Source organism: uncultured Granulicatella sp., from assembly GCF_963515095.1.
In the GTDB taxonomy this organism is placed as follows: Bacteria; Bacillota; Bacilli; order Lactobacillales; family Aerococcaceae; genus Granulicatella.
Map to the genome: position 1 here is coordinate 1 of NZ_CAUPXD010000004.1, position 87,476 is coordinate 87,476.

General features: G+C 33.3%; 83 protein-coding genes, 1 tRNA gene, 1 pseudogene and 1 riboswitch. Of the genes and pseudogenes, 12 read left to right on the forward strand and 73 right to left on the reverse strand.

Annotation, left to right across the window (positions count from 1 at the left end; genetic code table 11):
• The coding region (locus RWL86_RS01775) for a hypothetical protein (protein ID WP_314076892.1) at window positions 1-391 on the forward strand (391 nt) is incomplete at its 5' end.
• Here RWL86_RS01775 and RWL86_RS01780 read toward each other — a convergent pair.
• Genes RWL86_RS01780 through glyQ form a run of 8 tightly spaced genes read right to left on the reverse strand, consistent with a single transcriptional unit; the run spans window position 357 to window position 11,113 of the window.
• On the reverse strand, window positions 357-884 hold the full coding sequence (locus tag RWL86_RS01780; protein WP_006702792.1) for an adenine phosphoribosyltransferase: 528 nt from the start codon (window positions 882-884) through the stop codon (window positions 357-359). The genes RWL86_RS01775 and RWL86_RS01780 overlap by 35 nt on opposite strands.
• A gap of 2 nt (window positions 885-886) precedes the next feature.
• Window positions 887-3,202, reverse strand: coding sequence for a single-stranded-DNA-specific exonuclease RecJ (recJ, locus tag RWL86_RS01785; RefSeq protein WP_314076893.1), 2,316 nt, complete (start codon window positions 3,200-3,202; stop codon window positions 887-889).
• A 17-nt stretch (window positions 3,203-3,219) separates the two neighbouring features.
• On the reverse strand, window positions 3,220-4,020 hold the full coding sequence (locus RWL86_RS01790) for an SDR family oxidoreductase (RefSeq protein ID WP_314076894.1): 801 nt from the start codon (window positions 4,018-4,020) through the stop codon (window positions 3,220-3,222).
• A gap of 1 nt (window position 4,021) precedes the next feature.
• Window positions 4,022-4,948, reverse strand: a complete 927-nt coding sequence (gene rnz / locus RWL86_RS01795) for a ribonuclease Z (protein ID WP_314076895.1) — start codon at window positions 4,946-4,948, stop codon at window positions 4,022-4,024.
• Between the two features lie 8 nt (window positions 4,949-4,956).
• Window positions 4,957-6,777 (reverse strand): acyltransferase family protein, encoded by a 1,821-nt coding sequence (locus RWL86_RS01800; RefSeq protein WP_314076896.1) that lies wholly within the window; start codon window positions 6,775-6,777, stop codon window positions 4,957-4,959.
• Window positions 6,778-6,785: 8 nt separating this feature from the next.
• On the reverse strand, window positions 6,786-8,093 hold the full coding sequence (obgE, locus tag RWL86_RS01805; protein ID WP_314076897.1) for a GTPase ObgE: 1,308 nt from the start codon (window positions 8,091-8,093) through the stop codon (window positions 6,786-6,788).
• A gap of 30 nt (window positions 8,094-8,123) precedes the next feature.
• On the reverse strand, window positions 8,124-10,199 hold the full coding sequence (gene glyS, locus RWL86_RS01810) for a glycine--tRNA ligase subunit beta (protein WP_314076898.1): 2,076 nt from the start codon (window positions 10,197-10,199) through the stop codon (window positions 8,124-8,126).
• Between the two features lie 32 nt (window positions 10,200-10,231).
• The gene (gene glyQ / locus RWL86_RS01815) at window positions 10,232-11,113 is read right to left on the reverse strand and encodes a glycine--tRNA ligase subunit alpha (protein WP_040507500.1); all 882 of its coding nucleotides are present in this window, start codon (window positions 11,111-11,113) and stop codon (window positions 10,232-10,234) included.
• A 399-nt stretch (window positions 11,114-11,512) separates the two neighbouring features.
• Here glyQ and RWL86_RS01820 point away from each other — a divergent pair, with 399 nt between their 5' ends.
• Window positions 11,513-12,067 carry a DNA-3-methyladenine glycosylase I gene (locus RWL86_RS01820; protein WP_314076899.1) on the forward strand — a complete coding sequence of 185 codons (555 nt, stop codon included), beginning with the start codon at window positions 11,513-11,515 and terminating at the stop codon, window positions 12,065-12,067.
• Between the two features lie 36 nt (window positions 12,068-12,103).
• Here RWL86_RS01820 and nrdF read toward each other — a convergent pair whose 3' ends face one another.
• Window positions 12,104-13,114, reverse strand: coding sequence for a class 1b ribonucleoside-diphosphate reductase subunit beta (gene nrdF / locus RWL86_RS01825; RefSeq protein ID WP_314076900.1), 1,011 nt, complete (start codon window positions 13,112-13,114; stop codon window positions 12,104-12,106).
• A 20-nt stretch (window positions 13,115-13,134) separates the two neighbouring features.
• Complete coding sequence (gene nrdE / locus RWL86_RS01830; RefSeq protein WP_314076901.1) at window positions 13,135-15,312, reverse strand: class 1b ribonucleoside-diphosphate reductase subunit alpha; 2,178 nt, start codon at window positions 15,310-15,312, stop codon at window positions 13,135-13,137.
• Between the two features lie 302 nt (window positions 15,313-15,614).
• On the opposite strand from nrdE, the gene RWL86_RS01835 reads away from it, so the two are divergent.
• Window positions 15,615-16,046 carry a BlaI/MecI/CopY family transcriptional regulator gene (locus tag RWL86_RS01835; RefSeq protein WP_314076902.1) on the forward strand — a complete coding sequence of 144 codons (432 nt, stop codon included), beginning with the start codon at window positions 15,615-15,617 and terminating at the stop codon, window positions 16,044-16,046.
• Window positions 16,047-16,086: 40 nt separating this feature from the next.
• Here RWL86_RS01835 and RWL86_RS01840 read toward each other — a convergent pair whose 3' ends face one another.
• The 38 genes from RWL86_RS01840 to RWL86_RS02025 form a co-directional block, all read right to left on the reverse strand.
• The gene (locus RWL86_RS01840) at window positions 16,087-17,598 is read right to left on the reverse strand and encodes a GH25 family lysozyme (protein WP_314076903.1); all 1,512 of its coding nucleotides are present in this window, start codon (window positions 17,596-17,598) and stop codon (window positions 16,087-16,089) included.
• Between the two features lie 177 nt (window positions 17,599-17,775).
• Window positions 17,776-20,700, reverse strand: coding sequence for an insulinase family protein (locus tag RWL86_RS01845; protein WP_314076904.1), 2,925 nt, complete (start codon window positions 20,698-20,700; stop codon window positions 17,776-17,778).
• A gap of 604 nt (window positions 20,701-21,304) precedes the next feature.
• Entirely contained in the window at window positions 21,305-21,844 is a 540-nt protein-coding gene (locus RWL86_RS01850) for an ECF transporter S component (protein WP_314076905.1), read from the reverse strand.
• A gap of 9 nt (window positions 21,845-21,853) precedes the next feature.
• The gene (gene murB / locus RWL86_RS01855) at window positions 21,854-22,756 is read right to left on the reverse strand and encodes a UDP-N-acetylmuramate dehydrogenase (protein WP_314076906.1); all 903 of its coding nucleotides are present in this window, start codon (window positions 22,754-22,756) and stop codon (window positions 21,854-21,856) included.
• 38 nt (window positions 22,757-22,794) lie between these two features.
• The gene (locus RWL86_RS01860) at window positions 22,795-23,736 is read right to left on the reverse strand and encodes a Gfo/Idh/MocA family oxidoreductase (RefSeq protein WP_314076907.1); all 942 of its coding nucleotides are present in this window, start codon (window positions 23,734-23,736) and stop codon (window positions 22,795-22,797) included.
• A gap of 18 nt (window positions 23,737-23,754) precedes the next feature.
• The gene (locus tag RWL86_RS01865; protein WP_314076908.1) at window positions 23,755-24,456 is read right to left on the reverse strand and encodes a 5'-methylthioadenosine/adenosylhomocysteine nucleosidase; all 702 of its coding nucleotides are present in this window, start codon (window positions 24,454-24,456) and stop codon (window positions 23,755-23,757) included.
• 3 nt (window positions 24,457-24,459) lie between these two features.
• Entirely contained in the window at window positions 24,460-24,987 is a 528-nt protein-coding gene (locus tag RWL86_RS01870) for a GNAT family protein (protein ID WP_314076909.1), read from the reverse strand.
• Window positions 24,971-25,456, reverse strand: a complete 486-nt coding sequence (gene tsaE, locus RWL86_RS01875; protein ID WP_314076910.1) for a tRNA (adenosine(37)-N6)-threonylcarbamoyltransferase complex ATPase subunit type 1 TsaE — start codon at window positions 25,454-25,456, stop codon at window positions 24,971-24,973. The genes RWL86_RS01870 and tsaE overlap by 17 nt, the downstream gene beginning before the upstream one ends.
• 153 nt (window positions 25,457-25,609) lie before the next feature.
• Entirely contained in the window at window positions 25,610-26,335 is a 726-nt protein-coding gene (locus tag RWL86_RS01880; protein ID WP_314076911.1) for a pseudouridine synthase, read from the reverse strand.
• A gap of 18 nt (window positions 26,336-26,353) precedes the next feature.
• Entirely contained in the window at window positions 26,354-26,962 is a 609-nt protein-coding gene (gene scpB / locus RWL86_RS01885; protein ID WP_314076912.1) for an SMC-Scp complex subunit ScpB, read from the reverse strand.
• Window positions 26,955-27,707, reverse strand: coding sequence for a segregation/condensation protein A (locus tag RWL86_RS01890; protein ID WP_314076913.1), 753 nt, complete (start codon window positions 27,705-27,707; stop codon window positions 26,955-26,957). The genes scpB and RWL86_RS01890 overlap by 8 nt, the downstream gene beginning before the upstream one ends.
• A gap of 20 nt (window positions 27,708-27,727) precedes the next feature.
• Entirely contained in the window at window positions 27,728-28,543 is an 816-nt protein-coding gene (locus RWL86_RS01895) for a purine-nucleoside phosphorylase (protein ID WP_314076914.1), read from the reverse strand.
• Between the two features lie 83 nt (window positions 28,544-28,626).
• Complete coding sequence (gene deoB, locus RWL86_RS01900) at window positions 28,627-29,796, reverse strand: phosphopentomutase (protein ID WP_314076915.1); 1,170 nt, start codon at window positions 29,794-29,796, stop codon at window positions 28,627-28,629.
• 27 nt (window positions 29,797-29,823) lie between these two features.
• The gene (gene xerD, locus RWL86_RS01905; RefSeq protein ID WP_314076916.1) at window positions 29,824-30,717 is read right to left on the reverse strand and encodes a site-specific tyrosine recombinase XerD; all 894 of its coding nucleotides are present in this window, start codon (window positions 30,715-30,717) and stop codon (window positions 29,824-29,826) included.
• On the reverse strand, window positions 30,707-31,150 hold the full coding sequence (locus RWL86_RS01910) for a Fur family transcriptional regulator (protein WP_314076965.1): 444 nt from the start codon (window positions 31,148-31,150) through the stop codon (window positions 30,707-30,709). Before RWL86_RS01910 ends, xerD begins: the two co-directional genes overlap by 11 nt.
• Window positions 31,151-31,183: 33 nt before the next feature.
• Entirely contained in the window at window positions 31,184-32,047 is an 864-nt protein-coding gene (locus RWL86_RS01915; RefSeq protein ID WP_314076917.1) for a S1-like domain-containing RNA-binding protein, read from the reverse strand.
• A gap of 288 nt (window positions 32,048-32,335) precedes the next feature.
• Window positions 32,336-33,850, reverse strand: a complete 1,515-nt coding sequence (locus tag RWL86_RS01920; protein ID WP_314076918.1) for a BCCT family transporter — start codon at window positions 33,848-33,850, stop codon at window positions 32,336-32,338.
• 1 nt (window position 33,851) lies between these two features.
• Window positions 33,852-34,586: a phosphocholine cytidylyltransferase family protein gene (locus tag RWL86_RS01925; RefSeq protein ID WP_314076919.1), complete on the reverse strand. Its 735-nt coding sequence runs from the start codon at window positions 34,584-34,586 to the stop codon at window positions 33,852-33,854.
• Window positions 34,587-34,599: 13 nt separating this feature from the next.
• A complete protein-coding gene (locus tag RWL86_RS01930) occupies window positions 34,600-36,345 on the reverse strand; it encodes a phosphotransferase (protein WP_314076920.1) in 1,746 nt (581 codons plus the stop codon).
• Window positions 36,346-36,609: 264 nt separating this feature from the next.
• A complete protein-coding gene (locus tag RWL86_RS01935; RefSeq protein WP_314076921.1) occupies window positions 36,610-36,864 on the reverse strand; it encodes a hypothetical protein in 255 nt (84 codons plus the stop codon).
• 120 nt (window positions 36,865-36,984) lie between these two features.
• Window positions 36,985-37,058: transfer RNA gene (locus RWL86_RS01940), tRNA-Arg, on the reverse strand.
• 63 nt (window positions 37,059-37,121) lie between these two features.
• Window positions 37,122-38,426, reverse strand: coding sequence for a serine hydrolase (locus tag RWL86_RS01945; RefSeq protein WP_314076922.1), 1,305 nt, complete (start codon window positions 38,424-38,426; stop codon window positions 37,122-37,124).
• Between the two features lie 163 nt (window positions 38,427-38,589).
• Entirely contained in the window at window positions 38,590-39,069 is a 480-nt protein-coding gene (greA, locus tag RWL86_RS01950; protein WP_314076923.1) for a transcription elongation factor GreA, read from the reverse strand.
• A gap of 100 nt (window positions 39,070-39,169) precedes the next feature.
• Window positions 39,170-39,799 carry a uridine kinase gene (gene udk, locus RWL86_RS01955; protein ID WP_314076924.1) on the reverse strand — a complete coding sequence of 210 codons (630 nt, stop codon included), beginning with the start codon at window positions 39,797-39,799 and terminating at the stop codon, window positions 39,170-39,172.
• A gap of 3 nt (window positions 39,800-39,802) precedes the next feature.
• Entirely contained in the window at window positions 39,803-40,981 is a 1,179-nt protein-coding gene (gene mltG / locus RWL86_RS01960) for an endolytic transglycosylase MltG (RefSeq protein ID WP_399534276.1), read from the reverse strand.
• A gap of 505 nt (window positions 40,982-41,486) precedes the next feature.
• Window positions 41,487-41,783 carry a DUF1292 domain-containing protein gene (locus RWL86_RS01965; RefSeq protein ID WP_314076926.1) on the reverse strand — a complete coding sequence of 99 codons (297 nt, stop codon included), beginning with the start codon at window positions 41,781-41,783 and terminating at the stop codon, window positions 41,487-41,489.
• Between the two features lie 15 nt (window positions 41,784-41,798).
• Entirely contained in the window at window positions 41,799-42,221 is a 423-nt protein-coding gene (gene ruvX / locus RWL86_RS01970) for a Holliday junction resolvase RuvX (protein WP_227931530.1), read from the reverse strand.
• Window positions 42,221-42,487 (reverse strand): IreB family regulatory phosphoprotein, encoded by a 267-nt coding sequence (locus RWL86_RS01975; protein ID WP_006702831.1) that lies wholly within the window; start codon window positions 42,485-42,487, stop codon window positions 42,221-42,223. The genes ruvX and RWL86_RS01975 overlap by 1 nt, the downstream gene beginning before the upstream one ends.
• Before the next feature lie 134 nt (window positions 42,488-42,621).
• The gene (gene alaS / locus RWL86_RS01980) at window positions 42,622-45,267 is read right to left on the reverse strand and encodes an alanine--tRNA ligase (protein ID WP_314076927.1); all 2,646 of its coding nucleotides are present in this window, start codon (window positions 45,265-45,267) and stop codon (window positions 42,622-42,624) included.
• A gap of 388 nt (window positions 45,268-45,655) precedes the next feature.
• Complete coding sequence (locus RWL86_RS01985) at window positions 45,656-46,105, reverse strand: type II toxin-antitoxin system HicB family antitoxin (protein WP_314076928.1); 450 nt, start codon at window positions 46,103-46,105, stop codon at window positions 45,656-45,658.
• Window positions 46,106-46,141: 36 nt separating this feature from the next.
• Window positions 46,142-46,321, reverse strand: a complete 180-nt coding sequence (locus RWL86_RS01990; protein WP_314076929.1) for a type II toxin-antitoxin system HicA family toxin — start codon at window positions 46,319-46,321, stop codon at window positions 46,142-46,144.
• Between the two features lie 302 nt (window positions 46,322-46,623).
• Window positions 46,624-47,079, reverse strand: a complete 456-nt coding sequence (locus tag RWL86_RS01995; protein WP_314076930.1) for an 8-oxo-dGTP diphosphatase — start codon at window positions 47,077-47,079, stop codon at window positions 46,624-46,626.
• Window positions 47,080-47,250: 171 nt separating this feature from the next.
• Window positions 47,251-47,685 carry a peptide-methionine (R)-S-oxide reductase MsrB gene (gene msrB / locus RWL86_RS02000; protein WP_314076931.1) on the reverse strand — a complete coding sequence of 145 codons (435 nt, stop codon included), beginning with the start codon at window positions 47,683-47,685 and terminating at the stop codon, window positions 47,251-47,253.
• Window positions 47,686-47,696: 11 nt separating this feature from the next.
• Window positions 47,697-49,685, reverse strand: coding sequence for a DNA mismatch repair endonuclease MutL (gene mutL / locus RWL86_RS02005; protein ID WP_314076932.1), 1,989 nt, complete (start codon window positions 49,683-49,685; stop codon window positions 47,697-47,699).
• 4 nt (window positions 49,686-49,689) lie between these two features.
• On the reverse strand, window positions 49,690-52,308 hold the full coding sequence (gene mutS, locus RWL86_RS02010) for a DNA mismatch repair protein MutS (protein WP_314076933.1): 2,619 nt from the start codon (window positions 52,306-52,308) through the stop codon (window positions 49,690-49,692).
• A gap of 21 nt (window positions 52,309-52,329) precedes the next feature.
• Window positions 52,330-53,127 (reverse strand): TIGR00282 family metallophosphoesterase, encoded by a 798-nt coding sequence (locus RWL86_RS02015; protein ID WP_314076934.1) that lies wholly within the window; start codon window positions 53,125-53,127, stop codon window positions 52,330-52,332.
• Window positions 53,128-53,269: 142 nt separating this feature from the next.
• Window positions 53,270-53,599 carry an AzlD domain-containing protein gene (locus RWL86_RS02020; RefSeq protein ID WP_314076935.1) on the reverse strand — a complete coding sequence of 110 codons (330 nt, stop codon included), beginning with the start codon at window positions 53,597-53,599 and terminating at the stop codon, window positions 53,270-53,272.
• Window positions 53,596-54,300, reverse strand: a complete 705-nt coding sequence (locus tag RWL86_RS02025; protein ID WP_314076936.1) for an AzlC family ABC transporter permease — start codon at window positions 54,298-54,300, stop codon at window positions 53,596-53,598. Before RWL86_RS02025 ends, RWL86_RS02020 begins: the two co-directional genes overlap by 4 nt.
• Window positions 54,301-54,878: 578 nt before the next feature.
• On the opposite strand from RWL86_RS02025, the gene RWL86_RS02030 reads away from it, so the two are divergent.
• Window positions 54,879-54,983, forward strand: coding sequence for a putative holin-like toxin (locus RWL86_RS02030; RefSeq protein WP_314076937.1), 105 nt, complete (start codon window positions 54,879-54,881; stop codon window positions 54,981-54,983).
• Window positions 54,984-55,524: 541 nt separating this feature from the next.
• On the opposite strand, the gene RWL86_RS02035 is transcribed toward RWL86_RS02030, so the two are convergent.
• The 5 genes from RWL86_RS02035 to RWL86_RS02055 all read right to left on the reverse strand — a co-directional run bounded on the left by RWL86_RS02035 (window position 55,525) and on the right by RWL86_RS02055 (window position 59,833).
• Window positions 55,525-55,845: a DUF4143 domain-containing protein gene (locus RWL86_RS02035; RefSeq protein WP_314076938.1), complete on the reverse strand. Its 321-nt coding sequence runs from the start codon at window positions 55,843-55,845 to the stop codon at window positions 55,525-55,527.
• Between the two features lie 333 nt (window positions 55,846-56,178).
• Window positions 56,179-56,412 carry a hypothetical protein gene (locus RWL86_RS02040; protein WP_314076939.1) on the reverse strand — a complete coding sequence of 78 codons (234 nt, stop codon included), beginning with the start codon at window positions 56,410-56,412 and terminating at the stop codon, window positions 56,179-56,181.
• A 12-nt stretch (window positions 56,413-56,424) separates the two neighbouring features.
• On the reverse strand, window positions 56,425-57,336 hold the full coding sequence (locus tag RWL86_RS02045) for an Rpn family recombination-promoting nuclease/putative transposase (RefSeq protein ID WP_314076940.1): 912 nt from the start codon (window positions 57,334-57,336) through the stop codon (window positions 56,425-56,427).
• A 195-nt stretch (window positions 57,337-57,531) separates the two neighbouring features.
• Window positions 57,532-59,529 (reverse strand): transketolase, encoded by a 1,998-nt coding sequence (gene tkt / locus RWL86_RS02050; protein ID WP_314076941.1) that lies wholly within the window; start codon window positions 59,527-59,529, stop codon window positions 57,532-57,534.
• Between the two features lie 55 nt (window positions 59,530-59,584).
• On the reverse strand, window positions 59,585-59,833 hold the full coding sequence (locus RWL86_RS02055; RefSeq protein ID WP_314076942.1) for a DUF896 family protein: 249 nt from the start codon (window positions 59,831-59,833) through the stop codon (window positions 59,585-59,587).
• A gap of 148 nt (window positions 59,834-59,981) precedes the next feature.
• On the opposite strand from RWL86_RS02055, the gene lexA reads away from it, so the two are divergent.
• On the forward strand, window positions 59,982-60,605 hold the full coding sequence (gene lexA / locus RWL86_RS02060; RefSeq protein ID WP_314076943.1) for a transcriptional repressor LexA: 624 nt from the start codon (window positions 59,982-59,984) through the stop codon (window positions 60,603-60,605).
• Window positions 60,606-61,339: 734 nt separating this feature from the next.
• Here the strand turns inward: lexA and pyk are convergent.
• The 3 genes and pseudogenes from pyk to RWL86_RS02075 all read right to left on the reverse strand — a co-directional run.
• Window positions 61,340-62,749 (reverse strand): annotated as a pseudogene (gene pyk / locus RWL86_RS02065) (pyruvate kinase); the annotation flags it as partial.
• 15 nt (window positions 62,750-62,764) lie between these two features.
• Window positions 62,765-63,730, reverse strand: a complete 966-nt coding sequence (gene pfkA, locus RWL86_RS02070) for a 6-phosphofructokinase (RefSeq protein ID WP_314076944.1) — start codon at window positions 63,728-63,730, stop codon at window positions 62,765-62,767.
• 105 nt (window positions 63,731-63,835) lie between these two features.
• Window positions 63,836-67,174, reverse strand: a complete 3,339-nt coding sequence (locus tag RWL86_RS02075; protein WP_314076945.1) for a DNA polymerase III subunit alpha — start codon at window positions 67,172-67,174, stop codon at window positions 63,836-63,838.
• Window positions 67,175-67,342: 168 nt separating this feature from the next.
• On the opposite strand from RWL86_RS02075, the gene RWL86_RS02080 reads away from it, so the two are divergent.
• Window positions 67,343-67,537, forward strand: coding sequence for a YjzD family protein (locus tag RWL86_RS02080; protein ID WP_314076946.1), 195 nt, complete (start codon window positions 67,343-67,345; stop codon window positions 67,535-67,537).
• 216 nt (window positions 67,538-67,753) lie between these two features.
• Here the strand turns inward: RWL86_RS02080 and gndA are convergent, their stop codons facing one another.
• A complete protein-coding gene (gene gndA / locus RWL86_RS02085; RefSeq protein WP_314076947.1) occupies window positions 67,754-69,187 on the reverse strand; it encodes an NADP-dependent phosphogluconate dehydrogenase in 1,434 nt (477 codons plus the stop codon).
• 167 nt (window positions 69,188-69,354) lie between these two features.
• Here gndA and RWL86_RS02090 point away from each other — a divergent pair, with 167 nt between their 5' ends.
• A complete protein-coding gene (locus RWL86_RS02090) occupies window positions 69,355-69,498 on the forward strand; it encodes a DUF4044 domain-containing protein (RefSeq protein ID WP_020991322.1) in 144 nt (47 codons plus the stop codon).
• Between the two features lie 42 nt (window positions 69,499-69,540).
• Here RWL86_RS02090 and metK read toward each other — a convergent pair whose 3' ends face one another.
• Window positions 69,541-70,710, reverse strand: coding sequence for a methionine adenosyltransferase (gene metK, locus RWL86_RS02095; protein ID WP_314076948.1), 1,170 nt, complete (start codon window positions 70,708-70,710; stop codon window positions 69,541-69,543).
• Window positions 70,708-70,784, reverse strand: a riboswitch (SMK box riboswitch). Its footprint overlaps the gene before it by 3 nt.
• Before the next feature lie 164 nt (window positions 70,785-70,948).
• Between metK and RWL86_RS02100 the strand changes: the two genes are divergently transcribed.
• Window positions 70,949-71,773 (forward strand): hypothetical protein, encoded by an 825-nt coding sequence (locus tag RWL86_RS02100; protein WP_314076949.1) that lies wholly within the window; start codon window positions 70,949-70,951, stop codon window positions 71,771-71,773.
• Window positions 71,774-71,883: 110 nt separating this feature from the next.
• On the forward strand, window positions 71,884-72,147 hold the full coding sequence (locus RWL86_RS02105) for an NINE protein (protein WP_314076950.1): 264 nt from the start codon (window positions 71,884-71,886) through the stop codon (window positions 72,145-72,147).
• Window positions 72,148-72,197: 50 nt separating this feature from the next.
• On the opposite strand, the gene rplS is transcribed toward RWL86_RS02105, so the two are convergent.
• The 5 genes from rplS to rpsP all read right to left on the reverse strand — a co-directional run bounded on the left by rplS (window position 72,198) and on the right by rpsP (window position 74,772).
• The gene (gene rplS / locus RWL86_RS02110) at window positions 72,198-72,545 is read right to left on the reverse strand and encodes a 50S ribosomal protein L19 (protein WP_006702870.1); all 348 of its coding nucleotides are present in this window, start codon (window positions 72,543-72,545) and stop codon (window positions 72,198-72,200) included.
• Window positions 72,546-72,810: 265 nt separating this feature from the next.
• Window positions 72,811-73,557, reverse strand: coding sequence for a tRNA (guanosine(37)-N1)-methyltransferase TrmD (gene trmD / locus RWL86_RS02115; protein WP_314076966.1), 747 nt, complete (start codon window positions 73,555-73,557; stop codon window positions 72,811-72,813).
• A gap of 1 nt (window position 73,558) precedes the next feature.
• A complete protein-coding gene (rimM, locus tag RWL86_RS02120) occupies window positions 73,559-74,074 on the reverse strand; it encodes a ribosome maturation factor RimM (protein WP_314076951.1) in 516 nt (171 codons plus the stop codon).
• Between the two features lie 139 nt (window positions 74,075-74,213).
• A complete protein-coding gene (locus RWL86_RS02125; protein ID WP_006702873.1) occupies window positions 74,214-74,459 on the reverse strand; it encodes a KH domain-containing protein in 246 nt (81 codons plus the stop codon).
• Window positions 74,460-74,499: 40 nt separating this feature from the next.
• The gene (gene rpsP, locus RWL86_RS02130) at window positions 74,500-74,772 is read right to left on the reverse strand and encodes a 30S ribosomal protein S16 (protein WP_006702874.1); all 273 of its coding nucleotides are present in this window, start codon (window positions 74,770-74,772) and stop codon (window positions 74,500-74,502) included.
• 212 nt (window positions 74,773-74,984) lie between these two features.
• Here rpsP and RWL86_RS02135 point away from each other — a divergent pair, with 212 nt between their 5' ends.
• Window positions 74,985-77,510 carry a transglycosylase domain-containing protein gene (locus RWL86_RS02135; protein ID WP_314076952.1) on the forward strand — a complete coding sequence of 842 codons (2,526 nt, stop codon included), beginning with the start codon at window positions 74,985-74,987 and terminating at the stop codon, window positions 77,508-77,510.
• Between the two features lie 41 nt (window positions 77,511-77,551).
• Here the strand turns inward: RWL86_RS02135 and ccpA are convergent, their stop codons facing one another.
• Window positions 77,552-78,553: a catabolite control protein A gene (gene ccpA / locus RWL86_RS02140; protein ID WP_314076953.1), complete on the reverse strand. Its 1,002-nt coding sequence runs from the start codon at window positions 78,551-78,553 to the stop codon at window positions 77,552-77,554.
• 187 nt (window positions 78,554-78,740) lie between these two features.
• On the opposite strand from ccpA, the gene RWL86_RS02145 reads away from it, so the two are divergent.
• Window positions 78,741-79,853: a Xaa-Pro peptidase family protein gene (locus RWL86_RS02145; RefSeq protein ID WP_314076954.1), complete on the forward strand. Its 1,113-nt coding sequence runs from the start codon at window positions 78,741-78,743 to the stop codon at window positions 79,851-79,853.
• 130 nt (window positions 79,854-79,983) lie between these two features.
• Here the strand turns inward: RWL86_RS02145 and RWL86_RS02150 are convergent, their stop codons facing one another.
• Both RWL86_RS02150 and RWL86_RS02155 read right to left on the reverse strand, forming a co-directional pair.
• Window positions 79,984-80,379 carry a YtxH domain-containing protein gene (locus RWL86_RS02150; RefSeq protein WP_314076955.1) on the reverse strand — a complete coding sequence of 132 codons (396 nt, stop codon included), beginning with the start codon at window positions 80,377-80,379 and terminating at the stop codon, window positions 79,984-79,986.
• Window positions 80,380-80,397: 18 nt separating this feature from the next.
• Window positions 80,398-80,793, reverse strand: a complete 396-nt coding sequence (locus RWL86_RS02155; RefSeq protein WP_314076956.1) for a DUF948 domain-containing protein — start codon at window positions 80,791-80,793, stop codon at window positions 80,398-80,400.
• A gap of 143 nt (window positions 80,794-80,936) precedes the next feature.
• On the opposite strand from RWL86_RS02155, the gene RWL86_RS02160 reads away from it, so the two are divergent.
• Complete coding sequence (locus RWL86_RS02160; protein ID WP_314076957.1) at window positions 80,937-81,803, forward strand: mechanosensitive ion channel family protein; 867 nt, start codon at window positions 80,937-80,939, stop codon at window positions 81,801-81,803.
• 35 nt (window positions 81,804-81,838) lie between these two features.
• Here RWL86_RS02160 and cbpB read toward each other — a convergent pair whose 3' ends face one another.
• The 7 genes from cbpB to RWL86_RS02195 all read right to left on the reverse strand — a co-directional run bounded on the left by cbpB (window position 81,839) and on the right by RWL86_RS02195 (window position 87,072).
• Complete coding sequence (gene cbpB, locus RWL86_RS02165) at window positions 81,839-82,303, reverse strand: cyclic-di-AMP-binding protein CbpB (protein WP_314076958.1); 465 nt, start codon at window positions 82,301-82,303, stop codon at window positions 81,839-81,841.
• The gene (locus tag RWL86_RS02170) at window positions 82,296-82,844 is read right to left on the reverse strand and encodes a metallophosphoesterase (protein ID WP_314076959.1); all 549 of its coding nucleotides are present in this window, start codon (window positions 82,842-82,844) and stop codon (window positions 82,296-82,298) included. Before RWL86_RS02170 ends, cbpB begins: the two co-directional genes overlap by 8 nt.
• Window positions 82,845-82,855: 11 nt before the next feature.
• Complete coding sequence (gene racE / locus RWL86_RS02175) at window positions 82,856-84,292, reverse strand: glutamate racemase (RefSeq protein ID WP_314076960.1); 1,437 nt, start codon at window positions 84,290-84,292, stop codon at window positions 82,856-82,858.
• 133 nt (window positions 84,293-84,425) lie between these two features.
• Window positions 84,426-85,139, reverse strand: coding sequence for a hypothetical protein (locus RWL86_RS02180; RefSeq protein ID WP_314076961.1), 714 nt, complete (start codon window positions 85,137-85,139; stop codon window positions 84,426-84,428).
• Between the two features lie 11 nt (window positions 85,140-85,150).
• The gene (locus RWL86_RS02185) at window positions 85,151-85,834 is read right to left on the reverse strand and encodes a hypothetical protein (protein WP_314076962.1); all 684 of its coding nucleotides are present in this window, start codon (window positions 85,832-85,834) and stop codon (window positions 85,151-85,153) included.
• 1 nt (window position 85,835) lies between these two features.
• Window positions 85,836-86,690 (reverse strand): ABC transporter ATP-binding protein, encoded by an 855-nt coding sequence (locus RWL86_RS02190; RefSeq protein WP_314076963.1) that lies wholly within the window; start codon window positions 86,688-86,690, stop codon window positions 85,836-85,838.
• Window positions 86,691-86,703: 13 nt separating this feature from the next.
• On the reverse strand, window positions 86,704-87,072 hold the full coding sequence (locus RWL86_RS02195) for a GntR family transcriptional regulator (RefSeq protein WP_314076964.1): 369 nt from the start codon (window positions 87,070-87,072) through the stop codon (window positions 86,704-86,706).
• Window positions 87,073-87,476: the final 404 nt, after the last annotated feature.

Consider the following 87,476-nt stretch of genomic DNA (forward strand, 5'->3'; position numbering starts at 1 on the left):
TTTAAAAAAATTTTTAATCGTCAATAAATTTTTTTTTTTTAATCCTATTATTTTTTTTAAACATTTGGGTTTTTCAAAAAATCCTGAAGGTGATCAAATTGATTCACCAACAGGATTTGTCGAACAACCTACAATAGTCCATGAGAGAAATCCTCCTTTGATTTTTGCTTTTAGTCGACTGAATCATAACTTGGATTTCTCTTTTTTGCATGTAAAAAATCCTATCGGTGATTTCTCACCAACAGGATTTGTCAAACAACCAATAAAAAAGACTTTTCTGATTAGTTCATTTATGAGAATCCAAAAGGATATCCCCGCTAATTCAGAAAAGTCTATTTCTATTTTTATTTTTCTAATTATCTCTCATCTTCAGTATATTCCATCAATGTAAAGATGTCATATCCTTCGATTTTTTCACGGCCTTTTAAGTCTGTTAATTCCACTAAAAATGCTAAACCAACTACTTCTCCGCCTAATTTTTCAACTAATTTTGCACAAGCATCCATAGTTCCACCTGTCGCTAATAAGTCATCACAAATTAATACTTTTTGTCCTGGTTTTACAGCGTCTTTATGTAAATGTAATTCAGCAGTACCGTATTCTAAATCATATTCAACAGAAACTGTTTCACGAGGTAATTTACCTTTTTTACGAGCAGGAGCAAACCCAATTCCTAATTCATAGGCAACAGGACATCCAACGATAAATCCACGAGCTTCGGGACCAACAATCATGTCAGCTCCTCTACTTTTTGCATAATCTACGATTTGTTGTGTCGCATATTGGTATGCTTTCCCATCTGCCATTAAAGGTGAAATATCTCTAAAAATAATACCTTCTTTAGGGTAGTTTGGTACACTTGCAATGTAATTTTTCAAATTCATTTTTATTCCTCCATATTTGTCAGCCAATTTGTTAATTCAGAAAATTGACTATAGATAAATACTCTTTCGAGCCAAAGTTCTTCTTGCAATTGTTTCATTAAAGTTGACTGCATTAAATCCATAGATGTGGAATCTGGATTTAATTTTAAACAGCCGTCTTCTATTATAACAAATTTTAATTCAAAAAACACTTTTAAAATTACTTTAAATTGATCTAAAGGAATTTTTAAATAAGTGGCTAATTCTCCTGTTTTTTCATTATAGGGTACATTTGAATGTGTTTTTAAATATTGATAAACAGCCACAAATCGTTCCCTAGTTGGGATTCCCATTGTCATAATAGATTTAGGTGTATACGCAATAATATACATTTTTTGCGTATACAAATGTTTACGAAATTCTTGAATGACTTCTTTAGATTGCGGACAATCAAATACTACAATCGATTCAAAATCTGCTTGTTTTTCTTCTTTTATCCATTCTTCCATTGAAAAGACTTTAGAACTTGTATCAATTCTTTCACTTACTAATGGTTTTAGAGCATCTCTTTCAACTAAATAAGCTGCCTTCTTCACTGATAGATGTTCCGGTCGAATTTTATTTGTGCGCCAATCAAAAATTAACGCATCTTTAACAGCGATATCTTTTAACATTAATTGAGGCAAGCGATTTTGTTGCCATTCATTGATTTCTAAAGTTCCAATGACTTCAACCTCTGCTTGAAGATTTAAGCTATCCGCCCATTCTCCTTTATTAAAAATTAAAGCCTGTAACTGATTCTGTTCAGAATTCAACGTTAATTTTAAATGCTGCTGTTGAGCTCCAATCTTTTGTTTTTGACCTACTATTACGGAACTAATTTTAAAAATCGGTTCAGCATTATTCGTTCCATAAGGTTTTAATGCTTGAAGAGAATCGATAAATTCTACATTTACTTGAGAAAGTGATAATGCTTCTTCAATATTAATCACTTTTTCTTCTTCAAATAATTCAGGATGTTGTTTCGCATACGTCTCGATAGCTTCCATAAATCCTGGTAGCATCACTGTTTCTACACTGAGTCCAGCAGCCATATGATGTCCACCAAATTTAGCCAAAGTGTCTTGACAAGCCGATAGTGCATCATAGAGATTAAACTGTGCGCAAGATCTTGCAGAACCTTTAGCCATTAATCCATCTGATTGAATTCCTAAAACAATCGTCGGTTTTTGTAATTGTTCGACGATTCGACTTGCAACAATTCCTAGCACACCTTCATGCCAATTAGATTGAGCTAATACTAACACTTTTTGATTCATTTGTGCTTTAGCTAATTCCAATGCTTCTTTTGTAATATCATCTACAATTTGTTTTCTCTTAGCATTTTCTTGTTGCATTAAAGTTACAACTTCTTGGGCGACTTCATCATCAAAAGTCGTAAATAAAGCAACACCTGGAGTCGCATCTCCTAATCTTCCAAGAGCATTTAAACAAGGTCCTATTTGAAACCCTATTGTTTTCTCATCTATTAAACCAGGAGTTAATTGTAACGCTTGAAATAAATAACTTAATCCAATTCTCTCTGTTTGATTTAATTGTTGTAAACCTAATTTTACTAAACTACGATTTTCATCTGTTAAACTAACTAGATCCGCAATTGTTCCAATACAGGCAATTTCAGCTAATTCAACAGGAAGTTCTCCTAATAAGGCATGTGCTAATTTAAAAGCAACTCCTGCCCCAGATAAATCTCCAAATGGATATTCACCATCTGGATGGCGAGGATGAATCACTGCATAAGCTTTAGGGAGAACAGGAGGAATCTCATGGTGATCTGTTACAATAACATCACATTGTTGACCCATTGCCCATTCAACACTTTCATGAGCAGCAATTCCACAGTCAACCGTTATAATTAAAGATACTCCTTTTTCAAGATACTCTTCAAAAACACGAGTATTCGGACCATATCCATCTATAAAACGATTCGGCAAGTAATATTCTACTTGTGCACCCATCATTTCTAATGTTTCGTATAATACCGCTGTACTAGTAATACCATCAGCATCATAGTCCCCGAATATTAAAATACTTTCATCCGTTTCAATCGCTTGTTGAATCCGTTGAATCGCTTTTTCCATATCATACATTAAATATGGATCATGCCATAATGTCGGTGAAGATGATAGAAATTCTTGAATTTGTTCCTCAGTTTGATATCCTCTTCTCCTACAAATTTGAATCAATAAAGGAGAAAGTCCTAATGCTTTCGCAATTTCTTTAGAGCTTTCCTCTATTGCTTTATTGACCAAATCCCATTTAGCATTTGCAAAAGACATCCTATCACCTCCAGAACTTATTTTTTATTAAATAATTTTAAAATACTAAAGTCTCCAATTTTTGGGAAACAAAAGTTTAATTTTGCTGCAAGATTCATACTATACGGTACATTCACTTCTCTTTTTTGAAGTTTCATTCCTCGAACAATTTTTCTAGCAACTTCCTCACTTGTTAAAACATACCTAGACACACTTGCTAAATATTTTCCTGTTGGTTCTGCTTTTTCAAAAAATTGAGTCGCAATTGGTCCAGGATTAACCGTCATTACATGAATGCCTTGTTCTTTTAATTCTAATCGTAAAGCATTGGAATAACCTAACACTCCAAATTTTGAAGCTGAATAAACCGAAGTTTTTGGAGTTGCTGTTTTCCCTGCTTGAGAAGCAATTTGTACAAACATTCCTGATTTTTTCTGAATTAATTTAGGAAGATATTGTTGAGTGATTTGAATTAAAGTGTATAAATTCAATTGTAACATTTCTTCAATTTCTTCTTTTGATAAATCAACGGCTTGTTTTAAATAGCCTCTACCTGCATTATTAATGACAATATCGACATCAATGGATTGAATTTTTTCTAATAGTAATTCTACTTCAACTGCATTCGATAAATCACAGGCATAGTAATAAACTGGTTGATTCGTCCATTGTTGGCAATTGTTGGCTACTTGTTTTAAAACTTCCTCACGTCTTGCCACTAATATTAAACCAGCTTGTTGTTTGGCACATTCATAAGCTAATTGTTCGCCTAAGCCTCCACTAGCTCCTGTAATCAATACCATTTTCCCATTTATTGAAAACTGTTCACGTTTTACCATATTAATTTCTTCCAATCGTAAATGTATCAAAATCTTTGACTACTTTTGTTTGCGGGAATACTTTACGAGCTTCCTGTTCTAATTGACTCACTTGATGCCCTAAATAACGCGCACTAATATGAGTTAAATATAATTGTTGAACATTCGCTTCTAAAGCAATCGTTGCCGCTTGTTTACTTGTTGAATGGAAATGTTGACGAGCAGTTTTTTCTTTATCCGCTTCATAAGTTGCTTCATGAACGAGAACATTTGCATTTTGTGCTAAAGCAATCGTTTTAGGAGTAAATCTTGTATCTCCACAAATGACTACGATACGTCCTTTAATATCTTCACTGACATATTCTTTTCCATCAATCACACGACCATCTTCTAATGTGACCACTTCCCCACGTTTCAAGCGACCAAAAACAGGCCCAAACGGCACTCCTAGCGCTTTTAATTCATCAGCTTTTAATTCACCAATTTGGTCAGCTTCTGTGATTCGAAATCCATAAGAAGGAATGCCATGTTCTAACTTCATCGCTTCTACTTTAAATTGTTGATCCGAAAATAATACTCCATCCTCTTCAAATTCAATAACTTTCAATGGATAGCTAAGTTTAGAATATGAAACTGAAATACTTGCATCAATAAAACGTTTAATACCTTTTGGTCCATAAACGGTTAATTCATCTTCTCCACCTTGGAATGAGCGACTCGTTAATAAACCTGGTAAGCCAAAAATATGATCTCCATGAAGATGCGTAATAAATATTTTTTTTATTTTTCCTGGTCGAATAGTTGTGTTTAAAATTTGTTGTTGCGTTGCTTCTCCACAATCAAATAACCAGATTTCATTTCTTTCATCTAATAGTTTCAAAGCGATTGACGAAACATTTCTCATTTTGGCTGGAACTCCAGCACCTGTACCTAAAAATTGTAATTCCATAATGGCTCCTAACTACCTCTTAATGTTTGATAAATCATTTTAGCAATCCACAAACCTTGTTGATGTGCCCCAGTTGTATTCACGATAGACGCTTTTTCATAGAACCAATCTGGATGCGTACTTGATTCTGTTTTCCAATCAATATAATAAACATTTGAATACTTCTCAGCCAAATTATTCGAAATTTGATTAATTTCACGTTGCCATGTACGATTAATCGTATTTGACACTAAGAAGATTTGTTTATCCATACCAATATTTTTCAAAACAGCATCTAATTGTCCTTTAGTATAAGCTCCATTACTTCCAACCATTAATACAATGATATCTCCCAATTGTTTTTGTTGTTTCAATTGGTCAATCATTCCACCGAGTTCATACACTTGAAGATCTCGATTGGCACTAATCACGGCATTTGGATATAATGTTGGAATTTCTTGAGCCATCGCTAATAACATCGTATCACCAATAAAAGTAATAGAAGTATTCGAACTAAAAACCGTTTCTTCTCGACTCAGTCCTTGAATATTATTAATTGTTTTAACGATTTTTTTATCAGTATTTCGAGTATTTTTTGATAAAGATTCACTAGTTAATAATACTTCTTGTAAAGCTGATTCTTGAGCAGATAATCTTGGACTTGCTTGAATAAATCCAATTACTAAAATCATGATAATTGAAAAATGATACACTATTTTTACTGTTTTACGTGTTGAGTGACTCCACTGTGATGTTAATCGTTGCATTACTTTAGTGAATTTTCCTCTTTCAAATAATTGATACCAAAGTTCTCCTAAAATAACTAATAACACAATTTCTACCATTCTATGTAAAACGGGGGTAGAACTTGTATCTCCAATCTTAGCTTGGTATAAAACCGATAATGGTAAGTACCATAAATAATAAGAAAGACTTCTTCTACCGATAACCGTTAAAGGTTTTAAACGGAAGAATAAAGAGGTCACTGATTTAGGATGTAAAGAAATCATCAATAAAACAGCCACAATAATATCAAAAATAAACATGCCGCCTCTAAATGTAATAGAGCTATGTTCTTTCAGTGTAAACAAGAATAGAACTAATAATACAATTGGTACAAAACGAATCACTGACTCATAACGATATTTTTGCTTGTATTCTCCATAAAATTTTTGAATCGGAAATACTAACGCTACAACTGCTCCCATTAAAACAGAAAAAGCTCGTGTATCCGTTCCAAAGAAAATTCTTAAGAAATGGGCATTTGAAAAATCTTTCGTCATCATTAATAATACGGAAGCCACTAACAATACAATGACAATCTTTTGTAACACTTGATGTTTTTTAATCATCACACTTAAAAATACAAATAAAATTGGCCACAATAAATAATATTGAACTGCTAATGACATATACCATAAATGAGAAAATGGCGATTGCGTTAATACCGTTATCGCATGATCATTTTCCTGAATAATTTGCCACCAGTTATTCATAAAGAATAAATTGGAAACCATCGTACTTCTTAAATTCACTAAAAGTTCCCTTTGAAATAACAGTAAATAGAAAATTACTGCTACTATCATCGCAAAAGTTGGGACAATAATTCGTTTTAATCTTTTCGTTAAAAATGATTTTAATGGTACTTTTCCATTTTTCATTAAAGAATCCATTAGACTAGCAGTCATAAAATAGCCTGATAATAGTAAAAAGATATTTAAGCCTAGAAATCCACCTGGAATACGGTAAGCCATCATTTGATGGCCTACTATACTCATAATCGCAATGGCTCTTAAACCATCAAAAGCTGCGATATAATCTCGTTTTTCAATTTCAGTTCTATCAATCATGACATCACCTAATCGACAAATTCAAAAACAAACTTACGAATTCGAACCATGTCTCCATTTTCAGCACCTTGACTACGTAAAGCAGCATCAACACCCATTCCACGTAATTGACGTGAAAAACGCATCACAGATTCATCATGTTCCATATTCGTCATTAAGAATAATTTTTCTAATTTATCTCCATATAATACCCATGTACCATCAGGATCTCTTGTAATATCAAATGGACGTTCTTCTTCCAACCCATAAACCATATGCGTTTGAGCTTCTTGTACTTCATCTAACGGGAAGAATTCTGTTTCTTCTAGTATTTCTGCTGTTCTTGCTAGTAGTGCTTGTAAGCCATCTTTACGATAAGCAGAAATCGGGAAAATTTCAGGCATTTCTTGACCATCTGGTAAGTTTTCTTGTAAATCTTTTTTAAATTGTTCTAATAATTCTTCAGACTGTGGTTGATCCATTTTATTTGCCACAATAATCATTGGACGTTCTAGTAATCTTAAATGATAAGAACCTAGTTCTTGCATAATCACTTGATAATCTTCATAAGGATTTCTTCCTTCCATTGAAGCCATATCAATAACATGCAGTAATACCTTTGTACGTTCAATATGTTTTAAGAAATGGATTCCTAAACCAACACCCATATGAGCTCCTTCGATTAATCCAGGAAGATCGGCTACAACAAATTGTTCACCGTTTGGAGCTTGTGTCATCCCTAATTGTGGATTTAAAGTTGTAAAATGATAATCCGCAATTTTTGGTTTTGCACTAGAAATCACCGACAATAAAGTTGATTTTCCTACAGATGGGAATCCAACTAAACCAACATCTGCTAATACTTTTAATTCTAATTCAATTTCAAATTCTTCTCCTGGTTCTCCATTTTCAGCAATATCTGGAGCAGGATTTTTATGAGTAGCAAAGCGAATATTTCCACGGCCTCCACGACCACCCTTTGCTACTACTACTTCTTGATCTACTTCTACTAGGTCTGCAATCAATTCTTTTGTTTGAGCATTACGAACAATCGTTCCAGCAGGTACTTTAACAATTAAGTCATCTGCTCCACGACCATACATACTTTTACTCATCCCATTTTCACCAGGTTTTGCCTTAAAATGACGTTTGTGACGGAAATCTAATAACGTTCTAAGTCCTGAATCGACTTTAAAAATGACACTACCGCCTCGTCCGCCATCTCCACCAGCAGGACCTCCATCTGGGACGTATTTTTCTCTTCTAAATGCTACCATACCGTTACCACCGTCTCCGGCTTTCACCCATATCGTCGCACGATCATAAAAAACTGCCATTAGGATTCTCTCCTTTCATATTTTTAGTGACTATTTAACAATTAACTCTGTGAAGTCAGCAAACTCTAAAATCATTAGTGCTAATTCACGTAAGAAACGTAAACGATTTGTACGAATTTCTTCATTATCGACCATGACCATATTTTCATTAAAGAATTCATGAATTTTTGGAGTAATCGATGCAAATGCAGCAAATTTTTCTTGAGCTGAATAGTTCTCGAAGTCTTTTCTTAAAGTAGCAATTGATTCTACTAATTGACGTTCACTTTCTGTCTCAACTTTATCTAATGAGTATTCTGAAGAATGACGAGCTTCTGCAAATCCTTTTGCACTAATATTAATCACTCGGTTTAATGCTTCAGTAATATCTTTGATTGCCGCATTAGATACTTCTTTTTCTAACACAGCTACAGCTTTCATTTGTTCTGGTACACTCTTAGAGTTAGAATTCAATACCGCTTCAATAATATCATGACGTTTTGTTACTGTGGTCATTCTTTGAGCAAGTCTTTCACGAATAAATCCTAAAATAAATGCTTGAACATCTTCTTTCTTATCCACTAAGAATGATGCATAATCCAATGCTAATAAGGTTTTAGCGAAATCATCAATGTCTAAGTGCCATTCGAACGCTTCTAAAATTTGTACTAATCCCATTACTTGACGACGTAATGCATAAGGGTCATTTGATCCTGTTGGTAACATACCTGCTGCTGTAAAGCTTAAGAATGTATCTAATTTATCTGCAATCGCTAATAATGCACCTGGAACTGATGAAGGTAATTCAGCATCTGCACTAATTGGCATGTAATGTTCACGAATCGCTCTAGCTACTTCTGGAGTTTCTCCATAATTTTTCGCATAAATTTCACCCATAATTCCTTGTAATTCTGGGAATTCACCAACCATATTCGTTACTAAGTCAAATTTATAAATTTCAGCTGCACGTTGAGCTGTTTCAACATCTTTTGCATCTAAGTTTAATTCATTTGCAATACGTCCAACTAATAATTGAACACGATTCATTTTTTCAGTCATTGAGCCAATTTTAGCATGGAAGTTTAATGTTTCTAATTTCTTCAAGAATGCTGTCATTGGAACTTTTTTATCTTCTTCATAGAAGAATAAAGCATCTTCTAGACGAGCTGTTAATACTTTTTGATTTCCTTTTGCCACATTTTCAATCATGTAGTCATTTCCGTTACGAGCAGAAATGAAGTAAGGTTGTAATTCACCTTGAGCATTGTACACTACGAAATAACGTTGATGTTCTTTCATAGAAGTGACTAATACTGGTTCTGGAACGACTAAATATTTTTCATCAAATGTTCCAGCAAATGCTGTTGGATATTCTAAAATAGAACTTACTTCTTCTAATAATTCTTCATCAATTGGAACTGTCCAAGCATTTTTAGCCGCTAATGCTTCAATTTGTTTACGAACTAATGCTTTTCTTTCATCTTGATTTACAATTACAAATTGTTCCGCTAAAGCTTTTTCATATTGTTCTGGGCTAGCAATCTCAGTATCTTTTCCTAAGAAACGATGTCCTCTTGAAACTCGTCCAGCTTTTACATCTAATACTTGAATTTCTTCAATGACTTCTTCTCCGTATAAAGCAACAATCCAGTGAATTGGACGTAAATATTCAAACGTATGAGCAGCCCAACGCATTGTAACTGGGAATTTCATATCAGTAATAACTGAAGATAATTTCTTAACAACTTCTTTTGTAGATTTACCTTCTAATAATTGTTTCACGTGAATATATTCCACATCTTTAATAGTTTCTACATAAATATCGTCTGTTGTTAAACCTTTTCCACGAACAAATCCTTCAGCAGCTTTTGTCCATGCTCCATCTTTTTGTGCAATTGCTAGAGATGGACCTTTAAAAATTTCAACACGATCTTCTTGCTCTTCTTCTAATCCATTTACACGAACAGCTAATCTTCTTGGTGTTGCAAAAGCTTCTACAGATTCAAATGCTAAGTTTTCTTGTTTGAAAAAGTCTTCTACACGAGTTGCTAATTGTTCTGAACTTGTACGAACATATTGCGCTGGTAATTCTTCTAAACCAATTTCTAATAATAATGATTTTGTCATAATTGTCCTCCTAATGTTACTAATCTATCCTATTAGTCTTTCAATAATGGGAATCCTAACGATTCTCTTTCAGCTACGAATGTTTTAGCAATGGTACGTGCCATTTTACGAATACGACCTAAAAATCCTGCACGGTCTGTCGCAGAAATAATGCCACGTGCATCCATTAAGTTAAAGGCATGAGAGCATTTTAATACACAGTCATAAGCTGGGTGAACAAGACCTTTTTCCATTAGGATTGTTGCTTCTTTTTCATATTCAGTAAATAATTGCATTAATAATTCAGGATTACTTTCTTCAAATGCATATTTAGAATGTTCAAATTCTGGTTGTTTGAAAATATCTCCATATTTTACATCACCAGTCCAGACTAAATCATAAACACTTTCTACTTCTTGGATATAAGAAGCTAAACGTTCTAATCCATAAGTAATTTCACTTGTTACTGGATGACATTCTAATCCCCCTACTTGTTGGAAGTAAGTAAACTGAGTGACTTCCATTCCATCTAACCATACTTCCCATCCAAGACCAGCACAGCCTAATGATGGATTTTCCCAGTTATCTTCAACGAAACGAATATCATGTTCTAATGGGTCAATCCCTAATGCAATTAAACTTCCAATATATAACTCTTGAATGTTTTCAGGAGATGGTTTCATCACAACTTGGAATTGGTGATGTTGGAATAAACGGTTTGGATTTTCACCATAACGACCATCAGCTGGACGACGAGATGGTTCTACATAGGCAGCATTCCATGGTTCTGGTCCAATCGCACGTAAAAAAGTATATGGACTCATTGTTCCAGCACCTTTTTCAGTATCATAAGCTTGTAATAATAAACAGCCTTGATTTGACCAATAATTTTGTAATGTTAAAATAATTTCTTGTACTGTTAATTTTTTTGACATAGTATTCCTACTTTCTATAATTTTTATGACAGGATAAAATTCATCTTGAATCTCTTATTGTAAAACGAAGTCTTTCCTCCTTTTCCCTATAAAAAAATCCCTATGTACACTAAAAAAGCATACATAGGGACGATTCATCGCGGTTCCACCCTAATTTCTTAGAAAACTCTAAGCTTCATTTGCTATTGACTCCAATGCGCCACAATTCATTCTCTATCAAACGGCTTCCACCTATCCCGTTCTCTCTATCCATATTTAGAATGATTGTTTCATTTTCCACGTCATATTTACTGCATTAATATTACTGATTTTTCCTTCAAAAGTCAAGTTATATCAATCATTTGTTAGCTTTTACCACTTCATCATGATATAATTTTCCCATTATTAAAGGAGGAGAATTTGATGCGTTGTGCTTGGGCAACTATTTCTGTACTAGACCAAAAATATCATGATGAAGAATGGGGAGTTCCTTGCTTTGATGATCAAAAACTATTTGAGATTTTGACTTTAGAAGTGATGCAAGCTGGACTCAGTTGGTCGACCATTTTGAAAAAACGAGAAGGTTTCAGAGAAGCTTTTGAACAATTTGAAATCTATAAAGTTAGTCAATTTACAAAAAACGATGTAGAACACTTACTCCAAAATCCTAACATCATTCGTCATCGTCAAAAGATTGAAGCCACTATTCAAAATGCGAAAATTATTTTGCAATTACAAATTCAATACGGAAGTTTTCATGAATTTTTATGGAATAAGTTTAACTACACTCCAATCATCAATCACTGGGAAACGATGGAAGAAGTACCATCTTCTACTCCACTTACCGATCAATTATGTAAAGAATTTAAAAAACTTGGATTCAAGTTTATCGGACCAACTACCCTCTATTCATTTTTACAAGCATCTGGCATCATCAATGATCACCTTGATTCTTGTCCATTCAAACACAAATAAAGACTTTTATGCGGTGCATAAAAGTCTTTATTTTAATTACATCCATTTAGAATAATCGTCATCATCCATGGCTTCTACTGTTCCAAGTAAATAACCATTCCCTACTTGAGAGAAGAAGTCATGGTTACTTGTACCTGTTGAAATACCATTCATCACAATTGGATCCACATCTTCAGCTGTATCTGGGAATAATGGATCAAAGCCTAAATTTTGTAAAGCCTTATTCGCATTATAACGAATGAATACTTTTACTTTTTCAGTCCAACCAACTTGATCATAAATTGATTGTGTATACTTCACTTCATTTTGATACAATTCTAAACATAATTGATAAACCCACATTTTAAGAGTTTCTTGTTCTTCTAAAGGTAATTCATTATATCCTTGTTGGAATTTATAGCCTGTATAAGTTCCATGAACTGATTCATCACGAATAATTAATTTAATAATTTCCGCTACATTGGCTAATTTATTGTTTCCTAAATAATACAATGGTGTAAAGAATCCACTATAGAATAAAAATGTTTCTAACATCGTTGAAGCAACTTTCATTTTTAGTGCATCTCTACTTTGATAAATTTCATTAATTTTTTGAGCTTTATACTGTAAAAACTCATTATTATTTGTCCACTCAAATATATCTTCGATTTCAGCTTTTGTATGTAAAGTACTGAAAATCGTTGAATAACTTTTCGCATGAACAGATTCCATAAATTGAATATTATTCCATACTGCTTCTTCATGTTGTGTACGAACATAGTCTTTCATCAGACTTGCACCTTCTTCAGATTGCAATGTATCTAATAAAGTCAATCCTCCAAATACTTTCCCTACAACATCTTTTTCAGCTGGGGATAATGTTCTCCAGTCATCTAAGTCATTTGAAACAGGAATACGAGTATCTAACCAAAATTGCTCGGTTAACTTTTCCCATGTCATTTTATCAATCATATCTTCTACTTGGTTCCAGTCAATCGCTTTATAATAAGCTACTGGGGCAGAAGCATTTTGTGACAAAATTTCATTAAAATATCGTTTCTCACTCATGATAAGTCTCCTTTTTTGAATTAAATACTACAACTTTCGCAACCATTACTTCCAATTTCATCATTATTTTCTGTAAATGTACGAACATAATAAATTGATTTGATTCCTTTATTCCAAGCATAGTTTCTTAAAATATTTAAATCCCTTGTTGTCATTTTTCTTGTACGTCCATTTTTCCATTCATATAAACCTTCTGGTAATTCAGAACGCATGAATAATGTTAAACTCATTCCTTGGTCAATATGTTTTTGAGCTGCTGCATATACATCAATTACTTTACGCATATCAATATCATAAGCTGATTTATAATATGGTAATGTTTCATTTGATAAGAATGGTGCTGGATAATATGTTTTACCAGTTTTCTTCTCTTGACGCTCCTCAATTAAACGAGTAATTGGATGCAAGCTTGCACTTGTTTCATTTACATAGCTGATTGAGCCTGTTGGAGCAATTGCTAAACGATTTTGGTGATATAGTCCATCTTCCATTACATCTGCTTTTAATTGTTTCCAATCTTCTGCCGTTGGAATTGGTAAGTTTGCAAAAATTTCTTTTACTTTTTCAGATTTAATTTCTACATCTGATTCTGTATAAGCATCGAAATAAGTCCCTGATGCATAGGCAGATTTTTCAAAGCCATCAAATGTTACGCCACGTTCTTTCGCAATTTTATGACTTGCTTTTAATGTATAGAAATTCAATAGACGGAAGTATAAATCTGTTACTTCAATCGATTCAGGCGAACCATATTCCATTTGATTTAGCGCAAAGAATGTATGTAATCCCATTGCTCCTAAACCAATTGTATGAGCTTTTTGGTTTCCATTTTTAACGGTTGGAACTGCATCAATACTTGAATGATCTGTGACAAATGTTAATGCACGAACCGCCACTTCAATCGAGCGTTCAAAATCAGGTGATTGCATTAAATTAACAATATTTGTAGAACCTAAATTACAGCTAATATCTGTTCCAAGTACTTCATATTCTTGTCCATTATTAATGACCGAAGGACTTTGTACTTGTAAAATTTCTGAACATAAGTTACTCATAATGATTTTTCCATCAATTGGATTTGCTTTGTTCACTGTATCAATATTTACGATATATGGATAACCAGATTCTTGTTGTAATTTACTAATTTCTTGTTCTAAATCACGCGCACGTAATTTTGATTTACGAATTTCTGGATTATTGACCATATTTTCATACTCTTTTGTAATATCGACATAAGAGAAAGGAACACCATAAATACGTTCCACATCATATGGACTAAATAAATACATCATATCATCATTCTTAATTAACTCGTAAAACTTATCTGGAACTACTAGCCCTAATGATAATGTTTTAACACGAATTTTTTCATCCGCATTTTCTTTTTTAGTCGACAAGAATGATACGATATCTGGGTGGAAAACATTTAAATAAACGGCTCCTGCACCATTACGTTGTCCTAATTGGTTTGAATAACTGAAACTATCTTCTAATAATTTCATAATTGGAACAACCCCGCTAGAAGCATTTTCAATTTTCTTAATTGGGTCTCCAGCTGCACGAACGTTAGATAAACTTACTCCAACTCCCCCACCAATTCTAGATAATTGTAAAGCAGAGTTAATCGTACGACCAATACTATTCATGTCATCCGTTGTTTGAATTAAGAAACAAGACACTAATTCACCACGACGTTTTCTTCCGGCATTTAAAAATGTTGGTGTTGCTGGTTGATAACGTTGATGAATCATTTCTTCAGCTAAGTCTCTAGCTAATTGTTCATCTCCATCTGCTAAAAATAAAGCATTAAAAACGATACGATCTTCAAATCTTTCTAAATAACGTTCGCCATCATTTGTTTTTAAAGCATACTGCTTATAAAACTTAAAGGCTGACATAAATGAACGAAAACGGAATTTTTTCTTATAAATTTCTTGCATTAAGCTTTTTACAAATTCACGGTCATATTTATTTAAAAACTCTTCTTCTAAATAATCATGTTCAATTAAATAATCTAATTTTTCATCTAATGTATAGAAAAACACCGTGTTTGGATTAACATGTTCTAAGAAAAATGCACGTACTGCTTCTTTATCCTTATGTAAAGGAATTTTCCCATCAACCGGACGGTTCAATTCATTATTTAATGAAAAATATGTTACTTCTTGAGATTTACTAATTAATTTTGGACTATCCAAGTTCGCTCACCTTTTCCTTTATTAAAATTGCATCATTCCAATAGAAAAATTCCATCTATAATAGTCTTTAGGTTAACCTTTATTAAAAATCTGTAAACAACTATCTAAAACTACTTTTTCTATTTTTCATACTTTATCATTATAGCTACTTTCTCCTCTTATATCAACCTATAAATTCTACATTTAGTATTCTATAAAATTATTAGCACAAAATATAGTAATAAAGTTTAATTTCTATCAATATATTGACAAAGAGATTTTTCAGATTTACACTTATCAATATCAAAGAAAGGAGAAGAAAAATGACACTTTCTCATACCATTAGCGCATCAGAAAGACAAGTTCTTCGAGTAATTTGGGCAAACCCAAAATGCACGAGTAGTTTTATCATTGAAGCATTATCTACAAATTTCAACTGGCAAGCTGCCACAATTAAAACTCTTATCAATCGACTGTTGAAAAAGGAATTTATTATCCCAACTTCAAAACGACCTTATCAGTATGTCGCAACTTTAACAGAAGAAGAATTATTAGATTTAGAATGCAGTGACTTATTAAGTCACGTTTGTCAAAAAAAACAAGGCGAATTATTATCAATCCTCATTCAAAAAGCTCAATTAACCAAACAGGACACTCATCAATTACAGAAATTATTACAAGAAAAAGAAATAAATGCTCCTGAACGTCTAGCTTGTACTTGTATACCAGGTCAATGTCGTTGTTGTCATCACTAAAAAGCCTAACCACCATTTAAGGTAGTTAGGCTTTCTTTTTTTAATACCAAACGCTAACGTCTACTCGACCGCTAATTCCTTTTAAGTATTCACTTGAAGTATATTGCCAACCTTTTGAACCTGAATAATAAGGATTATTCCAATCTAATGCATCTGTATATGCAGCCACCCAGTCCACATATTTTAAAATATCTGGATGGTTTAAACGGGTTTGTAATAAATTTCTGTAACTATAAACTCTTACATTCGTATAGCCAGCTTTATGCATTGTATCCATGTATTTATTCACAATTTTCACCCATGTTTTTGTATCTTTAGGTGCAGCTTTTGCTTTATTTACATACTCCCAATTTTCAACATCATAATAAATTGGATAACTTGGTTGAATATGGTATTTTTCCATTAATTTAATCGTATGTTTTGCTTCTAATTCTGCGTCTGTTTCATTTTCTGCGTACGTATATAAATATACTCCATAAGGAATTCCTAGACGGTTTAATTCTTTAATATTATATGCTAATTGTTTATCTTCATCATATGCATAATAACCTAGACGAACAATTACTCCATCAATGCCATTTTCACGAATAACACTACTCCAGTCTTGGATTTTTCCATTATGTTCACTGACATCAATGACTTTTTTCGCATCACTTCCGCCCACTTGTTCTTGACGGCGATTTAAGAAATAACGTTGGCCATTTTTTTGTACCCAACCCCATTCTAATCGTTCTTGCTTTTGGATTTCACCAGTATCTGAGAAGATATATTTCGTATCTCCAACCGTTACAACTCCTGTTGCCATTACGCCGGATTCACCTAAATAATAATTGCCTGCCCATTCTTTTTCAGCTCTAGCACCATTCGCTTTGAAGTAATACCATTTTCCATCAATTTGAGCCCATTGACTGCGAGCATATTTTCCATCAGCATTTAAATAGAACATTGCATTATATTGTGGATCAAATAACCATTCTTTTGCCATCATAGCTCCTTCACCGTTGACAAAATAATCACTGACCCATTGACGAGTTGCTAAGTAACCACCTGATAGTAAGTAATACCATTTATTTCCATCTTGAATCCATTCTTTATCAGCATATTTCCCATCCGCTTTCAAATAGAAATAAGAATTATATTGATTATCATAAATCCATTCTTTTTTCGCCATGGCACCACTTGGATTTAAATAGTAATTCCCTTTCCATTCACTCTTAGCCATATAGCCCCATTCTTTGAAATAGTACCATTTGCCACCAATTTCTAACCATTGATTTTCAGCGTAATTTCCATCTGCTCTCAAATAAAAATAAGACTTATAAGTTTCATCATAAATGAAAGAACCAACAACTTTTTTACCGTCTTTATCTACATAAGAACGATCAATCCATGAAGAAGTTGCTTTTGATCCATCTTCTTTTATAAAATATTGTTGTCCATTAATCGTTTGCCATCCTTTACCTTGCGCAGACTTTTCTTCTTGAGCGCCTACCGTTGGTAAAGTGAATAATACTAACGCAGATAATGATAATGCGATATTTCTTAATTTCATTTACTGTAAATCTCCTTTTTCTTAAACTCTCACTTTGCCATTGTATAATTAAACGCATAAAAACTCAAACAAAATCCTAAAATATCCCCCCCTCATAATTGTTCAAAAAAATAAAAGAGGAACTTCTACTAAATAGAAAATTCCTCTTTTAACGATACATGAACTTAACTGAAACAATTAGTCATTGAATAACGAACGGATTGTTTTGAAAATTTCTTTATTTTGTTCAATTTTCACATCATTACCCACTACTACAAAGGCATTTTGAGCTAATACTTTTTCCATTGTTGGAGCAAATGAACGAACTTTTTCAGGTGTTACATTTAAAACTTCATCACGAGTCTTTTGAACAAGTTCATTTGTCACATGAGTAAAGTAACGAGTAAAGGCAATATTTCCTTTTTGATTTGCAGAAAGTGGACGATCAATACTGCTAAATGTTCCAATGAGATTTTTCTCAAATTCTTCTTTTGATGGATTGTAATTTTCTAAATATTGAACTTGTCCATCATAAGTTTTTAGAGTTTCCACTAAGTTTGGATCACGATAGGATACAGCAGCTACTTCACCTTTTCCACCAATCACACTCATTCCACCGTAAGCTCCACCTTTGACACGAACCGTATTCCATAAATAATCTAACCCTAAAACAGTTTGTAAGAATGCATTTGACCCTTCAAATGGAACACCTAGTAATGTTTGATTGTAACCTTTTGCTACATATTGAATTTCTTGAGCAGTTTTAAATCCTTCATTCAATACTTCAACAGGAGTTGTAAATGGTTGTGGTGTCACTACTTCTTGTGATAGATGTTGGAAGAATGATTGAGATAAAGTTTTAAATTGTTCAAAATCTTCTTTACTTCCAACAAATGTTGCAGTTACTCCATGAATGTTCAAGATTTGACGAAGTACAGCCTTTAATTGTTGACTAAAGCTCTCTTTTCTTTCATCATAATGTTTCACTAAATCAGAAATATAATCATAGTAATCAATACCTTCTAATGCTTGGGCATATTTTGCTCCTTCTGAATAGTAAGATTCTAATCGACGTACTGCAATGGTATGCGAAGCATAATTCATATGCATTTCTAAATTCGCTTTTGTATTTAATAACAGTTCTTTAATCTTATCATAATCTTCCAAGTTTGAACGGAAGACAATTTCTTCCACCAATTCAATTAATTTTGGTAAATATTGAGATAAGGCTTTTCCTGAAACTGTGAAGAATGGATAATACACATTTTTCGCAATATCTTCTGTCATGACAAAAGCATTTGTTGAAATTCCACCGGTATAGAAATCCATCTCTGTATTTAAATCTTCATCAGCAAAATGTTTTGTACTAATTTCACCTAATAATTCAGTGACAAAAGCAGCTACCGGAATTTCTTCTGTTTTAATTCCTCTCATGTCGAAGAAATATTTCGCATATGAAATTCCTGCTGTGAAGTCTTCATAATGTAAGAAAGTCGGTGTATCGTTTCCTTCTTCAACGGTTAATGGATATTGAGTTGCTTTCTTTTGAATATCATCAATGGATAGTGTCGGAATTTTTGCTAAATCTTCTGGTTTATCAGGAGATTCTTGTCTTTCGATTAATTTTTTAGTCGTTTCAACTAATTGATCTAACTCTTCTTCACTTAGACTTGCTTTATACTCTGCTAATTTTCTAGCTAATTCTGCTTCTTTTTCTTCTAATAAACCTGGTTCTGGTTTTAGGGTAATGATTGCAGCATGAGTATTGTCTAATAAATATTTTTGAATAATATTTTCGAAATATCCATCTTCAACTTTAGCTTGAATGGCATCTAAATGTTGTTGGTATTCAAATGATACATATGGACTTCCATCATATAACCAACTTGTTAAAGCATTCATTCCATACATAACACCTTTTGGTGTACTACCTTCCAAAGCTGTTAATTCTTTATAACGGAAAGCTGTTTTATTTAAAGCAGCTTGAATCGCTTTTCTAGAAATTCCTTCTTTCACTAAACGTTGTAATTCCTGTTGAATAATTTGAACAAATTGTTCTTTTTTATCAGCATCTGTATCTTTTAAAACTACTTCAAATGTTGGAGAATACGTATAAGCAGAATATCCACCCATAACATCACTACCAATATTCGCTTTTAATAAAGCTTTCTTCAATGGTGCGGTATTACTACCTAATAGCAATTCATCTAAAATACTTAAAGCAATTCCTTCTTCTCCATCAGTACTCGTTCCTGTAGCCCAAGCATATTCTAACAATGTTTTATTCTCAGTTGAGTCGCCTTTAGAAACAGAATACGTACTTGTTAGTTCTTTAACACTTGTAAATGGTTCTTGTTGGTATCCTATAAATGGAACTTCTTTTGCTTCAAAAGCATCAAAGTATTCTGATAATTGTTCCATTGCTTTTGATAAATCTAAATTTCCATATAAAGTTACTCGAGCATTACTTGGGTGATAATACGTTTGATGGAAATCAATGAATTTTTCTTGTGTTAGTGTTGGAATTGAAGCTGGCATTCCTCCAGAAACATGTTTATAAAATGTGTCAGGGAATAATGTTGGTTCAACTAGACGGTTTAATTCTGATTCTGGTTGAGAAAATGCTCCCTTCATTTCGTTATAAACAACGCCTTTATACGTTAATTCATCTTCTTTATTTTCTAAATGATAATGCCATCCTTCTTGCATTAAAATTTGTGGGTTTGATAAAAGATTTGGATAAAATACTGCATCTAAATATACGTCCATTAAATTTTCGAAATCTTTTTGATTTCTTGAAGCTACTGGATACATTGTTTTATCAGAGAATGTCCATGCGTTTAAAAATGTTTGTAGGGATCCTTTTAATAATTCTACGAATGGTTCTTTTGTTGGGTATTTTTTTGATCCGTTTAATACGGAGTGTTCGATAATATGCGCAATTCCGTTGTCATCATATGGTGGTGTACGGAATGCGATGGAGAATGCTTTGTTGTCATCATCTGTTTTTAAGTACATGACTTGAGCGCCTGTTTTGTCATGTTTGTATAAATAGTAATCGCAACGGATATCTGGTAATGGTTTTTGTTCTACGAGTGTAAAACTGTTAAATTCTTTTGTCATCAAATGACCTCCATTTCTAAATTGAATCTGCTTGTCTTTTATTCAATCACGATTTCTAACAATAAGCAAGAGAAAATCATTGGAACGTAAAAGTTTTGGGCGTAGAAAAAAGAAATAAAAAATAATTTTTGATGTAGCTAGGACGCCAGCAGACCTTGCGGTCTCATGGCTAAAATTTGAGCCTTGGTCTCAAATTTTCCTTTGTGATAGAATCGCTATCCAGCGATTCTATCACCTCAGCTATAAAAAATTATTTTTTATTTCTTTATTAATGTTATTTACTTTTCTTACGCATCATATAAAAACAGAAATCAAATTTTGATGTTTTATCGTAAGTTCTCCTTTATGATATAAACGCAATTACCATTCCTATCATTTCAGCTACCAAATGTTCACTACGTAAAAAATAAAGAATACAAAAAAGTTTCCTTTTTAGCTTGAGTGATAGAAATACTGGGAAGTATTTCTATCACTGTTGGAAAATTTGAGACCTTAGGCTCAAATTTTAGCCATGAGATTCGCTCTGCGAAGCTGCTGGCGTCTTAGCTAATTAGGAAACTTTTTTGGATTCTTTATTTACTTAGAATTATTTGAAAAGTATTCTTTAATTCTTTTTCACACGATTCGCAATTAATTTAAACAAAGCTGTTGCGAAAATGGCAATCAAAATTGAATTAATCATACTAAAAATCCAACCATTAATAAAAACAACTGCCGTAGAAGCTTGATAGAAAAAGACCTCTAACGTCGGCAAAATCAAACCAAAAATAATCACATTCGCAACCACTTGAATCACATTAAAACGCAAAGCATCATGACGAGAAAAAGTACCCGCTAAAAATGACTTACGACGAATGCCTAAACCAAAAACATATCCAAGCATCCCTACAGAAATCGCAATCGCAATCCATTGCTCTGTCGTTCCTAATAACAAATCAATTAAAATCGTTGAAATACCAACAACTGCAGCAAATAACGAACCTGCCAAACCAGCCACAATCGCTAGTAAAATATAAAAGAAGTTAATCTCCACTCCTTCAAAAATAGGTAATGTAATTCCTACATAGTGATAACTAAGAACTAAAACAATTAATGAAACGATATGAAGAAGACCTGTTTTTATGAATTTATTTTCTTTCATCATTTTTCACCTCTATTTTGACTCTTCACCAATAATTTTTACTTCTGGTTCAAGTGCTACTTGGAATTGTTCAAATACAACTTCTTGAACATGTTGAATCACCGCTAAATAATCCGTTGCTGTAGCATGATCAATATTTACAATAAAACCTGCATGTTTTTTAGACACTTGAGCACCACCAATTTGGAATCCTTGAAGCCCTGCATCTTGGATTAATTTCCCAGTAAAATGACCTTCTGGGCGTTTAAACACACTTCCACAAGAAGGATATTCTAATGGCTGTTTACTTTCACGTAAATGAGTTAATTCTTCCATTTTTACTTGAATCGATTCCTTTTTCCCTGGACTTAGATTAAAGCAAACATCAATCACTAAATCTCCACTTTCTTGTAGGGCGCTATGACGATATGAAAACTTTAATTCTTCATTCGTTAAACGTTTGATTTCGCCTGTACGAGTGACAACATCTACAAATTCTACTACTTCACAAACTTCTCCGCCATAAGCACCTGCATTCATATACATGGCTCCCCCAACACTTCCTGGGATACCACATGCGAATTCTAATCCTGTTAACGAATGTTCTAATGCACATCTTGTCACTTCAATTAAAGACACACCAGCTTCTGCTAAAATTTTATTTCCTATTACTTTCATAGCAGTCATTTCATTTAATAAAATAACCGCTCCTTTAATGCCACCATCTCTAACAATAACATTACTCGCATTTCCTAGTACTGTAATAGGAATTTGTTTTTCTTGTAAAGCTTTAATAATTTTGGCAGTTTCATGTTTATCTTTTGGGAAAATTAAACATTCAGCTTCCCCACCTGTTTTAGTAAAAGTATATTTTTTTAAAGGTTCATGGAAGCATACTTTTACTTCTGGAAATTGCTCTTTCCACCAATCTTTCATCTTATTCTCTCCTATTATGCAATATCTTTTTAATGATACTATTCATCAGTTTCTACGTCAAATGATAAAAAGCCTTCAGATGCTTTTGCATGTGCTAATCTCTCACAAATAAAATGACTTAATAAACTAGAAATAGGAGTAACTGGATTATCACCCTGAGTTTGAACAGTAATAATAAAGGAATGAACAATACTTTCAAACCCTCTCTTATATAAAGTTGAATCCCATGATGAAAAATGATCTTTAATTTCTTCTCCACCTTGATAAATGGTTAAGTCTGTTAAATTTTGTAATGAAAAAGTACCCGTTTCAGCTTGAACTTCAATTCTTTCAAGATTAGCTCCAGATTCTGTATTCATCATCACAATGGCTGATTGTTCCTCATTTTCTAAATAAATTGTGCATTGTTCAATAACGCCACGATTTTTCTTATAATAAAATGACCCACGTTTTGGTTTTTCATCCATTAAAAATAATGCTGTATCTAAAGGATGAATAAACACATCAAAAATACGTGTACGATTATCAAAACTTGGAATCGTACAATTCTTTTCTGTTATGATTCTCTTCTTATGAGGGACATTTTTTAATTCGACTACTTTTGGAGCAAAACGTCGATTAAATCCAGCTGTTAAGAAAGTTTGATTTTCTTTTGCTAATCGGTATAATTCAAGCGTTTCTTCATAACTAGGAGCAATCGGTTTATCTAAATAAACAGGGATTCCTTTTTCTAAAAATTGCTTTGCAACTTCAACATGAGCCTTTGTCGAAACATGAATCATGACCCCATCTAAATCAAACTGTAATAACTCCTCTACACTACTACATGGAATACAACGCCCTAATAATTTTGATTCTCGGTGTAAAACTTCTACATTTCTAGTACACATATACCATTTCACATTACCAATTGAACGCATTACTGGTAAATAGGCTTTTTGTGCAATCGCACCAATTCCAACTACTCCAATATTTAACACGAGAACTCCCCCTAATCATTAATCTTCTTTTAAATGATGTAATAATTGATGAACAATCAACGCTGATTTACGACCTGCTTCAACAATAAATGTATCAAAATCAACTGCTGATGTCCCTTTTTGTGGCATATCCGAGATTGCTCTGACAACAATGACTGGAGTTTGTAATGCATAACACGCTTGTGCAATAGAAGCTCCTTCCATTTCAGTTGCTAAAGCATCTGGGAAATGTTTTAAAATTAATAATCGTTGATCTTCACGGTGAATAAAACTATCTGCTGAAACGACTAATCCTTTAAAAACAGATAAATTCAATTCAGATTGAATTTCTTCAATGACATTATCTTCAATCAGTTGAGCTTGGAAGCGTTCAGGCATCCCTGGCATTTGTCCATATTCATATTGAAAAGCTGTTACATCTGCATCACTGTACGCTAATTCTGTAGCAACCACAATATCTCCAATATTCATTTCTGTTCCAAATCCACCCGCTGATCCTGTATTAATGACTAGGGTCACGTTAAAATGGTGAATTAATAAAGCAGCTGTTACACTAGACATTACTTTACCAATACCAGATTGCACTAATACAATAGATACGCCATTTAAACTTCCTTCTAAAAATGTCCATCCTGCAATTTTTACTTCCTGTTCAATTGTCATTTCTTCAGATAGAAGACGTTTTTCCTCTTCCATCGCTGCAATAATTCCGACTTTCATATATTACTCCTTTTCTACGAAATAGGCCATTTGAATGACATCATAATATTGACCATTTACTTTCATTTCTTTTTCTTCAATTGCTACTACTTCAAATCCAAACTTTTTATATAAAGCAATCGCTGCAACATTTTCTTTAACAACTGCTAATTTAATTTTTTCAAGAGGTGAATAGTCTTTTGCCCATGATAATAATTCTTCCATTAAGGCACTTCCTAATCCTTGACCCCAATATTCCTTTAAAATACTAATACCTAATTCACCCACATGTTGAAATTTTTCTTTAGAATTTCCTCCAATTGAGGCAACTGCAATAATTTCTTGTCCTAATTTAGCAAGTAGCATCATTTGATTATCACTTTCTAAAACAGATTGAATATATAACTCTTCTTGTTGAATACTTAACTCTAATCCTTCTTCACCAAAACTTAAAAAATTCGTTTCTTTTCCAACTTTTTTTGTATATTCAATTAAGGCTTCCGCATCTTCTACTGATACAACTTCAATTTCTAATTCAACTTTCTCTTTCATTTATCCACCAACTCTCGAATTGATTCAACCATTTTTCATATTCTTCTCCTATAGCATCAAGTGTAATGCTTCGAGTAGTGAGAGAAGTTTGTTCGATAGAAATAATTAATCGATTCATAGGTAATTCTTCTTCAATAAAATTTGCCCATTCAACCATTACGACACCTTCACGATGAAAATACTCCTCTAAACCAATTTCACTTGCTCCTCCACTTTCTTCAATACGATACATATCCATATGAAATAAAGGCAAGCGACCTTTTGTATACTCACGTATTAAAGTATAGGTTGGACTTTTAATGACACGTGTAATGTCTAATCCTAAAGCGAATCCTTTTGTAAAAGTCGTTTTACCAGCTCCTAAATCTCCTGATAAAATAATTGTACTGTTAGCAAATGCACCTTTTGCTAATAATTCTCCTATTTTCATTGTTTCTTCTTGTGATGTCGTTTGAATTGTGATCGTCATATTTTTCCTCATTTCAGTGAAAATTCCTCAAAAACATTATAACATAATTCAGTGATTGATTAGTATGAAAAACAAAAATGACTTTACCTAGTAGTTTGCCCATAACCAGTAAAAACTGGCTACAGGCATTCATAACTACTTCAGAAAAGTCAATTAAATCTCATTTTTTGCTAAACGAACTAATTTTTGAACTTCAAATGCACGAAGTTCACGATAATCTCCCGGTCTTAAATTTTCTAATGTTAAAAATCCGAATTCTTCACGTTTTAATTTTTGAACGGGTAATTCTACCGCTTCAAACATTTTCTTCACTTGGTGATTCCAACCTTCGTGAATCGTTAAAGAAACAATTCCTGTATTTTTTTCAGTATCAACGGATAAAATTCTGGCAACTGCTTTAGAAGTTTTCTTGCCATCAATCCAAATACCTCTTTCTAATTGTCTCATATAGCGTGGTGTTGGAACACCTTTTACTTTAGCAATATATTTCTTTTCAACATGATGTTTTGGATGGGTCATTAAATTCGCAAATTCTCCATCATTCGTTAATAAAATTAATCCTGTTGTATCATAGTCTAATCTTCCTACAGGATAGACACGTTGAGGGATATCTTTAAAATAATCACTAATAACGGTACGCCCTCTATCATCTGTTACACTTGATAATACAGATTTTGGTTTATAAAACATAAAATAAACAGGCTCTTCTTTATAAATCGGAATGCCATCTACTTCAATTTTATCCGATTGAGACACTTTATATCCCAATTCTCTCACAACTGCGCCATTTACTTTAACACGACCTTCTTCAATAAAGGCTTCGCATTTTCTACGAGATGCTATTCCGGCATGTGCCATGACTTTTTGTAATCTTTCCACTAGATACTCCTTCTTCCCTTACGAAATGGTTCCTTCTTCTTGATGCATTTGTTCTAATTCTGCAAACAAGTCTTCATTATTTTTAAATAATTGCTTACTTTCTTCTTGATTTAATTCTAGTAATGATTCAACATCTGGCAATTGATCCAATGTTTCTAATCCGAAATAATCCATAAAATAAGTAGTCGTACGATATAATTTTGGACGACCTGGACTATCCATTCGACCTGCTTCTTCAATTAAATCTCTTAACAATAATTTCTGAATCGCTCCACTACATTGAACTCCACGTATACTTTCTACTTCTAATCTAGTAATCGGCTGTTTATAAGCAATAATCGCCAATGTTTCAAGAGCTGCACTAGATAATTGAGAAGAAAATGGAGAAACAGCATATTTTTCAAGATAGGGTTTTAACGATGCTTTCGTCACAAATTTATATCGTTGCGCCGTTAAAATCAATTCTAAGCCACTTGTTTCATCTTTTAATTGTTCCATTAATTCTTCCAATAATTGACGAACTGCCGTTTTATCAATGCCAACGACATAACTAATTTCTTCTAGTGTTAAGCCATCATCTCCTGCTACAAATAATAAAGCTTGAGTTGCTGCTAAATAATTATTCACTAAATGCACCACCTTTATCGCAAGTTTCTAAAACAATATCTTCATAAGGAACATGTTGTACCAAACGAATTTTATGTTCTCTTACTAATTGTAACATCGCCAAAAATGTTGTTACAATGGCATGACGATGAAACGAAGGAAAACATTTATCAAATCGAATACTTTTTTGAGGATTTTCTTGAATTTTTGTTAAAATCGAATCCATCATTTCCTCTACTGTATGTGTTTCATGTTGAATATTTGCTTGTAGAGGCATTTTATCAAGATTTCTTCTTGCAATTTTCTTTAATGCATTCCATAAATCTTGAGTCGTTACTTGACCTTCTTGTAATGGAATAATTTCTTGAAGAGCAGATAAATCACTTGCTTCTTTTCCATAATGCATCCCTCTTTGGACAGAAAGTTCTTCTAATTTTTTGGCACCTTCTTGGAATTGCTTATATTCCATTAATTTTTCAACTAACTCATCCCTAGGATCTTCTTCTACCTCAACTTCATCAATTTCTACTTTTGGTTTCGGTAAAAGCATTCTTGCTTTAATTTCTAATAAAGTTGCTGCCATTAATAAATACTCGCTAGCTACTTCTAATTCCATTTCTTGCATGGAATGAATATAGGATAAATATTGATGCGTTAATTCCACCATTGGAATGTTATAAATATCAATTTTCATCTCTTTAATTAAATGTAATAACAAATCCATTGGGCCTTCAAATTCCCCAATTCGTAGCGTTAACGCATCCACTTTCTCTACTCCTATTCTAATTAATAAATTTCAATAACTTTACGAACTAAACCTTTGAATGATTCTTTTACACGTTGAGTTGTTTCTACTACTTCCTCATGGTTTAAGTTTGCTTGTAATCCAGCTGCTAAGTTTGTAATACAAGAAATACCAATCACTTTAATTCCTGAATGATTCGCAATAATGACTTCAGGAACCGTTGACATACCAACTGCATCTCCACCTAATACTTGTACCATACGAACTTCCGCTGGTGTTTCATAAGTCGGACCAGATAATCCTGTATAAACTCCTTCTTGTAATTGAACTCCAACTTCTTTAGCTGCTTTACGAACAACTTCTTGTCCATAGACATGATAAGCATGTGACATATCAGGGAAACGAGGTCCAAAGCGGTCATCATTTGCTCCAATTAATGGATTTGTTCCTGTAATGTTAATATGGTCTGTAATTAACATTAAGTCCCCTGGTTTGAAGTTTGCATTGCTTCCTCCAGCTGAATTTGTCACAATCATTGTTTCAACTTCTAATAATTTCATTAAACGAATTGGGAACGTAACTGTTTCCATTGGATATCCTTCATAAAAATGAAAACGTCCATCCATAATTAAAACTTTTTTACCTGATAATTCGCCGTATACTAAACGACCAGCGTGACCTACTACTGTAGATACTGGGAAGTTTGGAATATCTTTGTAATCGAAGATAACTGGATTTTCAACTTCCGTTGCTAATTCTCCTAGTCCAGATCCTAAAATTAGTCCAAAATCAATACTTTGAACTCCATTACTTTGTAAAAATTGTTTTGTTTCTAATAATTGATCATATAAAGCCATGCTACTCTGTCCTCTCTTTTTTTAGATGATTTAAAAAAGAAGTGGAAATCCAATAATGGAACTCATTGAATTTCCACAATTTATTATTGTAATTCACTTAAGAAGCTTTGGCCGTTTCCTGTTGAAGATACGCCAAAGTTTTCAGAAATTGTTTCAGCAATATCTGAGAAATGTCCTTGAGTTAAACGTGTTGGATGTTGAAGAGATTTGCTAATTGCTAACACTGGAATATACTCACGAGTATGGTCAGTTCCTGGGAATGTTGGGTCATTACCATGGTCAGCTGTAATAATTAATAAGTCATCTTCATGCATATGCTCTAAAATTTCTGGAATACGTGCATCGAATTCTTCTAATGCATTCCCATATCCAACAGTATCTCTACGGTGTCCATAAGCAGCATCGAAGTCTACTAAGTTTAAGAAACTCATTCCAGTGAAATCTTTTTTCAAGATATCTACGAATTTATCGACACCATCCATATTGTTTTTCGTACGAACAAATTCAGTAATTCCTTGACCGTTGAAGATATCATTAATTTTACCAATTGCAATAACATCAAACCCTTTTTCTTTTAAGAAATCTAATGTTGTTTGACCAAATGGACTTAATGCATAGTCATGACGGTTTGAAGTACGTTGGAAGTTACCAGGAGTTCCTACATATGGACGAGCAATAATACGACCAATCATATATGGATCATCTTTAGTAATTTCTCTTGTATATTCACAAATACGATATAATTCTTCTAAAGGAATAATTTCTTCATGAGCTGCAATTTGTAATACTGGGTCAGCACTTGTATAAACGATTAAATCGCCTGTTTCCATTTGATGTTTCCCAAAATCATCAATAACAGCTGTTCCACTATATGGTTTATTACATACAATGTTTCTACCAGAGAATTCTATAATTTTATCTAATAAATCTTGAGGGAATCCATCAGGGAATACTCTAAATGGCGTTTTAATATTTAATCCCATTAATTCCCAGTGACCTGTCATTGTATCTTTTCCTACAGAAACTTCTTCTAATTTAGTATAGCTTCCTTTTGGATTTTCAACTGGAGGTACAGTTTTTAAAGGTGCAATATTTCCTAATCCATAAGCTTGCATATTTGGAACATTTAAACCAACTCGTTCTGAAATATGTCCTAATGTATGAGAACCTGCATCATTAAATGCAGCAGCATCCGGTGCTTCTCCAATCCCTACTGAGTCCATAACAATTACGTGAATTCTTTTAAATTTCATCTGACATTCTTCTTTCTTCAAAAAATTTTATTTTTTCGCACGTGGGTGCGCTTGTTGATAAATTTCTTTCATTCGTTCATTTGTTAAGTGTGTATAAATTTGAGTTGTACTTATATCGCTATGTCCTAATAATTCTTGCACAATTCTCAAATCAGCCCCTGCTTCTAAAATATGCGTTGCAAAGGAATGACGCAATGTATGGGGACTTACTTCTTTATGAACGCCTGCTTCTTGTACAATTTTCTTTAAATTCTTCCAAAAACCTTGTCTAGTAAATCCATTTCCACGATGATTTAAAAACAAATATTCCACTGGATTCGATTCTTGCTCTAACACCACTCTTGCATAAGTTAAATAATGCTGAACCCAATTAGTGGCTGCTTGTCCAATAGGAATAATTCTTTGTTTATTTCCTTTACCAATCGTTTGAAGAAATCCCAATTCTAAATGCAAGTCACTTAGTTTTAAAGTAATTAACTCACTGACACGCATTCCTGTTGCATAAAGGAGTTCTAACATTGCTTTATCTCTTAATCCTAATACCGTTGAAGTATCACAGGAATTTAATACTTGTGTCACTTCATCAACCGTTAATGCTTTTGGTAACGTCTTACTCTTTTTAGGAATTTTCAGTGGTTGTACTGGATTTATTTCAACCAATTGTTCCTGCTGTAAAAATTTAAAGAATTTCTTTAAGCAACTAATCATTCTACTAGTAGAACTTGTCGCATAACCATCCTGTTTTAAGTTTTGTAAAAATAATACAATTAGAGAATAATCGACTTCTTTCCAATCTCGAATCTGATGTTCTTTCAAAAATTGGTAAAATTTCATTAAATCTCTTTGATAACTCATCACTGTATTTTGAGATAATCCTTGAATCGCTAATGAATCCACAAAGTAATCCAAATTACGTTGCATGAGTTTCACCTTCTCTACATTTTTGACAAATGCCATGGAAAGTTAAACGATGATCTTCCACTTTGAAATGAAATCGTTCTTCAACTACTTTTTCCACTTCACCTAATAAATTTTCATGAATTTCTTCAATATTCCCACATTTATTACATAGTAAGTGATGGTGGAAACGATTCGAACCATCTCGTTTCAAATCATAACGAGCTAATCCATCATCGAACACAACCCGATAAGTAATATTTAAATCTGTTAATATTTCTAAAGTTCGATAGACTGTTGCTAATCCAATATCAGGATACTTCCGTTTAACGAGCATATATATAGCTTCAGCACTCAGATGGTCATCTTCTTTTTCTAATAAAATTGCAACTGTTGCTTGTCTTTGAGGAGTTAACTTAAATCCCTCTTCCTGCAATTTCTTTTTGATGCCTTCCATTGTTAACACAGTCCTATCCCTCCATTTCAATCCTTATTTTTCTTCTACTAATTGAATAAATCCTTCTGATTGTGTAATCTTTTTCGCTTTTAATAAGGAACCAATTGCACGTTTGAATTGTCCCTTACTAATTCCAAAAATTTCTTTTATAATCGTTGGATCTGTTTTATCCCAATACGGTAATGTATGCGTTGGACGATTTCTTAACATTGTTAAAATCATTTCTGCATCATCTCCAATTGCTTCAAACGCTCTTGGTCTCATGGATACATTTAACACACCATCTGGACGAACACCAATCACTCGTACATTAACTAATTCACCAAGTGTTGGTTCATATAATCGTTCACTTGGATGTAAGAAGCATCGATAGCCTTCTTCTGTCATTAAGAATGTTCCGACTAATTTAACATTTGTTACAGTAGCAGATACATCTTTATTTTTCAATGTATGATTTGCTCTAATGGATTTAGCTTTTAACTCTGTTCCATCTCCCATTGTTGCCCAAGTACGATTTTTCTTATCTTTAATTAAAGTTACATATAATCGATTATTTTTCTTCGGCCATAATTCTTTTAAGTTTGGTAATTCATCTAATGAAACAACCATATCTTTATCCGGTAATCCAATCGATACGAATACGCCTAAATCTTTTCTCACTTGAGTAACCGTTGCCCATCCATAAGTTTCATTAGTTACTTCTGGAATATCAAGGGTCATGATTTTCTTACGATCACTATTTTCATATACAAAGCCCTTCACGACATCTCCGATGGCTAATGTTACATCGGGATTTTTTGAAACACGATACGTTTCACCTTGTTTTTGAACAAAGTACGCTTTATCATTTTCATCCGTCACAATAGCTTGAATAATAGTAGATAAATCACTTGTCATCGCTTTCCCTCCTTTACTTATTTAGCATTCCTATTCTAACACAGAAATCATAAAAGCCAAAATAAAAAAAGATTGAGACCGAAGTCTCAATCTTTTTTTAAACATCTCTTACTTAGAATGAAGTCAGCAGAATAGACTTCCAAATAGTAGTATGGGTAATATAAGCCGAAAATTCGGCTTATATTACAGGCAAATTCGAGACCAAAGGCTCGAATTTTAGCCATGAGATTCGCTTTAGCGAAGCTGCTGGCGTCCTAATACTACTGTTCCCCTTGGAAGTCTAAAATATTACATCTCTTTTTCGTAAGCTTTCAAATCTTTTAAGAAACTTGCCACAATTAGAACAATAATTAATCCAATTGGGAATGCTGCAATAATCGCAACAGATTGTAAATTATACATTGAATTTTCTGAGAAAATTAATGCAATCGGTAAAATAATAAACACTACTGCCCAGAACATACGAACACGCTTATCAGAATCATGTGTATCTTCTAATGTCTTATAAGAATAAGCAGAAATCACTAAAGTCAATGCATCAAATGTTGTCGCATAAAAAGCAACCATTGTAACTGCTAATAAAATTAACCCTAATTGACTTAAAGGCATTGTATCAAAAATTTTCAAAATAATACCTGCATAATCTGGAGTATCCGTCACTAATCCACTAGAAATATCTAACCCATGTTTTAATTGTTGTGCTAAACCATAATTTCCTAAAATAATAAATGAAGTAAATGTTCCAGCAATTCCCCAAGAATAAGCCCCTAAAATAGTCTGCTTAATGGTACGACCTTTACTAATACTACCAATGAAGAAAGGAGTTGCGACACACCAAACCATCCAATAAGCCCAATAATAAATTGTCCATTTTTGAGGGAATGATGTTTCACGCAATGGATCTAACCAAGTTGATAATCCAATAAAGTTTTGCGCTAAATTCCCAATAGAGCTAAACCCAGTTTCTAAAATATATACTGTTTCTCCACCAGCAAATAAGAAATAAGCTAATAGAGCAAAGAATAAATATGAACAGTAAGTTGCTAATTTAGAGACAGCTTCCATTCCTAATAACACTGTTGAAGTGTAAACTAAAGCAATTAATAATAAAATAACAATTGTTGCACCAGTTGAGTTTTCAAATCCAAAAACATGTCCCATTGCTGCTGATAATAAAGGAGTTGCTAATGAGAACGTAGTTGCAGTTCCAGCAATTAAGGCAAAAATTGCAATTAAATCAATGACTTTCCCCATCCATCCATCTACTTTATCTTTTAAAATAGGACGACAAGCTTCAGAGAACTTTTGTTTTTCAACTTTACGTACATGTAACATAAAACCAAATGCCACAGCTAACATAATATAAAATCCCCAAGCAATTGGTCCCCAGTGGAATAATGGAAACGTAGGAGCCCATCTTTGAATACCACCTAATTGAGCCACATAATCTTCATTTGCATATAGTGCCCACTCACATAAAGAATAGAACAAAATATCTGCCGCCATTGTAGAAGTAAAAATCATCACTCCCCATTGGAAAGATGTATATTCAGGCTTTTCTCCTTTTCCTAAAACAATAGAACCATATTTTGAAAAGGCTACATACATACTACAACTAAAAATTCCCACACCTAAAAGCGCATAATAAATACTAAATTGATCTCCTAGCCAAGTACGAATCCCGCCTAGAATTAATGATGATTGTTCTGGAATGACTAAAAATAGTACTCCTAGTAACAAAACTCCTAACAAAGGTACTATAGTAGATACCCAGTCAATTTCTTGATGTAATCTTTTTTGCATGTTAAACTTCCTCACCTTCATCCAAGATACTTTGATAACTTGGATCTAATTCTAATAATTCTTCTAAATTATCGATTTCCACAATATCTGTTTTTTCCATTGGATAAATTCCTAATTCATATTCATCTGGATAACAAAACATCGCTACATCATCCCAATAAATTTGACGATTTTGTTTTACATCAAATTCTTGTTCTAAATGACGTGATAAACGCTGTCCATCTTCTTTATTCCAACGAGAAATACTATATAATTGCCAGCCTTTTTCTCCACCAGTGCGTGAACAATGAATGACCTTTTCCTGATTATCGACGGTCATCAACCATTCATCGGTATGCCCTTCAGTCCAAACACAGTTATATCCTGAATGAGTAAAGTCAGCATGAAGAATTTCCGGATTATAAATTAATTGGTCGCTATCTAAAATAATCACATCTTCTAAATGTTCTCTTGCTACATATAGAGAAGAAATATTATTACACGTATCATAATACGGATTTTCAATAATTTTTAATCCTGGATATTCTTGTTCTAATGCATAAAATTGTTCTTTTAAATATCCAACTACTACATAAATTTCCGTAATTCCATTCTTATGTAGTGCTTGAATAACCGTATCAATCATTCGAACTCCATTTACTTTTACAAGCGGTTTTGGAGTATGATTTGTAATAGGTCTCATTCTTGTTCCTTGACCTGCAGCCATTAAAATGGCTCGTTTAATTGTATTTGTCATAATTCTCCTCTTTTCATAGTTTCTCTAATGCAGTTAAAACTAATTTAGAATATTCTTTTGCATAGCGATACTGACATAATGAATATTCCCCAAAATCAATTCCTAAACTTCTCTTATATTCGCACCAATTACTCCATAATAATCCCGCACTTGCGATATACGCATAAATTTTAGTGCGAATCACTGGAGAAACTTCTCCTTTAAAATATAAATCAATTAAATGATCTACTTGCTCTTTTGAATATAAGGAATAAATGCTAAACATCGCAATATCAACATGAGGATCTTGCATTCCTGCATATTCCCAGTCAATAATTCGAATACCATCTTTTGTAAATAAGAAATTATCTGGAACAGCATCAATATGAACAAGAGTTTCATTCTTCTCTAATGTATCAATCCATTTTTTCAATTCAAAAATAGCTGTTTTTGTTTTTTCATAATCTTTAAAATAAGATTTTTCACCATTCCATAAACTTTCATAAAAATCAATTTGCCCAAAAATATCAAAACGATGTTCTACTTTTAAATTTAATTCATGGAATTCTCGAAGTTTCGTCATACAAGCTTCTACTTCATTCCAATTTTCTGCATCACAGTTCGTAGCATCTTCTAAATAAGCAGTAATTTTATACCCATTCTCTGGATTCATATATAAAACATCATCACAAATTTGTCGATTTTCTAATGCTTGATAAACGTCTGCTTCTTCTTTGCGATTAATTAAATGATCTGTTCCCTCACCAGGAATTCGCATAATATATTTTTTATTTTGACACTCGAATAAGAACGAGCGATTCGTCATCCCTTTTTTCAAAACGGTAATATTTTTAATTTCATCAACTTCAACATTAAAACAATCTTGAATAATTGAAATCGCATCTGTTTGTAAGTTAGCTGAATTCCCATCTATTTCTCGCAGTTGTTCATACGTATTAATCTCAATCAATTTTTTTGCATTTACCACTTTAGAAGGAATGATCCATTTATTTTTATCTTGTAAAGTACATTCCCAAAACTCATGATCATAAGAAGATTTCTTTGAAAAGTCTTGTAATTTTTTTTGAACAGTTTTTGCTTCTTGTCCCATTACATAACAAAGACCAATCATTTGATTGCCATCTTCTTCTTCATCCACCACGACTAATTCTCTTTTGCGATTCACACGAACGGTACTTTCAACAGACATTTCGTTGCTAACCATATACCACGAATATGGTTCAAAATCACTAAACGGATTTTCTTCTGCCCAAATGTCGCATGGAATAATATACGTTTTGTCTAATGATGATTTTACTTTACTTAATGAATGTAAATTATTTTTTACTTGGTATTCAGAATTAACCACTAATTGAACATTATATTCATCGATTAAATATTCATATCTTTCTTTCATAAATCCAACTACTACTTGAATATCTGTAATATCTGCTTCATGAAGATGACGAATCATTCTTTCGATTAAGACTTCTCCTCTAACTTCCATTAAGCCTTTTGGAATTTCCGTATTAATTGGAACCATTCGCATCCCAAATCCCGCTGCTAAAATAATCGCACGCTGTGGCTGATTTTCTTTAATAAATGCTTTAGCCTTTTCACTTAATTCTCCAGTAGGAGATAACCATTTTTCTTCCTGTAATTCTTTTACTACACGATTAACAAATCCTAATGAGTATCCTGATTGATTTGCAATTTCTCGTTGATTCACGTTAGGATTCTTTCGAATTGCGTTCAGAATATCTAATTCTTGAACGTTCATGTAATCACCACTTTCTTTTTTTGTGAACTAAGGATAGTTTACACCCATCTAATTTAAATAGCAACTTTTAAATAGTTAAGAAATTTTAAAATAAAAAAAGTGGATGACAACATAAAAGTTATCAATCCACTTAATTTAATCAGCTTCATCCCCACTACCCATTTGAAGAATTCGGCTAACAAAATGATGATTATTCTATTTAATACTGTATTACTAATACCCAACACAATAATAGTATAGTTTTAAATTAGACTAAACTGATGACTATCGTATAGACAGAATTTTTAACTTCTTCCAAATCTTTTGGAAATTCAAACCATCGGATTCAACTTCCATTACTTCATCAATTGAGTTGAAGTGTAATTCATTTTTAGTCGTGTAATTAATTAATACATATTCATCATTAACGGATGAAAAACAATAACGATTTCCATTAAATTCAAAATCAATACTATGACCTTTTTCAATAATTTCTATCAATAAATTCAATGATTTTAACTGACGATTCATCGCATACATAGCTATCACCCATACCAAATTAATTGTGAATGAAGAATGATTTACCCTTCAATCTCCTGTTATTTCTTGATCAAACTATTTCTTTCTAAATCCCCATTTTGTATTAAATAATCATCATCACGGTGCTAAAGGGATTCGAACCCCCGACCTAACGTTTAGGAAACGTTTGCTCTATCCTACTGAGCTATAGCACCCCACGAGTGTATTTTGTCACAAAACACACTCAATGTCTAGCCTTAATTTTATTTTTTCAGATTTTAATCAGAAATTTTCCGTTCACTGCTTTTCTTTTTTCTTTTTTTCATTCTACGATTTTTTGCTCGACGTTCTCCCCATAAAACTAATAAAAATAAAATAGAACCACCTAATATTACTGCAAAAGCAAATGCATTTTGAATAATATACACTTGAAGCGTTTGTTGTCTTTTCTCAGGTTCTTTTGGCAAATCAGCAAAACCACTTTCTGCGACTACCTCTACACTCGGATTTTTTTGGTTTTCTTTTAAGAAATCTCCTTTTAACGTTACACTCACCTTTTTATTAGCAACTTGCCATTCAGGAGTTTTCCCTTTTTCCATAATCATCTCAAGAGATTGATTCGTTGTTATTTTATGACCATCAAAATCATGCTCACCAGCTGGTAAAATTGTTTGATATGAAAAATGTTCTAATACATAGTTTAAAATCGCATTTCCAAATGTATGTCGAATAAATTCTCCATCTTGATTCGACCAATCTCCTACACCAAGAACGACTTCTACTAGTTTCATCTTATCTTTTTCATAAGTTGCAACGTAGTTAAAAGCTCCATAGCCACTCGAGCCAGTTTTCAATCCATTGACACCTTCGATTCCATATTTAGCACCTGGAATTGAATAATTATACGTATCGAATTTTTCTTCATAAGGTGTGCCTTCCATTGTTTTCACAACAGGTGAATTAGTATATTGTAAGACTTGCGGATATCGATTCATTAAATCCATTGCTAAAATCGCTAAATCTCGAGCTGTTGTTTGATTCGGTTTAGATGCATCATACCCTTCTGGTTGATAATACCCTTGGAACAATTCAGCTACCGCTCCAGAAGCATTATTAAAATGTGTATGATTCATTCCTAATTCTTTTGCTTTAGCATTCATTTTTTCAATAAATTTTGCAGAATCAGTTGTAATTGCATTTACTAACATGAGTGTTGCTACATTTGAGGAGGGAACAAGTGTCATTTTCAACAATTCTTCAATCGCATACTCAACACCTTCCACAATTTTATTATTACTAATTGCATAAATATTTGAAATTGCTTGGTCTTCTTTTGTAGCTGTAATTTTTTGTTGAATTGATAATTCCCCTTTAGCAATAGCTTCCATCACTAAGTAAACGGTCATCACTTTACTAATACTGGCTGGATCACGCACTTCATCAATATGATCTTGCCACAAAATTCTTCCTGTGTATGCATCTACGACAATAGAAGCTTTCGGAATGTCAGCTGGATTAACGTCATAACCTTCATTTTTTGTTAATTCAACAACATCTACTGTTTCTGCCCCAATTGTGTTCATGGAACACCCTATAAATAGTAACGAAACAGTCACAAAAACTTTCACTAATTTTCTCAATTCTTCTCCACCCTTGTTCGTGTAATCTCAAAATGATTATAGCATATCTAACAACACAAAAAAACTGCAAGAGAAAAGTCTTCTCTTACAGTTCGCAAATGATTTCTTATACAGATTCAATTTTTGTAATTCTTACTTTCATATCTCCGCCAGGAGTTTGGATAACAACTTCGTCATTTAATTTCTTACCAAGAATTCCTTTTGCAATTGGAGAATCATTTGAAATTTTTCCTTCGATAGGATTTGCTTCTGCACTTCCTACGATTGTATAAGATTCTTCTTCACCATTTGGTAATTCAATAAAAGTAATTTTACGTCCTAATGAAACGACATCTTTTTCGACATTATTATCATCGATAATTTCAGCAAAACGAATCATTTTTTCAAGAGTTGTAATTCTTCCTTCAACAAAGGCTTGTTCATCTTTAGCTGATTCGTACTCTGAATTTTCAGATAAGTCACCATAACTACGAGCAATTTTAATACGCTCAACGATTTCTTTACGTTTAACTACTTTTAGTTCTTCCAATTCAGCTTCTAATTTTGCTTTACCTTCAAGCGTCATTGGATATAATTTCTCAGTCATTTGGCTTCTCCCTCTTTTCCATTTTACTGCTTTGACAGTGGTAAAAACATACCATTTTATGAAGAAGAATGCAAGCATTATTTATAAATTTCTAAGAATTTTATGCTAAATCACTTAAAATAGAAGCAATTTTTGTTGTCATTAAGTCGATTGCTACTGCATTTGAGCCACCTTCAGGGATAATAATATCCGCAAATTTCTTCGTTGGTTCAATAAATTGATGATACATTGGTTTTACAACTGTAATATATTGATGAATAATCGAATCAAGTGTTCTACCACGTTCAACCATATCACGTTTAATACGTCGAATAATACGAATATCATCATCCGTATCAACATACACTTTAATATCCATTAAATTTCGTAAACGTTCATCTTCCAAAATTAAAATTCCTTCAATTAGAATGACATCTTTTGGTTCTTGATGAATGGTACGATCACTTCTCGTATGATTTTCATAATCATAAACTGGCTCATCAATCGATTCGAAATTAATTAATTTATTCATATGTTCAATTAATAAATCCGTATCAAATGCAAATGGATGGTCATAGTTCGTTTTTAAACGTTCTTCAAACGGCATATCACTTTGGTCTTTATAATAGAAATCTTGGTCAATTTTTACAATACTTAATTCTGGAAAATGATCCAAAATCTTTCTACTAACGGTAGTTTTACCACTACCTGAACCACCAGTCACTCCAATCACAATCGGCTTCTTTTTCATAAATTACTCCTTATCAACGTATTTAGCTTTTAACGCTAAGTGTTCTTCATATGTTTTTGCAAAATAAACTTCTTTTGTTTGAATATCTGCTACGAAGTACTCATAATCGGTTTGAGCTGGATCAATAGCAGCTAAAATTGCTTCTTCACTTGGACTATTAAACGGCCCAGGACCCATTCCTCTATTTCTATATAAATTATATGGAGAATTTACTTCTAAATCTTTTAATGTTACGACTTCTTTATGTTCACCTAGAGCATAAAGAACAGAAATATCTGTTTGTAACATCATATTCTTTTGCAGGCGATTATAGAAAACACTGGCAATCTTTTGACGGTCTTCTAATTTATATCCTTCTTTTTCTAGTAAAGAAGCCATCGTTAAAATTTCATGGACATTATAGTCTCCTTGAGAAATTTTTGCATAATATTTTGATAAGACATTATCTGTTTTAGCAACCATTTCTTCTATAATCATTTGTAATGTTTTATTTTCATCTGCATCATAAGTTGCAGGGAATAAATATCCTTCTAGGAAATAACGAACATTTTTTGCTTTTTGAGCATCTTTAAATAATCGTGGAAATTTTTGCACTAATTGATCAATGAAAGCTTGTTCTTGTACTTTATTCATAAAATCATCTTTCGAATATTTCGTAGATTTTTCCACTTCTTCAGCAATTCCTGTTAAAGTTTCCCCTTCACGTACAACAACTTTTGCAACATTGGCAGATTTATCTTTCCCACCATCTGCTAATTGTCCTAAAATTTGGTCCAAATCCATCGATGGAGATAATTGATAAAATCCTGCTTTAAATCCAGCTACATTTTTGAATTTAATATAGAAATTAAAAATTTTCGCATTTCGAATGAGCTTATTATCTTCTAATATTTTAGCGATTTGTTTCACAGAAGATCCTGTTGGAATTTCCACTTCTACTGTTTGGGTTTGTTTTACATCTACTGGTTTCAATGATTTAGAAACATAATAATAACCATATGCTCCACCACAAAGGATTACTACTGTAAATATCAACGCAAAAAATCTGACAATATTTCGTGTTATTTTAGATTCTTTCTTTCGGATAGCTCTTAGTTCATCATTTTCATAGATGAATTCTGTTCTAAAACGTTCTTTTTTTGACATATTCCGCCTCCTTTTAACTTCGTTGTCATTATACATGAATTCCTATAACATTTGAAGACTAGGAGTTATACAATTATATTACAATTTCTAACAACGAAACAAAATAGACTTGACGCTGTAGCACTATTAACAATGAGATTTGCTTGCAAAGCTGCTGGCGTCCTTGCTACTTCAGGAAAATCCCATCATTTAAACGCCCTCTCATAAACACACGTCCAGCGAAATGGACTTGACGACGTAGCGTTAGCAATGAGACAGCAAAGCTGGCTGCTTGCATCCTTCGCTACCCAAGGCAAGTCCCATCATTCAAACACCCATCATATACACACGTCAAACAAAATTGACTTGACGCTGTAGCATACGTAAATAAAGCCAACATGGCTTTATTTACTGGAAAAATCGAGACCGAGGCTCGATTTTTAGCCATGAGATTCGCTTGCGAAGCTGCTGGCATCCACTGCTACTTCAGGAAAGTCAGATTTTGTATATTAAAAGGAAAGAAGACACCAAATAGCATTCTATCAGGCGTCTTCTCACATCATTATTCTTCTTCTTCATCTAAGAAAGTATTTAAAACTTCCTCAATCATATCCCATTCTTCTTCAGTTTCAATAGGAAGTAAGTCTCCTTCAGTACCATCTTCAGCTTCCACATAAGAAAATGCTTGAAGTTCAACTTCTTCACCCTCAGGAATTCCTGCTGGGTAAACTAAAACATATGATTTACCAAAATCTTCTGAATCGAAAGTAAATAAAACCTCGTGTAAGACTTCATTTCCCTCTTCATCAATAATTGTAATATGTTCATGTCCATCATGTTCATGTGTATGTTCTGTCATTACGTTTCCTCTTTTCTATTTAATATTTAAATCTAAATAATTTTGTAAAATGATGACGGCTGCTAACTTATCAATGACTTCTTTTCTCTTTTTACGAGAAACATTTGCCTCCTCAACAAGCATTCTTTCTGCTTGCATCGTTGTTAACCGTTCATCGTGAAAAACGATTGGAATTTCTAATCGCTTTTCTAAACTTCTACCATATTTTTGTGAAGCTTCTGCTCTTGGTCCAGCTGTATTGTTCATGTTTTTCGGCATACCGATAACAATCTTTTCAACTTCGTATTCTTTAACCAATTCCACCACACGGTTAAAGCCAAATTCACTTGCAGCTTCATTAATCGCAATCGTTTCAACACCTTGAGCAGTCCAACCTAATGGGTCACTAATCGCAACTCCAACTGTTTTACTGCCGACATCTAATCCCATTACTCTCATTAACAATCTCTACCTGTCGAACGAATATAATGGCGGATTAATTCTTCGATAATTTCATCACGCTCGTGACGTCTTACTAGATTTCTAGCATCACGATGTCGAGGAATATAAGCTGGATCGCCAGATAATAAGTACCCAACAATTTGATTCACTGCACTATAACCTTTTTCGTTTAATGCATCATAAACAATTGTTAGTGTCTCTTGTACTGTTTTTTCATCTTTATCATGAAAGTTAAATAGAACTGTTTCATCCATTGAACTCATATTAACACCTCATTTCTTTGTATCTTCATTCTACTAGATTTTTCATAAAACTACAATCAATTCGATAGAGATTAAACTTTCCTTAAAAAAATGAAGTAGAATGGATTACATCCTACTCCATTTCGATTTAGTGATTAAGCTTGAGTTAAGAATTCTTCTACCGCTTTTAACGCAGCTGGAATACCTGCTGGATTTTTACCACCTGCTTGAGCCATATCTGGACGGCCACCACCGCCACCTTGGATATGTGAGGCAATTGCTTTGATAATATCTCCTGCTTTAATTCCTTTTTCATTCGCATCTTTAGAAACTGCAGCTAATAAATTCGCTTTTTCACCTTCATTTGTAGCAACTACAAATACATCACTTGCTGCTTTTTGTCTCCAAGTATCCGCTAATTGACGTAATTCATTCATATCTTTGTTTGGTAAGTGAACAGTAATAAATGAGTAATTTCCTGCTGTAGAAACAGATTCGAATAAGTCTGCTACTTCAGATTTCATTAATTTAGCTTTTAAAGATGAAATTTCATGTTGAGCTTCTTTTAACTCTTGTTGTAAGTGTGAAACTCGTTCTGGAGTGCTATCTAATTGAACAGCTTTAACATCACTTGCAATTTGTTTTAATAACAATTCATGTTTTGCTAATAACTCAAATGCTTCTTGACTAGTTACAGCTTCAATACGACGAACTCCTGCACCAATACCAGATTCAGAAATAATTTTGAATAGACCGATTTCTTGAGTGTTTGAAACGTGAACCCCACCACATAATTCAATAGACCAGTTTGCAATGTTTACCATACGAACTTTATTACCATATTTTTCACCGAATAAAGCCATTGCACCTAATTTTTTCGCTTCTTCTAATGTAGTTTCAATAGTCACTACGTCTAAAGCTGCCCAAATTTTTTCATTTACGATACGTTCCATTTCAGCTAATTCTTCAGCTGTTACTTGTCCAAAGTGGCTAAAGTCAAAACGTAAGTATCCTGGAGCTACTAATGAACCTGCTTGGTTTGCATGTGTTCCTAATACTTCTTTTAATGCTTGGTGTAATAAGTGAGTTGCAGTATGGTTTTTAATTAATTTAGCACGTTCTTGTTGATCTACTTCTAATACATAAGTTGAGTTTAATTGCATTGGAGCAACGACATCAATTGTATGTAATGGTTGACCATTTGGAGCTTTCTTCACTTGAACGACTGTTGCAACCATTTGACCTGATTCATCTTTAATGACACCATGGTCAGATAATTGTCCACCCATTTCTGCATAGAATGGCGTTTGATCAAAGACAACTTGTACTCTTGTATCTTCTGAAGCTGATTCTACTAATTCATCTTCAAATACAATAGCTTTTAATACTCCATTATCTGTAGTACGATCATATCCAACAAATGAGCTTTCTACAGTAATATCACGTAAAACAGCTGATTGAACATTCATAGAAGTTTCAGTATTACGAGCTGCACGAGCACGTTCTTTTTGTGCTTTCATTTCAGCTTGGAATCCTTCTTCATCCACTTCATACCCATTATCACTAGCATATTCTAATGTTAATTCATAAGGGAATCCATAAGTATCATATAGTTTAAAGGCATTTTCACCTGATAAAACTGTTTGATTTTGCTCTTTCATTTCAGCAAATACTGTTTCTAAAATTGCAAGTCCATCATGAATGGTTTCTTGGAAACGATTTTCTTCATTTGCAATTACTTTTTGAATGAACTCCATATTTTCAGTTACTTCTGGATAGTAACTATGCATAATGCTTGCAACAGTTGGAACTAATTTTGTTAAGAATGAACCTTGAATTCCTAAACGTTGACCATGCATTACTGAACGACGAATTAAACGACGGATAATATATCCACGTCCTTCATTTGAAGGTAACGCACCATCACCAATCGCAAAACTTACTGCACGAATATGGTCAGCGATAACTTTAAATGAAACATCTAAATCTTTTGAAGCATTATATTTTTTACCAGCACTTAATTGTTCTAATTGTTGAATAATTGGCATGAATAAATCTGTTTCAAAGTTTGTTGGAGTATCTTGAATAACAGAAACTACACGCTCTAATCCCATCCCCGTATCGACGTTTTTATGTGGTAATGGAGGATATGTTCCATCTGGCATATGGTTAAATTGAGAGAATACTAAGTTCCAAATTTCTAAGTAACGTTCGTTTTCTCCTCCTGGGTAGTTTTCAGGATCATCTTCAGCTAATGTTTGATATTTTTCACCACGGTCATAGAAAATCTCAGTATCTGGTCCACATGGTCCAGCACCGATATCCCAGAAGTTATCTTCTACTGGAATAATATGGTCTTCTGGTAATCCCACTTTTTCCATCCATAAGTATTTTGTTTCAGGATCTTTTGGATAATACGTTACATATAAACGATTTGGGTCTAATGCTAACCATTTTTCACTAGTTAAAAATTCCCAAGCCCATGGAATTACTTCTTCTTTGAAGTAATCTCCAATTGAGAAGTTCCCCATCATTTCAAATAATGTATGGTGTCTTGCAGTATGACCTACATTTTCAATATCATTTGTACGAATACTCTTTTGAGCATTTGTAATTCTTGGAACTTCAGGTGTTTCTGTTCCATCAAAATATTTTTTTAACGTAGCTACCCCAGAGTTAATCCATAATAATGTTGGATCGTTTACAGGAATTAAACTTGCACTTGGATGCACCTTATGTCCTTTCTCTTGGAAGAAATCAAGATACATTTGACGAATTTCGCTACTAGATAATTTTTTCATCTTTACCATCCTTTTCGTTTATTATAAAAAAATAAAAACTGCCCCATTGTTACAAGGGCGTCTACCACGCGGTACCACCTTGCTTACAATGAAACAGCATTTCATCCTCATTCATTCCGATAACGCGGGAAGCGTCTGTATTTCTACAAAAATCCAATCAGGAGCATAAATTTTGTGGCCATTTTCACCGGCTAGACCTCTCTACGATTAAAATTCTTTTATCTGACTGACAATACTCATTTAGTATAAGAAAATCTCTCACATTTGTCAAATTATTCGGTAGGATATCTATTTCCTATACTAACCAAGAAAAGTTGCTTTTGTTTTGTGATTTTAAAATTTTAACGGTACAGAAGCAACACATCAGAAATCTTTTTTTGGTGCGCTATCAAATTTTTCTTTCAACAATTGCTTCTGTTAATGTTTGAGAAAAATTTAAACCTAATTCTCTACCTAACTTATCAGCCCATCTCGGTATCGTTAAAGTCTTTTTTACTGGTTCTTGATTTCCTAAATAGTGATTTACATTTACTCCTACCATAGAAATAAACGATTTTTTTGAATCAAATTTTAATTCAATATCTTTATCATTCTTAAAAGGATTGTGTTCCACTAAAGATAAAGAATTTATATCTGATGGTTTAGGTAAATCTATATCATTTTCGATACAATCAGCAGCATTCATGCCTAGCCATTCACTTGCCATTTCCAATGCATCACTAATATCTTTTCCTTGAGTACCAGACATATTTGAAAAATCTGGAAAATGTACAAAGTAAGGTGAATTTGTATCATCTGAATCATCATAATAAAATAACGCTGGATAAGTCACTAACATTTTCATACCTCCAATTAGAAAAGCAGAGGCTGAGTATTATAACCCAGCTTGCTTTCTTATCCCTTTTTCAGTGAATTTATTTAACTCACCATGGGGAATTATGATAGGTCTTTCTCCTTGTTTCTCCATTTTTACATGGGAACCTGTACCACCCTTTGTTTTTGACCAACCATGAGTGATAAGAAGTTTGACCATCTCATTTTGTGTCATCGGCATAGCGCTCTACCTCCTGACACAAATATTATAGCACGTGTTACACGTGCTAATCAAGAATAATTACCTTCTCTCTCATGTTACTATAACAGGAAGTCTACATCTCAAACTCACCCTCATCTCCTCACGTAAAACGGAGAAAGACTTCCCATAGTAGCATGTATAATAGTAGCCGAAACTCGGCTACTATTATTAGGAAATTTCGAGACCAAGGCTCGAAATTTAGCAATGAAACCCAAAGGGTTTGCTTGCGTCCTTTGCTACTATTTTGGAAGTCTTTCGTAGTTTCCAATAAAAATTCTATCCTACTTCAATTCCGGGATATATTCCTCATCTCCATAATTGAAAAACAATTCAGTAGGTCCCTTTTGTTCAAAAATGTCTAACATTTGATCCAAATGCCATAATGGTTCTCGCTTCTTCAAATCTTCTAAAGAAATCCAAAACATATCTCCCTCAGAAGAAGAACGAAGTTCACCAGTATAATGACTTGTTTTGTATAAAAACACAATATAACGTGTTCCATCTGGTCGAATCCAATCTTTAATTCCACAAAACTCTAGCTGACTAATCGTTAGACCTGTTTCTTCTTTAATTTCTCGAATCGTCGAATCTACAATGGATTCCATTGGTTCAACATGACCTCCTGGGAAAATTAATCCTTGTGCATAACTCAAATTTTTCTCTTGCACTAAAACATTTCCCTCTTGGTCATAAATCATACACATATTTGTCAATTCAGTATGAACAGTACGACTCATTTTCTCACTCTCTTTCTCTTTTATTAGGAATGATATTGGGAAGTCTACATCTCAAACGTACTCTCATCTCCATACGCAAAACGTAGAAAGACTTCCCATAGTAGTTATGAGACCGCAGGGCTGCTGCCGTCCTTTGCTACTATATTTGGAAGTCTTTCGTAGTCTCCCTCTTTAAAAGTATTGAAGAAATTCTCCATATCCTTCTTTTTCTAAATCTACCTTTGGAATAAATCTTAATGCAGCAGAATTAATACAATAACGTAATCCACCTAACTCTTCAGGTCCATCTGGGAATACATGCCCTAAATGAGAATCCGCTTTTTGACTACGAACTTCTGTACGAACACGATTTAATTTATGGTCTTCTTTTTCTGTTAATGTTGTATTTTGAATCGGTCTTGAAAATGATGGCCATCCGCAACCTGCATCAAATTTATCTTTTGAACTAAATAATGGTTCACCACTCACTACATCTACATAAATTCCTTCTTCAAAAAATTCATCATATTCTCCTGAAAAAGGACGTTCTGTCGCTTCATTTTGCGTCACTTCATATTGAATTTCTGTTAATCGTTGTTTTAATGCTTCTTTTGAAAATTCTGACATTTTTCTTCCTCCTAATCTTCAAACTTCCACTTTGATTGATGTGGATCTTGAATTCGTTTAAATAATTTTTCCAAATCTTTATTGCTTAAATGAACTAATACTGGTCTACCATGAGGGCAATTATACGGATTTTTACATTTTGCTAAGTCCACTAATAATTGTTCCGCTTCAAGCGTTGTTAAACGATGATTCGCCTTTATCGAACCTTTACAGCTCATCATAATGGCAGTTGCCTTACGCAGTTGAGCAACCGTTACTTTTTGATTTGAGAGAATTAAATCAATAATCTCTTCGATAATTTCTCTTTCTTCCCCCTGTTTCATCCAACTAGGATGGGATTGAATTTGAAAAGTATGCGTACCAAATGGTTCGATTTCTATTCCAAATTCACGAATCATTTCTAACGACTCTTGTAATTTGAGCGCTTCTTTTTTCGAAAATTCCATGACAATCGGAATCATTAATGATTGACTCACTGGCGCTACTTCTCCAATAGAAACTTTAAAAATTTCATATTTAATCCGTTCTTGAGCAGCATGTTGATCAATCATGTATAACCCTTTTTCATTTTGCGCAAATAAATACGTCCCATGCATTTGTCCAAAATAATGTAATTCTGGAAAATCAGTTTCAAAATTTTCTTCATCCAATTCTTGAGATAATTTCCAATAATTCGCTTTTTCTTGGTGAAAATCTATTCGGCAATCTTCACAGACCTCTATGTTATGAGCCGTTATTTGAACTGGAATTTCCTCTGTTATTTCTTCAGAAATCTCTCTCTCAAATGGACTCTCTTCAGTTTCTAAAGGTAGGTCTTCATAACTTACCGCTTCACTCGTATACGAAGAAGTCTCATCCTCTTGTATCCACTCGTTAGGAATTTCAACTCGAATGGATGGCTGAACTGGTTTTAAGTCAAAATTTAACGTTTCTTGTTCCACTACCGGTCGGGCAGTTGTCAATTCCGTTGATTTACGTTTAAATGGTAAATCTTCTAATGATTCAGGAATTCGTTGTACCCCTTGAATCGACTCATGGATTGCTTTTTGAATAAGGGCTGAGAGTTCCACTTCTTTACTAATACGCACTTCCTGCTTTGTTGGATGCACATTGACATCGACTAATTGGAAATCCATTTCAATATCAATCACTGTAATTGGAAAACGTCCCACCATTAAAGTAGAACCATATCCTGCCACAATTGCTTTAGAAATCGCAATATTACGAATCGAACGCCCATTGATAAAAATCGAAATATAATTTCGATTGGATCTTGTTAATTCTGGCAAAGAAGTATAGCCACTGACTTTGAAATCATCATCTTCCCCACTAAATACTAACATTTTACGAGCGTTAGTAGGACCTAAATTACCTGCAATAGCTTGACGCAAGTCACCATTTCCTGCTGTTCGAATTAATTCATTTCCTTCATTTCTTAAAATAATAGAAATTTCTGGATGACTGAGAGAAATTTTACTCACAACATCTGTAATATGAGCAATTTCCGTTTGAAGTGTGCGAACAAATTTCAAACGAGCAGGAGTATTATAAAATAAATCTGAAACTTCAATGGTTGTCCCTTTTAACGGAGGTACTTGAGTTTCTTCTACAATAGTTCCTGACTCAACTTTTAACTGAGTTCCCACGTCTTCTCCAGTAGAAGTCGTTACAGTCACCTTTGAAACTGCTGTAATACTTGCTAAAGCTTCTCCTCTGAATCCTAATGTTTTAATGCGAAATAATTGTTCAGGTGAATAAATTTTACTCGTCGTATGACGGCGAATCGATAAGACGGCATCTTCACGACTCATCCCTGAACCATTATCGGTAATTCGTATGAGTTTTAATCCTGCTTCTTCAATTTCAATGACAATTCTTGTACTGCCAGCATCTACCGCATTTTCCAATAATTCTTTGACAACAGATGACGGTCGTTCAATGACTTCTCCTGCTGCAATTTGATTGGTTAATAAAGCACTTAATTCTTTAATTTTCCCCATAGACTCACCCTTTCAGTCTTGTTTGCCATTGGTCGATGAATTGCAACGCTTGAAGTGGCGTTAAATTCATCACTCGAACAGATTTTATCTCCTCTAATACTTCTTGATCGAGATTACTTGTAAATAAATCCAATTGTTCTGATTCAACACGTGGAACTTCAACAGTAGCACTACTTTCTACAATTTCCACTTCAGCCTTTTCCACTGGAGCGTCTTCTTGAAGACTTACATTCGCTTGCGAATTAGTTTCTAAAATTGTTAAAATATTTTCCGCATGACTTAATAATGATGACGGTAATCCAGCTAATTTAGCAACATGAATTCCGTAACTCTTATCTGCTGGCCCTTCCATAATTTTATGAAGGAAGACCACTTCGCCATCTTTTTCAATCGCACCAACATGGACATTTTTTAAATCCTCATACGTATCACTTAAAGCTGTTAATTCATGATAATGAGTTGAAAAAAGGACTTTCGCAGTTAAATGTTCATGAATATATCCAATAATGGCATGCGCAAGAGCCATTCCGTCATACGTAGCTGTTCCTCTTCCGATTTCATCAAATAATAATAAACTTGTTGGATCAGCTTGTCGTAATGCTGTATTGGTTTCCATCATTTCTACCATGAAGGTACTTTGACCAGAAATTAAATCATCTGCTGCTCCAATTCGTGTAAAGATTTTTGTAAAAATTGGAATTTTTGCACTTGTCGCTGGAACAAAGCAACCAATTTGAGATAGAATCACACAAAGCGCCAACTGTCTCATATACGTTGATTTACCAGACATATTTGGTCCTGTAATTAATAAAATATGGTCTTCTGGCGTCATTTGAATCGAATTAGGAACATAGCTAGAACGTCCCATCACTTTTTCAACAACTGGGTGACGACCATCGATAATTTCTAACGAACGATCCATTAATGAAATCGTAGGTCTTGTTAATTGATACGCTTCACTGACGGTGCTAAACGACTGCAACACATCAATCGTTGCTACTGCTTTTGCTAATTCTTGTAATTGCTCCGTATAAGTTTTCACTTCTTCACGAACAGCCACAAATAATTCATATTCTAGTAAACTTGATTTCTCTTCAGCTTCTAAAATCAACGCTTCTTTTTCTTTTAATTCAGGTGTAATAAAACGTTCTGCATTACTTAATGTTTGTTTTCGTTCATAACGACTATCATCTAATTGAGAAAGATTCGCTTTTGTTACTTCAATATAATAACCAAACACTTTATTATAACTAATTTTTAAGGACTTAATTCCTGTAGCTTCTCGCTCTGTTTGTTGTAATTGAGCAATCCATTCTTTCCCATGTGCCATTGTTTCACGGTAAAGGTCTAGTTTTTCATGATAGCCTTTTTTAATAATATTTCCATCTGATAAAGATACCGGAGCATCTTCATCAATGGCTCTTTCAATGCATTCATATAATTCTGGAATCGCATGTAATTGTTGTTTTAACTTTTGCCACTTCGGATGATTCAAACTATCTGCAATCGCTCTAAAAACAGGAACTTTCGCTAATGTTTGTTTTAATTGTAATAAATCTCTCGCGTTAGCAGTTCCAAATGAAACTTTCCCAACTATTCGCTCTAAATCATATACACCTTTTAACGCTTCAATAAAATCTATCCGTTCAAAATAATGTTGCGTCAAACTTTCGACTAAATCATGTCGTTCTTCAATATCAGTTTGAAGAACTAATGGTTTTTCAATCCATTGCTTTAATAAACGAGCACCCATCGCTGTTTGAGTTTCATCTAAGAACCAATAAAGTGAACCTTGTTTTTGCTGCGTACGAATCGTACTCGTTAACTCTAAGTTTCTTTTCGCTTCATAGTTCATGAATAAGTAAAAATCTCGTTCGTAATACCTCGCCTTTTGAAGGTGAGTAAAACTTTTCTTTTGAGTTTTCGCTAAATAAGATAATAAGCCTTCCAGCACTTCATAAACATCTTCCTGTTCGATATCTTCTAGTAACGCATCAAAACTTCCTCTTTGAATATCTTCAGTTGCTAAGGTAGATGGTAAAATATCAAAATACAAGCACATTTCTTCTAATGCTTCTGAAGAAAAATCTCCAACTTTCACTAATTCTCTCGTTTTTAAACTCGAACATTCACTACGAACTTCTTCCATTGATTGGACACAAGTCCCTTTTAATTCGCCTGTCGCAACATCGACATAGCCTAAAGCATAAGAATCTTGTGCTAATGGTTTTATCGCTACTAAATAGTTATTGGCATGCTGTTGAGAGTACTCCGTATACGTTCCCGGTGTTAAGACTTGAACAACATCTCTTTTGACCATTCCTTTAGTAAATTTAGGGTCTTCTAATTGCTCACAAATCGCAACTTTTTTCCCATATTCAATTAATGTTCGAATATATTCTTTTGCAGAATGATGAGGTACTCCACACATTGGAATTGGATCTTCTGCATTTTTATTTCTACATGTTAATGTAATTTCTAATAGACGAGCAGCTTCTAGCGCATCATCATAAAATAATTCATAAAAATCTCCCAAACGATAAAACAATAAACAATCCGGATATTGTTCCTTAATCGAAAAATATTGTTCCATCATGGGTGTTCTCTTCGTTTTTTGAGGCATTCGTAAAATTTTCTCCTTTATCTATTCCATAAATGGTTGATCTGGTGAAATTTTAATGGGTAAAATTTTCTTCACTTTTCCAGTTGTATCATCGCATTCAATAAAACAAGCGGATAATTGAATCTCATCAGGATCAGATACTTCGAATCGTGTTGGTAATTGGTTTAAAAATTTACCAATAATCGCTTCTCTTTCCATTCCTAAAATTCCATTATAAGGACCTGTCATCCCTACATCACACATCACAGCCGTTCCTTGAGGTAAAATACGGGCATCATTCGTTTGTACATGCGTATGCGTTCCAATCACGGCGGTTACTTTTCCATCTAAAAACCAACCCATTGCTTGCTTTTCACTTGTCACTTCTGCATGGAAATCTACAAAAATAATCGGTGTTCTCTTACGAGCTGTTTCAATGAGTGACTGAATGACTTGGAATGGATCATCTAATGTATTCATAAAGACACGACCTTGCAAGTTAATCACACAAACTTCCACTTCATTACACTTAACAAATACCATCCCTTGCCCTGGAACTCCTGCTGGATAATTCGCTGGACGAACCATTTTCTTTGCATCATCAATAAATTCAAATATATCACGATTATCAAATGCATGATTTCCTAATGTCACAACATCTGCACCAGCCTGTAATAATTGCTTATAAATTTTCTCAGTAATGCCCTTTCCATTCGCAGCATTTTCTCCATTGACAATCGTTACTTGAGGTTTATATTTTTTCTTTAATTTTGGTAAATAATCTTCAATAGCTTGACGGCCTGGAGCTCCAACAACGTCTCCAACAAATAATAACTTCATGTGACTCCTCTTTCTATTTCATCTTCTATTAGTGTAACAACAAATGTTTTGAAATGATAGTGTTTTGCTGAAAGAAATTCGAATAGAATGCAAAAAAACTCTTAAAGTCTTCGAATAGACCATAAGAGTTTTCAATAACTAATTATACAAATACTACTTGAATTAAAATCATATAAATCATCGTTGGAACAAAAATACTTAATAAGGTATTTTGCTTCCACCAATGTAACACTACTACACAAGCAATACTAATGAGTTCTGCTGCCCCAAATGGCGCTTGTGTCCATGCTACATCTTTGACACAGTAAATAACTAATGTCGTCATAATTGCTTTAGGGAGTACTTGTGCAATAAATTGGAGACGAGGAGGTAATACATCATGATGACGGAACATCACATAGGGGAATAATCTCAATCCGAATGTTACAATCGTTGCAACCATCATACTTAAAAAAATCATCATTGGTGTCATTTTGATACTTCCTCCTTCAATTTGTTTTTCATATTTCTTTCAAAAATGATCATTAATAAAATAACGGTACAAGCTAGGCTTGGTAATAAGAAGTATTTTGGTCCGACTGTAATTAACCAGAATAAAGCACTACTTCCACCAATTAAAAACGGATAGTAACGATCACTTTGCATGATTTGATTCACAACAATTAATACGAATAATGCCGTCATTGAAAAATCAATGCCTTTTGCAGAAAATGGAATAAAGTTTCCAGCTATAACACCAACCATCGTCCCGAATACCCAGTACACATGATTTAAAAATGCAAGATAGACGTGAACAATATCAGAATAAGTTCCCTCTTCTTCTTGTTTCATACCAACCATTACAGAGAATGTTTCATCTGATAATGCAAAAATTAAATAGAAAGCCTTCCAACCTAATCGCTTGAATAATTCGATAAAACTAATGCCATAAAACATCATACGAGCATTAATAAGTAAAGTCATAATAGCAATCATCCCAAGTCCTAAACCGGCATTCATAAAGCTGACAATGGCAAATTGCATTGATCCAGCATACATAAAAATACTAGAAAAAATTGCCCACCAACCTGAGTAACCATCTTGAACCATTAAAATGGCAAAAGCAATTCCTAAAAATAAATAACCAAAGAAAATGGGCAATGATAATTTAAATGCTTGTTTCCACTCTTTCATTCCTTAACTCCTTTTCATTCATATACAAATGACAGTGTACCTAATCTTCTACAAGCTTGCAACTAATACGTAATAAAATACAAGAAGAAAAATTTTTTTGTATGTGAGGCCGCCAGCAGCCCTTGCAGGTCTCATGGCTAAAATTCGAGCCTTACTCTCGAATTTTATCTGTAAAAAATCCAGCAAACTAGATTTTTTACTTTCACTACAAATAATTTTTCTTCTTGTATTTTATACTTTTAAACGTGTTTTGACAGATATATTGAGTCCAAAAAATACTTTTTACAGCGTCTCTTTAATTTATTTATATTGTATTGTTTTTAATAAATTATATCAATACGTTTACAAGTTATATTTTTCATATGTCAAACTCACGTGATACTGTCCTCAAATAATGATCTATTAATCTCATAAAAATATTTTAAGTTGTAATGTGATTTTCCACACATTCTGCTGTTATTTCCATTTCGTTTATGATACACTCTCTGCGTAGAAAGTTTTAAAGCGGTGGCAATCTCTATAAAGGTAGGTGATGCTTATGAGCATCTATTCAAAATCTATCGAAAGGAGGTTGTATTTTGTCAGTCTATGAAACTTTGACATTAGTGTGTTCTTTTGCATCTTTATTAGTTGCATTATTAGCACTCATTGTTAAACTTATAGAATTACTAACAAAAAAATAACACCGCTCATAACTTTGCCTGATTGAGTGATGTTATTTCATCCTAATTAGCCACCGTCTTTTTAACGGTCTACATTAGAGTCGAGTTCCAGCTCGGCTCTTTTTGCATCTTTATTATACCAAAAACAAAATTAATTGCAAACCTCGACAAATCCAAGTTCTCTCCAAATGTCAAACACAAGTGATAATGTCTCAATGAGACACAAATAGAAAAGTACGCATTTTCCGACTCGAAAATAAAACTCCTAAAACATCATTACATCAAGGTTTAAGGGGATTTTGATTTCTGTAAAGTATTAAACACCAATTTTTCTATAAGAAAAAAATTAATACGTAATAAAAGCAAGTACTACTGTAGATGCATGTATTTCTCACTATTTTAATAACCATTCAATAATATCAATTGATTCAATTTCATCATATTCATCATCAATTGCTTTATCTAAAGTTATCACTATTTTTTTATGATTATTTTGTAATGGTTTTAATTCTCTCTTACAGATTCATTTTTCATACTTTCAGTTACTTGAATATACATTTTTTCATTTGCATTTTGTAGCAATAAAATCAACTTCTAAATTATTAATTTTTCCAATTGATACATCAAAACCTCGTCTTAGCAATTCAAAGTAAACTATATTTTCTAACGCATGTCTTCTATCTCTAAAACCAAGTAAATAGTTTCTTAATCCAATATCTACAACATAATACTTACCAAGTGTTTTTAGGTATTCTTTTCCCTTTATATCGAATCGCTTAACATCATACAACATATAAGATTCTTTTAATACTCCTACATAAGATGCGATAGTTTTTGTTGCTGGTTCACCTTGCTTTTCACGTACTAGTTTTATCTTTATCAAGTTTAGGGAATGGATTCTCAAAACTTTTATTCGCTCTATTTTACTCCCTCAACTAAAAAGGCTCATCGATAAATTTTTACAAACCATTGCAAACAAAAAGCTTGCATACGATATATTGTAAACAAGCTTTTTACCAATACAGATATTTTTTCTGTTATACTTCATTAATTCTTAAACAATTCCTCTAAATTCCGTGTTGCGGATTCAATCTCATACCCTGCTTCATCCATTTTGCTTTGTGCTTTCTCTGTATCTAATTCTCGACTATTTTGAACCGATACAATCTTATCCGCCTAGTTTTCTTGTTCGAACATCATACATCGTTCGTTCATCCTACGATAAGTACGCAGTTAATTCCGATTCTGATATATTTAATCTCTTAGCTCCATTTTCGATTGTAAGAATTCCATCTTTAATTAATCCGACAATGGTTGTGATAGCACCTTCCGCTCTGCCTTTTTCTATTCCTTCTTCGATTCCTTCCATTCTTGCTAATTGTTTTTCTTCTGCCACATACTCTAAATGCGCATAGTAACCATCCAGTTTTCTTGTTCGATCATCATACATCGTTTATTCCTCCTACGATAAGTACGCAGTCAATTCTGATTCAGATATATTTAATCTCTTAGCTCCATTTTCGATTGTAAGAATTCCATCTTTAATTAATCCGACAATGGTTGTGATAGCACCTTCCGCTCTGCCTTTTTCTATTCCTTCTTCGATTCCTTCCATTCTTGCTAATTGTTTTTCTTCTGCCACATACTCTAAATGCGCATAGTAACCATCCAGTTTTCTTGTTCGATCATCATACATCGTTCGTTCCTCCTCCGTCCAGCCAGTTCGATTCATAATCATATCTGCTGTTTCTAAAATTGTCTCAGGATTTTGTGTATAAGGTTTGTTCCCAAAAAACTCAATCCATCGAACTTTTTTATATTGTTTTATTTTAGTTGGATCATATTTATCTAATTCTAAAAATGCCATACGCATTAAGTTACGCTTTTCTTTGATTCCTTTAAAATATACTTTTAATTCTTCGTAGGATTCATCATCTCTTAAGCTAAATGAGTGATACATACGATCATCTTCAAAATATCTCTCCTGCGTAATTGCGATAGCGTATACTGGAATCATTTCTTTTGCGAGATGATAGGTTTGCGTGCCATCCATTTTATGCATATTCATATTTTTAGAAATCTGTTCACATAAATATAAACACAAACGCTTAATAAAGTCAATCTGTAAGGCTACTTGTATTTCTATAATAATTTGTGTGTGATCATCCAGCTCTGCCAACACGTCAATATGGGTTGAATACGGAAATTCATCCAAATAAAATTCATGTATTTGAGTACTTTCTAAAATTTTTACACTTTCAACTGGCAAGTCAAATATGTCTCGTATAAACTGCGAAGTAACTGATGTATTGCTAAAAATCTTCTTTGCCATTAAGTCCATCATTGGTCTTGCCCCTTCAATTCGTTCTTTCATATTCTTTCGTCCTCTCTCTATTTTTTGAAAGCATCTTCCAGTGAATGTTCACTAGAAATGACATTTCACTTATATATACGCAAAAAAGGACAAAAAATATTTTTTAAATCATATTTTTTTGTAAATACAAAAATACCGACTCAATCAACTGAGAGTATTTCTCGTTCATTAAGTCGGTATTCATTCATTATTGGATTAGTTCAATGACAAATAAGTTGCCACAACATTTTCAACTGTGAACCCATAATCTTTCATCACAGTATTTCCATTACCAGATGCACCGAATTTATCAATCGTTACTAATTCTCCATCGAATCCTACATAACGATGCCATCCTAAGCTTGCTCCCATTTCAATGGCAACACGCTTTCGAACTGAACTTGGCAATACTGCTTCTTGATATGCTTTTGATTGTTCTTCAAATCGATTCATCGCTGGCATTGAAACTACTGAAACATCATGTCCTGTTTCTCGTAAAACTTTTTGAGCTTCTACTGCTAAATTCACTTCAGAACCAGTTGCAATCAGAATTCCTTCTGGAACTTCTCCTTCTTGTGGACTCACAACATAAGCTCCTTTATCCACTCCATCGAAAGCTAATTCCAATGAATGTTCTAATACTGGAAGATTTTGTCTTGATAAGACTAATAAGGATGGTCTAGTAGTATCTTCTAAAGCTGTTTTCCATGCTGCAGCTACTTCATTTCCATCTGCTGGTCTAAAGACATTTGTATTTGGAGTAGCACGGAATGCTGCTAATTGTTCAATTGGTTCATGAGTTGGGCCATCTTCCCCAACAGCAATAGAATCATGCGTATAAACATAAATGGTTGGTAATTTAGATAATGCTGCTACCCTCATAGCTGGTTTAACATAGTCTGCAAATACAAAGAATGTACCAATATATCCTCTTGTACCACCATGTAATAAAATACCATTTAGTGCTGCACCCATTGAAAATTCACGTACCCCAAACCAAATATTACGTCCTGCATAATTACTAGCTTCAAAATCAGTATCTGCCTTATTCATTGTGTTGTTTGAAGAAGATAAATCAGCTGATCCTCCCCAGAATGATGGAATATGTTTTCCTAATTCTTGAATCACTTCTTGGCTTGTCACACGTGAAGCTTTTGCTGGGCTACCAAATTCATATTTTGGTAAGATTTCTTTCCAATCTACTTCAACTTTTCCAGAAAAAGCTTCTTCGAATTGTTTGGCTAATTCAGGATATTCTTTACGATATGCTTCAAATAATTCTTGCCATTCTTGGTAATCATTTTCTCCTGTTTGAACTAATAATTTTTCAAAACGATGAGCTACTTCTTCTGGAACTTCAAATGTAGCGTACTCCCAGCCATAATTTTGCTTCATGATTTTAATGCCCTCTTCACCTAAAGGAGTACCATGAATTTTATTTGTTCCTTGATTTGGAGCACCGTATCCAATAATCGTTTTTACTTCGATTAATGTTGGTTTTTCAGTTTCACCTTGCGCTTCTTCAATCGCTTCTGCAATTTCATCTAAGTCATTACCATCTTCAACTCGAATATAATTCCATCCTTGAGCGATGAATCGATCCTTCACGCTTTCATTAAATGATTTTGTTAATTCGCCATCTAATGTAATATCGTTTGAATCGTATAATACAATTAATTTATTTAATTTTAAAGTACCAGCTAGTGAACTTGCTTCATAAGAAATTCCTTCCATTAAATCGCCATCCCCGCACATCACATAAGTATGGTGATCTACAATAGGAAATCCTGGACGATTATAAGTTGCAGCTAGATGCGCTTCAGCCATTGCCATCCCTACACCATTGGCAAATCCTTGTCCTAGAGGTCCAGTTGTTGCCTCTACTCCATCAGTGTGACCAACTTCAGGATGCCCTGGAGTTTTACTATTAAATTGACGGAAATTTTTTACATCTTCAATTGAAACTTGATAACCAGATAAATGTAATAATGAATATAAGAGCGCTGAACCATGTCCACCTGATAAAACAAAGCGATCACGATCGACCCATTTAGATTGTTTTGGATTTACTTTTAAATATTTTGACCACAATACATAAGCCATTGGAGCAGCACCAATTGGCAAACCTGGGTGTCCAGAATTTGCGGCTTGAATGGCATCCACACTCATTGTACGAATCGTATCTACTGCTAACTGATCTACTTTATCAAACATATTAACACTCCTATTCAAATGATGATTTTATTTATTTCCTATTTTGATGAATAAATTATTCTTCGTTACGATTATGTAATCCTTTTTCTCTTTGAATTTGTTTCAATTTTTCAGGAGTTACATCATTACCGTCTTCATCGACAACTTTTAATCCTTCAATATGATTTCTCATTCCTCCACGGAACACTTCTAAATATTCTTGACGTAATAACAATTGTTCTTCTTGCTCTACAGGTGTTAATCCAACTGTTTTTTTCTTACGAGCTAATTCATTGATTCTTTCAATTTTTTTAGGATCTAACATTTCAGACTTCCTTTCTAAAATTCTGTAATTACTCTTTTATCATACCATTATTTGTATAAAAAGAAAACATTCCAACATACGAACATTTGTTTGATTTAGTAATCAATTTGTGCTATGATTACGTAAAAGAAATAGAGAAGGTGATACAATGTCAAATGGAAAAGATTCAAAACAAATCGATGTTTTACGTTTTATTTATGAAGAAGTTAAAGAACATGGTTATCCACCAACTGTTCGAGAAATTTGTAATGCTGTTGGACTTTCTTCAACCTCGACTGTACATGGACACCTTTCTCGTTTAGAAAAAAATGGATATATTCAACGAGATCCTAGTAAACCTAGAGCGATTGAATTAACACACTTTGGACTAAAAACTATTGGCGCTAGAGCTACTGCTATCCCTATGTTGGGAACCGTTACTGCAGGTGCTCCTATTTTAGCATTTGAAGAGGCAAATGGATTCTTCCCTATCCCACCAGACTTGCAACAAGATGCAGAAGATTTATTCATGTTAACCATTAAAGGAGACAGTATGATTAACGCAGGAATTTTTGATGGCGATTCTGTCATCGTACGAAAACAATCCACTGCTTCTAATGGTGAAATTGTGATTGCAATGACTGAAGAGGACACTGCTACTTGTAAGAGATTTTACAGAGAATCTGACCATATTCGCTTAGAGCCAGAAAATGATCAACTCGATCCGATTATCTTACCGAATGTAACCATCTTAGGAAAAGTAGTCAGCCTCTATCGTAATCGAATTTTTTAATGATTTATCAATGATAAACTCTTTGTTTTTAAAACGAAGAGTTTTTTATTTTGTTTTTAAAAAAACTTTCCATACCAGTAAAAAAATAGAAAAGCTAATTACTGGAATCCTAATATCACTATACAAGGAAAGTCTATTCTCTAACGTACTCTCATAGATATTCTTTAAAATGCAAAAGACTTTCCATAGCAGTATGAGACAGCAAAGCTGGCTACTGGCGTCCTAAAACTACTATACCAGGAAAGTATAATTACATTAAAACGTACTCTAATCAATATACGTTTTAAAAAAGTACCTTTCTTAGTAAAAGATGTTAATAAACTGTCCATGCTTCTAGTATCCTAACACTGCTATACATTTTTACGTACTATCATCAATATTCATTAAATGATAAGAGACTTTCCATAGTAGTATGGGCAATAGAATCTGTCACAACAGATTCTATCGCAGGAAAAGTTGAGACCTTAGGCTCAACTTTTAGCTATGAGACAGCAACGCTGGCTGCTAGCGTCCTAATACTGCTATACAAGGAAAGTCTAATTACATAAAACTTTCTCCCGTAACCATCCGTCCAAATAGAAAAGACTTTTCATAATAGCACAAGTACTAGAAGCTGTTGGCTTCTAGTACAGGAAAATTTGAGACCTTAGGCTCAAATTTTAGCCATGAGACCGTAGGTCTGCTGGCGTCCTTCGCTATTATAGAAAAGTCTATTTCAAATATTAAAATGTTTTTTGAACTTTCAACATATTTGTTGAACCTGTTTCTCCAACTTTAAGACCTGCAGTAAGAATTAATAATTCTCCTTTTTCAGCAAATCCTTTTTCTAATACGATATCGTTCGCAAGATTGAACATTTCATCAGTTGAAGCTGGTCTATCAATTACAAAAGGTTGAACACCCCATACTAATGCTAAAGCACGTTGTTGACGTTCAGTGTATGTCACAGCCATAATATTTGCACTTGGACGATATTTAGAAATCATTTTCGGAGTATGACCAGATTGAGTTGCAGCTACAATTGTTTTGATATCTAAGTTTTTAGCTGTATGAGCTACTGAACGAGCAATTGCTTCAGCTACGTCTGATGTATCATAAGTTTTTAATTTAAATTTATCTTGTCCACGTAACTCACGTTCAGTACGTACACAAATACTTGCCATTGTTTTAACAGCTTCTACTGGGTAGTCCCCTGCTGCAGATTCACCAGATAACATTACAGCATCTGTACCATCGAAGATAGCGTTCGCTACGTCCCCTGCTTCCGCACGAGTTGGACGTGGGTTACGTTGCATTGAATCTAACATTTGTGTAGCTGTAATTACTGGTTTACCACAAGCATTACATTTCTTAATTAAAGCTTTTTGAACGATTGGAACTTCCTCTGCAGGAATTTCAACACCCATGTCTCCACGAGCAACCATTAATCCATCAGATAAAGCTAAGATTTCGTCAATGTTATCAATACCTTCTTGGTTTTCAATTTTTGGAATAATTTGAATATGAGTTGCATTGTATTCTTCTAATAAATCTCTGATTTCTTGAACGTCAGATGCACGACGAACGAAACTTGCTGCGATATAGTCAATATCATTTTCAATACCGAAGATAATATCTGCTCTATCTTTTTCAGTGATTCCTGGTAATTTAGTGCTTACGCCTGGAACGTTAACACCTTTTTTGTTTTTAACAACACCGCTGTTATTTACTACTGTTACGATTTCTCCATTAGCATGGTCAATTTCAGTAACTGTTAAACCTACTAAACCATCATCGATTAAGATAGTAGATCCAACTTGAACATCGTTAATTAATTCTGGATAAGTAATAGAAATTTTTTCTTTAGTTCCTAAAACTTGTGTCATTGAAATACGTAAAACATCGCCAGTGAAGAATTCTAAAGCTCCACCTTCCATATCATGTGTACGAATTTCTGGTCCTTTTGTATCTAATAAGATAGCAATCATTTTACCAGTTTCTTGACGTACTTTTTTGATATTGTTAATACGTGCTAAATGTTCTTCATGGTCACCATGAGAGAAGTTTAAACGTGATACGTTCATTCCTGCTTCTACTAATGCTGTTAATTTTTCAATTGATTCACTTGCTGGTCCAATTGTACATACAATTTTAGTTTTTTTCATAAAAATTACTCCTTATTAAAATGAAATTTCTTTATTTAATTGATATAATTCTAAGTTTGGTACATGTTTCCCATTTGCTAATGTTTCTACGATGTCACTATAAACAACTTCTTCGCCACGAACACCAACGCAAACTCCACCAACGCCTTCTTTTAATAGGTCGATAGCTTTTGCACCTAAACGACTTGCTAATACACGGTCACGAGCAGTTGGTGAACCACCACGTTGAACGTGTCCTAATACTGTTACACGAGTATGGAAGTCATCATCGTATTCCCATAATTTCTTAGCAAATTCCTCACCACTCATTACTCCTTCAGCTAAAAGAATAATTGTGTGTTTTTTACCATTTAAACGACCACGTTTTAATTCTTTTGCAACTTCAGCAATGTCAAATTCTTGCTCAGGAATTAAAATTTGCTCTGCTCCACTACCGATACCAGTCCATAGAGCAATATCCCCTGCATTACGTCCCATTACTTCAACAATAAATGTACGAACGTGACTTGTTGCAGTATCTCTTAAACGGTCTACTGAATCTAATACTGTATTAATAGCAGTATCAAAACCAATTGTATAATCTGTACCTGGAATATCATTATCGATTGTTCCTGGAACTCCAATTGTTGGGAAACCTAATTTTGTTAAAGCTACAGCACCTTGGTAACTTCCATCTCCACCGATAACAACTAAACCTTCGATACCGAATTTTTTCAATTGTTCGATCCCTTTTTCTTGGCCTTCGCGGTGTGCAAATTCAGGATAACGTGCAGAATATAAGAAAGTACCTCCACGGCCAATCATATCTCCTACATCAGAAGCTTCCATTTTACGGATATCTCCTGCAACTAATCCTGCAAATCCATAGTTAATTCCATAGACTTCAAATCCTTCATAAATTCCTTTACGAACGATGGCACGAACTGCAGCATTCATACCTGGTGCATCTCCACCACTTGTTAAAACAGCAATACGTTTCAAGCTATTCACCTCTTAAAGTTAATTTTGGAACTCTTTTCCAATTTCTTTTCCTATTTTACCACTTTTCTACAAAAATGTCTTTTCTTTTCATTACTGAAAAGGTTTTTATTTTATAATTTTTACATTTTCTTCTCCGACAATGTTAGAAAAGGCTTTTAATGTCTCAGCATCGACAACTATTCCAGAGTTAAAATTCATTTTTAGAACCTGATCTTTACTTTCGATGTATAAAAGAACGGTTGTGTCTCCCGGATTATTAATAATGACATTTCTAATTTGATCGAACACTTCTTTAGTTTGTAACTTCTCAGTGATTTTAATGTAACATTTAATCGAAGTTGCCTGTGCTAATCCTTCAATTTCAAACAAGCTTAATACTTGTTGAACTTGTACTTGCCATTTAGACTGTATATTCTTTCTTGATTTTCCTTTTAGTAAAACTAATTGATTTTCTTCTAATAATGAAAATACCAATGGATAAACTTCTGAAAATACAACAAATTCCATTTCACCCGTTTCATCTTGAATCGTCCCAAATGCCATTGGTTCACCTTTTTTAGTGCGAGTTTTTCGAATATTTTTTAGAATTCCTAAAACTGATACTTGTTTTGATTCATAAATCGATGAAATTCGATTCGCTTTTTGCTCTTTATACAATATTTCATACGGTTCTGTTGGAAATGCTGATACGGGAAATCCTAATACAGCAATTTCTCGTTCAATTCGCTCAATAATATTGCCATCTTCTTCTTCGAAATATTTTGGATACATTTCTTCATTCAATTCTAAAGAAAGATTACTTCCATGGAACTTGACGCTTTCAATAACGGCATCAATCGTAGCTCGTAATGTAGCACGATTTTTTCCTAATTCATCAAAAGCTCCAGCATCAATTAATGCTTCCAACACTTCTTTTTTACAAAATCTTTTACCAATTCTAAATGCAAAATCCATAAAGTCAATAAATGGACCATTTTGTTTACGTTGAGTAAGAATTTCTTGAATAAAATCTCTTCTTAGTCCTTTAATGGCATTTAATCCAATAAAAATCCCATCTATTGTTGCAGTATATTCTTCTAAACTTGTATTAATCGATGGATTTTTAATCGAAATTCCTCTTTGTTTGGCTTCTATAAAGTAGGTTTGTAATTTAGGAGAACGATCTCCAACAAATCTTAAAATCGCCGTATAAAAAGCACGTGGATAATGTGTCTTAAAATAAGCTAATTGATAAGCTAATAACGAATACGCAAATGCGTGCGAACGGTTGAAACCGTAATTAGCAAATCTCTCAATATATTGATAAACTTTTGTTGCACTAGCTACATCAATGCCTTTTTCAATTGCTCCTTCGATAAAATGAGCTTTTTCTTCTTCTATCACCTTACCGTCTTTTTTCCCAATAGCTCGTCTTAAAATATCAGCTTGTCCTAATGTAAATCCAGCCATTTGAGAAGTCACCTGCATAACCTGTTCTTGATATACCATGACTCCATAAGTAGATTGAAGAATCGACTCTAATATAGGATGTGGGTATTTCACTACTTCTTGTCCATGCTTACGTTTAATAAAAGTATCAATTTGTTCCATAGGACCAGGTCGGTATAAAGCATTTACCGCAGCAATATCTTCAAGATTCGTTGGTCGTAATTTTTTTAATACTCTACGGATGCCATCCGACTCAAATTGGAATATTCCATTTGTGTCAGCCATCTGGAATAATTCGAGAGTCTTCTTATCATCTAATGGAATTTCATTTAAACTAATATCTTGTTGATAAATTGATTTTGTTAATTCAATTGAATCATGTAAAATCGATAAATTTGTTAACCCTAAAAAGTCCATTTTTAATAAACCAATTTGTTCGACATATTTCATTGTATATTGCGTAATTGGCATTTGTTGGTCTTTATAGATTAAAGGAATGACATCCGTTAACGGTTTATCATATAGCACTACACCAGCAGCATGAGTTGATAGATGTCGAGGCAATCCTTCAATTCGACACGCTGTCTCAAATATCAATTGATTCTTTGGACTTCTCGAAACTAATGTTTGTAAACTTTTTGACTGTTCATAAGCTGTTTTCAGATTAATTCCTAGTTGATTTGGAATAGCTTTAGACCATTCTCCTGCTTGCACTGTTGTTAGCCCTAACACACGACATACATCTCTCAATGCTTGCTTACTTCCAAATGTTCCAAAAGTTGCAATTTGAGCGACATGATTTTCTCCATATTTTCTTCGAACATAGTCTAATATACCTTCTCTTCGATTATCTGGAAAATCTAAATCGATATCAGGCATTGTATATCGTTCCGGATTTAAGAATCGTTCAAATAATAATTGATATTTAATTGGATCTACCTTAGTAATATTCAGTAAATAAGATACTAATGAACCCGCCGCCGAACCACGTCCAGGGCCTGTTTGAATGCATTCTTCATGAGCGTACTTCATAATATCCCATACAATTAAGAAATAATCGTCAAATCCCATTTGATGAATAATGGACAATTCATAATTGAGTCGAGATTGATACTCGCCCTTTATTAATTCTTTGTCTTTTAAAGATTGCTGACAAATTTCTTGTAAATACTCCTGACTCGTTTTCCCTTCAGGAGTTTTAAATTTTGGAAGTAAAAGTTCATGTTTCGGGAGTTCCCATTTTAAGGAATCAACAAATTCTTGTAGTTGACGGACTAACTTTCCTTCTAACACAGTCGACCAATGTTGTGTTAATGTCTTCTCATCTTGTAAATAGTATTGTCCACTCACTTCAGCTTGAGTTGTGCTAAGCGTCTCGCCATCTCCAATAGCTTTTAATACTCGATAACTAAAATCATCCTCAGCTTTTAAATAGAAAGTTTTAACAAAAGGTAGCAGTTTCATGGAGAAATCTTGTCCCCATTCTTCCAATTGTTCTAATGAAAATGGTAAAGCTTGGTTTGATTCAATTCCTAGATGAACATTTGGAAAATAACGTTCTTCAGCCTCAAACAACCATCGTTGAAAAGCTACTTCTCCATTCGAACATTCCAATGCCCATTCACTATTCTCTTGTGGAAATACTATTTGTAAATGATTGGAAGCATCTTTGATTCTTTGTTCCATATTTTTAGAAACAACTTTGGACATTTGATATTGAGTCGATAATTCGATTAACGTTTGATATCCAATTTCATCTTTTGCATAAACAACCATTTGGGATAACACTTCTGCATTTCTCCATTGCTTATACTGGAAGACACAACCAATAATTGGTTCAATATTTTGATTACGACATAAATTATAAAATTCTATTGCCCCATGTAAGACACCATCATCGGTTAAGGATAATTTTTGATAACCTAAAGATTTTGCAGTCATTACATATTTATATAAATCAATCGTGCTTTTCAATAAGCTATAGCCACTAGTAACTTGTAAAATCGTAAATGTCATAATGATTCCTTTCTATCATTTCTTCTCATTTATTATAACGGTTGAATAGAATTTTGTACAAATATTGTGGTGTTGTTTTTTTATATTTTGATTCATGCAAACTTCAAGAAATTTTACTTGTATGAATTAGTAGGATTGACTATAATGAAAATGAAAGAAGGTGTCGAAATGAAATACCTCGTAACTTTTGTTTGGGGATTTATTTTAAGTCAAGTAACCTATTATTTAGGCTCTGCATTAGCACAATCTCCATATAACTTTACAAATGCTGTAGTCGTTGGAGTATTAATTTCATGCGGGATTGTATTAATTCAACATGTCTTCATGAAACCAACAAAAACAGCCCCACAATCACATCAATAAAAAAAGCATCTCCAAGAGATGCTTTTTTTATTTTAAGAAATTACACAAACCAAAAAGACTACCCATAGTAGCTCAAGTACTAGAAGCCACTCGGCTTCTAGTACAGGAAATTTCGAGACCTTAGGCTCGAAATTTAGGCATGAGACTCGCTTTTGCGAGGCTGCTGCCGCCCTAGCTACTATAGATTAGTCTTATTTAAAATATTTGTTATTGTAATTATTGTTCGATCTCACGTTCTTGCGCCCATTCGAAATGGAAAACTCCTGGTTTGTCCACACGATTATAAGTGTGGGCACCAAAGTAGTCACGTTGCGCTTGAATTAAGTTAGCTGGTAACACTTCTGAACGATAAGAATCATAGTAAGCTAATGCGCTTGAGAATGTTGGAACAGGAATTCCCGCTTGAACAGCTGTCACAACAACTTCACGCACTGCCTCTTGATAAGATTCAGTTACATATAAGAAGTATTTATCTAATAATAAGTTTTTCAATTCTGGATCACGTTCAAATGCATCCGTAATTTTTTGTAAAAATTGAGCACGAATAATACATCCTGCACGGAAAATTTTCGCAATCTCCCCATAATTTAAGTTCCAATCAAACTCTTCACTCGCCACACGCATTTGAGCGAACCCTTGAGCATAACTCATAATTTTAGAGAAATACAAACCTTTACGAACTGATTCGATTAACGCTTGTTTTTCAGTATTTGATAAATCAGGAACTTTAATTGGAGATAATTCTTTACTTGCCACTTCACGTTCTTCTTTTAATGTAGAAATATAACGTGCAAATACAGATTCTGTAATTAATGGAAGTGGAACACCTAAGTCTAATGCACTTTGAGAAGTCCATTTACCTGTTCCTTTATTTCCAGCTGTATCCATAATCACTTCAACCATTGGTTTACCTGTCTCAGGATCTTTTTTCGTTAAAATATCTGCAGTAATTTCAATTAAATAACTGTCTAATTCGCCAGTATTCCAAGATTTGAATACTTCTGCAGTTTCTTCAACTGTTAATCCACCTACACGACGTAAAATATCATAACTTTCAGCAATTAATTGCATATCACCATATTCGATACCATTATGAACCATTTTTACATAATGACCTGCACCATTTGGACCTACATAAGTCACACATGGTGCACCATCATCAGCTTTAGCAGCAATTTCTTCTAAGATTGGTGCTACTAATTCATAAGCATCTTTTTGTCCACCAGGCATAATAGCAGGACCTTTTAATGCTCCTTCTTCCCCACCAGAAACTCCAGTTCCGATAAAGTTAATACCTGAATTTGCTAACATTTCATTACGACGAATTGTATCTTGGAAGAATGTATTTCCTCCATCAATTAAGATATCTCCTTTATCTAAATGTGGTAATAAACTTTGGATAGTTTTATCTGTTGCTTCACCAGCTTTAACCATTAATAAAATTCTTCTTGGTTTTTCCAATGAATTGACAAATTCTTCCACTGTATAAGTAGGAACTAATTTTTTGTCTGGATGTAATGCAATCACCTCATCTGTTTTTGAAGATGAACGGTTAAAAATTGAAACCGAATATCCACGACTTTCAATATTTAAAGCTAAATTACGACCCATTACTGCCATACCAACGACACCAATTTGTTGTTTTGACATTTAAAATTCCTCCAATTTTCAATTTAATTTACTTACACATCATACCAAAATTTGCAATTTTAGGAAAGCTATTTGCACTTAAAGAAAATTTTCAATGACAATACTACTTGAGTATTTCTTACAATTCATGTAAACTAACAATGATTTAAAATAAAGGAGAGATATTAGTGTCAAGAAAACCGAGAAAAAAACAAAAACGTAATCTTTCAACAATGGAAAAAATTACTCGTGTTGTTGTATGGTTTATGTTACTAGCAACATTAGGAGTTATCGTATTCCAATTTGCAATGACTGTAATGAATTATAAATAGTAAAAAAACGATTATAACATTTGAGTTATAATCGTTTTTTTATTAAAATTCCGCTTTTAAAGCTTCTACTTTATCTAATTGTTCCCATGGTAAATCTACATCTTTACGTCCAAAATGTCCGTAAGCAGCAGTTTGTTGGTAAATTGGTCTACGTAATTGTAATGTTTCAATAATTCCTTTTGGAGTTAACTTGAACACTTTACGAATCGCAGCAATTAATTTTTCTTCTGAAACATGATTTGTTCCAAAAGTATCCACAGAAATCGATACTGGTTGAGCTACCCCAATCGCATAAGCTAATTGGATTTCACATTTATCAGCTAAACCTGCAGCTACTACGTTTTTAGCAATATAACGAGCAGCATAACTTGCAGAACGGTCAACTTTCGTTGCATCCTTTCCAGAGAAGGCTCCTCCACCATGGCGAGCATATCCACCGTAAGTATCTACGATGATTTTACGACCTGTTAATCCAGAATCACCAACTGGTCCACCGATTACAAATTTTCCTGTTGGATTAATGAAGTAACGTGTTTCATCATCTAACAATTCACTTGGTACAACTGGTTTAACTACAAATTCTAAAACATCACGATGAATTTGTTCTTGAGAAACTTCTTCATCATGTTGTGTACTTACAACAATTGTATCAATACGTTTTACTTTATGATCATTAGTGTACTCAACGGTTACTTGAACTTTACCGTCCGGCCCTAAATAATCTAATTGTTTTTCTTTACGAACTTTTGCTAATTGATAAGCTAATTGATGACTTAAGTAAATTGGCATTGGTAAGTAAGTATCTGTTTCATTTGTTGCAAAACCAAACATTAATCCTTGGTCCCCTGCTCCAAACTCTTCTTGTTGTCCACGAGTTTCTAAAGCATCATTAACCCCCATAGCAATGTCAGGTGATTGCTTATCTAAAGAAACCATAACAGCAACGCTATCCGCATCATAGCCATACTTACGATCAGCATAACCAATTTTACGAATGGTATCTCTTGCAATTTGTTGATAATCGACTGTAGCTGTTGTTGTAATTTCACCAACTAATACGACTAAACCTGTATTAACGACTGTTTCGCAGGCAACACGAGCAGTTGGATCTTGAGCTAAAATAGCATCTAATACTCCATCACTAATTTGGTCTGCGATTTTATCGGGATGTCCTTCAGTAACTGACTCCGATGTAAATAAAATTTTTTCCATTGTTTTTCCCCCATTCAATTCCGGTTACAAGGCATCTACACATTGTGTATCCTCTCGGGAATATCATATTTTTTTAAGACTCAACTATTATAGCATTATTTTTCAAAATTCCTAGTATTATTTCTCTTTTTTATACATTTATTTTGTGAAAATGTTATGTAATCGTTTAAATTCTGCTTGACAAGCTGGATTAATTTACCTATCATGAAAATAAAAAAGTAAATTCGAGGTAATTTATATGTCCGTAAATACATTGGCACATCAAGAAATACCTTATATGAAGCAATTGACAAATCCATTATGGAGTTTCTTTTTAGCTCCTATCAGTTTTTCATTTTTAGGATTTTTTCTTGCCATTAAAACAAATGCTATTCCAATTTCTGATGTACTCGTATTATATTTTTTCTTGTTTATTCTAAACTTACAAGAAATGATGTATTCTAAATTTTATAAAGTTCCAAAACGTGGACAATCCGTTGTACTACTCTTTACGAACTTCTTGCTACTTCTTCCAATTGTTTATTTTGTACAAACTTTTGGAATTCGTATTGGAATTATCGCAGCGTTAGTTGTTGGAGTAAATCATAGTTGGATTTTCCATTTACAATCAAATCATCCGGCATATGCATATCATGTACTATTGAATGCTTTAGCAAAATTCACAGTTGGAAATTTTTTAATGTATTATACAATTACACATGAAATTCCAAATAGTATTTTCCAAGTATTTCTCTGCTATGCAATTTTTGGAATTGGTATCATTCAATTTAAACAAAAAGCAATTGAACGTCATCATTCTGAAAAGTTAGAATTTCCAGTTTGGAGCCTCTTCTTATCATTTGTATTAAACTTATGTTGGCTTATTGCTTATCCAATTAGTTTTTATATTTTAGGTGATCACTTTTCATTATTTGCTTTAGTTCTAATTGGAATTAGTGGAATTGTTCCGATTTTGTATCATATTCTTTTAAAGAAATCTGAGAAACCTAGCCGAATTGGTACTTATTTCTATTGGTACGCAACATTACTAACGATCTTAATTGGAATTTTTTATCAATTATAGAAATATCCCTTCGTCGTAAAAGATGAAGGGATTTATTTTTTTCATTTTAATAATTGCTTGTATTTTCACTCTATGTTACGATAACTAAAAATAAGTGAGGTGAACTCAATATGTCAAACTACTATTATGATCCTAATAACAATCGTGGATACATTCCAGGTAGATATGTTAATAAAGTAATTTTATTAGTATTAATGTTCTTTTTAGGTGGTTTTGGAATTCATTATTTCTACGAAGGGAAAAATTTAAAAGGTATTCTTTCAATCCTATTTTCTTGGACATTTATTCCTACAATTATTACTTTCTTTAGATTTATTGCAACACTTTTCAAACCAACAAATGAATATGGAGATATTTTTATTCCATATTATTAAAATGAACAAAAAAGAAACCCCTTGAAAAATCAAGGGGTTTTGTCTTTCTATTAACGACGACGTTCTTGGATACGTGCTGCTTTACCACGTAAGTTACGTAAGTAATATAATTTAGCACGACGAACTTTACCGTAACGAACTACTTCGATTTGTGCTACACGTGGAGTGTGTAATGGGAATGTACGTTCCACACCAACACCGTTAGAAACTTTACGTACTGTGTAAGTTTCGCTGATACCAGCACCACGACGTTTAATAACAACACCTTCGAAGATTTGGATACGCTCACGAGTTCCTTCAACTACCTTAGCGTGAACACGTACAGTGTCCCCAGGACGGAATGCAGGAATATCAGAACGTAATTGTTCTTGTGTTAAGCTATCGATTAATTTGCTCATGTTTTTTCTCCTTCCAACAAACATTCATGATTTGGCCGAATATCCAATCAGCGGAATATCGTTTTATATGGATAGTCTCCTACCCACTTTTGAGAGTTTATCATAGATATGATTAGTTGTAAAGTATTTTTACTTTACTTTTTTAAATTTTCTTTTGAGTGTTCGAAAGTCATACGATATAAGGATAATACATGTGAATCATCTAAGGAATACCAATGCTATTTTCCAACTTTTCTTGAATTATTTGTACTGGATCATTATTCGATTATTTCTGATTCGTACTCTCTTCTTGCATAATTTCTTTTAGTAATTTTTCTTCTTCTTTATCTAATGAATAACTTTCTAATAAATCGGGTCTTCTTTGATACGTTCTTCTTAAAGACTCTTTTTTCTGCCATGTAGCAATTTTTGCATGATTTCCACTAAATAATACTTCCGGAACTTCCATTCCTTCATATTCTCTTGGACGAGTATATTGAGGATGCTCTAATAATCCCATCGAATGAGAATCCCCAATAGCTGATTCGTAATTGCCTAGTACATCTGGAATTAATCGAACGGTAGCATCAATCATGACCATTGCACCTAATTCTCCACCCGTTAAAACGAAGTCTCCAATGGAATATTCATCGGTTACAAGTGTTCGAATACGCTCATCATAACCTTCATAATGTCCACAAATGAAAACAAGATGTTCTTCCTTGGCTAATTCTTCAGCATCGGATTGACTAAATTTTTTACCTGCTGGATCTAGTAAAATCACTCTCTTTTTAGTTTCCGGAGTTTTCTTCTCTAAATCTTTTAACGCACGGTCAATCGGTTCTACTTTTAATAATAAACCGGCTCCTCCACCAAAGACATAATCATCTACTCGATTATGCTTATGAAAGGCAAAATCTCTAAAATCAATGGTGTGAAATGAAATTTTATCTTTTTCAATAGCTCTCTTCATCATCGATTGTTCCATCGGTGCAAACATTTCAGGGAATAATGTCAAAACATCAATTCTCATTTTAGTCAAACAACCCTTCTAAAACATGGATAAACGCTTGTTTATTTTCTTTATCGATTTTATAAACAACTGGTTCGATAAATGGAATTAATAAATCTTTCTTCCCTTTTTGTTTAACAACCCATACATCATTGGAACCTGGAGATAAAATTTCAGATACTTTTCCTAAATGTTCTCCTTCATCTGTAATGATTTCTAATCCAACTACTTCATGATAATATAATTCGTCATCTTCCAATTCTTCTAGAGCATCGCTTGACACTTTTAACAAACAATCTCTATAGCCTTCCACATCTTCAATTCGAGGATGATCTTCAAAGGTTAATAAATCAAAATTTTTATGGCGTCTGTGGCTTTTAATCGTAAGTAATTTTTCAAACTCGCCATCTCTAAATAAAGCTAATTCTACTCCTTTTTGATAACGATCTTCTGCAAAGTCCGTTGTAGAAATCACACGAACTTCCCCTTTTAACCCTTGTGTATTTACAATTTTTCCTACTTTAAAATATTGTGACATTTTTTCTACTTTCCTCCTCACAATTCATTACTGTTATCATACGTGAGAATCGAGCAAAATTGCAAACAAAATCCATTTTTTATTGAAATGCTAAACAAAAAAGTTCAACAACTTCTAAGCGAAATTGTTGAACTTTTTTCTAGTCATTGTTTTCAATGCTTAAACGAACACGTTTTTGGTTTCTAGTGCGAACACTATAAACAATTGTACGAATTGCACGAGCAACACGTCCTTGTTTCCCAATCACACGTCCAATATCTTCAGAATTCACACGTAATGTGTATTCTAAAAATTCATCTGATTCTGCAACTTCAATTGTTACATCATCTGGAAAATCAACCAATGGTTGAACGATTGCTAAAATTAATTCACGAATATCAGGCATTCTTTTCACCTCTTTACCGAATTATCTCGATTGAGAAAAATTACTTAGAAAACTTTGATTCGTGGAATTTCTTCATGATACCTTGTTGTGATAATAAGTTACGAACAGTATCTGAAGGTTGAGCTCCGTTAGCTAACCATTTTAATGCTAATTCTTCGTTGATTGAAACTTGTGCTGGGTTTGCAACTGGGTTGTAAGTACCAACTGTTTCAATGAAACGTCCATCACGTGGAGAACGTGAATCTGCAACTACTACACGGTAGAAAGGATTTTTCTTAGATCCCATACGTTTTAAACGAATTTTAACTGCCATTTTTTTACACCTCCATGTTTTCATCTCACAGTTAGTAATATTATCAGAAAAGAAATCAGTTGTAAAGTATTTTTTCTTTACACCCCTATTTTTTTATTCAAATTTCTACTTTTCCCTCTCAAAACCCTTGTTTCATGAAGAAATTAGCGTTTTCTTGAATTATTTGATATAATATGGCTGATATTATACTTAAAAAGAAAAGAGTTGAGAGTATGCCAAATTCAAATAACTTTCGAGAATTTTCAAAAGGATTCTTGGATTTTTGGAATCAACCCTTGCAAAAACATTTACGTTTTATCTTTAATGTAAGTTTTTCCGTTTTCAAAAATCTATTATTCATTCTTTTATGTGGATGTATTTTATTAGGTATTTTTGGAACAGGAATTGGTTTAGGATATTTTGCAAGCTTAACTGCCAATGAAAAACCTTTAACGCAAGAAGAAATGGCAGATGCGATTACGAATCTGAATTTAGTTTCAAGTTTCTATTATCAAGATGGCGAAAAAATTTCTGATGTAACTAGTGATGAAGTTCGATTAGTAACTACATTAGATAAAATTTCTCCATATGTAAAAGATGGAATCGTTGCGACAGAAGATAGTTATTTCTATCAGCATAACGGAATTGTTCCTAAAGCACTAGTTCGTGCACTACTTCAAGAAGCAGTCTCTTCTAGTTCAGGAGTTTCTGGTGGTTCAACTTTAACGCAACAATTAATTAAACAACAAATTTTGACAAGCGAAGTTACGTTTAAACGGAAAGCAAATGAAATTTTATATGCGCTTCGTTTGGAAAAATATTTTTCAAAAGATCAAATTTTAGAAGCTTACTTAAATGTTTCTCCATTTGGACGAAATCATAATGGATTAAATATTTCAGGTATTGAAGAAGCTGCGCAAGGTGTCTTTGGAGTATCAGCAAAAGATTTAACTTTACCTCAGGCGGCTTATTTAGTCGGAATGCCACAAAATCCAATTACGTATACTCCCTATACGAACTACGCTACTCTAAAAGAAGATGTTTCTGCAGGTCTTTCTCGTATGAAAACTGTGTTGTTTAGTATGTATCGTGAAAAGAAAATTACAAAGCAACAATATGACGAAGCATTAGCTTATGATATTACTCAAGACTTTTTAGAACCAGAAGAAATTTCAACTCAACGTCAATCGTATTTATATCAAGCAGTTAATCGTGAAGCTACAAAAATTTTAATGAAAAAAATGGCTGAAAAAGATCGATTAACATATGAACAATTAAAGAAAGATACAGAATTATTCAATCGATATTTTGATCGTGCAAATGCAGAATTAGCAACAGGTGGGTACAAAATCACTTCCACTATTGATCAAGGTATCTATGAAGCGATGCAAGAATCTACAGCTATGAACGGAAGTAAAATTGGTCCAACTTACCAAACACCTTATATTGATCAAAATACTGGTGAAGCAAAAAAACAAACGGATATGGCGCAAAATGGTGCAGTATTAATCGAAAATAATACAGGCCGTATATTAGGCTTTGTCGCTGGACGAGATTTCCAAGTAAACCAAGTGGACCACGCTTTTACAACACATCGTTCACCTGGTTCTACGATTAAACCAATTCTCGTTTATGCACCTGCAATGGAAAATAATATTATTTATCCAGCAAGTATTATTCCAGATACAAAAATTAGTATTTTACAACAAAATGGAACTTATTGGGAACCTACAAACTACGGGAACCGAATTTCCAATAATTTCTTAACAGCTCGTCATTCATTGAAAAACTCATTAAATAATCCAACCATTAAAATTTTCCAAACAATGCTTTCTAAAGGCATAAATGCTGGAGAATATTTGAAAAAAATGGGCATTCAAGGAATTGGTGAAGAAGAATATCAAAATATTGCACTTTCAATTGGAGGTACTAAAACAGGTCCGACCGTAATGGAACAAACTAGTGCATTCTCTACGTTAGCAAATGGTGGTGTGCATCACGAAGCTTATTTAATTGAAAAAATTGAAGATATTCGTGGAAAAGTTGTTTATCAACATGAAGATGTCTCTACTGAAGTCTTCTCTCCTGCAACGGCTTATCTAACAACAGATATTTTACGTCAAGTTGCTGCAACAACTGATTTTTATAATATTAAGGGAAATTTAAAATTCACTTCAGATATTGCTGGAAAAACTGGTACATCTGAATTTGAAATTGATAACTGGTTCGTTGGCTATACTCCAGAAGTAACACTTGGTTCATGGATTGGGTACGATAACTTCTATAGTGCTCGTTACTCGATTACTGAAGCAGATGGTTATGGGCATCCAACTATGAGAAGTTTAAGAAACTGGACTAGTTTAATGAATGCCGTTTACAGTGCAAAACCAAGCTTATTTAATCAAAGTGCAAAATTTATTCAGCCTTCAACCGTTTATCAAGACTCCGTAGTCTCTACCACAGGAACAAAATCAGGGACAGCTTCTTATAATGGACAAACTTATTCTATTGAAGGTAGCACCACTTCTGATTTGTTTAAAAAAGACTTCGGTCCAATTGCACCAACTTATCACTTTGCTGTAGGTGCTACAAATGCTGAACTTGAAAAATACTGGAATGGACAAAGCGATAAAGAAAAAGAAGAAAAGAAAAAAGAGGAAAAAGAAAAAGAAGCTAGTGAAGATAAAGATAAGAAAAAATCTTCATCTGAAAAACCAAAACCTTCTTCTTCAACACCGACAACGAAATCCAGAAATTAAAAAAAAGACTTCGAGATTAACCTCGAAGTCTTTTTTGGTAATTATTTAGTTGTTTGACGGTATTCAATTTTATAAGGCAAAGTAATTTCAGTATCAACTACTTCTTCCTTATTCATAATTTTTGTTAAAAGTCGCATTGCAACAGCACCAATATCATATAATGGAGGCGCAATTGTTGTTAATGTTGGACGAGTCATTTTTGTTAATTTTGAATTATTACTTGAAATCACTTCAAAATCTTTCGGTACATTTACGCCGTGATCATACAATCCATTTAATAAACCTACTGCAGCTTCGTCATCCGTTACAATTGCAGCTGTAATTCCCGCATTTAATAATTTTTCTGATAAAGTTTCTCCTGATTGATACGTCAATGGAATTTCAAAGACAAATTTTTCATTGTAATCAATTTTAGCTACAGAAAGAGCTTCTTTATATCCATCTAAACGTAAATCAGATGCAAAAGTATTTTTTAGTGAGGCTGTTACGAAGGCAATTTTTTTATGCCCATTTTCAATTAATGTTTGTACAGCTTCTTGAGTGGCTACTTTATAATCGATATTAACGGAAGCCACAACATGATCAGAATCAATCGTTCCTGCTAAAACAATTGGAGTTTTAGAACGTACAATTTCTGCACGTAACTCTGGAGTTAAATTATTTCCCATGTATAAAATACCATCTACTTGTTTAGATAATAATGTATTTAATACTTGGATTTCTTTATGATTGTTTTGATCAGAATTGGCTAAAATAATATTATATTTGTACATTGTAGCAATATCATCAATTCCTCGTGCCAAACTTGCAAAATATAAATTCGTTACATCAGGAATAATCACACCAACTGTAGTTGTTTTTTTACTAGCAAGACCACGTGCTACTGCATTCGGACGATAATCTAATTCATCGATGACATCTAACACTTTTTTTCTTGTTGCTGGTTTAACATTTGGGTTTCCATTTACTACTCTGGAAACAGTTGCCATTGAAACATTTGCTTCTCGTGCAACATCATATATTGTAATTGTTTGTTTTTCCATATATATTCTCCTCTAATTATTAAAAAAACTATTTATTTGCACATTTTTCTAAGTAAAGGTTATCATTTTCCACAGAGTTTTGCAAGCGTTTCATATAACTATTTTCATATTTTTTGAAACTCTTTACATTTTTCGAATTATTTGTGCTAAAATATGCTTACAAATTGAAAAATAGGGAGGACTCATTATGAGTAACAAACAAACTTATAAACATTTTACTAACGTTTTACAACAACTCAATTGCGATATTGCATTCATTCAAGATCCTACAACGATTAGCTTATTAACTCACTATACAACAGATCCACATGAACGTGTTTTAGCGATGGTTATATCTGCTAATCATTCTCCACTACTCTTTGTTCCAGCTCTTGAAAAAAATATGGCTCAAGCTGCTGAACCAACTTATACTGTTATCAGCTATCAAGACCATGAAAATCCATGGGCGATCTTAACTTCTGCCATTCAAGAACATTTTGAGTTTCCAACTAAATGGGCTGTAGAGAAGAACTTTATTACATTACACACCGTTGAAAACTTAAAAAAAGAAATTCCTACCATTCAATGGACTGATAATTTAACTCCAATTATCAATGATTTACGATTAAGAAAAGATGCTGATGCGATTCAAAAATTAAAAGATTCAGGAACATACGCAGATAAAGCTGTTGAAATTGGGATTCAAAGCTTAAGAGAAGGAATTAGCGAATTAGAAGTTGTTGCTAAAATAGAATATGAAATGAAAAAATTAGGCATCACTTCAATGAGTTTCGATACGATGGTGTTATTTGGAGACCACGCTGCTGATCCACATGGAGTTCCAGGAGATAGAAAATTAGAAAAAAACGAATGGGTACTCTTTGATTTAGGAACCATGCACAATGGATATGCCAGCGATATGACTCGTACTATTTTCTTTGGTGAAGAATCTGCTAAAAATCCACGTCATCAAGAAATCTTTACTATCGTAAAAACTGCTCATGATTTAGCGATTCAAGCTGTCAAACCAGGAATGAAAGCTAGTGAAATTGATGCGATTGCTCGAAATTATATTGCAGAAAAAGGATACGGAGAGTACTTCATTCATCGTTTAGGTCATGGAATTGGTCAAAGTTGCCATGAATTTCCATCCATTATGGAAGGGAATGATATGATTCTAGAAGAAGGTATGTGTTTCTCAGTTGAACCAGGTGTGTATATCGCAAAAGACTATGGAGTTCGTGTTGAAGACTGTTTAGTTGTCACAAAAGATGGTTGTGAATTATTTACCCACTTCCCACAAGAAGTTACAAAAAATTAGGATAAAAGAAAACCGAGGAAGCATAAATTTCCTCGGTTTATTTTTTATTGTCTTAGAAAAAGTAGCTTAAGCAATGAGACTCGCAAATGCGAGGCTGCTTGCGTCCTTAGCTACTTCAGGGAAGTCTATTTTACGCCTTTACCTCTTCTTTTAGTTCTGCAACAACTTCTTCTGCTTCTTCTTTTTTAGCTGAAAAAGTATCTTGAACTTTACTTACAGTTTGAGAAACTTCTTCTTTCAAATTAATTGCAGATTTTGTAACAGTATCTTTTAATTGAGAAGCTGAATCTTTTAAATTCACACGAATATCTTCTGTAGCATTTAAAGCCACTTCTGATAATTCAACTCCTTTTTCAATTGAAATATCTACATAGTCAGATAATTGCTCTTTCAATTCATCTGCTTTTACTGCTAAATCTTCACGTAATTCTTTACCTGATTTTGGTGCAAATAATAATGCAGTCGTTGCTGCTGCCACACTTCCGATAAATGCTCCTAAAAGAAATCCGCCTGTTTTTTTACCCATTTTTCTTCACTCCGTTCATTATTTTTTCTTTCTTGATAAAATCGCTTTTCCAACAGATAAAACCCCTAAAGTACGAGCTGGTTTAATGCTTGATACTCTAGTCGCAAGGGAACGAGTTGAATGATTTACATCAGAAACTGTTAATCCTAAATCTCCAATAGCTGTAAATAATGGATCCGTTCTTTTTACTTTTCCATTAATATCATCTACTAAAGCATTTGTTTTATTCAATAATCCCTCTACTTCAATAGATAAATTATCGACATCCCTTGTAATAATCTCAATAGAGTTGTTCACATGGTTCAAAGTTTGATCAAATTTGCTTAAAATTGGATTCAATCTTAACACTAAAAAGACCACTAACCCCAAAAATGAACAAGCTGCAATTAAAGCTGCAACTTCTATGCCAGACATTTTGAACATCCCTCCTCAATTTCCGATATTATTAATCATAATACCATTATCATGCATAAAACGCTACTAAAAGTGATATAGTATTTTCTAAATTATTTTAATTATGATAAACTATACCAAGTAGTATAAAAGGAGGTTACCCTATGGATATTCGTTCGACAGTACATAGTTTTTTTGAACAATATTGGCTTTCAATCCCCTGGCAAATAATTTTATCTGAGATTTTATCGAAATTAATTTCGTTAGCTATTCTAAGTATTTTATTTATCATTGGAAAAAAAGTTTTACATAAAATTTTTCAAAAAACAGTACTTTCCTCTATCAAATTATCCTCACAAAGTATTGCTAGAAAGCAGACCTTAATGAGATTATTAGAAAACTGTTTAGATTATTTACTATACTTTGTATTAATTTACTGGATTTTAATGATTTTAGGAATTCCAATTACAAGTCTATTAGCAGGAGCTGGAATTGCTGGTGTTGCCATTGGTTTAGGTGCTCAGGGATTTCTAAGCGATGTCGTAAATGGTTTCTTTATTTTACTAGAACGTCAATACGATGTTGGAGATACTGTTATTATTGGTTCAGTGACAGGAACTGTCGCAAGTGTTGGCGTAAGAACAACTCAAGTACGTGGTTTTGATGGAACACTTCATTTCATTCCAAACCGTAGTATTTCTGTCGTTAGTAATCAATCTAGAGGAGATATGAGAGCTTTAATTGAAATCCCGCTTTATAATGATGTAGATTTAACGATTGTTTATGATACAGTCGATCAAGTCAACACTAAAAATGCTGGACAATACTCCGAAATTGTTAAAGGTCCCACTATTATTGGTCCACAAACACTACCAAATGGGCAGTTTGTTTTCAGAATTAGTATTTTTACGAAAAATGGAAAACAACAAATGATTTATAATCAATTCTTAAAATTGTATCAAGAAGCATTAATTGAAGCAGGCATTTCTCTTCCAACAAGTAATACCGCACTAAATATTGCTAATAAATAAAAATGTTACTCCTGTAAAAAGGAGTAACATTTTTATTATTTTTTCACTAATTCATATTTTTTATTCAATTCATGGACCATATAATTCACTCGTTTTAACACTTCTTTTCTTGTCACAATTCCAACAAATTCTTTTTCATCATTCGTGATACATAAGAAATTACGATCCACTAATTCATTCAACACATCTTCAATTTCTGTTTCAAAAGTAATGCTTGGAAATTCAGTTTCCATCGCTTCTTTCACTTGAAAATCATGTAATTGACTTAAATCAATCTCTTCTAGTGTTGCAACTTTATTTAAAATCATCGCTAATGAAATTAATCCTGTTAATTTATTTTGACGATTAACAACTGGAATCAGTGAATAACGTACATGAGTTAAGACTAACATGGCATGATCTAATGTATGATCTTCTTCCAAAATCGCTACTTTTTCTGCTGCAATAAATAATTTATCCTTTTCTTCTAGTAATAAGTCTTGTACTACTCGATTAATCATGAATAAATCCTCTTTCTGCATCTAAATGATACTGATAATGAAGTCCTTCTAATGGGTGGTGTTTCATATCAAAATATTGTAATTCAATTTCTGATTCTGAATGAATCGTCAATACAGCATAAGTCGGAGTCATGGCAAAATGTCCTCTTGGATAAGAAACACTTCCTGAATTTATACATAATACTCCATCATAAGTTTCCTCGTATAGTTTATGCGTATGACCATAAAAAGCTACTTGAGCTCCTTGATCTTTAGCATATTTGGCTAATCGATACACTCCACTATTCACTGCTTGCATATGACCATGCGTTACTAAAAATCGAATTCCTTTTGCTTCTAATACAGCTACTTCAGGATAATTTGTATCATAATCACAATTTCCCGTTACTCGAAGACACTCTTGGAATACAGCATCTTCATATGGAAATTCTGAATCTCCACAATGAATAAATTGGACTTCAGGCTCTGATTGATAGTGTTCAAATACTTTTTGTAGTGCCATTTTTTGTCCGTGATTATCACTCATAATAATAATTTTCATACGTTCACCTCTTACTTATGATTCACTGATTCAAGCCATTCTTCCCATTGTTCCACTAATAAGTTCACAGCTTTTGCACGGTGACTAATTTGATTCTTTTCTTCTCGAGATAATTGCCCAAATGTTTTTTGAATTTCTGGGACAAAAAATAATGGATCATATCCAAATCCACCTTCTCCTGAAGGAAATTTTGCGATTTCTCCATCACAAATGCCTTCAACGACTAAAGATTCATGATTTGGTGCAGCCATTACTAAACAACAATGGAAATGTGCACTTCTTTTATCAGATGGCAATTCCCCTAATTCTGCTAATAATTTTGCATTATTGGCAGCATCACTTTTTTGATTTCCTGCAAATCGTGCAGAATAAACTCCAGGTTGTCCCTCTAATGCATCCACACATAAGCCTGAATCATCCGCTAATACAATTTTTTGAAGTTTTTCTGCAATTATTTCTGCTTTTAAACGGGCATTTTCTTCAAATGTATGACCTGTTTCATCTACATCTTCTAATTCTGGAAAATCTAATAATGTTTTGACAGTATATCCTTTTGGTTCAAAAATACTTGCAAATTCTTTTGCTTTTCCAGCATTTTTTGTAGCGATAACTAATTCTTTTCGAGACATATTTCCCTCCCTATAAGCTTCTAAACAAACTTTCTCAATCGTCAATGAACTTCTATTCAACCAATTTTCCGCAATTTCTTTAAATAAAATAGGCGAACCAGTTGTATAGATTTCTAATGTTGGTGAAGGATTCGTTTCGTAATTTTCTGCTAAATGATTAAAGTCTAATAACGCACTTACGGTCGACACAGTTTCTGCCCCTGAATCAATTAATGTAACTTGAGGCCCTACAACTGCTTGTATTCTTTGTTTTAACAATGGATAATGAGTGCATCCTAATATTAATGTATCAAATTCTTTTCCCATTAAAGGTTGTAATGTTTGAGCAACCACTTTTTTGGCGATTGAAGAATCCGTCTGGTTACTTTCTACTAAAGGAACAAATTTTGGACATTCTAAACTTGTCACCCTTAATTCATGATTTTTCTTTTGTAATGTTTTACGATAAACGTCACTTTGAATCGTTGCGTGAGTTCCTAATACTGCAATTTTCTGTGTTTTTGTTTGTTTAATCGCTGCTAAACTTCCTGGCTGAATCACGCCCACTACTGGAATATCTAATGTTTCTTGTAATTCTTCTAAGACTACTGCTGTTGCGGTATTACAAGCAATCACAATCATTTTTACATCTTTTTTAAGAAGAAACTGAACCATTTCTTTTGTAAATTTTCGAATTTCTTCAACTGTTCGATTTCCATACGGGCATCTTGCAGAATCTCCTAAAAAAATCATTGATTCATGAGGCAATTGCTTTAAAGCTTCTTTTAAGACTGTTAGTCCTCCTACACCCGAATCAATGAATCCTATTGCTTTTGACATGTTGTTCACTCTTTCTTCTTTTCTCTTGATTTATTATACCATGGATCGTTCGATTTTGTATGAAAAGCCTATTTTCTTAAATTTCTCATAATAAATAAAACATGTTAGCAAATACTACTAACATGTTTTATCGTTAAATATCGGAGACTGTACTCTTACTTTCATGTTTATAAATTGCAAGTAGGAATAAAATGGTCATCACTCCACAAAGAATGACATTTCCAATCAATAGATTTTGAATATAGAAATTGTAACTCGCTATTAAGAAGCTTAACAAATTCGGAAGCGATGTTACAATCATGACAAGAATTCCAACGATTGGATACATTAAAAATAGCAAAAACACAAATGCTTTTTTCGATGTAAACTTGTTCATTACAAAGAAGAAAGTTGTCACTCCCATAAAACTTGCAAATAAGCTTAGGAAAATAGCTAACATTCCTGCCCAAGAATTTAAACCAAACTGTATCATCTCAGGGCTAAAATAAATATGAGCTGATCCGATTGTCCAATCCATGTGTAAAGCTGAAGCCATCAAAAAGATGATTACAGCGATTAGTACATTGATACTATTCAACAACAATTCATTCATAATAATTTTCGTTCTAGTTAACCCTGCCATCGTACTCAATTGAAATTGAGGGATACATTTTAAAAATATACTGAATATCATCGCAAACGTTATCAATGTACTTCCCTCAAACTCAAACTCAAACACAAAAGTTTCCATACGAGGAATCAGTGAAAAAATAACAACTATACCGCTAAAGAATAAAAATGTTATCCCTATTACTTTTAAACGTTCCATTAAAAATAACTTTAGTAATCTTTTTTGTAAATTTGACATGACGCTCACCTCTACATTCCTACGCCGACTTCTTTACTTTCATGATGACGAGTCACAAAGTATAATAGTAAAACACAAATGGCAATCATTATATAACTAAGTGGGATATTGTATTGAATCATTCTATCTAGGAAATTATTTACCACTTCTGAACGAGCAAATATTCCTAAAAGTGCAAATATTCCCCCTAAACTTGCTCCAGTTACTACCAACACAATTTTTTGATTGGTAAATTTATTTAAAATAATCCCTAACATTGATGTAAATAAATACATTACCAATAACCATCCCCATAAAGAAAGAATTCCTAGAGCAAAATTATTTTCTAAAGCAGGCCATTGAATTAATTGAATACCAACTGAAGCTGCTTTATCGGCTAATACATAAAAGAAAATATTTTTAAGCGTTAATAACGTTGTCATAATAGCTCCCATGTAAATTGAAAATTTATATTGCTCCATTCTTGTAAAACTCAATTGATTCATCACTCTAAAATTAGAAACAGAAAAAGCTATTCCCAATAAAGTAATTGCTAAGAAAGTTATGGCTGGTAAATTAATCGTAAATGAAAATTCCTCTGATTGATCGATAAAGTTTAAAACATTAATGACACCCAAATAAGAACCTAAACCAATTAATAAAATACGTAAATAATCTAAAACTTGAATTTTCAACAATTGATAAAATCTAGTCATCTTATTCACCTTCCTTGCGAGTTAGTTGAATAAAGTACTCTTGTAATGTTAAACGACGTACAGAATAATCAGCTGTTTCTTGAGGAACTTGTTGTGAAATAATTACTGCTTGTAATTGATTTCCAACTTCCTCTTGATGAATAACAGTTTGATTTGAGAGTAGCTCACTTACCACTGCTTTTGATCCAGTTACTAAATAAGCATGTTGTAAAATTTCTTCAACACTTGATTGTTGGAAAGTGACCCCATCACGAATTACAATCACTTCCTCTAATAGGTAAGAGATTTCTTCAATTAAATGTGTCGCAATCACAAAAGTTCTCGGTCTACGAGCATATGCTTCTAATAATTTTTTATTAAATAATTGACGATGGTTTGCATCTAATCCTAAAACTGGTTCATCTAAAAATACATAGGATACAGGTACACTTAGTGCTAATGTTAACTTTACAATACTCTTATATCCTGTAGATAATTCGACTAATTTCTTTTTCTCATCAACTCCGAATACTTTCATGCATTCTTTGGCAAACTCGATATCAAATTCTGGATAAATTTCTTGGAAAACTTTAACAATTTTTTTCACTTTCCAATCAATTGGGAACCAGTTTTCAGGACTAGATAAGTAAATGTCACTCATTGCTTCTGGAGTTGTCCATAAGGGCTGATTCTCTAATAAGATTTCTCCTGAATTTTTCTCAATTCGATGAGCAATCATATTTAAAACCGTACTTTTTCCAGCACCATTTCTTCCTAGTAATCCATAAATGCTTTCTGGTTGTAATGTAAAGCTCACATCTTTTACTGCAAGATTTTTTTTATATTTTTTTGATAAATTTCTAACTTCTAATGTCATATCTTTCACTTCCTTATCGAGTCATTTCCTTTTCAATCATTGATAATAGTTCTTGACTACTAATGCCTAATGTTTGTGCTTCTTGAACGATGGTTGGAATGGTCGATTCCAAAAATTCTTTTTGTCGTTTTGTTTGGATAATATGCATTGCACCTATGCTAACATAAGTTCCTAATCCTCTACGTTTTTCTAAAATATCTTGTGCAACCAATAAATTCATCCCCTTTAGTACTGTTGCTGGATTAATTTGATAACTCGTGGATATCTCTGTTGTTGAAGGAACTTGATCCCCTTCTTGATAAGTTCCTCTAAAAATTTCTAATTCTAGTTGGTAAGCCACTTGTTGAAATAATGGCAAGTCACTTTGAAAATCAAATTTCATTCCTCTCTTCCTTTCTATAAAATCAAACACTTTACCGGTTAACTACTTGTGTAACTAACTATAATCCTTTTATCTTCTTTGGTCAACTAGTTAGAAAATATTTTTTATCATTTTTCAAATAAAATTTAAGAATAAAAATTCCCTTTGTATGCAAGGTCGCCAGCAGCCTCGCAAAAGCGAGTCTCATGACTAAAATTCGACCGAGATCTCGAATTTCCCCTGTAAAAATCCATAAAAAATGGATTTTTACTAATGCTACAAAGAAAATTTTTTCTTCTTAAATTTTTCTATCCGTAAACAAAACTAATATGCATTTTTAGATAGATGTTTATAAGTAGAACGATGATTACTCGAATAATTTGTATATTACACAATTTGTGTTATACTAAAGATACAAAAAGAGC

Bases quoted from the DNA above. Each gene is read 5' to 3' on its own strand.
- RWL86_RS01780 (WP_006702792.1), bottom strand. From the start codon at position 884: ATGAATTTGAAAAATTACATTGCAAGTGTACCAAACTACCCTAAAGAA.
- recJ (WP_314076893.1), bottom strand. From the start codon at position 3,202: ATGTCTTTTGCAAATGCTAAATGGGATTTGGTCAATAAAGCAATAGAG.
- RWL86_RS01790 (WP_314076894.1), bottom strand. From the start codon at position 4,020: ATGGTAAAACGTGAACAGTTTTCAATAAATGGGAAAATGGTATTGATT.
- rnz (WP_314076895.1), bottom strand. From the start codon at position 4,948: ATGGAATTACAATTTTTAGGTACAGGTGCTGGAGTTCCAGCCAAAATG.
- RWL86_RS01800 (WP_314076896.1), bottom strand. From the start codon at position 6,777: ATGATTGATAGAACTGAAATTGAAAAACGAGATTATATCGCAGCTTTT.
- obgE (WP_314076897.1), bottom strand. From the start codon at position 8,093: ATGGCAGTTTTTTATGATCGTGCGACGATATGGGTGAAAGCCGGAGAC.
- glyS (WP_314076898.1), bottom strand. From the start codon at position 10,199: ATGACAAAATCATTATTATTAGAAATTGGTTTAGAAGAATTACCAGCG.
- glyQ (WP_040507500.1), bottom strand. From the start codon at position 11,113: ATGTCAAAAAAATTAACAGTACAAGAAATTATTTTAACATTACAAAAT.
- nrdF (WP_314076900.1), bottom strand. From the start codon at position 13,114: ATGAGTGAGAAACGATATTTTAATGAAATTTTGTCACAAAATGCTTCT.
- RWL86_RS01835 (WP_314076902.1), top strand. From the start codon at position 15,615: ATGACACTTTCTCATACCATTAGCGCATCAGAAAGACAAGTTCTTCGA.
- RWL86_RS01840 (WP_314076903.1), bottom strand. From the start codon at position 17,598: ATGAAATTAAGAAATATCGCATTATCATTATCTGCGTTAGTATTATTC.
- RWL86_RS01845 (WP_314076904.1), bottom strand. From the start codon at position 20,700: ATGACAAAAGAATTTAACAGTTTTACACTCGTAGAACAAAAACCATTA.
- RWL86_RS01850 (WP_314076905.1), bottom strand. From the start codon at position 21,844: ATGATGAAAGAAAATAAATTCATAAAAACAGGTCTTCTTCATATCGTT.
- murB (WP_314076906.1), bottom strand. From the start codon at position 22,756: ATGAAAGATTGGTGGAAAGAGCAATTTCCAGAAGTAAAAGTATGCTTC.
- RWL86_RS01865 (WP_314076908.1), bottom strand. From the start codon at position 24,456: ATGAAAGTCGGAATTATTGCAGCGATGGAAGAGGAAAAACGTCTTCTA.
- RWL86_RS01870 (WP_314076909.1), bottom strand. From the start codon at position 24,987: ATGAAAGAGAAAGTTGAATTAGAAATTGAAGTTGTATCAGTAGAAGAT.
- tsaE (WP_314076910.1), bottom strand. From the start codon at position 25,456: ATGACGATCACAATTCAAACGACATCACAAGAAGAAACAATGAAAATA.
- RWL86_RS01895 (WP_314076914.1), bottom strand. From the start codon at position 28,543: ATGGCTTTATATGATCAATTATTAGAAACAAAACAATTTTTACAAAGT.
- deoB (WP_314076915.1), bottom strand. From the start codon at position 29,796: ATGAAATTTAAAAGAATTCACGTAATTGTTATGGACTCAGTAGGGATT.
- xerD (WP_314076916.1), bottom strand. From the start codon at position 30,717: ATGCAACGTAATTTGGATTACTTTGTGGATTCATTAGCGATTCAAGGA.
- RWL86_RS01910 (WP_314076965.1), bottom strand. From the start codon at position 31,150: ATGGAAGGCATCAAAAAGAAATTGCAGGAAGAGGGATTTAAGTTAACT.
- RWL86_RS01915 (WP_314076917.1), bottom strand. From the start codon at position 32,047: ATGACAAGTGATTTATCTACTATTATTCAAGCTATTGTGACGGATGAA.
- RWL86_RS01920 (WP_314076918.1), bottom strand. From the start codon at position 33,850: ATGCAAAAAAGATTACATCAAGAAATTGACTGGGTATCTACTATAGTA.
- RWL86_RS01925 (WP_314076919.1), bottom strand. From the start codon at position 34,586: ATGACAAATACAATTAAACGAGCCATTTTAATGGCTGCAGGTCAAGGA.
- RWL86_RS01930 (WP_314076920.1), bottom strand. From the start codon at position 36,345: ATGAACGTTCAAGAATTAGATATTCTGAACGCAATTCGAAAGAATCCT.
- RWL86_RS01935 (WP_314076921.1), bottom strand. From the start codon at position 36,864: ATGTATGCGATGAATCGTCAGTTAAAATCATTGAATTTATTGATAGAA.
- RWL86_RS01945 (WP_314076922.1), bottom strand. From the start codon at position 38,426: ATGAACACAATTGGGGCAGAAACAGTAGATGTTGTTGAATTAACAAAA.
- greA (WP_314076923.1), bottom strand. From the start codon at position 39,069: ATGACTGAGAAATTATATCCAATGACGCTTGAAGGTAAAGCAAAATTA.
- udk (WP_314076924.1), bottom strand. From the start codon at position 39,799: ATGAAAAAGAAGCCGATTGTGATTGGAGTGACTGGTGGTTCAGGTAGT.
- mltG (WP_399534276.1), bottom strand. From the start codon at position 40,981: ATGTATAATGACAACGAAGTTAAAAGGAGGCGGAATATGTCAAAAAAA.
- RWL86_RS01965 (WP_314076926.1), bottom strand. From the start codon at position 41,783: ATGACAGAACATACACATGAACATGATGGACATGAACATATTACAATT.
- ruvX (WP_227931530.1), bottom strand. From the start codon at position 42,221: ATGAGAGTAATGGGATTAGATGTCGGCAGTAAAACAGTTGGAGTTGCG.
- RWL86_RS01975 (WP_006702831.1), bottom strand. From the start codon at position 42,487: ATGAGTTCAATGGATGAAACAGTTCTATTTAACTTTCATGATAAAGAT.
- alaS (WP_314076927.1), bottom strand. From the start codon at position 45,267: ATGAAAAAATTATCTAGTAGCGAAATTCGTCAAATGTATCTTGATTTC.
- RWL86_RS01985 (WP_314076928.1), bottom strand. From the start codon at position 46,105: ATGTTAGTGACTTATCCAGCGTTATTTTATTATGATGATTCAGATGAT.
- RWL86_RS01990 (WP_314076929.1), bottom strand. From the start codon at position 46,321: ATGCCGATGACACAAAATGAGATGGTCAAACTTCTTATCACTCATGGT.
- RWL86_RS01995 (WP_314076930.1), bottom strand. From the start codon at position 47,079: ATGAGTCGTACTGTTCATACTGAATTGACAAATATGTGTATGATTTAT.
- msrB (WP_314076931.1), bottom strand. From the start codon at position 47,685: ATGTCAGAATTTTCAAAAGAAGCATTAAAACAACGATTAACAGAAATT.
- mutL (WP_314076932.1), bottom strand. From the start codon at position 49,685: ATGGGGAAAATTAAAGAATTAAGTGCTTTATTAACCAATCAAATTGCA.
- mutS (WP_314076933.1), bottom strand. From the start codon at position 52,308: ATGCCTCAAAAAACGAAGAGAACACCCATGATGGAACAATATTTTTCG.
- RWL86_RS02015 (WP_314076934.1), bottom strand. From the start codon at position 53,127: ATGAAGTTATTATTTGTTGGAGACGTTGTTGGAGCTCCAGGCCGTCAA.
- RWL86_RS02020 (WP_314076935.1), bottom strand. From the start codon at position 53,599: ATGACACCAATGATGATTTTTTTAAGTATGATGGTTGCAACGATTGTA.
- RWL86_RS02025 (WP_314076936.1), bottom strand. From the start codon at position 54,300: ATGAAAGAGTGGAAACAAGCATTTAAATTATCATTGCCCATTTTCTTT.
- RWL86_RS02040 (WP_314076939.1), bottom strand. From the start codon at position 56,412: ATGTATGATGATCGAACAAGAAAACTGGATGGTTACTATGCGCATTTA.
- RWL86_RS02045 (WP_314076940.1), bottom strand. From the start codon at position 57,336: ATGAAAGAACGAATTGAAGGGGCAAGACCAATGATGGACTTAATGGCA.
- tkt (WP_314076941.1), bottom strand. From the start codon at position 59,529: ATGTTTGATAAAGTAGATCAGTTAGCAGTAGATACGATTCGTACAATG.
- RWL86_RS02055 (WP_314076942.1), bottom strand. From the start codon at position 59,833: ATGTTAGATCCTAAAAAAATTGAAAGAATCAATGAATTAGCTCGTAAG.
- lexA (WP_314076943.1), top strand. From the start codon at position 59,982: ATGTCAAATGGAAAAGATTCAAAACAAATCGATGTTTTACGTTTTATT.
- RWL86_RS02075 (WP_314076945.1), bottom strand. From the start codon at position 67,174: ATGACATTTACGATTTTACAAGTTACTAGTGGCTATAGCTTATTGAAA.
- RWL86_RS02080 (WP_314076946.1), top strand. From the start codon at position 67,343: ATGAAATACCTCGTAACTTTTGTTTGGGGATTTATTTTAAGTCAAGTA.
- gndA (WP_314076947.1), bottom strand. From the start codon at position 69,187: ATGTCAAAACAACAAATTGGTGTCGTTGGTATGGCAGTAATGGGTCGT.
- metK (WP_314076948.1), bottom strand. From the start codon at position 70,710: ATGGAAAAAATTTTATTTACATCGGAGTCAGTTACTGAAGGACATCCC.
- RWL86_RS02100 (WP_314076949.1), top strand. From the start codon at position 70,949: ATGTCCGTAAATACATTGGCACATCAAGAAATACCTTATATGAAGCAA.
- RWL86_RS02105 (WP_314076950.1), top strand. From the start codon at position 71,884: ATGTCAAACTACTATTATGATCCTAATAACAATCGTGGATACATTCCA.
- rplS (WP_006702870.1), bottom strand. From the start codon at position 72,545: ATGAGCAAATTAATCGATAGCTTAACACAAGAACAATTACGTTCTGAT.
- trmD (WP_314076966.1), bottom strand. From the start codon at position 73,557: ATGAGAATTGATGTTTTGACATTATTCCCTGAAATGTTTGCACCGATG.
- rimM (WP_314076951.1), bottom strand. From the start codon at position 74,074: ATGTCACAATATTTTAAAGTAGGAAAAATTGTAAATACACAAGGGTTA.
- RWL86_RS02125 (WP_006702873.1), bottom strand. From the start codon at position 74,459: ATGCCTGATATTCGTGAATTAATTTTAGCAATCGTTCAACCATTGGTT.
- rpsP (WP_006702874.1), bottom strand. From the start codon at position 74,772: ATGGCAGTTAAAATTCGTTTAAAACGTATGGGATCTAAGAAAAATCCT.
- RWL86_RS02135 (WP_314076952.1), top strand. From the start codon at position 74,985: ATGCCAAATTCAAATAACTTTCGAGAATTTTCAAAAGGATTCTTGGAT.
- ccpA (WP_314076953.1), bottom strand. From the start codon at position 78,553: ATGGAAAAACAAACAATTACAATATATGATGTTGCACGAGAAGCAAAT.
- RWL86_RS02145 (WP_314076954.1), top strand. From the start codon at position 78,741: ATGAGTAACAAACAAACTTATAAACATTTTACTAACGTTTTACAACAA.
- RWL86_RS02150 (WP_314076955.1), bottom strand. From the start codon at position 80,379: ATGGGTAAAAAAACAGGCGGATTTCTTTTAGGAGCATTTATCGGAAGT.
- RWL86_RS02155 (WP_314076956.1), bottom strand. From the start codon at position 80,793: ATGTCTGGCATAGAAGTTGCAGCTTTAATTGCAGCTTGTTCATTTTTG.
- RWL86_RS02160 (WP_314076957.1), top strand. From the start codon at position 80,937: ATGGATATTCGTTCGACAGTACATAGTTTTTTTGAACAATATTGGCTT.
- cbpB (WP_314076958.1), bottom strand. From the start codon at position 82,303: ATGATTAATCGAGTAGTACAAGACTTATTACTAGAAGAAAAGGATAAA.
- RWL86_RS02170 (WP_314076959.1), bottom strand. From the start codon at position 82,844: ATGAAAATTATTATTATGAGTGATAATCACGGACAAAAAATGGCACTA.
- racE (WP_314076960.1), bottom strand. From the start codon at position 84,292: ATGTCAAAAGCAATAGGATTCATTGATTCGGGTGTAGGAGGACTAACA.
- RWL86_RS02180 (WP_314076961.1), bottom strand. From the start codon at position 85,139: ATGTCAAATTTACAAAAAAGATTACTAAAGTTATTTTTAATGGAACGT.
- RWL86_RS02185 (WP_314076962.1), bottom strand. From the start codon at position 85,834: ATGACTAGATTTTATCAATTGTTGAAAATTCAAGTTTTAGATTATTTA.
- RWL86_RS02190 (WP_314076963.1), bottom strand. From the start codon at position 86,690: ATGACATTAGAAGTTAGAAATTTATCAAAAAAATATAAAAAAAATCTT.
- RWL86_RS02195 (WP_314076964.1), bottom strand. From the start codon at position 87,072: ATGAAATTTGATTTTCAAAGTGACTTGCCATTATTTCAACAAGTGGCT.